Raw genomic sequence first — 111,399 nt, 5'->3', positions numbered from 1 at the left:
GAAGACCACCACGATCGAGGCGATGAAGCCACCGATGAATGCGCCGATGGCAGCCGTCGCGAGCGCCTGAGCGGCCCGACCGTTCAGCGCCATCTTGTGGCCCTCGAACGTGGAGGCGATGGCTGACGCCTGGCCTGGGGTGTTCATCAGGATGCCCATGGTCGAGTCGCCGAAGAGGCCACCGAAGTAGACGCCGGCGAACATGATGAACGCAGCCGTCGGCTCGAGCGAGAACGTGACGGGCAGCAGGAGGGCGACCGCCATCGAGGAGCCGAGGCCCGGCAGCACGCCGACGGCGGTCCCGAGGAGGCAGCCGACGAAGACCCACATGAGGTTCTGCCAGGTGAGGGCACCGGCGAACCCTTCCATGAGGAGTTGGAGCGTTTCCATGTCAGATACCTCCGAGGATGCCGGACGGGAGCGACATGCCGAGTGCCATGTCGAAGGCGATGTAGGCAAGCGAGCTCAGCGTGAAGCCCACGACGAGGCTCGCCACTGGCTTCGTCGAGCCGAAGCCGCGGGCCACACACCAGAAGAGGAGGGCTGCTGCGATGACCCAGCCGAGCAGGTCGAGCGTCAGCGAGAACACCAGGAACGAGCCGACGACCCAGGCAAACGATCTCAGGTCGACGCGCACCTTGCGGGGGGCGCCTGCTGCGCCCGCCGCAGCAAGCGCCTCGTCATCGGCCAGCGCGCGGGCGAGGAGCTCCTCCTCGGTCATCGTCGACGGAGAGGCCGCGGTCGCGCGCAGCTCACGAACAGCACCAACCGCGAGGAGAGCCGCGAAGAGGTACAGGCCGGCGGCGATGAGGCCGGGGAAGAACTGCGGCCCAGGGAAGTCGGCCCCCTCTGGCACCTTCATCGTGAAGATCCCGTAGACGAGGTAGGTGGCGAAGGCTGCGATGACCAGCGGCATCGTCAGTCCCTTGAGGAGGGTGGCCGTCTTACTTGGGCCTGCGGCGAAGGTCAGGTCTCCGCCGATGACCGCCGACGCGGCCGTCGGGTTCGCGTGGTGCGTCATTGTCCCATCTCCTCGTAGAGCGCCTTGATGCGCAGTTCCTCTTCAGCGAGGAACGTGTCGAGCTCGTCTCCCGTGATGAGGCGCTCGTTCCAGTGGTACCTCTCGATGGCTTCCTGCCACTCGGGTGTCTCCGTCGTCTGCACCACGAGTTCGGCGAGGGCGTCCGTCTGCTCCTCGGTCAGGCCGGAGGGAGCGTGGATCGAGCGCCAGTTCGTGAGCGAGATGTCGTAGCCCTGCTCGGCGGCTGTCGGAATGTCGACGCCTTCGATGGGCTCCTCCGCCACGACCGCGAGGGCCCGCAACCTGCCGGCCTCGATCTGGTCGATGTTGTCTGCGTAGCCGCCTGCCGCGGCCTTCGCCGTGCCGTTGAGGAGCGCCTGGATGGCCTCGCCACCGCCGTCGGATGAGATGTAGGTGGTGTCGACGGGCTCGATACCTGCGCTCAGCGCGAGGTCGGTCACCACGAGCTGGTCGAACGAGCCACCGCCCGTCCAGGGGATGGACTTCGGGTCGGCCTTCCATGCCGTGGCGAGGTCCTCGAGGGTCTCGTACGGGGAGTCGGCTGGGACGACGATGACGTCGTACTCCTCGACCATCACCGCGAGCGGCGTGACGTCTTCGAGCTTCGCCGCGGAGTCGTACTGGATGGTGGCGGCCAGCAGGCCAGTTCCTCCGACGAGGAGGTTGTTGGGTTCACCGTCGAGCACGGAGACATTGCCGAGCGCGATCGTTCCGCCGGCCCCTGGCATGTTGACCACCTGCACGTTGTTGACGAGCCCCTCGGCCTTCTGCGCCTGCTGCAGTTCGCGAGCGACCGTGTCCCAGCCGCCACCGGCAGCTGCCGGGGCGATGATCGTCATCGACGCGTTGATGTCCTGACCCGCAGCGGCGGACGTGATCGAGCCGAAGCTCGCGACGGCGATCGATGCGGCGGCCACGACCCCGCCGATGACTCGGCCGACGATGCGCCTGCTGCCGGACCGGCTCTGCCGGCCCGGTTGGTCCGGCGCCGCCGGCTCTTTCGTTTCTCGGATCATCATTGCTCCATTCGCGCGGACATCGTTGTCTCCGCAATATCGCCTTAGGATTGCACCGCGCTCGCACGTGAGGAGCTCCACGAGGAGTTGTGCTCATAAGTGCTCGCGAGCCCGGTGCGAAGAGGCACCGCATGGGTCTGCGCGGGCCGAGGGCTCGAGCCAGAAGCCGCGAGCCCGGAGCGCGGGAAGTGAGGATGACGATGCCGTTCAAGCTCAGCCAGCGAGCCGTACGCCTCGGGATGCTCGTGGTGCCGAGCCTCATCACGCTCGGTTCCGTCTCGATCACGGCTGCGATCGCGTTCTCTGTGCAGGAGAGGGAGCTTCGCGAGACCACAGCCGAGCGCGTGCATGAGGTCGCGTCGAGCCTCGCACAGCTGGACGAGGTGCGTGGAGCGCTCGAAGCCGTCACGAGCGCCGGGACCACCTCAGCGCTCGCGGACGCGGACGACCTCGCCGAAGCCACAGACGCCCTGCAGCCGCTTGCCGGCCTCGTGGAGAACGCGACGGGCGTCTACTACGTCGTCATCACCGACGACGAGGGCGTGCGCATCACGCATCCGGACCCCGCCGAGCGCGGGGTGCAGGTCTCGACCGCCAACGCCTCCGTCCTCGCAGGGGAGGCGTTCCACGGCACAGAAGAAGGTGCATCCGGCCCCTCGCTGCGCGCGAAGGTCCCCGTGGTCGGGCAAGACGGCACCGTTCTCGGAATGGTCGCCGTCGGTGTGCTCGAGTCGAGCATCTCCGCGGACAGCGCCGAGGCCCTCGGGGAGCTCCTCCCCTGGACGATCAGCGCACTTGTCCTCGGCACGCTCGCCAGCTCGGCCCTCGCGTTCGCGGTCGAGCGCCGGTTCCGCAGACTCGATGCGCTCGCCGCCGAGCACGCGCAGATGCGGCGCACGACCACCGCCCTGCGCGAGCAGTCTCACGAGTTCAGCACCCGCATGCACGTGGTCCACGGCCTCGTCTCGAGAGGCGACACCCAGGACGCGCTCGAGTACATCGACGAGGTGGTGCCGGTTCGGACGGCAGGGGTCGGCGCTCCCGACAGCACCGATTCGAGCCACCACCTCCCCCTCCTCGACGCCACGACGCAGGCGGTGCGGGCCGAACTGCACGAGCTGGGAGCACAGGCGAGCTTCGATCTCGAACTCGACGAGGACATCGACGACGGCGTCGTGACCGTCATCGCGAACCTCTGCCGGAACGCGGGCGAGGCGGGCGCATCCCAGGTCCTCTGCACGCTTCGCGAGAGCGACAGCCGCATCATCGGGCTTGTCGACGACGACGGTCCCGGCCTGGACGCCGAAGCGAGCGGCCGCATCTTCGCCCCGGGGTTCTCATCCAAGGCGGACCCAAGCGGACTCGGACGGGGCATCGGTCTCGAGCTCGTCCGCCGGACCGTCACGTCGCGCCGCGGCACCATCGAGGTCGGGGCGTCACGGCTCGGCGGGTCGCGCTTCGCCTTCGAGATCGAGCGGCTGCGGTGACCTGGATCATCGCCACCGGCCTTGCACCCGGGAGAGGAGCGGCATGAGCAGCAGAATCGAGGAGAGCCCACGAGCGGCCTCGGACCCGATCCGGGTGCTCGTGGTCGACGACGATCGCGGGGCCCGGGCGCTGCACAGCGGGTTCGTCACCGACATCCCCGGGTTCTCGCTCGCCGGTACCGCCAGCACCGGCGAATCCGCGCTCGCGCAGAGCATGAGCGGAGTCGACCTCATGCTCCTGGACATGCGGCTTCCCGACATCAGCGGAGTCGAAGTCCTGCACCGGCTCAGAACGCTCGGTGCGAAGGTGCCGGACGTGCTGGTGATCAGCTCGTCCCGCGACCAGACGACGGTGCGACAGGCCCTCGCGGCCCACGTCGTCGGCTACCTCATCAAGCCGTTCACGCAGGCCGCCCTGCAGGAGCGCCTCGACCTCTACAGCGCCGAGCGCCGAGGGAGTTCGGAGAGCGACCGCGAGCGCCCCCTCGGCCAGGGCGAGATCGACCGGCTGCTGGCCACAGGCAGCATCCGTCAGCCCGCCGTGGTGCGCAGTCACTCGAGCGCGGCGCGAATCGGGGCCGGGCAGTCGGCGAAGCTCCCCAAGGGGCTGGCGAAGGTCACGCTCGAGCGGGTCGTCGCTGCGCTCGACCCGGTGACCCCCGCCACGGTGCTCGACGTCGCCGAGGTCTGCGACATCTCCCGTGCGACCGCGAGGCGCTACCTCGACCACCTCGTGGAGACGGGGGTGATCGACCTGGCGCACCGCTACGGCAAGCGCGGGCGGCCGCAGGTGCTCTACCGGTTGTCCCCCTCCCTCGAGCGCTGATCTCCCGGTCATGGTCACCGCGGTGCGCGCTGGGTGATCCCTACGCGCAGCGCTTCTTCTGGATGTCCGAGACCAGGTCGCTCGTCGTTCCGACGACGCTGTAGTTGGCCCCGGGGTACTTCGAGGTCACGGCCCACGCAGTCTGAGGAACGCACGTCTGCGTGGCGAGCACCAGCGGATACCCGGTGCGCGCGGAGACGAGCAGGGCCACGGCGATGTCCGCGGAACTCCCGGGGTTCGCGAGCGCGAAGCCCTTCGGACGGATGCTCCCGGCGTCGAAGTCGCCCAGGAGCGCTCCGTTGATGGCGAACGCGTCCGAGGAGTTGACTCGGGTCGTCTTCGAGACCTTGGCCTTCACCTCGTTGAAGACGGTCGCAGAGAGCGACGCCACCGGACCGATGACACGGGCCGAGGTGACCTTGCCGGTTGCGAAGTAGGCCTTGAAGCTGGCGCTGGTCTGCGTCGGCCCGGTCAGCAGCACCGGCGCCTTGGCAAGGGTGGCCCTCCCGGAGGCGTTGGCGATCTCCGTCGCCTTGCCGCTGTTGGCGATGTACACGTTGGGATCGTTGGGGAAGAACCGCTTCGCCACCACCAGCGCGGTCTCCGACTTGTCGGCGGCTGTCACGACCTCGAGCCTCGGCGTGAGCTTTCCGAGCGCGGTCTTCTGCGCCTCCGAGATCGTGCCGATGACGAAGATCGCCGAGGGTTTCAGCCTCGTCACCTCGGCGGAGATGCTGGACGGGAGCCCGTCTGGCTTCGTGAGCAGCAGGTTGCCGTTGATCTTGGCGGCGACGGGGGCCGCGAGGAGTGCATCCACACCGCCCTCGCCGCTTGCGATGACCAGCTTGTTGCCGACCGTGTTGACCTTGCCGGAGGCCGTGACCGCGTTGGCGTAGGTGTCGGTCGAGCCGAGGCGGTCGACAGCACCCGGTGCCGCCGTCGGGCTCGGCGTTGCCGGCGTCGTGGGCGTGGCGGTCGGTGTCGGTGTGGCGGCCGGCGCTCCGAACTGCGGCAGCTTCGTGCTCGAGGTGATCTCGCCCCACTTCGTGAGCGTCCAGGGGATCTTGTTGATGAGGTCGACGCTGCCGTGCGTGTTGTGGACGATGCCGCCGGGAAGGTACGGGTTGGGCTTGCCCGCCGCGGTGTAGGTGACGGGATGCTGCAGGTTGAGTGCCATCGTCCAGAAGTTCTGGTCGGTGACGATGCCCCCGTACTCCTGCAGGTTCTTGACGACGACCTTCTCGAAGCTCGAGAGACCGAGCGCGGCGATCTTCGCGTTCGTGGCCGCGTCGTTGGGGATCCAGAACCGCTGCCCCATCTTCGGGGCGTGCGCCTCGCTCAGCTTGCCGTCGGTCTGGTAGGCGGGCCACATGGCCGTGCCCGAACGCGTGGAGGGGAAGGTCCAGCTCGTGATGTGGTTGATGGAGCCTGCCGCGATCTCCTCCGCGCCTGCCATGAGGAACTCGTTCATGACGCCGCCGACGGAGCTCGTGCCCCGCTCCGCCTTGAGCCACTCGTTCTGGTCGAACCAGTTCGTCGACTTCGGGGAGTTGAGGGTGGTGAGGTAGCCGCCGCCCATCATCCAGGACCCGTCGCTCTGCTTCTCCGCGACGTAGTACCCGCGCACGATGCCCGTCGCCAGATCGACGACGGTCATCGACTGGTCGCCGCCCGGAATCGGACCACCGGGGAGGGCGTGCGCCGGGATGACGACCTTGCCGTAGTTCTTCGCGGTCGTCGCGAACGGAGTGATCTGGAACCCGTAGGTGCCTCCGGTCGCCGACGCGGTCGCCCTTCCCTCCATGACGGGGTGGATCTCCGGGTAGAGCGCGTAGCTCTGCATCTTCACCTTCACCCAGTTGGCGTCGGCTTTCGAGCTGTCGACCGTGTAGATGGGGATCGTGAAGTTCTCACGGTTCGTGGAGGTCTTGAGGCGCCCCTTCCAGTAGTCGTTGAGGTACCGGTCGGGCAGCGTGTCGACCATCGCGGCCGTCTGGTCGGACAGCGACGAGACGGGCGCTCCCTGCGGTGTCGTCGTCGCATAGCTGCCTTTTGCGACGTAGTTCGCGGGCGACATGACGTCCTGGCCCACGGTCCCGAAGTTCGCCGCCTGAGCTGGTCCGGTTCCGAGGAACGTCAGCAGCGAGGCCGCGAGGAGCGCGGCGAGAGAGAGGGAGAGCGCTTTCTTCATGAGTCACATCCGTGTTCATTGATCGAGCGGTGGCCCCCTGGCCTGATCGTAGGGTGAAATACGGGGTGAAATCACTGGTGCATGTGAAATCACGAGAATTGGCACGGATTCGCGGAGCGACTACCGTCGCTGGCATGCACAGCCTTCCGGGACAGCTCACCCTCGGCGGATGTTCCCTCCGCTACTCCGACAGCGTCGATGCGGCTGACGATGGGACCGACGAGGCCGAGCGTGCCGACGCTTCGGAGCCTGGCTCTGGCACGGGCGCCGATGCCGATGCGGTTGTCCTGCTGCATGGGGCGGGCGCCGACCACACGATGTTCAGGCGCCAGGCGGATGCGCTGCGTCGGGCGGGCCTGCGCGTTGTACTCGTCGATCTTCGCGGGCACGGGGCGTCGCGTCCGAACTCGACGGACCTCTCCCCCGAGCTGTTGGCGAGCGACGTCGAGCGGCTCATCGCGCACCTCGGCCTCGGCAGAGTCTCGCTGCTCGGGCATTCGCTCGGCGGGAATCTCGCGCAGGAGCTGGTTCGGCGCTCCCCGGAGCGGTTCCGGAGCCTCGTGGTGCTGGATTCCACCTGGAACGCCGGCCCACTCGGCTTCCTGGAGCGTGCCGGTCTCCGCGCCGCGGCGCCCATCCTCCAACTGATCCCGGCGAGGAACCTGCCGAAGCTCATGGCGGATGCCTCAGCTGTGACGGCGACGGCACGTGCCGAGCTGACGCGGATGTTCGGCGCGATGTCGAAGCGTGAGTTCGTGGCGGTGTGGCGAGCGACGACACAGTTCGTGCGTCCGACTCCCGGCTACCGCACGCCGGTGCCGACGCTGCTGGTTCGCGGCGCGAGCGACAGCACGGGCAACATCGCGCGAGCCATGCCCGCCTGGGCGGCGGCGGACGGACTCACGGAGCTCGTGGTCGACGGCGCCGGCCATGTCGTGACGCTGGATGCGCCAGACGAGGTCTCGGTGGCGCTCGTGGAGTTCCTCGGCAGCTGAGCAGGACGGGAGCTGAGCGAGACGGGAGCTCAGCGAGACGCTGGGCGAGGCGGCGCTCGCCCGCTTCGCGGCGGCGACCGGTGCAACGCAGTCGGCCGCGGCGACCTCGCTGTCCTTGAGGACAAGCGGGTCACCGCGGCCGAGACGCGTGGCGCGCGCGATGCGGGTGGAGCGGAGGCTAGGCCGTGATGGCGCGTCCGCCCGGGCCGCGGTACTGCGCAGAGCCGTAGCCCACGATGAAGTACCCGATGATCGACAGCAGCCAGAGCAGGAAGAAGCTGAAGACGCCGCCCTTGCCGAACGCCTTGCCGATGCGCATCGCGACGAAGATCGAGAACACGACGTTCACGATCGGGATGAGGTAGAGCAGCACCGTCGCGCCGTGGTACCCGGCGATCTTGACGAGGATGTAGACGTTGTAGATCGGGATGATGGCGCCCCAGCCCGGGTAGCCGGCCTTACGGAAGACGGGCCAGAGCGCGATGATGAGGAGGATCCAGCCGACGAAGCCGCTGGCGGTGCCGCCGGGCGAGAGCGCTTCCCACTGCCAGGAGTCCATCTGGGTGGAGTTTTCGAGCGTGAACATAGTGACGTCCTTGAGGTCCGTGAAGCTGATGAGATCCCCTGGGCTTCGGGGAGCGGAGCAACGCTACCGCGAGCTGTCAACTTCCTGGGAGCCTTTCATCGCCGGACGGCACGAATTGCACGCTACGCGGCCCGAGCTGCAGGCTCGGCCAGTCGTCGACGTCCCGGAGGAGCTGCCGATCATGGCTCGAGAGCACAACCGCGGCCTGCGTGGCCGCGAGTGCATCGGTCAGCTCGTCGACCAGGGCCATCGACAGGTGGTTCGTGGGTTCGTCGAGAAGCAGCAGGTGCGGCTTCGCGGCGAGGACAAGCGCCAGGTCGAGTCTGCGCTGCTGCCCCATCGAGAGCTCGCCGACCCGCTTGTTCGCCTCCCGCGCGCGCAGCAGGCCGAGCTGCGAGAGCCCCACCGTCTCGCTCGGCGACACGGTGCCGGCGGCTTCGAGCTCGCCCAGCCGCAGCTCGTACACCTCCGCCGCGCGCTGCTCGAGCGGCAGCGACGATTCCTGCGGGAGGACGCCGACTCGAGTGCCCGGCTGCACGCGCACGGAACCCGCATCCGGGGCGAGAGAGCCCGCCAGCACGCGCAGGAGCGTCGACTTCCCCGCACCGTTCGGGCCGGTGACGACCAGCCTGCCCCGATGTGAGAGCGCGAGGGACACTGGCCCGTGAAGGCGCCCCGCGACGGCCACCCCGTCGACGCTCAGCAGCTCCGCTCCTGCCCGGGTGCGAAGCTCCGGGAACCGGAAGAGCCGCGGCGGTTCCGGCACCGTCACGGCGTGCGCTTCGAGGGCCTCCTGCCGACGGTGCACACTCTGGGCGAGGCCAGCGGCGCGGGTGGCTCGGCCGTGCTTGTTCGCGCCCTTGCCCGGACGCCATCCCGTGACGAGGCGATTCTGCGCCGCGCTCAGGCTCTCCTGCAGGCGGGCCTGCTCGTGCTGCTGACGCTCGTAGTCCTGCTCCCACCGCTCGCGCTCGGCGGCGCGCGCCTCGCGGTACCCGGCGAAGCCGTTGCCGGAGACGCGGGGCCGCTCATCCGGCGTCGGGTCGAGGTCGACGATGGTCTCGGCGACGTCGGCGAGCAGCGCCCGGTCGTGGCTCACGACGACAACCGCTCCCGTGCGTGAGCGGAGCTGCTCGGTGAGGAAGTCGAGCCCCGCGCGATCGAGGTGGTTGGTCGGCTCATCGAGCAGCAGGAAGTCGTCGTCTGCCCCGAGGAGACAGGCGAGGCGGACCCGGTAGCGCTGCCCCACGGAGAGCTCGCGGAGGAGGCGGTCGGGGTCGGTCTCGGCGTCGAGGGCCTCGAGAGCGATGAGCACGCGGCGCTCCGCATCCCACGCATCGAGCGCCTCCGCGGCCTCGAGAGCCGCGGCGTAGCGCTCTTCGGCCCCCGGACCGCTCTCCGCGAGCGCCGCTCCTGCGGCGTCGAGCTCGGCGAGGGTGGCGAGCGCCGTCGCGATGGAGTCTGCGATGGCCTGGCCGACGGTCCGAGCGTCGTCGGAGTGCATCTCCTGCTCGGCGAGACCGAGGGTGCCGATGCGCTGCACGGTGCCGCTGTCTGGCGGGAGGATGCCCGCGAGCACGTGCAGGAGCGACGATTTTCCGCGGCCGTTCTCGCCGACGATCGCGATGCGCGAGGTGGCGGTGACCACGAGGTCGACGGAGGTGAGAACGGGCGTCGCACCGCGCAGCAGCGAGACGTCGGTGAGCGTGAGCTGCGCGCGATGGCGCGCTGGAACTGACTTGGGGGTGGTGTGCACGATCATTCCTTCAGAGCGGCGCGCCGCGAGCCGCCGAGGGCTCCCCGAGGACTCTCAGAGGGCTCGGCAAGGTATCAGCGGCTGGGCGCGCGAAAACGGCGACCCGGAGTCGGGTCAGAGCAGGTGGCCACCGTGATGCTCGGGCGGTCTCGGTTCGAAAGACAAGCGTGTTTCAGAGACAGGCGTGTTTCAGAGACACGCGTCGACGAGACCGGCGTCAGCGAGCGCGGGAGGCCAGCTCAGCCGTTAGCAGAAGAGAAGAAGGAACACGCGTTCACGGTACCAGCGGGGCGCGACGTCGTCGAGCTCGGCTGCGCGTCACGGCCAGGTCTACGCCGAGCATGACGCCGCCGCCGAGCGCGTACACGAGCAGGTCCCTCACATCGAACCCGGAGCCGAGGACCAGCCGGGCCGGTGCGAACGCCTCGTTCGCGCGGGCTGGCAGCTCGGTCAGCTGCAGCAGCTCGACCGCGAACGACCAGGCGACCGCGAGCGCAAACGCGGTCCACGCTCTGGCGCGGGGCGCGAGCAGGACGACCCCGAGGTAGACGGCGACCGTGTACAGGCCGGCACCGACGATGTCCCCGAACTCCCCATCCGGAAGCGCGTAGTGCACTGCGAGGCCAAGCGCGACGGTCGCGGCGAGCAGGACCGCGGCCGCGACTCGGCGGCGCCGGGCGTCCACGCGCGGCATCCGCTCCTGCTGGGCTCCCGCCGCGCCGCTCACGCCGGGCCGCCGCTCGGCTCGGTCAGGCGCTCGACGGCCTCGATCGCGGTGACCGCGCGGAGGCCGGAGACGACGGCGCCGTTGAGGGTCTGCTCGAGGCCCGTGTGCTCGCCCGCGAAGGCGACCCGGCCTGCTGGCACGTCGAACGCATCCAGGTCGGCCGGAGTCCAGTCGAGGGAGGCCGCCGAGTAGGAGCCGCGCGTCCACGGGTCGTCGCTCCAGTCGGTGAGGAGCACGTCGCCGTCGATGACGAGCCCCGGCCGCAGCGCCTGCAGCTCGCGAACCCAGCGCCCCGGTCCCGCTTCCGTGTGCAGGGCGTCGAGGGTGGCCCTGCTCCCCGCGAAGCACGACAGGGCGGGGATGCGGTGCTCGCCGTCGGCAGACAGGGAGCGCCAGGACCACCAGCTCAGGTCGGCGCTCTGCAGGGCGATGTCGTCGTCGACGGCGGTGAGGGGCACGCCGAGCTTCGCGGCGGTGCCCATGATGCGGTGCGAGAGGGCGGCTTCCTGCCCCGGGGTGAGGGCGAAGCCGAGTCGCAGGCTGCGCAGGATGGGGAGCGGCACGGCGATCACGGCCGCGTCGGCGTGCTGCGCGCTTCCGTCGGCGAGCGTCACCTCGACCCCGCTCTCCGACTGGTCGATCGCCCGGGCCGGGTGCTCGAGCCGCACCGCGGCCCCGAGCCGGCGGGCCATCTCGATGGCGAGCGACTGGTTGCCACCCACGAAGCGCCCGCCGTCGTCGATGAACGGCTGGTCCGCATCCGGGTCGTGCAGGAACGCGGAGGCGGCGCTCACGAGGTTCGGGTCGTTCGCGAGCGAGGTGACCATGCGGCGGTAGACCGGGTGCTGCTGGTAGTCGGGGCCGAGCGCCTCGCGGTGGGCGTCTTCGACCGAGACGCGCGTGAGTCCGTCGGCGAGCATCCCGCGGAGGGTCTCGGCGATCTGCTCGGTGGTCGCCTCGAGCTCGGCGAACGACACGTGCCGGCCGTCGACGGTGCGCCTCGCGTAACGCACGTTGTGGCTCAGGATGGGCACCCCGAGCTCCGCGGAGAGCCGACGGATGGCGAACTCGGTCGGGAACACGTACTCGCCACCGCGCTCGGTGATCGCACCGTTGCCGAGCCGCTGCGACCACGTTCGGCCCCCGACTCGGTCCCTGGCCTCCAGGACGCTGACGTCGTGGCCGCGCTTCCGCAGCTCCCAGGCGGCGGTGAGGCCCGCGAGGCCAGCTCCGATGACGATGATGCGCATGAGTCCCCGCCGCCTTCCGTGGTGAGCGGCCAGACGGGCCGCGCATCTGATTCTCGCGCAGTCGCGGCCCGTCGCGGGCGGCTCAGCGCTGGAGCTGCGCGAGTCTCCCGTCGACCAGCTGCACCGTGTCATGCATCCGGGGCAAGTGGGTGAGGTCGTGCGTGACGAGCAGGGTCGCCGTGTCCAGCTCCTCGGTGAGGCGAAGGATGAGGTCGATGATCGCGGCCCCGCGCTCCTGGTCGAGCGCGCTTGTCGGCTCGTCGACGAGGAGCGCACTCGGGTCGTTCATCAGGGCCCTCGCGATGTTGACGCGCTGCCGCTGGCCGCCGGAGAGCTGGTGCGGCCGCTTCGCGCCGTGCTCCGCGAGACCGACCGCGGCGAGCAGCTCGTCGGCGCGCGCCGCTGCGGCGGGCCTGCGGCGGCGGCTCCCGGGTGCACCGAGCTCGTTCATGACGAGCAGCTGCTCGCGCGCCGTGAGCGACGGGAGGAGGTTCGCCTGCTGGAAGACGATGCCGATGCTGGACCGACGCAGGGCCGCCGACTCCGTGCGGCTCATGCCGCTCGCGTCGACACCGCCGATCATCACGCTGCCGGAATCCGGGCGGATGAGGGTGGCCGCGACGGCGAGCAGGCTCGACTTGCCCGAGCCGCTCGGCCCTGTGATGCCGGTCACGGTCCCCCGCTCGGCGGAGAGGCTGACGCCGTCGAGCGCGGTCAGGCGCCCTCCCCCGTCGGGGAACGTGAGGGTGATGCTGTCCAGTGCGATCATCGGTTGCTCCCGAGTGCGGTGAGGGGGTCTGCGGTGGTCACGGAGCGCAGCGCGAAGGCGGCCCCGGCGAGCCCGAGGGCGATCATGATGGCTCCCGGGAGGAGGGTGGTGAGCGGACTGAGCAGGAACGGCAGGGCCTGGCCCGCGAGGGCGCCGAGGATGGCGACGAGCCCCACCCCCACGCCGATTCCGGCGACGAGCACCAGGAGGGCCTGGCCGAGGGCATCCCGCGCGAGCGATCGTGTGCTCGCCCCGAGCGCCTTGAGCACGGCGATGTCGCCCTGCCGCTGCATGGTCCACACCGTGAAGAACGCGCCGATCACGAGCCCGGAGATGCCGAAGAGCATCGCGACCATGAGCAGCAGCGAGCCGACCTCGGAGCGGAACGCGGCGAGCGCGCCGAGGGCGCCGATCAGGGACTCGGAGACCGTGCCGGTCTCGGCATCTGCTGCGGCCCAGTCCGGGTCGCCCGAGATGGCGAGCACGGTGGCGTAGGCGCCAGGAGCGCCCGTCTGCTCCGCGAGCGCCTGCCAGTCGGCGAGGGTGATCTGCACGACCGGCGTGTGGCTGTACCAGGCCTCTGCTCCGATCGAGGCCACCTCGAAGGCGGCGCCGCCGATGGTGACCTCGTCGCCGACCGTGGCGTCGAGGTCCTCGGCCGCGGCTTCGGAGAGCGTGATCTCGCCTGCCGCCGCCGGCGAGGTGTCCGCGAACCCGGCCGGGACCCCGAAGACGGCGACGGCGGCCCCCGTCTCGGCGGTCTCGGCCCGCAGCTGGCTGATGCCGAGCGGGTCGACGCTGCTCACACCCGGGAACGAGGCGAGCGTGTCCGCCTGCTCACGAGACGGCGACGAGGTGGAGAAGCTCGGTGCGTCGTCACCGGCCGGGACGGTGAAGACGAGGCGGTCGGCGGGCAGCGCCAGGACTCCCGAGATGTTCTGGGTGGCGAGGCCGCCCGTGAGCCCACTGAGGAACCCGACGAGCACGGTGATGAGCGCGACGACGGCGCCGATCAACAGGAATCGGCCTCTCGCGAAGCGGAGGTCGCGGAGCGCGACGAACATGGTGGTCCTTTCCTGCCGCCAGTTCCGGCGGCTCAGGCAACCCTCCCGCCGAATACCCCCGACCGGCATCGCCCGTCGGCACACTCCTCGCGCACCGCACGGTGGAGTCGCCGCTCCACCTTTCGAAGGATGACCGCGACGCGAGCCGTGTCTAGGCTGAGCCGCATGCCGACCACTGCGCTCACTCCCGTCTTCGTGGGACTGCGCACGGGGCTCCACGCCCTTTTCTTCGGACTCCTGGCGCTGGTCGCCGTGCGCGCGGTGCTCACCCCCGAGCAGAGCACGGTGCTCGTGCTGGCCGCGACGCTGGTCTTCGGCGCGACCTACGCGCTCGGGGCGATCGCCGCATCCAGGCGAACGCGGCCGAGCGCCGCCCTGCCCAGGCAGCGCCTCCTCTGGGTGCTCGCCCTGACGCTCGAGTGGATGCTGCTGCTCTGGCTCTCCCGCGAGGCCGCGTACCTCGTCTTCCCGCTCTTCTTCGTGTACCTGCACCTGCTCGGCCGACGGGCTGGGATGCTCGCGGTCGCCGCGACGACCGCCATCGCCGTCATCGGCCTCGGGCTCCACGAAGGCTGGTCGGTCGCCGGTGTCATCGGACCCTGCATCGGCGCGGGTGTCGCTGTGCTCATCGGGATCGGCTACGAGGCGCTCGCGAAGGAGGCGAGGGAGCGGGAGCAGCTCATGCGGGAGCTGCTCGCGACGCAGGAGCACCTCGTCGCGACGGAGCGGGAGGCGGGCACCCTCACCGAGCGCTCCCGCCTCGCCCGCGAGATCCACGACACGGTCGCGCAGGGCCTCGCGAGCATCCAGATGCTGCTGCACGCCGCCGAGCGCGCCGACCCCGACGGCGCAGGGGTCGGGCACATCCGGCTGGCGAGGGAGACGGCCGCCGACAACCTGGCCGAGACCCGACGCTTCATCCGCGAGCTGTCGCCGCCGGACCTCGACGGCATGGACCTCGAGCAGGCGCTGAAGCGGCTCGCGGACGCGACGTCGGCCGCGCACGGCATCCGCGTCGAGGTGCGCAGCAGCGCCGACTCCCTGCCCATGCCCGTGCAGACCGCCCTGCTGCGCATCGCGCAGGGCGCCATCGCCAACGTCGTGCAGCACGCTGACGCGAGCCGCGCGACCATCACCCTCGACGAATCGGCGACCGGGCTCGTCTTTGCCGTCGCCGACGACGGTCGGGGCTTCGACGCCAGCACCCACGAGCAGACGGGCGGCGCGAACTCGGACTCGTTCGGGCTCGTCGCCACCCGTGAGCGAGTGCAGCAGCTCGGCGGCTCCCTCGACGTCACCTCCAGCGTCGGCCAGGGCACCACCCTGACCGTCACACTCCCAACGCTCCCCCGGGAAGGCACCGCATGATCCGCGTCGTGATCGCCGACGACCACCCCGTCGTCCGAGCGGGCCTCCGCGCCCTCCTCGGCCTCGAGCCCGACATCGAGGTTGCGGCCGAGGCGTCCACCGCCGAGGAGGCCGTGCAGGCGGCGGCCACCGAGCGGCCCGACCTCGTGCTCATGGACCTCCAGTTCGGTGCGCGCGAGAACGAGAGCGGCGCATCCGCGACCCGCCGCATCCGCAGCCTCCCCGACCCGCCGCACGTGCTCGTCGTGACGAACTACGACTCAGAGGGCGACATCCTCGGGGCCGTCGAAGCCGGCGCCAGCGGCTACCTGCTGAAGGATGCGCCGCCCCACGAGCTGCTCGCGGCAGTCCGGGCCGCGGCGAGCGGTGCGAGCGCGCTCGCGCCGCCCATCGCCTCCCGCCTCATGGACCGTCTCCGCACGCCCCAGCAGAGCCTCTCGCCGCGGGAGATCGAAGTGCTCGAGCTCGTCGCATCCGGACTCTCGAACACGGACGTCGCCGCGGCCCTCTTCGTCACGGAGACGACCGTGAAGTCGCACCTCGCGCACGTCTTCACGAAACTCGGCGCTACGTCCCGCACCGCGGCGGTCTCCGAGGCGAGAGCACGCGGCATCCTCCGGTAGCCTGCTCGTTCCCCCGTCGAAGCCGCGCCTCCCGGCAGCAGGCTGAGACCCGTTCCAGGGAAGGCGTTTGCATGGCAGTCCTCACACCGCGGCGACGGCGTTCGGCTCACCCCGCGCAGCGCCCGTCTCCCGCGGGGTCTCCGTCGAGGTCTCCCGCCGGCGATCGAGCCGCGCGATGATCACAGGCGCACTGCAGAAGCTCGGCTGGTGGGCGCTCGATTACGTCTACGCGGTCGAGCGGCAGGTCCGTGCCGCCTTCAGCCGCGCCGAGGCCAGCTCGTACCTCAGCGGCGACGGAGCCCCCGTCGTCATCATCCCCGGCGTCTACGAGCCCTGGCGGTTCATGCTGCCGCTCATCGAGGCCATCCACGAGAACGGCCACCCCGTGCACGTGCTCGAGCCGCTCGGCTTCAACCACCGGCCGGTCCCGGATGCCGCCGAGCACGTCGCCGCGTACCTGCGGGCCCACGACCTCACGGACGTGCTCCTCGTGACGCACAGCAAGGGCGGGCTCGTCGGCAAGTTCGCCATGTCGTTCGGCGACAGCGCCGAGCGGATCGCGGGGATGCTCGCCATCGCGACGCCGTTCGCGGGCTCCCGCTACGCCCGCGCGATGGCCGTCTCGAGCCTGCGCATCTTCTCCCCCAGCGACGCGACGATCCTCGCGCTGGCCCGCGAGAGCGACGCGAACTCCCGCATCGTCTCCGTGTTCGGCCGCTTCGACCCGCACATCCCCGACGGCAGCGTGCTCGAGCTCGCACGGAACATCGAGCTGCCGACGGGTGGCCACTTCCGCATCCTCACCCACCCCGGCATCCTGCGGGGCTTCGCGGTGCTGAAGGAGCTGACCGAGGCCTGAGCCGGCGACGCTGGGGCGCAACCGGCCTGGCGGTGCCCGGTCACGGCCCGGGACTCACGACACAGGACTCGCGACCCGGGACTCACCGCCTGGGATCACGCCCCAGAGCTCGCGCCCCGGGCTTCAGCTCAGCGGTGTTCGCCGCGCAGCAGCTGCACGGGGTCGATTCCCTGCCTGCGCAGGCGGCGGTTGGTGAAGGCGCACGCGATCGCGATGACGGCCGTCATGGCGAGCGTCGCGAGCAGCTGTTCCCGTGAGCCCTCGTTGAGCATCGTCAGGACGACGATCACGACGAGGATGACGCCGGCGAGGATGCTCAGCCACGGGAACCCGGGCATGCGGGCCGTGAGGGTCTCGCCGCGTGCATCCGCCCGCCGCCGCAGCACGAACTGCGACGCCGTGACCGTCGCCCACAGCACTATGAGCGTCGACCCGACGATGTTGAGGAGCGTCGGGAGCACCGCGTCGGGGGCGAGGAAGTTGAAGATCACCGTGAGGAAGCCGACGCCCACCGAGACGAGCACCGCGATGGTGGGGGTGCCGTTCTTCGCGAGGCGCTGCATGCCGCGGGGCGCGAAGCGGCGCTCGGAGAGCGAGTAGACCATGCGAGAGGCGCCGTAGAGGTTGGCGTTGAGCGCCGAGAGGAGGGCGATGACGATGATGGCCGACATGATGAGGTCGACGCCAGGGATGTTCGTGAGGGCGAGCACCGCGGCGAAGGGCCCCGCGACGACGGCAGGGTCCGTCCAGGAGAGTGCGGCGACGATGACGAACACGGAGCCGATGTAGAAGAGCAGGATGCGCCACAGCACGCTGCGCACGGCGCGGCGGATGCTCGTGGCCGGGTCGCGCGTCTCGGCGGCGGCGATCGCGGTGAGCTCGGTGCCGCCGAAGCTGAACATGACGATGAGCAGGGCCGCGGAGATGCCGAGGATGCCGGTGGGTGCGAAGCCGTCGCCGGCGACGAGGTTCGAGAGACCCGGGGACGGGACGTCGGGGATGAGGCCGAAGAGGAGGGCGGCGCCCAGCACGAGGAAGCCGATGATGGCGGCGACCTTGAGCACCGCGAACCAGAACTCGAAGGAGCCGTAGCGGCGCACGCCGAGGAGGTTGATGAGCGTGAACGCGACCATGAAGGCGAGTGCCCACACGCCCTGCGGGATGCCGGGGGTCCAGGCTGCAACGATCGCGGCCGCGCCGGTCGCCTCGGCGGCGATGACGATGACGAGCTGCATCCAGTAGAACCAGCCGAGCGTCGCGCCGGCCGTGGCGCCGAAGGCCTTCGCCGCGTACACGGAGAAGGCGCCGCTCTGCGGGTCGGCGGCGGCCATCTCGGCGAGCATGAACAGCACGAGGATGACGAGCAGGCCCGCGACCGCGTAGGAGACGAGCACGGCGGGTCCCGCGACGGCGATCGCCTGCCCCGAGCCGACGAAGAGGCCGGCGCCGATGGCACCGCCGAGGCCCATCATCGCGAGCTGGCGCGGCGAGAGGGAACGCTGCAGGTGGTGGGCGGCGCTCGCCTGCCCTGCGACCGCTTGCGGTTCTCGCGCAGCCTCGTGCTGGTTGCTGTTCTCGGATGCGCTGGCGGAAGTCACAAGCCGGAAGTCTCTCACGAATGGCGGCCCCGGCACGGCACCCCTGGCCTCCCCCGCGCTGGCGGGTATCGTCCGCGTATCGAAACCCGCATACGCCGCCGCAACACGCCCCTCGAGAGGCTGTAGCCATGAGCTACAGCCGAGCAGACCAGACCCTGGAACTCCCGACGACCGGGGCATTCGCCACCGCCCAGCGGGCGCCGCGGACTCGTCGACCGTCGCGGGCGCCGCGCTTCCTCGTGGCCGTGCTCTTCCTCGCCTACCTGGTGCTGCTGACGTGGCTCATCGTGTGGAAGCTCGAGGTGCCGTTCGTCGGGTGGGGCGAGACGAGGCACCTGAAGCTCATCCCGTTCATCGCAAGCGAGGGGTACGCCGCGAGCAAGCCGCTTGAAGTGCTCGCGAACGTCGCAGTCTTCGTGCCGTTCGGCCTCTGCACCGGGTACCTGTGGCGCGTCCTGCCCGGCCCGAAGACGTTCTTCGCGGCCGGCTTCACGAGCCTCGCGATGGAGACGACGCAGTTCGCGCTCGCCGTCGGCAGCTTCGACACGAGCGACATCGTCGCGAACACCGTGGGTGCGCTGCTCGGCGCGGCCGTCGTCGCCCCGAGCGTGCGTCGCGCGGCGTTCAGCTAGCGCGGGCGTCGGCTAGCGAAGGTGCTTGCTGCCTGGTTCAGCGCCTGCGCTGGGGCCGGTCTTGGGGTCAGCCATCGGGCCTGTCTCAGCGCTTGACTGGGAGCCGAGCTCAGGACGGGTCCCGGCGCGCGTGGCCGGCGGCAGCTGGACGGTCACGCACAGCCCGCCCCCGTCCCGGGCCGCGAGGCGCATCGTCCCGCCGTGGGCCTTGACGACGCTCTTCACGATCGCGAGGCCCAGCCCCACTCCGGCGTGGTCGCTGCGGGCGCGCTGCTCGCCGCGCTGGAACGGCTCCGTGAGGGTCGCCAGCAGCTCAGGGCCGACGTTGCTTCCCGTGTTCTCGACGACGAGGGTCGCGGCATCCGGTGCCGACGTCGTCGTCAGGCGCACCGTGCCGCCCTCGGGGAGGTTGTGGACGATCGCGTTGTGCAGCAAGTTCGTCGCGAGGAGGGAGATGAGGGCAGGCGAGCCGATCGTGTCCGCGGCCTCCCCCTCCGTCTCGATGGCGACGCCGCGCTTCTCGGCGAGCGGCAGCAGCGTCTCGGCCGCTTCCTCGGCGATGAGCGACAGGTCGACGCGCTCGGTCGCGAAGGTGCCGTGCTCGGTGCGGCTCAGCACGAGCAGCGCCTCGGTCAGCTCGATCGCGCGCGCGTTGACCGAGTGGAGGCGCCCGAGCACCTCGTTGTGGTCGTGCCCCGGGTCTCGGCGGGCGACGTCGAGGAGCGTCTGCGAGATCGCGAGGGGCGTACGCAGCTCGTGCGAGGCGTTCGCCGCGAAGCGCTGCTGCTGCGCGACGTGCGCCTCGAGCTGCGCGAGCATGGCGTCGAAGCTGTCCGCCAGCTCGGTGAACTCGTCGCTCCGGCCGTCGAGGCGGATGCGGTGCGACAGCGACCCGGCAGCCGCGGCCCGCGTGGCGTGGGTGATGCGGGTGAGCGGGGCGAGCATCCGCCCCGCCAGGAACCAGCCGCCGACCAGCGCGAAGACGAGCAGGAACAGCAGCGCCCAGGCCGCGGCTGGCACGAACGCGCGGACGAGGTCGGTGCGGCCGGGGAAGAAAGTCCACTCGCTGGCCATCGCCTCAGCCGGCACGTAGCGGAGGAGGAAGGCGTAGACGACGGCGAGCAGCAGGGCGCCGGCGATCATGAGGAAGGCCGCGTAGCTCAGCGCGAGCTTCAGGCGGACGCTGATGCCGCGCTGCCTCGTCACCGGAGTTCGTTCTCGTCGAGCACCGATGCTGCCTCGGCGTCGATGCGGTAGCCGACGCCCGGCACGGTGACGATGAGCCACGGCTCGCCGAGACGCTTGCGGAGTGCGGAGACCGTGATGCGCACGGCGTTCGTGAAGGGGTCGGCGTTCTCGTCCCACGCCTTCTCGAGCAGCTCCTCAGCACTGATCACTCCCCCGCCGGCGCTCATGAGCACTTCGAGCACCGCGAACTGCTTGCGGGTGAGGGCGACGTAGCGCCCGTCGCGGTACACCTCGCGGCGGAACGGGTCGAGCTTGAGGCCGGCGATCTCGTGGATGGGCGGGCGGCTGTGCGCGCGGCGGCGGTTGAGGGCGCGCAGCCGGAGCACGAGCTCCTGTAGCTCGAACGGCTTCGTGAGGTAGTCGTCGGCGCCGAGCTCGAAGCCCGACGCCTTGTCGTCGAGGCGGTCGGCGGCCGTGAGCATGAGGATGAGCACCCCGCTCTTGGATGCAACGATGCGTCTCGCGACCTCGTCGCCGGACGGGCCGGGGATGTCGCGGTCGAGCACGGCGACGTCGTAGTCGTTGACGCTCAGCAGCTCCAGCGCGGCGTGCCCGTCGCCGGCGATGTCGGCGGCGATCGCTTCGAGCCGCAGCCCGTCACGGATCGCCTCCGCCATGTAGGGCTCGTCCTCTACCAACAGCACACGCATGTGCCGATGATACGAGCCGCGGCATATCGCCCGCGTATGGGAAACCCGCAACGCCAGGGCAACGTGCGCTCGCCTGAACTTGTCCCATGACGCTCACCAGCTCGCCCCGCCACCAGCGCACCGTCGCCGACCCACCCGCGAAGAAGCGGAGCGTGCGCCTCCTCGTTTGCGGCGCATCCCTCGTCGCGCTCGCCGGCCTCGGCGTCGCGATCTTCTCGGCGCAGCTCGGGCAGACAGCCGCGTCGCACAGTGAGGCTCCGGCGCCGGATGCGGTGCTCGCCGCCCCCTCCACGGCCGGGTCGGGCGGGCCGGGCGGCGGGACGGCGGTCGAAACCAGGTCTGGGGATGCCGGCGCGGAGAACCCCGACGGGCGGCTCCAGTTCGGCACGACTGCGTTCGAGACCGAGTACGCCGGCGTCGCCAACCTCTCCCCCGTGCTCCTGGACGCGCTGCAGGAGGCGACGAGCGACGCCGAGCTGGACGGCGTGTACGTCATGGTCAACAGCGGGTGGCGGTCGGCGGAGCTGCAACGGCAGCTGCTGCAGGATGCGGTTGCCGAGTACGGCTCCGCGGAGGAGGCGTCTCGCTGGGTCGCCTCCCCGGAGACCTCCCTGCACGTCTCGGGCGATGCCGTCGACGTGGAAGGCGGGGGTGCCTCCGACTGGCTCGCCACCAACGGGTCGCGGTACGGCCTCTGCCAGACCTACCTCAACGAGCCGTGGCACTTCGAGTTCCAAGCCTCAGCCCCCGCCAACGGATGCGCCGAGCAGTACCCAGACCCGACGTACGACCCGCGGCTGCGAAGCTGACTCGCCATCACTGCCCGCGATTGTGCCGGAGCACCGCCCCCGAGAAGGGGCAATTGGCTGGCAGTGATGCCGTTGGCCGGGACGGAGGTGGCTGGGACGCGCTGGCCGGGATGCGGGAGCCTGGTCCGTCAGTCGTGGGACGGGCGCTTGCGCTGCGCTTTCGTCGCGGAGCGTTGGCCCTTCGATTCGAGCCGGCGGCGCTGCGAGCCCTTCGTCGGCTTGGTTGCCCGGCGCTTCGGTCCGGGAGGCGCGAGACCCTCACGCACGAGGTTCGCGAGCTTCTCGAGCGCCGCCTCGCGGTTGCGCAGCTGCGAGCGCCGCTCGGAGGAGGCAACCGTGACGACCCCGGAGACGAGACGCTTGCCGAGTCGCGAAAGGAGCATCCGCCGCTGCTCGTCGCTGAGCACGAGCGATGCTTCGACGTTCCAGAAGAGCTCGACGCGGCTGTCGGAGGTGTTGACGTGCTGCCCGCCCGGACCGGACGATCGCGAGAAGCGCCAGCCGAGCTCCGCGGCCGGAATCGTGAGCGAGCGTGACACCTCCAAGTCCATGCGCCAAGCCTCCCACGGGCGCCGCCCGCGCGCAGGCGCCGTCGTTGCCGCCGCCGTTTTCCGAAGCAGGCCGATGCGTAGGCTTCGTGCATGACGCTCACGCTCGTCGACCTCACGCATCCGCTCGTCTCTGGCATGCAGATCTACCCCGGCGACCCTGAGGTGCAGATTGCGCCCGCCACCTCGCTCACCGACGACGGGGTTGTGGTGCACGCCGTGCAGCTCGGGACGCACACTGGCACGCACCTGGATGCGCCCTCGCACTCGATCGCCGACGGAGCGACGGTGGACCGCCTCGATCTCGGCCGGCTCGTGGGGCCGCTGCATCTCGTCGATGTGACCGAGCTCGCGCAGCCCGGACGCAGGATCGAACTCGCTCAGGTGGCCGCCCAGCTCGAGCGGCTCGCGGCCGGCGCAATCGTGGTGTTCAGGACCGACTGGTCGAAGCGGTTCGGGCAGCCCGGCTACCTCGAGCATCCCTTCTTGGATGCGGCGATCGCCGATCGTCTCCTCTCTGCGGGTGTGACGGTCATCGGCGTCGATACCCTCAGCCCTGACCGCACGGACACGACCGCAGCATCCGCCGACCTCCCGTTCCACGACGTGTTCCTGGGCGCGGGCGGCGTCATCATCGAGAACCTGACAAACCTGTCGGCCGTCGACCCGGCCCGCGACCCCTGGATCTCCGCGCTGCCGTTGCCGTTCGCGGGCCTCGACGGCTCGCCGGTGCGCGCGGTCGCGATGCACCGCTCCTGACCGTCGGACGCGCCGCGATCGCCGAGCGGATTTCCGCCGTGAAGGTGGCGCGAAACGGAAGCCATGCCGAGCGCTCCTTCTCCCCCGACGTCCCGAGCATCCGGTCGCCGTCGCGCAGGACGACGCGTCCGTCGTCGCCGACTCGCAACAGGGTTGGATTACCTACATCGAAGGTCCTTCGCCCCTGGCGGACAACCGCAAACGCGGGCGAACCGCGACCTATGCTGAGCCTCCTGCTGAGGGGAAGGAACCGCTATGAGCATGGAAGGCGCTGCCTGGAGTTCGCTCTACAAGATCTCGGACGCCAAGGGTGGCAAGAACGGGATCTCCCGTGAGTCCGTGCGGCGGATCCTGACGTTCGCGGTGCCCTACCGGGCCAACCTGGTGCTGTTCATCGCCCTGTCGATCGTTGGCGCGTTCCTCGCGGTCGCGACGCCGGTGCTCGCCGGCCAGGTGGTCGACGTCATCGTCGCCCGGGGCGCAGTCAGCACGATCGTCTGGATCGCCGTCGTCATCGCGCTCGTGGCCATCGCCGACGCGGCCGTGTCGCTCGTGACGCGCTGGTACTCGGCGCGGATCGGCGAGGGCGTGATCCTGGACCTCCGCACCGCCGTCTTCAACCACGTGCAGAAGATGCCCATCGCGTTCTTCACCCGCACGCGGACGGGCGCCCTCGTCAGCCGCCTGAACAACGACGTGATCGGAGCCCAGCAGGCCTTCAGCGGCACGCTGTCTGGCGTGGTCACGAACCTCGTGGCGCTCATCCTGACGCTGATCGTCATGCTCAGCACGTCCTGGCTCGTCACCGTGCTCGCCGTGATTATGCTCCCCATCTTCCTGATCCCCGCGCGCCGCATGGGCAGCCGCCTCGCCGCGCTGCGCCGTGAGGCCGCCGACCACAACTCGGCCATGAGCACGCAGATGACCGAGCGCTTCTCGGCGCCCGGTGCCACTCTCGTCAAGCTGTTCGGCCGACCGGATGAGGAGGCCGAGGAGTTCCGCGTGCGCGCCGCCCGGGTCCGCGACATTGGCGTTCGCACAGCGATGCTGCAGTTCGTCTTCTTCACCGCGCTGATGCTGGTCTCCGCGCTCGCCCTTGCGCTTGTCTACGGGCTGGGCGGCGTCCTTGCGCTCGGCGGCCAGCTGGAAACCGGCGACGTGGTCACCCTCGCGCTGCTCCTCACGCGCCTCTACGCGCCGCTCACGAGCCTCGCGAACGCACGCGTCGAGATCATGAGCGCGGTGGTCAGCTTCGAGCGTGTCTTCGAGGTGCTGGACCTCGAGCCGCTCATCCAGGAGAAGCCCGACGCCACCATCGTCCCTGAGGGCCCGGTGTCGGTCGAGTTCGACGACGTCCGCTTCGCCTACCCGTCCGCGGACAAGGTGTCGCTCGCCTCCCTCGAGGAGGTCGCCACGCTCGATACTCGCGGCGGCGAGGAGGTGCTGCATGGGGTGTCCTTCCGCATCGAGCCGGGGCAGACCGTCGCCCTCGTCGGCACGTCCGGTGCCGGCAAGTCCACGATCGCGCAGCTGCTCTCGCGCCTCTACGACGTCGACAGTGGTGCCGTGCGGCTCGCGGGGGCGGATGTCCGTGACGTCACCTTCGCCTCGATGCGGCACACCCTGGGCATGGTGACGCAGGACGGGCATCTCTTCCACGAGACCATCCTCTCCAACCTGCGTCTCGCCAGGCCCGAGGCGACCGACGACGAGGTGTGGGATGCGGTGCGCCGGGCGAGGCTCGAGCCGCTCATCCGGTCGCTGCCCGACCAGCTGGACACCATGGTGGGCGAGCGCGGCTACCGACTGTCCGGCGGTGAGCGCCAGCGGATGACCATCGCGAGGCTCCTCCTCGCCCAGCCGCGCGTCGTGATCCTCGACGAGGCGACGGCCGCGCTCGACTCGACGTCGGAGGCCGCCGTGCAGGCGGCCCTCAGCGAGGCACTCGAGGGACGCACGGCGATGGTGATCGCCCACCGCCTGTCCACCATCCGCAGCGCCGACCAGATCCTCGTGATCGAGGACGGGTCCATCGTCGAGCGGGGCACGCATGAGGAGCTGCTCGCGGCGGCTGGGCGGTATGAGGAACTGCACCGGACGCAGTTCGCCGTGCAGAAGAATGTGGCGGCGGATGAGGATGCCAACGTCTGAGTTCGCACCGGGAAGGTGCCTCCACCGCACCTGCCCACAGCGCGGCCCCGTAGGGTGAGCTGATGCCTGAAATCACTTCCTCGAATCCTGCGCCCGTTCCTGTAGACCTGCCGCTCGAGCAGCGGTTGGCGGCTGCCGTCGAGCGATACGGCCCGTCCGAGTTCGTTGAGCGAGTACTCGAACTCATGAAGGGCTATGACGAGGGCGACGACCTCCTCCTCTACGTCGGCGGCGATCACGCGCAAGGAATCCTCGATGGCGCACCCGTGCTCTACTGGCCCGAGCTCTGGGGCACGCGAGCGTTGCTGTACGTCTGGGATGAGTCGGCCGCGCCCGCGGCGATCGGTACGCTCGCCAACCCGGCTTGGCGCGTCCGCGAAATGGGCGCACGGGTTGTCGCAGCGCACGAGCTCCCAGCAGCATCCGAACTGGCCGGGCTGCTCGGCGACAGCGTGGCTCGAGTGCGGTCGGCAGCCGCGAGGTCTTTGGCAGCCGTGGGCGCGCTCGAAGACGTGGATCTCCTGCGACCGCTGCTCAAGGATCCCGAGATCGAGGTGCGGCGAAGTGCACAACAGGGCCTCGACGCGCTGCGCGCGAGGTTCCCGAAGAACTAGGTGGGCGCTGCGCTTTGGGTCGATCCACCGACTCTGAGGTGAGGTGGCGTCGGATATGACGCTCGGAGAGCTCAAGTCGGACGGGGATGCTGACGAGGTTCCACGGATCGTGGCGGGAGTCGCTGATGCGCGAACGATCGCGACGATGCGGGCGAGGTTGCACGCGAAGTAGAGGTCGTCCGAGGCACACGAGGGTGAAAGATAGAGAACTCCTGATGGAAGTTCCTGATCATCAGGGTTCTCCAGTCGGACTGACAGCGTCCTGGTGCAGGGCGTGCGCATCCGTTGTTGCGAGACTTCAACAGACCTATGACACGGTAACGCAGGACAGGCACCTCTTCCGCGAGACCATCCTCTCCAACCTTCACCTCGCCAGGCCGGAAGTGCCCGACGACGAGGTATGGGTTGCGGTCACGCGTGCGCGGCTCGAGCCGCTCATCCGGTCGCTGCCAGACCAGCTGGACACCATGGTGCGCGAGCGTGGCAACCGGCTGTCTGGCGGCGGGCGCCAGCGAATGACCGTCTCGAGGCTCATGCTCGCATAGCCGTGCGTCGTGCCCCTCGACGAGAGGCGACGGACTAAAACGTCGCAGGACGCCGTGCAGGCGCCCAGTGAGGCACTCGAGGGAGGAACTGCGATGGTCATCACCACTGCCTCTTCACCATCCGCAGGGCGGACATGATTCTCGTCGTCGAGGACGGCTCGATCGCCGAGCGCGGCATGCACGAAGAGCTGCTCGCCGCGGCAGGGCGGCAGGAAGAATACCACCATACGCGGTTCGCGGTGCAGAAGCAGGTTGCGGCGGACGAGAACGCGCTAAGCGGCAAATAGACAATACGGGTGATCGTCGGTTGGAGAACGTCTCGAGCCAAGCTGCGCCGGCGAGCTTCGCTTCGGCCCTCGTGGGCCAGGAGCGGCGGTCGTAGAAATCGGTCTTCAGCGTTGACCAGAACGACTCGACTACCGCAATGCCCCAGCAACCCCGGCACTGCCCGCTGAGCGGCGCAGCCGAAACTGCGCGCAGACCTCATGCGCCTGGCCCGACATGCATTTCGCGCCTCGGTCGCCGAGAAACACGACTTCTCCGGGCACGTCACCACGCAGGGTGCGCGCCATGCGCAAGGCTCGCTCGACGAGGTCGGTGGTTTGCGCCTGGTCCGTCGCCCAGCGTCCGTCTCTAGCAAACGTCGCGGACGACGGCGAGGTAGAGTCAGCCCTCGCCCATGCGCAGGTAGGTGATGTCCGAGACCCAGACCGTGTTGAGCGCTCCCCCGGTCCCAGCGACGCGCGACGAGGTCCGGGATCGCGTGCGAGGGTGTCCCGGAAATCGTGGTCACGTGTCGGAACGTGCGTGGGCTGACGTGACGCCTTCGAGCCGCTGCCGGCGCATCGACCCCGCGACCGTCTTCACATCGACGTAACGCCGAAAGCGGAGAGCTCTGCGCGAATTCTAGGCGCCCCAAACACACCGTCCGAGGCATGATACGCGTCCGGACCAGGACATCCAGAGCTGCTTGTCGCAGCACTCGGGGCCCCACCGGGCGAGACCGCCAGGCGTAGTAGCCAGATCTTGGGACGTTCAGAAGTCGGCCCATGCGACCGATTCCGAAGCGCGCCTTCTCCGCATTCGTCAGCTCGAACCGTTCCTGCGTGGTGACTTCGACGCGAAGAGAGTTGCTGCTTTTCCCAGAAACTGGTTGTCCATGCGCAGTTTCCTCACCTCACTTCGCAGACGTGCGAGCTCCGCTCGCTCGTCCTCACGCAACGGGCCATCCGCGACCGGCTCGGACACTCCGGAGTGTTCCCGCTCATGCTGAACCCAGCGGCCTAATAGGTGCCTACCGCCCAGCCCGGCAGCGACATGCGCAACCGGGGTGGCCCCTCTCGGCCACCCGCCTCGCAGTCTCAATCCGGTACTCCAGCTTGTACGACGTCTTGGAACTCATCAAGACATTTATTCCAACGGGCCCCACAGCCCGCTTCAATCGACGTCCACGACAGGAGGGTAACCCCACTAGCTTGGCGCTCCTGCTTCGTCGAACGCGATGGAGATCACATTTTCTCGCCCTGCCCAGTCTTCGAGTACCTCGATCGCATCGCCGCTGAGCTCTTGGACGAACAGCAGTGCAAGGTTGTGTTTTGCTCGCGAGGCGGATACGTAGAAGAGATTGCGTGAATGCGGGAAACTCCCGGCCTGCCGGAGTTCCGGCTTGCTCTGCGGAGAGTGGGCGGCGATCATCTTGGCGAAGTCGTACTTGGTCCAGCCGCGCCCAATAAGGACGATCACGTCGTCAAACTCTGCACCCTTGACAGAGTGTTTGGTCGAGAAGACGGTGCTGTCCTCCAAGTAGGAACGGAGTGCGCGTATTTCGGCATACGGCACAGAGCGCAGCGCCAGACGCTCCACCAGGTTTCGCGGCTCTTCAAGTTGATCTCCTGGACCGAGAGCCAAAAGCGCCTCCTTTAGCTCGCGTTCCCTCCCTGCTACTCGTGTGGGCACGGAGAAGAGATTCTGGGAATTGAGAAGGTCCAGCACTTCCCCGATCGTGCCCGTCCTGCTGGTCGAGATGAGCGAATCAAAGTACTCGGACCAGCGACGCTTGTCCTTAGGTGCGGTGAGCATTGGCCTCTTGCTCCCCAAAAGGCGGAACAGCTCCCCATACTTGTGCTCGGTGAACGCCTGCATGGCAGGTTCCGCAGTGTCGACCAGGAACTCGATCACCGAGTCTTCCTTGTTGACGAAGGCGTCGTTGGACCCGAAGACACCTGTAAGGCTGGGGTAACCGAGCTCGTTTGCGATCGTCGCGTGCGTGAGCATTAGGACCTTAAGATCCTTCGAATTTTGGATCCATTTGCTACTTGGGGACGCGTGTTGGAGCCATTCCAGACACGCCTGGGTAGCTTCCTGGGAGATCTGCCCCTTCCAATTCCTACCCAGGCGGACACCAGGCCAAGTGTTGGAGTGATAGACCGTGACGGTGCCCTCACCGGCATCGGCTCGTGGCGCCTGCGGAAGCTCCGGTCGCAACTTATTCAGGAAACCGACGACCGATCGGTCGGATCGGAAGTTGGCGTTCTTGGGGATCGATGTGAGCGAAGAATGCTCGATCGATCCACAGGTTCTGTCGTAGATCTGTTGCCAGTGGTCACCGAAGAAGCCCACGACAGGGCTTGTGCGGTCGTCTCCGTGACCGGATAGAACGGCTTCGGCAAGTCCAGACGGAGTGTCCTGGTACTCGTCGATGAAGATAACGGGGAAACGGTCGGTGATGAGTGAACGGAACTTCTCATTGCGGAAGAGAAGAATCGCGAACTCGGGGATGTCATTGTGATGAAGCGTGATTCGTTCCTCATGGACGCCACGAATTCCTAGGTCGTACTCGATCGCCAGCCCGCCGATCTCTTGGGTCTCAGCGAGACGCTCATTCCAGCTTTCTGAGGCACGGAGAGCCGCCCTGAGAGCCTTCTGGTAGGGGCTGATCATCTCCCAGAGGAACCCGTGGAGAGTGTCGGCGAAGATGGCGGGGTCTTCATCGGTTCTTGCTTTTATTTCGTCTCGGGCAACCTTGGTGTAGGTCAGGCATGCGACTCTCTGATCATTGCGGGGAAGGTACACGGACTTGTTTTCCAGTATGCGTCGCAGGGCCCGGATCAGCGAATAGGTCTTGCCTGCTCCGGCGCCTGCCTCAAGCTTGAAGTTCCTTTGATTGTCCAGCGCGGCAAAGAGCGAGGCGATAGCTTCCTCGCTAGCTCGCTCGGCGTTATCAGCAACGATCTTGTCGGGGGCGGTCACCGAACAACCACTCCTGTTTCGATAGGAACGTCATTCACGGCGTCTTGTCCTACGGAGTAATCCAGTAGCCAATCGAGTCCGCGTCGGATGTAACGAGGCGTACTCCAACCTGCCTCCTCCACGGCGAACCTCAAAGCGAAATTGCTTTTCTTCAGGGCATCCGCCGCCTCGCGGACGAGAGCCTCGTCCTGTTTGGCATCGCCTGTGAGAGTTAGTCCTTCAGCGGATGGATTCGCGAGGAGGAAAGCATCCTCGAAGGTGCGACCGCAGGCTTCTCTGTTGCTCTCGGGAACCTGGAAAGCAAGATACCGATTGCCATGGATGATGGCTTCCGTCTCCGCGGCGAGCAGCAAGGCAGTTGGGGCCTGCGACTTCGAATCGGGGAACCACTTTTTAATGGTTGCGTTGCTTGTCGATACACCCTCGTGCACAGTCGTCGCGCCGTGGCGACTCTTCCCCTCGGCCGGCCCTATGGCATCAATGTCAGTAATGACGAGCGTTGGAATATGAAGAAAATCAAGGAGTGGGAAGAAGATGTGTGCGTATGCGCCTCCAACTTCCATGAGCGCAACGTACTGACTGCTTAGCTCGTGCTTAGTGTTTCTGATGGCCGCAGGAACAATCAATCGCTCACTTGTGCCTTCCACAAGAATGGCCTTGTCAGCGAAGAAGAGATCAGAGCGGGTCAGTGTCAGGTACTGGTGTAGGAACTTCTTATCGAGACCTTTTGCATCCGTGAGGTCGAGGACATCGGCGTGGTGACCGGGACCACCACTCGGATCGCTTCCAACACGGAAGTATCGGATGGTTGAGAAATCCGCGCGGTTGGCTACATGGGACGAGTGCGTCGAGACCGCGAACTGCGGCCACCAAGGCTGCTTCTTTTTGTCCAGCGCAGGGAAACGTTCAGAGACCGAGGCAAGTTGCTCGATGAACACCTCCTGCATCTGCGGATGAAGATGCGCTTCGGGCTCTTCGACGAAGATCAAATGCACCCCCGGCATGTTGCCTCGTGTCACGAACTCCCGGTAGTAACTAAGGAGAGTGAGTAGCATCAAGATGAGGTTGCGAGACCCCAGACCACTGTACGACTCAGGGAGTGACACGCCAGATACGCCGCTATAACGGATACTTGTGTGATTCCCCAGCAGTCGTTTGATGTCTAGGGTCGTTTCAGCTTCGAGACCAGGGTCAGCCAGACCGGGATACCCGAAGCTCCGAAGCGTCGGGATGATCTCCTTCACCATTTCACTTACTTTCACACCCAGATCCTGCTCGATATGAGATACAGCTTCCGCGAGCGCATCGGCGGTCTCTTTCTGGGCGGTTCCGTCGTCTGCATTGGATGCAGCATCAAACAGGTTCTGGAAGACCCTACCAATCAACTCTTTGGGTTGTTCCTTCTCGTCGTCTAGTCCGCGCTGGGCTTTAAGGAGGTGAACGGTGAGGAGGCGCCGCGTCGCTTCTAGCGTAACGTCGCGCGTGTTGGACACATCTCCTGGATCGATGGCAGTAATTGACCGTCCGAACATGCCTTGAACTCGGTCGCCGATGATCCCCAGTACGCGCTCGACATTCGGTTCCTCGCCCGTTTTCGGGTCAATAGCAATCCCCTCGAAGAAGTCCGACAGGCGTCCACCCTCGAGCGAGTAAGTCAAGCGGATCATTGCTGTTGTGCAGTCCGGGTCGAGATCGACGATTGCTGCAGCGAGAGGCCCGTACTCGGGCAACTCTTTCGAGTATGAGATCTCCACCGTGAGAGATATCTCGGGAATAAGACTCCTTGCGACCTCTTCATCTCCTATCGCGTAGACCTTCCAAGCCTCGAGGAACTCCGGGTAGCTCTCGGCGGAGAAGTCAGCCACGGTGAAGGTCAACGTCGATGGCTGCAGGAAGCGAGTAAATGCTTCTGCAAGCGTTGTCTTGCCACTGTTGTTCCGGCCAACCAGCACCGTCGTGCGTCTATCAAGGTCAATATCGACGTTTCGCAGCAGGCGGAAATTGCGCACCTTGATTCTGGAGGCCCGCATGGGAGCAGATGACTTCCTCGGCTCGTTGCTGGGATCTGTGGGCGCAGTCTGCTGGGTCATTCGCGTTCCTTTACTGAAGGACCACCGTCGCGGCGCTCCTGCTGAGTCAGATGCTCATCGCGCTATCAGCATGCCCGATCCGCTCTAGTGATGTCGAACAGAACACGCCAGGCATACCACTCTTGTGCACCGCCCGCGCCGAGAGGACAAAGCCATGACCGAGATCGCCCTTGATGAGCGGGATGAGCACACTGGGAGGGTGGTGCTCGCGTTGGTGACTGAGCCCCGCGACACGACGTCTCCCCTCGTACACGATCTCGGCAGGGTTCAAGTCAGTGCATCTGGCGCTCGGTGACGAGATACCGTGGTTCAGAACACCCGCGGCTATCTCCATGCCGGTACCAGGCACCTCATCTTTGCTGCAACACGCGCCAAGGCATTCCTCGACGGGCACGATAACACCGAACGTGAGGGCCCCGCACCGTTCAGCCACACTCCGGCACCGCGGCGTAGACGAAGGCTGCCGACAGTGTCTCAATCCAGCTCCAGCTCCAGGCCAGGTCCCGGCCCGTCGCAACAGCCGCGATTGGAGCATCTTGGATCAACATCCTCGATCGAATGCTTCCATAAACCACTCCGAAAAGAACAACGCAAACGATGAAGCCCCGGTGGGAAACCGGCCCTAACCTGGTCTTTCCGTTCGGCTCGCAGTGTCTTTTTTTCAGGACATCATGGGTAGCTGTCTCAAGGCGCCGTGCATATGCCCCGTCTCGGGGAGCCAGGGCGCGAGCGGTGTGTCGAGACATGCTGGACAGCCCCCACGATGAGACATGCCTGCCGGGAACCGAAACCGCGTCATCGTGCTCGCCATCACGAGCGGGGCCCTCACCGGTCCTCATCCTGATCCACGACTGCGACACCATCGTCACGAACCCGACCACCGGCGAGATCCTCGCCCAACACACCATCAACCCAAACCGCGACTACCAGCCCGAAAACGAAAAATCCCCCTCCCGAAGGAGGGGGATAATCGCCGAAGCGAGGGGACATCTGTCTACGATGTCCCGACACTTCACACCGTCGGGCTGACAAGATTTGAACTTGCGACCCCCTGACCCCCAGTCAGGTGCGCTACCAAGCTGCGCCACAGCCCGTGGCTTTCGTTCTCCGCGAGGACAACTCGACCATCCTACCGGAACCTGGGAGGTCCGCGCACCACCGTGTCGAACGTGTCGCGCACCGGTGGATTTTGAGCAACACTGGCCGACCAACACAGAGTTGTGGCGCGATGTGCTGAGCAACCGTGCCGACAGTAGCGAGCCACAACTCTGTTCCGGGGCAGCCACTTGGCGCGCACAGCCGCGCGAGCAGGAACCGGGAGCAGCGGCGGGCGGCCAAGTAAGCCCGAGGCGTGGGCACGCACGCGGCCGACCCCGCCCGACCACATCCGCTCCCCCGATTGTTCGCACATTCTCCCGCCTGGGAATAGCCTGGTACCCGCGCAGTGTTGCGAACCCAGTCCCCTATCTCAGAAGCAGAGGTCCGCAACATGCAGGTCATGCCCGAACTCACCCCCTTCCGGCGCGGAATCGCCCTCTTCGCGCTTGCGCTCGGAGGCTTCGGCATCGGCGTGACCGAGTTCGCCACGATGGGCCTGCTGCCCGACATCGCCCGCGAACTGCTCCCCGGCTTCGAAGAGAACCCAGATGCGGTGATCGCGCAGGCCGGCATCCTCATCTCCGCCTACGCCCTCGGCGTCGTCGTCGGGGCTCCGGTCTTCGCGGTGCTGGCGGCGCGCATGTCGCAGACGAAGCTCGCTTTCTGGCTGCTCGGCATCTTCATCGTCGCGTCAGCAGCATCCGCCCTCATGCCCGACTTCGGCACGACCGCGGTCATGCGCTTCATCGCAGCACTCCCCCACGGCGCCTACTTCGGCGTCGCCTCGCTGCTCGCCGCCCGCATCATGGGCCCAGGCAAGCAGGGCCAGGGCGTCGCACTCGCACTCTCCGGCCTCACGATCGCCAACATCTTCGGCGTGCCCCTCGCGACCTGGCTCGGCCAGGCCAGCGGCTGGCGCTACGCGTACGTGCTCGTCGCCGCGATCTTCTTCGTCACGTTCCTGCTCGTGTTCTTCTTCGTGCCCCGCTACCCCGGCAACCCCGAACGCAGCGCCATGAAGGAGCTCATCGCCTTCAAGAACCCGCGCCTCTGGATCATGGTCGCCGTCGGCGCCATCGGCTTCGGAGGCTTCTTTGCCGTCTACTCGTACATCGCCGAAGTCACCACCCGCGAGACGGGCCTCGGCCCCGGCATCGTGCCGTGGGTGCTCGCGACCCTCGGCGTCGGCATGACCCTCGGCAACCTCATCGGCGGGTGGGCGGCCGACCGCAACCTGACCCGAACCATGTTCGTCGGCTTCGGCTCGTTCATCGCGTCGCTCGTCTTCTACAGCCTTATCGCGTCGAACCCGGTCGGCCTGTTCGTGGCCGTGTTCTTCCTCGGCCTCACCTCGTCGTCGCTGCTGCCGGCCATCCAGTCGCGCCTCGTGCGCATCGCCGACGAAGCTGCACTGCTCGGCGCCGCCATCAACCACGCCGCCTTCAACGTCGGCAACAGCCTCGGCGCCTGGCTCGGCGGCATGGTCATCGCTGGCGGCCTCGGCTACCTCGCCCCCGGCTGGGTGGGCGTCGTCCTCGCCGTCCTCGGCATGGGCCTCACCGCACTCGGCGTCTCCGTCGAGCGCCGCGACAAGCGCCACTCCCTCGACACCACCGGCCTCCGCACGATCCCCGCAGCCGAACGCGCCGACATTGGAGCCTGAACCACCAAACGCTGCCCGGCGTTTCGCCCTCTGAGGGTTACGTCCGAGGGCGAAACGGCGGGCAGCGATCGCCGAGAGCCCAGGCGGAGGCGGAGTCGGCGGGCAGCGGTGGTCATCGAGAGAGAGTGAAGACCCGCGCCTCAGACTGGCGGCAGCTCTTTCCAGGAGCGAGTCGGCCCCTCAATGATGCGTTGCCACAACGGCCGCCCCGCAGCAAGGCGTGGTCACCGGCAGGCCCCGTATATCCCCGGACCTTCGCGCCCCGGAGAACGTCCCTAGGATTCAGAGACCCCCGACGATCGGACATGCAATGGCGCTGGACTTCGTTTCCATCGACTTCGAGACCGCGAACCACCAGCGAGGTTCGGTGTGCCAGATCGGCGTCACCGACGTGCGCGACGGTCGCATCGTCTCGACCGACTCGTGGTTCATCAATCCGCCGACCGGCCTTGTCTTCACGAACACGCACATCCACGGCATCAGCGCCTCGCACGTGCAGCAAGCGCCCACCTGGGGTGAGACTCTTCGGCGCCTGACCACGGTGGTGCAATCGGCCCCGATCGTTGCGTACAGCTCGTTCGACAAGGGCGCGTATAACGCAGCCAACTCGCTCCTGGGCCTCCGCGACCCGGGCTTCGAGTTCTTCGACGCTCTCGTCCTCGCGAAGGCGCGGCTGCAGCTCGACAGCTACAAGCTGCCCCACGTCGCCAAGCACCTCGGCCTCCCCTCGTTCTCGCACCACGACGCCGGGGCGGATGCGCTCGCTTGCGCCCAGATCGTCCTTCACCTCTCGACCCACACTGGAGTAAGCGACGTCACCAGCGCGTGGCCCGAGTCGAGACCCGCGAAAGCACGAGCCAGCCGGTCCGCGTACGCGCACAAGCAAAGCGTCATCCCAGAAACGAACGCACACGCCGACCCCACGCATCCGCTCTTCGGTGAGGTGGTTTGCTTCTCCGGCGACCTCGACAGCCACACTCGCGGAGATGCGCAGAAGCTGGTTGCAGAAAAGGGAGCGACGGTGAGTGGCAGCGTGACGAAGAAGACGACGCTTGTCGTGATGGGCGGCTACGATCCCGCCACGCTTCGCCCCGGCGCGAAGATCAGCACCAAGATCCAGAAGGCCATGGACCTCGCCGCGAAGGGGCAGCGCGTCGAGATCATCACCGAGCAGGTGTTCCTCGAACTGGTCGCGCGCTGAGCGTGACGAGACGCCTGGGAGCCGCGTAGGCTTCCGGAGTGCACCGCTACCCGAGACCGCTCGCGTTGACCATGATCATCGCCGCCAGCCTCGTCTTGATCGGTTCCGTCGTGGCGATCGCGGGAGACCCGAGCCAGTTCGGCCCGTGGCTCACCGCCGTCGCGATGCTGCTGCTCGTCGTCATGTTCGCCCCGTCACTGCGGCGCGACCGCAACGACTGAGCCCCCACGCCTACTGCACCGTCGACGCGAACATATTCAGGCCGAGCTTGTTCGACAGGTGGCGGGTGGCGCGGATGCCGCGCACGCTGTTGCCGGCCGCATCCAGTGGCGGGGAGAACGTCGCGAGCGAGCCCTTGCCCGGTGCGATCGTGACGATGCCGCCGGAGACGCCGCTCTTGCCGGGCATGCCCACCTCGAACAGCCAGTCGCCGCTCGCCTCGTACATGCCGTTCGTCGCCATGACCGACAGCACGTCGCGGCTCACGGACGGATCGACGACATCGACGCCGGAGATGGGGCAGTCGCCGCCGTCGGCCAGCGTCGCGCCCATCGTGGCGAGGTCCTCGGCGGTGACGAGCAGCGAGCACTGCCGCGTGTACAGCTCGGTCACCTGCGTCGGGTCGAGCGAGATGTGCCCGTAGCTCTCGAGCAGCCTCGCGATGCTGCGGTTGCGGGTGTTGGTCTTCATCTCCGACTCGTAGACGCGCTCGTCGATCTCGAGCGGGTGGCCGACGAAGTTCGACAGCCCCGCGTGGATGAAGTCCCACTTCTCATCCCACGTCTTTCCGGGCACGAGCGACGTCGTCGCGATCGCCCCCGCGTTGACGAGCGGATTCATGGTGCGTCCGCCGTTGAGCTCGATCGCCATGACCGAGTTGAACGGCAGCCCCGTGTTGTTGACGCCGATGCGCTCGCGCACCTCCTCGTGCCCCAGCTCCTGCACGACCAGCGCGTACACGAACGCCTTCGAGATCGACTGGATCGAGAACTTGAGCTGCGCGTCCCCGAACGAGAATCGGTGCCCGTTCGCCGAGGTGAGGCTCAGCCCGAACCAGGACGAGTCGGCCTCCGCGAGCGCGGGAATGTAGTCGGCGACGGCGCCGTCCTGCACGTGGCGGTACCGCTCATACGTCTCCGAGAGCATCTCCCGCACGTGCTCGGCATCCGGCAGCCTGCCGGTCGAGACGACACGGGTGTCGGGATGCACGAGGTCCGGCTCGCTGGGGAACGCGGTCGGGTGTTCCGGCAGGAGCGTCTGTTCGGGGAGAGTCGTCACGACCTTGAATCTAGTCCTGCACGGTGCCCGACGCGAAGAGGTTCATGCCGAGCTCGTTCGACAGGTGCCGCGCGGCTTTGATGCCGCGCACGCTGTTGCCGGCGTCGTCGAGCCGCGGCGAGTAGCTCGCGAAGCCGCCCTTGCCTGGGGCGATCGTCACGAGCCCGCCCGAGACGCCGCTCTTCGCGGGCATCCCGATCTCGTACAGCCACTCGCCGCTCGCCTCGTACAGGCCGTTCGCGGCCATCACGGCGAGCGCGTCCCTGGATGCGCCCTGCCCGATGACCTGCTCGCCCGTCTTCGGGTTCCTCCCGCCGTCGGCGAGCGTCGCCCCCATGACAGCCAGGTCCTCGGTGGTCACGAGCAGCGCGCACTGCCGCGTGTACAGCTCGGTGACCTCGTGCGGGTCGAGGGTGATGTGCCCGTAGCTCTGCAGGAGGCGCGCGATGCCCTGGTTGCGGATGTTGTTCTTGCGCTCCGAAGCGAACGCGTCCTCGTCGATCTCGAGGTCGCGCCCCGCGAAGGCGGAGAGGCCGCTCAGGATGAAGTCCCACTTCTCCTCCCACGTCTCCCCCGGCGCGAGCGCCGACGTGGCGAGCGCCCCCGCGTTGACGAGGGGGTTCATGGTGCGGCCGCCGTTCAGCTCGATCGCCATGACCGAGTCGAACGGCAGGCCCGTGTTGTTCACGCCCACCAGTTCGCGCGCCTTCGTGTGCCCGACCTCCTCGCGCACGAGCGCGAACACGAACGCCTTCGAGATCGACTGGATCGTGAACAGCAGCTCGGCGTCGCCGCGACTGTACGACTGCCCCTCGGTGGACACGATGCAGATCCCGAACAGGTCCGGGTCCGCATCCGCCAGCGCCGGAATGTAGTCGGGCACCTCGCCGTCGTCGACCGACGAGAACTGCTCGTACGTCTCGTCCACCGCGGTCTTCACGTCGTCGGAGTCAGGCAGCTGCCCGGTCGAGATCGCCGAGCGGCTCGAGTGCACCATCTCCGGCTCGTCGCCGAACATGTGCGTTGCGTCTATGGAGCCGTTCGAGGAGTCAGTCACAGCGGAAGGCTAGTCGAGGCGCACCGGAGCAAGCTCCGACCACACGTCACCCGGCCCCGGGTTCCCGGCAGCGGATGCGCCCCCGAGGTGCTTCGCGACGCCCCACACGGCGTTGAGGGCCGTCGTCACCGCACCCTCGGCCCAGCCTGCCGTGAACGAGATGTCGTCGCCCGCGAGGAAGATGCCCCGCTGGTGGTCGTCGAGCTCGTCCTGCACGAAGTGCCCGAAGAGGCGCTCCTGGTAGCGGTAGTGGCCGGGCAGGTTGTTCTTGAACGCGCCCATGTAGTTGGGGTCGGCCTCCCACGAGACGGTGATCGGCTCCCCCACGATGTGCGCGCCGATGTCGAGGCCGGGGTAGATCTTGTCGAGCGAATGCAGCATGAGCCGCGTGCGCTCCGACGCGTCGAGGGCCAGCCACTTCAGGGCGTCGTCGTTCCACGTGTAGGAGAGCAGGATCACGGCGGGCTTGTCGGGGCCCTCGTCGATGAGGTACGTCGCGCGGGGCAGGCGGTCGGTGAGCGTCATGCTCATGACGGGCTTCCCCGTCGCCGGGTCCAGGTCGCGCCAGAAGGGCCGGTCGACCATCACGAACGTCTTCGACGAGAGCATGTAGTGGCTCTTCTCGATGGCCGTCCACATCTCGGGCGTGAACAGCTCCTCGTCGGTGTCGATGCGCGCCGACAGCAGCCACGACTGGCAGGTCACGATGGCGGACGCGAACTCCTGCGTGCGCCCCCACTTCTCCGTGATGCTGACGCCACCGTTCTGCCCGCGCTTGATCGCGGCGACCGCACCGCGCGGCACCCCACCGTGCAGGCTCGCGAGGCTCGTGCCCTCAGGCCAGTGCTCCAGCTCGGTCGGCTCGTGGTGCCACAGGTCGACGGGCAGCTTCTGCGCCCCGCCCACGATGCGGCGGTGCGCGTCGTCGGCGTTCGTGAACACGACCCGCAGGATCTCGAGGATCGAGTTGCCGAAGTCGGTGTCCCAACCACCCGTGCCGAAGCCCACCTGCCCGAACGCCTCGATGTGCTCGAAGCTGAGATCCCTGAAGGCCGCGCTCTCTGCCACGAATCCATAGAACGAGCGGTTGTCGAACTTCTCGACCAGCTCGTTCCATGCGGCCTTCAGGGTCTCCGTATCGCGTGCGCGGATGGCGTCCTGGATGCGCACCAGGTCGGCCTCCTCCGTCAGCGCACGCTTCCACGCCTCCGCCACCTCCGTGAAGAACGGGGGCAGGTCGGCGGGAGTCTCGGCGTAGAACGACGTGCCGGCGAGCTCGATGACCGTCGACGGCGTCACCTCCGCCAGCGGATTCGGGAACGCCTGCGTCTCCAACCCGACGAGATCGACGTAGTGGTAGAACGCACGCCCCGACTCGGGGAAGCGCATGCCGCCAAGATCGGCGATGACGCTCGGCGCCGCATCGAACGACCGCGTCTTGAGGCGACCGCCGATGCTGTCCGCCTCGAAGATGACGGGCTTCAGCCCCATCTTCATGAGTTCGTACGCGGCGACGACACCCGCGAGACCGGCGCCGACGACGGCGACCTCGGTGCCGTGCATCCGCTCCGGCACCGAACCGAGGCCGGCCGGGTGCGTGAGGAACTCGTCGTAGCTGAACGGGAAGTCCGGGTTGAGCATGGTCACCGGCTGGGAGTCCTGCGGCGTGGATGCGCCTTCCGCTCGCTGCGGGCCGCTCGGCATCGGGGTCGCGATGGTCACTTGTGCTCCTTCATGATGACGGGGGTCGCGGCGGTCGCCGCGTTGACGTAGTCGTTCTCGCTCATGGCGCCGACGATGGAGTGCTTCCGACCGTACGCGAAGTACAGGCCGACACCCACGAGCATCCACAGCCCGAACACCATCCAGGTGGTGCCGCCGAGCGTGACCATGAGGCCGAGGCACATGACGATGCCCAGGATCGGCACGACGGGGAAGAACGGCACCTTGTAGCTGCGCGGCAGCTCGGGGCGGGCGCGGCGCAGGTAGATGACCGAGAGGTTGACGAGCGCGAACGCGAACAGCGTGCCGATGCTCGTCGCATCCGCCAGCTCGCCGAGCGGGATGAACGCGGCGACGACCGCGATGATCGACCCCACGATGACCGTGCCGGCGACCGGGGTGCCCGTCGAGGGGCGCACGCGGCCGAAGATCTTCGGCACCATGCCGTCGCGCGACATGCGGAACAGGATGCGCGTCTGCCCGTAGTAGACCGTCAGCACGACGCTCGCGATCGCGATGACCGCGCCGACCGAGAACATGAGCGCGAGCAGCGGCTGGCCCGTGATGTCGGTGAGGATGCGCACGAACGCCGCCTCGCCGTCGTTGAACTCGGTCCACGGGAGCGCGCCGATGGCGGCGACCGCGACAAGGATGTAGACGACCGTGACGATGACCATCGACAGGATGATCGCGCGCGGCAGATCCTTCTGCGGGTTCTTCGCCTCGTCGCCGGCCGTGGAGGCGGCGTCGAAGCCGATGTAGGAGAAGAAGAGGCGGCTCGAAGCAGCCGCGACGCCGGCCGCACCCATGGGGGCGAGCGGCTCGAAGTTCGCCGTCGTGAACGCCGTGAAGGCTATGAACACGAAGATGAGCAGCACGATGACCTTGATGGCGACCATGACGGTGTTCACCCAGGCGCTCTCCTTCGCGCCGCGCACGAGCAGCAGCATCGCGACGATCACGAGCGCCGCGGCTGGCAGGTTGAAGAAGCCGCCGTCGAGGCCGATCGGGTTCGCGAGCGCCGGCGGGAGCGCGAGGCCGAAGACGCCGAGCGTCTCGTTGACGTACTGCCCGGCGCCGACCGCGACGGCGGCCACCGAGACGCCGTACTCGAGCACCAGGCACCAGCCGCACACCCAGGCGACGCCCTCGCCCATCGTCGCGTAGGAGTAGGAGTAGCTCGACCCGGAGACGGGCACCGAGCTCGCCATCTCGGCGTAGGAGAGGGCCGAGAGCAGCGCCGCGAGGCCGGCGACGGCGAACGCGATCCAGACGGCGGGGCCGGCGAGCGGGACCGCGGTGCCCAGGATCACGAAGATGCCCGTGCCCAGCGTCGCGCCGACGCTGATCATCGTCAGCTGCCACATGCCGAGGGTGCGCTTCAGGCCGCCCTCGCCCGACTCGGTCAGGGACTCGTCGGTGAGCTGCTCCAGCGGCTTGCGGCGCAGCAGCTGCGTGCCGAGCGGCGTGCGTGACCGGCCGGCTGTGGTGGGTGGTGTCGCCATTGACGGTTGCCCTTCTTGGGTTCGGGACCAGCATGATCAGGGATCGATCGGCGCTGTCCAACTGCGCCCAGCACTGCTGGGCCTGGCAATCGTATGGTCGCACCACGCAGTGCATCCACGGGCGATATGCTCGGTTTGTCGCGAAGATGCGACAGAATGCACGGGAGCTCGCATGCCATCACCCTCGTCACCGCACGGCCAGATCTCACTCGCCCAGCTGCTCGCACGTCCCGAGCTGCACCTCGAGGTGCTCGTGCCCGGCGACCTCGATGTGAGCATCCGCTGGGTCGCGACGAGCGACCTCACCGACCCGACGCCGTACCTCCTCGGCGGCGAGTTCCTGCTGACGGCCGGCGTCGGGCTGCGCGACCTCGACCACGCCGAGCTGGAGGGCTACGTCGAACGGGCCGTCAGCGCGGGCGTCGTCGCGCTCGGCCTCGGCATCGACCCGGTGTTCCACGAGGTGCCACCCGCCCTCCTCGAGGCCTGCACTGCAAGCGACCTCACGCTCGTGCGCATCCCCAACGACACCCCGTTCGTGGCCGTGTCGCGCACCTTCGCCGAGATGACCGAGCTGCGGCGAGTGGATGCGCTGCGCACGCTCGCCGACGCGACTCGCAGACTGCTGCGCGCAGCCTCCGCGGACCAGCCCGAGACGGCCGTGGCGGCGGCGCTCGCCGAGCGGCTCGGCTCCTGGGCGGCGGTCGTCGGACCAGGCGGCGCGGTGCGCGCGAGGGCCGGCCAGGTGCCACCCGCACCCGTGCTGGGGGCCCTCGCCGAGTCGGCAGACCAGACGAGGGGCGGACCGGCCGCCTACCCGCTGCGCAGCCTCGGCGGAGCCGCCCTCGGCACGCTGCTCGTGGAGGCCGCTCCCCCGGCGGGCTCGACGGCGCACGCGTTCCTCACAACGGCTCACGGCATGCTCGAGCTCATCGCGAGGCAGCGCACCTCCGGCAGCGTCGCGCCCGGCCAGCTGCTCGTGCCGCTCCTCCTCGAAGCCGACGACGTGTTCGCCCGCCCGGACGGCGGCCCGGACACCGAGCTGTGGCGCGACCTCCTCCTGCAGGCGGCCGGCGGAGACGCGCGCGCCCGAACCCTCCGGGTCGTCGTCGCCTGCGCGCCCTCCTCCCTGAAGGACGCGAGCGAGCTGCACCGCTGGCGCAGCCTCTTCGACACGAAGCTCGTCACCATCTCGGCCGAGCACGCCACCGTCACCCTCATCACCCGCCTCGACGTCACGGATCGGCGCCTCGCCGCATTCCTCGACGAGGGGTGGAGCTTCGTCGTCGGCCGACCCGTCACGGCCGAGCAGCTCCGTGCATCCGCCGCGGAGGTTCGCGCACTCGAGCGGCGAGCGAGGGAGGACGGCGGGGTGGTGCGCGTCGGCGCCGACCTCGCGCCCGTGCACTCGTTCATCGGCGCGGCCTCGGGGCGCGCGCTCGCCGAGCGACGTCTCGAACCGCTCCTCGACCTCGACGCGGAGGCCAGGGACGCACGCCTCGCGCTGCTCCGCGCCTGGCTGCACGCGAACGGGCACTGGGATGCGACGGGCCGCGAGCTCGGGATGCACCGCAACAGCGTGCGCCGCGGCATCGACCAGCTGCGGGGGCTGCTCGGGCTCGACCTCGACGACGCCCGCGTGCGCGCCGAGCTCGTCATCGCCCTCGAGTACGTGGAGTAGCTACCCGGCGAACCACTCGGTCAGGACCCAGAGCAGCACCAGCGCCGCGACGATGATCGCGACCAACGGCGCCCCCGCCACGAGAACCTCACCGGGACTCGCTCCGCCTCGGTAGCGTCGCCGCACGAGCATCGGGGAGAGCGGCTCGCTGATCAGCGTGACGCGGCACCCGGCCGAGCGGAGCGCACCCACGACCCCGAGACCGTGCGGCGTGAACGCCGCGATCGTGTCGCCGCCGCCCCGCAAGATAACTCGCGCGGCAGATCCCGGCCCCATCCTCGTCGGAAGCAGCAGGCGCTCGACGACGACGACCTCGTCGATGACGGCGAGCGGGATGACCCGCTCCCTCCGCCGAACGGAGCTGATCACAAGACCGGTCTCTTCGACCCTCGCTTCGACGAACCGACCGAAGAACACGGCGCCCACGGCGAATGCCACGGCCCCGAGGAGAGCCAGCACCGCGCCGCCCACCGAGCCCTGCGCCCACGGCCCCGCGGCAGCCTCGACGAGCACGAACCACGAGAGGCCGACGAGCAACGCAGCGGCCGCTATGACCAGAAACCATCGCCCAGCCCGTACCGACATGCGGTCCCTCCATTCACCCCGCCGCGAGTGCCCCGAGCCGGGCCTCTCCGCCCCGTGCAGACGGTGATCAGCCTGTGCCGTGCGAGCAAGCCACCAGGGTAGCCCGCGCACCCCCGCAGGCGCCCCCACCGCGGTAGGCTTCGGGCACGCTCTCCCAGCGCGCAGCACCGCACCTCAGCGAGACCAGTGCTCGCCGAACGCACCGCTGCATCACTTGGCCTGAGCCGAGGTGACCTCGACGTGACCCGTTCCATCGACGCCCGAGCAGCACGCATCCCGCTTCGCGCGGCGCGAGGCGATGCCCTGCGCCCGGCCCTCCTGCTCATCGCCGTGCTCGCGCTCGCCCTCGGCGGCGTCCAGCTCGCCGTCGGCGTGGATGCGCCCATCCCGTTCTGGGTGCCGCTCGCCTTCACCGCCGTGTTCTTCGTCTGGACGGCCGCCGGCGTCATCGCGTGGTGGCAGCGCCCTCTGAGCATGGTCGGCGGCCTGCTGCTCGTCGGCGCGATCGCCATGTTCCTCGGCGGGGTCGGCAACCTAGGTCTCCCCGTACTGGTGGAGCTGAGCACCATCTTCGCGACCCTCATCCTCGCCGTCACGGTGCACCTCCTGCACGCCTTCCCGTCCGGACGTCTGCAGGGGCGCGTCTCCATCGCCACGGTGGCCGTCGGCTACGGAGTGACGCTCCTGCTGCAGATCCCGCTGTACGTGCTCCCACCCGGCACGCTCCCGCACCTCGTCGGAGTCTGGGTGCAGGCGTTTGTTGGCCTCGGCGTCATGGGGGTGACCGCGGCCCTCCTCATCCGCCGCCTCCGCTCCGCCGACCCGAAGAACCTGCGCGTCCTGCTCCCCCTCTACCTGTACGGCATCCTCGCAGTGCTGAGCATCCCCCTCTCCGCGAACGTGCTGCGCCTCCTTGGCGCTCCCGGCGAGGTGATCGGCTCCATCCAGCTGGTCGTCATCGCGGGCATCCCCATCGCCTTCCTCCTCGGCGTGCTCATCGGCGGCTACGCCCAGACCGTGGAGGCGGAGGTGCTCAGCGCCTGGCTCAGCCTGGCCGGCTCCGCACGAACCGTCGTCGGGGCGGCGCTCGCCCGCTCGCTCGGCGACGACTCGCTGCGGGTCGCCTACTGGGCAGAGAACCGGCAGGTGTTCGTCGACGAAGCGGGCCTCGACGTGGAGGTCCGCGCCCAGTCGACACCACGCCAGTGGCAGGAGGTGCACGTCGAGTCCCGACTGGTCGGCGCCATCAGCTACGACGAGCGGATGATCGCAGACCCCGAGACCGTGCGCCGGGCCGGTCGCGTGCTCGCCATCGCGCTCGACCGCGAGCGCCTCACCGCGGCGCTCCTCGCGAGCAACGAGGCGCTGCAGCAGTCGAGGCTCCGCATCGTGGAGACCGCCGACCGCGAGCGCAACCGCATCGCCCGCGACCTCCACGACGGCCTGCAGGTGCAGCTCGTGCTGCTCGCGCTCGAGGCCCAGCAGATCGCGAACTCCGGCGACGCGCACCCGTCGACCGTGGCCGAGGCGACCGCGCTGCGGCACCGCATCGACACGGCGGCCGCCGACCTTCGCCGCCTCGTGCACGCGGTGCTGCCGTCGGCGCTCGTCGAGCGCGGGCTGACGGCGGCCGCCGAAGACCTCGTCGATCGCCTCGAGATCCCCGCGCACCTCGTCAGCGACGCCGACGACAGCACCTTGGCTCCCGCGACGTCGCAGTCGGCGTATCTCATCATGGCCGAGGCCCTCACGAACGCCGTCAAGCACTCCGACGCGCGCACCGTGCACGTGCGCATCACGCAGCGGGGCGCGCTGCTCAGCGTGACGGTGAAAGACGACGGCCGCGGCGGGGCACGGGTCGAGGACGGCACCGGATTGAAGGGGCTCGTCGACCGGATCGATACCCTCGGCGGCTCCTTCGAGCTCGTCTCGCCTCTCGGGTCGGGAACGGAAGTACGAGTGGAGCTGCCATGCGGGTCGTGATCGGCGAAGACGAAGCGCTGCTGCGCGAGGGGCTCGGGCACGTCCTCAGCAACGACGGCTTCGAGGTGGTCGCCGCGGTCGGCACCGCCGTCGAGCTCGAGGTCGAGGTCGCACGGCTCGCGCCCGACCTCGTGATCACCGACATCCGGATGCCCCCGACCTTCACCGACGAGGGACTCGTCGCGGCCCTCCGCATCCGGCAGGCGCATCCGGAGGCCGCCGTGGTCGTGCTGTCGCAGCATGTGCAGCGACGCTACGCGAGCGAGCTCATCGGGCAACGCGACGGTGGCGTCGGCTACCTGCTCAAGCAGCGCATCGCCGACGTTCGGGCCTTCACCGCCGACCTGCGCCACGTGCAGGCGGGCGGCACGGTGCTCGACCCCGACGTCGTGGCCGTGCTCCTCGCGCGGGCGACGAAGATCAGCGGGCCCGTCGGGGAGCTCACGCCCCGGCAGCTCGACGTGCTCGGGCTCATGGCCGAAGGCCGCAGCAACAGCTACATCGCCGCGAGGCTCGGCTCCTCCGAGAAGGCCGTCGTGCACCACACCTCGAACATCTACGACGCCTTCGACCTTCCCGTCGCTGCCGACGACCACCGCCGAGTGCTCGCGGTCGTCCGCTACCTCGCGGCCGCCGGAGACGTGGATGCCGGAGCGGGCGGGCGCTGAAACGCGCGTCCGGCCCGGCACCGGGTTCCATCTCAGAGGCCCGGGTCGGGCCGAACGCTCCAGCCAGGACCTCCCTGACTCCTGCGAATCCTGTAACTCCTAGCTCGCGACCGGCGAGCTGTAGAGGGTGCCGATCAGCTGCTTCGCGATCTCGGTGGCGGGCCCCGCGCCGTTCGCGGCCGGGGCGAGGTTCGCCCAGACGACGAGCGTCACGTCGGCGACGGGGTCGTAGCCCATGAAGGAGTTGAAGCCGGGGAGCTCGCCCGTGTGCCCGTAGAACTGCCCGAAGTGGGCGATGTTGTAGCCGTACGACGGGTCAGCCGGGTTCTTCGTCGTGGGCTGGAAGCTGTCCATGCGCGCCTGCTGCATGTCCGAATCCAGGATGTCGCCGCTCTTCCCACCGAGCGCCTCAACCCAGTCGGCGAGGTCGCCCGCGGTCGAGATGCCGGAGCCAGCCGACCACGCCCACGACGGGTTGTCGAGGGTGCCGTCGTTGGGTGTGAACGTGCCCTCCTCGACCTGCTTCATGAGGTCCGGCGGCAGCTTCGACGAGCCGATCGTGTTGACGTTCGTCCACCAGAAGTAGCCGTCGGAGTGCGGCGACGGGATGCTGCTGTCGCCGACCTCGGGGAACGACGTCTCGTCGAGGCCAAGCGGCGTGAAGATCCGCTCGTCGTAGATCTCGGCGAGCGGCTTCCCGTCGAGGTCCTCGGCGATGAGCCCGAGGAGGATCGTGTTGGTGTTCGAGTAGTGGTAGTCGGTGCCAGGCTCGAAGTCGACCGGAAGAGGAAGCGCCATCTTGATGAGCTCCTCCGGCTCCCATACGCGGTCCGGGTCCTCATCCAGTGCCGTATTGAGCTCGAGCGTCTCCGTGTAGTTGGCGAGCCCGCTGCGCATGAGCAGCATCTGCTCGATCGTGATGTTGTCGCCGTTCGGCACGTCGGGCCGGTACTTCGACACGGGGTCCGCGAGCGCGATCTTGCCCTCCTGCACGAGCTGCAGGATGACGGTGCCGGTCCACGTCTTCGTGTTGGAGCCGATGCGGATGTGGTCGTCGACCGAGACGGGAGTGCTGCCGCCGGGGCTCGTCACCCCGTAGGTCGCCGTGAACTCCCCCTCTGGCGTGCGCAGCAGCATCACGGCGCCGGGCTGACCGAGCTCCTCCGCGGTCTCCTCGAAGATCGCGGTCACGGCCGCCTCGTCGAACGGCTTCAGCGTGGATGTCGGTGCCTCGGTCTCCGCGGCCTGCGCCGTGCAGGAGACGAGGGCGAGGGCGGCGACCATGGCGGTCGCCGTGTACGTGGTTCTCTTCGCGATCTTGGACATGTGCTGTCTCCTCCTGGATTGCGTGCGAACTCGGGGATGCTCGGTCAGTACGCCTGCTGGATGATCGCCGCGACCTTGCCGACGTCATCGTTCGCTTCGAAGACCCCGGGCATGCCCTCGTAGAAGCCCTGGTTCACGATGATCGTGAACGCCAGGTTGCGGCCGGACTCGGTGACCATGACGCCGCCGAGGGTCTTGGTGCCGAGCCGGAGCCTGCCGTTGAAGGCGTCGGCACTCGCGAGGGTTCCCGTCTTCGCGAACACCTTCCCCGCGGCGGGGCTGTCCTTCTGCACGTCGGCGAGCGACCCGTCGACGCCGAGGATCGGCATCGTGTCGCGCCACCGCTCGGCGTCGGGACGCTCCGCCATGAGGCTCTGGATCTGCACCGCGTTCTTCGGGGTGATGTAGTTGCCTTCGAGCCCGGAGCCGTCGACGAGGGAGGCGCCCGTCGTGTCGAGGCCGGCCTCGGCCCAGATGGCCTGCGCCACCCCCATGCCGTCCTTGTTGCAATCGGTCTTGCCCGCGTCGACCGCGAGGCGGCAGACGAGGGTCTGTGCGCCGCGGTTGTAGCTGACCTTCATGACGTAGGTGATCTCCTCGGCGAGCGGCAGCGACTCGAGCTCCGCGACCGCGGGGAGCGCCTCGACGGCGTCCCAGTTCGGGAGGGCCGTCTCCGGGTTCCCCGCGAAGGGGTCGGCGCCGACGGTGACCCCCGCGCGCTCCAGCGCCTCGATGAAGGCCGTGCGGGCGAACGTCGACGGGTCGTCGAACTCGAAGACCCGCAGAACGGGGTCAACATCCGCGGCGATCGTGCCGGTCACGACGATCGTGTTCGGATCGCTTGCCGACACCTCCGGCGCCTCGACCTTGTACTCCTCACCAGCGGGCACCGTCTCCACCTGGAGGTCGAGCGCCCACTTTCCGACGGCAGGTGTGAGTGCCGCGGTCGCGGGGGCGCCCGCCTCCCCCGGCGTGACGAGCACGTCGAGGAGGTTCTGGTTGATGACGATGGGGGTGATCGGCTGCTCGGCGAGCGTGCCCTGGAACAGGCGGTCGTCGATGATCACGTCACCGCTGACGGTCGTGATCCCGGACGCCTTCACCTGCGCGGCCAGCTCGTCGAGGCCCGCCAGGGGATCCTCGGGCGTGAGCGTCGCCCCCGGCAGGGGGTTCGCGTCGTTGTGGTCGAGGTTCGCGAAGCTGACGCTGCCGTCATCCTTGGTGCGTCCGCCCATCGTCAGATCCCCCTGCCCGACGAGCACAAGATCACCGTCGAGCGTGCCCGCCGTGACCTCGCCCGACTGCTTGACCGGCGTCACAACCGTGTGGTCCGGCCCCCACTTCACCCACGCGGCGCCAGCGCTGTATGTCTTCACGAAGGAGCCCGGCTCGGCGAGCTTCTCGCCGTCCAGGTCGACGAGCACCTCGCCCGTGTCCAGGTCCTCGACCGCAATCGACCATCGACCGCTCGCGAACTGCGGCTGATTCATGACCTCGAGTGCCGCATCCGGAAGCCCCGGGACGGACACGAGCGTCGTCCCGTCCCACACCGGGACATCCGCATCGTTCGCGTCGGCCGCGACGCACCCCGTGAGCAGCAGCATCGCGACGGCCCCCGCCGTCACGACGCGAGCGCCGCGGCCGAACCCTGATCCGCGTGCTCGCCCGGCAACGCCGTCGGCGATCACGCGCCCGCTCCGTTCGCGAGAACCTCAGCGAGGGCGCGGAAGGCGATGTCAGCCGGATGCCCAGCAGGGCTGTCCGACTCGTTCATGTAGACGACGATGCTCGCGCCCGTCGCCGGGTCGTGGAAGGTGGCGGCCGTGAAGCCGAGCCCCTCGCCGTTGTGGCCGAGCCACCCGTTCGTCTCCCCCATCCCCACCGCGTACAGGTCGTAGGGCGGCTTCGGGATCTCATGGCCCACCTGGCGCAGCTCCTGCGTCTCCGGCTTCAACAGTGAGCCCGAACCGAGCGTCTCCGCCCAGGCACGCCCATCCTCGAGCGTGGAGAAGAGCGAACCGGCGGCGCCGAGAATCGACGGGTTCTCGCTCTGCGCGACGGGCTTGCCGTCGTCGATGACGTAGCCCGTGGGATGCGGTTGGGCCCAGTCGTCGACGTCGGTCAGGTACGTCGTGCCCGTCTGCCCGAGCGGGGTGAGGATGCGCGCGTCGAGCGCATCTGCGTACGGCTCACCCGTCACCTTCTCGACGACCGCGCCGAGCAGGTTCGTGTTGGCGTTCGTGTACAGGTACTCGGCACCGGGCTCGAACCGCGCCGGCTGATCGACGACGGGGGCGTTCAGCTCCTCCAGGGTGTAGATCTTCGTCGGATCGGAGAGGAACTCATCCTGGAAGGCCTCCGTGACGTAATCGGCGTTCCCGCTCGACATGTTCGCGAGCTGCAGGAGCGTGATCCTGTCGCCGTTCGTGATGCCCTCGACGTACTGATCGATGGTGTCATCGAGGCTCAGCTTGCCCTCGTCGGCGAGCTGCAGGATGAGCGTGACCGTGTACGACTTCGTGATGCTGCGGATCGGCCACGACATGTCCGTCGTGACGGGCGTGCTGTCCTCGACGTTCGCGAGTCCAGCGGCCGTCGTCCACGAGCCCTGGCCCGGAATCCACACCCCGGCGGCCGCACCTGGCACCTCGAGCTCGGCCATCACCGCGTCGAGGGCAGCCTCCAGCCCGTCCTGGAGTTCCGCGGGCAGCTCGCCGTCCGGCGCGGCGGGGCGAGTGACCTCGGGAGCCGCCGGGTCAGTCGTGCTCCCCGCGCCGTCAACGCCGGCCGACGTGCATCCGCTCGCCAACAGGCTGATGGCAGCGGCCATCGCCGCCATGGCGAGGAGACGAGCAGATCGTGGTGCTCTGGAGGGGGTTTGGGGGCTGCGCATGATTCCTCATTCGTGGAGGTTCCCTGAGAGACGTCGGGGGGATCACATCTCAGGAATCACACTCGCCGATGCGGGTACGCGCGACAATGGACCTAGGTCCCTCTTGAGACCGCCAGACGTCACGCGGCCCGGCTGGTCTTGCTTCGGCTTCGGCTCCTGCGTCGAGTTCAGTAGCATCGCGCTCATGAGCGAATCGCGCGGGGGGCCACGTCGTATCGAGAAGGGGCCGGGCCCTGCGGCGAAAGGCCGCGGCGGAATCGCCCTCGTGCTTGGCATCGCGCTCGCCTTCGGAGGCACACTGACGGCGTGCACCCCAGCCGTGCCGCCGTCGGAGCCGGGTGACATGATCTTGCCGGGGCCCGGGCCCGCGAGCACGACAACCACCGACACGACCGTTCTCTATGCCGCGGGCCGCGAGCCGACGGCCATCATGGAGGCGAGAGTCGGGGGCACGCTCGCGCTCAGCGAGGGCGGATGCTGGGTCGTCGAGACGGGCGAAGGGCAGACCTTCGTCCAGTTCCCCTTCGGCTCGTCACTCACGCCCGGTGGGCAGAGCATCAACGTGCCGGGCTTCGCCACCGTGGGTGTCGGGGACAGCATCGACGGCAGCGGTGGGTACGGCAGCGCGCCGACAGATGCGCCCGAGGCCTGCGGAGCGCCGGGGCAGCCGATGGTGTTCTGGCAGTCGGCTTGATCGGCCTGATCAGACTCGAAGGGGGAGCACCTGGGCCTCAGCCGGAGGGGTTCTCTACCGGGAAGCCATCAGCATCCGTGCCAGCTTCGGGGTCGACCTCACTCGGCGGGGTGGGCGCGCTCTCGTGTCGAGCTGCGTCCGGGTCGCCGCGGTCCTCGCCCACAGCGCGGACGCTTCGCAGCGCATCCCGCTCGGCAGCCTCGGCCGCTTGCGCGGCGCTCTGGCCCTCGTCGGGCGTGTTTGCACCTACTGGCTCATGGGTCATGGACCGGACGCTACGCGAGGAAGATCCACCAGCCCAAGGGGTTGCGCCGAAGCGCTCCCGGTGCTGCATGCACCGATCAGCGGCGGCCGGTGCCCTGGCTGTCGCCCTCGGCGGCCGAGACCTGCGCATCTCGTCGGCGTCGCTCAGCCTCACGGTAGACGACCCACAGGAGCGCAGTCGGCAGGATGAGGAGGATGCGCAGAAGCACATCCCCGGTCTGGAAGGATGCACCGACGACAAGCACCGACAGCAGCACGAGCCCCGCGAGGATCCAGCGGCGAGTAGTGGCATCTTCCATGTTGTCCTCCGGTCTTCGACGTCGTGGCTCGCGCTCCGGTCGCGTTCCCCGCGGAAGCACGTTCGCAGCAGTCAACCAGTCGCCGCTCCGAGTTGGCTCCGCCAGCACTGTCGCACCTGGAGCACCCCGGGACTGGCTGCGCTCAGGCCGAGTCGGTCCGCACGGCCTCGACGTGCATCGCCGTCTGCTGCAGCGCCGAACGCAGCGTGAAGCCCTCGAGACTCGCCCAGCCGGCCGACCACGTGAGGCGAGAGGCGATCTCGAAGATCAAGGCGTCTGGCGAGGCCGCGAGGGCTCCGGCAACCTCATCGGTGCGGCGCTGGTGGTGCCGCGCGTGCTCACCGCAGCGTTCGGCAACCCCCACGAACCGGTAGCCGTGCCCCGGAACGGCCTCGTCGACGCCGAGCCCGGCGATGCGCCGCAGCGAGCGCTGATACTGGAGCACCGGGTTGCCGCCATCGGTGCCGCCGAGGCCGAGGCCCGGGTGCAACACGGGCGAGACGTGGTCACCGGTGAAGACCAGCCGGGCCTCCTCGTCGACGATCGACAGGTGCCCGGGCGTGTGGCCCGGGGTGTGGATGGCACGCAGCCCTCTGCCGGGCACATCGAGCAGCTGCGCGTCATCGACAAGCACGTCCGCGCGCAGCGCGACCGGCGTCGCCGACCGCCCGACGAGCCGAAGGACCTCCGCGCGGCGTTCGACCGGCACACCCCACTCGACGAGCCTGGCCATCTCGACCTCGACGCTCGGCACGTCCGCAGCCAGTGCGTCCAGAGCCGCCTGCTCGGCACGGTGCAACACGATCGGCGCACCCGTCGCATCCCGGAGCGGCTCGGCCAGACCGAGGTGATCGTGATGCAGGTGCGTCACGATGATCGAACGCACCTGGTCGAGCCGGTGGCCGGTCGCCGTGACGGCATCGGTGAGCAGGGAGAGGTTGCCTTCGGCGCCTGAGCCGGGGTCGATGACGTGCACGCCACCCGCATCGTCGGCGATCACCGACGCGAGTGTGCACGGCATGCGGCCGCCGGGCGTCGGCCCCGCGGGCATCGGGCTGCCCACCGTCCAGATCCCGTCCCGGACCGCCTCGAGCGGCGCCACGGCTCCATCGTGCCAGGCCGCCTCCTGCGCGGCGCTGCTCGCAGCGACATTCGAGGCGCTCATTCCGCGGTCACCTGTTCTGGCGGAGTTCCGAGCCAAGTGCATCCCATGCCAGAAGCCTAGGACGCGGATGCGCGCGCTGGCGCTGGGAGTGACACCGACACCGACGGAGGTCCTGACTCCGACGGCGCGCGTGCGGGTGCCGAACCCGCTCGAAGCTCCCAGCCGTCGACCTTCGTGACCAACTTCAGTGCCAGAACGGCCCAAACCGCCCTTGGAACAGCGAGGGAGCCCGATTCTGCACTGAAGTTGGTCAGCGCACGCCGGAAAGCGAGGCCGCGGACGCGCGAGAAGGACAGCTAGCGGCGCACCGCGAACATCGAGACGAGCTCGTAGACGACGTGCGCCGCGGCGACGCCCGTGAGCTCGGCATGATCGTAGGCCGGCGACACTTCGACGACATCTGCGCCGACGACGTTGAGGTCGGCGAGACCACGCAGGATCTCGAGCAGCTCGCGGCTCGTCATGCCGCCAGCCTCCGGCGTCCCGGTGCCAGGCGCGTGCGCGGGGTCGAGCACGTCGATGTCGATGGAGATGTAGAGCGGACGATCCCCGATACGCTGCCGAAGCTGCTGCACGACCGCATCCGCTCCGCGACGGTAGATGTCGGCCGAGCTGACGATGCCGAACCCGAAGCGCTCGTCGTCCTCGAGGTCCTGCTTGCCGTACAGCGGGCCGCGAGTGCCGACGTGGCTGAGCGCGTCCGTGTCGAGGAGCCCCTCCTCGAAGGCGCGGCGGAACGGGGTGCCGTGCGTGTATGCCGCACCGAAGTACGTGTCCCACGTGTCGAGGTGCGCGTCGAAGTGCAGCATCGCGACGGGGCCGTGGATGCGCGCCATGTTGCGCAGGAGCGGCAGCGCGATCGTGTGGTCGCCGCCGATCGTGACGATCTTCGCGCCCGTGTCGCTGAGGGCCTTCGCGGCCTGTTCCACCGTCCCGAGCGCCTCCTCGATGTCGAACGGGTTGACGGCGACGTCGCCGGCGTCGGCAACCTGCTGCGCCGCGAACGGCGACACGTCGAGCGTCGGGTGGTAGGGGCGCAGGAGGCGGCTCGACTGGCGCACGTGCGCCGGGCCGAAGCGAGCACCTGGGCGGTACGAGACGCCGCTGTCGAAGGGGACCCCGAGGATCGCCACGTCGAGCTTCTCGACCTCATCGACCCTCGGCAGCAGCGCGAACGTCGCAGGCCCTGCGAAGCGAGGGACCTGCGCCGAATCGGTCGGTCCGACGTTGCCGTCCTGCGTCACCCGAGCGGGGTTCATCCAGAAGAAATCGTTGCTCACTGTGGGGCCTCCTTGCCGCGTGCTTCTCCCCAGAAGCTAGCGAAGGAGAAGTCCGGAGGGGCGCACTTTTTGCACCAGAGAACCCGGACCACGGTGCAAATCGCACGCACCCCGCTCCCGCAGCATGCCCCACCCCTCCACCGTCGCTGTCTGGCCGTCGCTGAGTCGCCGTCGCTGCCTCGCCGCCCTGCCACCTCACCGCGGTCGCCACCTCGCCCCGTCTCCCCACGCCACCCCAAACCGAAGCGATCGCTGCCCGGCGGGCGGGGGGGGCGCGGGGGCAGGGCGGGAGCGGTGGGGTGGGGTGGGGGCGGCGGGGCAGGCGGAGCAGGGGCAGGCGGAGCGGAGGGGGTCAGGCAGGGACAGGGCGGGGCAGGGTCAGGAGAGGTGGCCTGCGACGAGGCGCCGCACGACTCCGGTGAGGACATCGAGGCCGGCGACGAGGTCGGCGGGCTCCGTGTACTCCCCCTCGTTGTGCGAGATGCCGTCGACGGAGGGCACGAACAGCATGACCGTCGGCACGAGCTCCTTCATGTTCGTCGAGTCGTGGCCGGCGACGGTCATGATCTCGTCGTTCGTGAGGCCGAGGTCCTCGGCGACGGAGCGGGCCAGGTCGACGCCGGCTGGCTGGTACGGGTTGACGTCCCACGAGTGCGACAGGGTGCGCTCGATCTCGACGTGGGCCTTCGCCTCGATCTCGGCGAAGCGCGCGTCCAGGAGGGCGTTCGCCTCGGCGAGCAGGGCTTCGTCGTCGCTGCGCAGGTCGAGCAGCAGCGTCACCTCGCTCGCGACGACGACGGGCGAGTTCGGGTAGACGTCGAGCTGCCCGACGGCGGTGTGCAGCTTACCGGGGAAGCGGTCGGTGAGCTCGCGCGCGAAGACGACGAGCAGGGATGCGCCGTACAGCGCGTCCTTGCGGTCTTCCATGACGGTTGCTCCCGAGTGGGCCTGCTCGCCCTTGACGACCACCCGGTACTTGCTGGCAGCCCAGGTCGCGGTGACGAGTCCGATGGTCGTGCCGGCGTTCTCGAGCAAGCGACCCTGCTCGATATGGATCTCGGCGCACAGCGCCGCGACGGGGCCGGTGCCCTCGCCGAGGAAGCCGGTGGGCCGCAGCGCCTCCTCGACGCTGATGCCGGCCTTGTCGCGGACGGCGAGGGCCTTCTCGAGCGGCAGCACGCCGGTGTAGACGGAGGATCCCATCATGGAGGGCACGAAGCGCGAGCCCTCCTCGTTGAACCAGTTGACGACGGCGACGTTGTACTTCACGCCGTCGATGCCGCCGGCGGCCGCCTCGTCGGCGATGCGGAACGCCGCGTGCGCCGCGGCGAGCACGCCGTAGGCGCCGTCGTACTTGCCGGCTGTCGGCTGCGAGTCCATGTGCGAGCCGATGAGCACGAACGGCGCGCCAGGCACGAGCTCGAGCAGCCCGAACTGGTTGCCGATCCGGTCGTACTCGACGGTGAAGCCGCGCCCTTCGAGCAGCGCCTGGAACCAGCGGCGCTGCTCGTTGTCGGCGTCGCTCGCGGCCTGGCGGTCGACGCCGCCATGCCCCGTCGCCCCGAATTCGCCCATCGTGTCGAAGTCGCGCAGGAAGCTCTCGTGGGCGGCGGCCGGGGTGGATGCTGTGGCGTCTGCCTGCGAGTGCGGCAGGCCGGGCTTGTCTGTCATGAAGTGCTCCCGGTGGGGTCGGCTGGTGCGCCGAGCTCGGCGATGATGTTGAGCGCTGGCTGCGATTCGTAGCCGGCGAGTGCCGCGTCCGACCACCAGGCCGTGTGCGGAGTGATGAGGGTGCCAGGGTCGGTGCGCATGGCGTCGCTCGGGTGCGGGGGCTCCCCGTCGAGGACGTCGGCCGCGTAGGTGCGGAGGGAGCCGTCAGCCAGGGCGGCCTGAACTGCGGCCTCGTCGACGAGGCCCGCCCGCGAGACGTTGACGACGACGGCGCCGTTCGGCAGGAGGGCGAGTGCTTCAGCGCCGATGATGCCCCTCGACTCAGGAGTGAGCGGCAGGTGGAGACTCAACGAGTCGGACGCGCGCAGGAGCTCCTCGAGGGAGCCGACGAGCTCGACGCCGTCCGGCGCCGCCTGTGCGTAGGGGTCGAAGGCGAGGATTCGGCCGAAGCTGGGGCGCGCGATCTCGGCGAGCCTGCCGCCTATGCGGCCGAGCCCCACAAGACCGAGCGTGAGCGTGCTGAGGCGTCGCGGCACGTGCAGGCGCTCGGTGGCCTCGTCAGTCCACTCTCCGCTGCGCACGAGCTGCAGGCTTCGAAGCAGGGAGCGCTCGGCGGCGAGCAGCAGCGTGAGCGCGTGCGCCGCGACCTCCTCCGTCGCGACCCCAGCGAGGGTCACGATCTTCACGCCTCTGGCATCCGCCGCATCCGCGTCGATCATGTCGGTGCCGACGGAGCTCGTCGCGAGGAGCCGGAGCGATGGGAGCTGCGCGAGCACGTCCGCCGTGATGCGGGCGTAGCCGACGACCGCGGCGACGGCGGCGAGGTGCTCGCGGGGCACGACCGCGTCGAGTCCCGGTGAGGTCGGCAGCTCGAGGTGGGCGGTTGCGTAGCCCGCTTCCCGCAGGAGCCTCGAGGCGGGCTCCTGCGAGAGGTCGGTCGTGTCGGTGAAGATCACCAGTGGACGCGTCATGTCAGCTCGCTCACTTGAGCACGCGCGCCAGGAAGCGCTTCGTGCGTTCGTGCCTGGGGTTCTGGATGACGTCCTCCGGGGCGCCCTCCTCGACGATGACGCCGCCGTCCATGAACACGACACGGTCGCAGACGTCGCGCGCGAAGCCGATCTCGTGCGTGACAACGACCATGGTCATGCCCTCCTTGGCGAGCTTTGTCATGACCTGCAGCACCTCGCCGACGAGCTCCGGGTCGAGTGCCGAGGTGGGCTCGTCGAAGAGCAGCACGCTGGGCTTCATGGCGAGCGCACGGGCGATCGCGACCCGCTGCTGCTGCCCGCCGGAGAGCTGCGACGGGTAGTTGTCGCCCTTGTCGGCGAGGCCGACCTGCTCGAGCAGCTCCTTGGCGGCTGCGATGGCCGCCGACTTCTTGTGTCCGAGGATCTGCACGGGCGACTCGATGATGTTCTCGATCGCCGTCATGTGCGGGAACAGGTTGAAGCGCTGGAAGACCATGCCAATGTCGCGACGGCGCTTCGCGATCTCGTTCGGCCGCAGCTCGTAGAGCTTGCCGTTCTTCTCCTTGTAGCCGACGGGCTCCCCTGCCACCCTGATGACGCCGCGGTCGGCGGTCTCGAGGTGGTTGAGGCAGCGCAGGAGCGTCGACTTCCCGGAGCCCGATGGCCCGAGGATGCTGACGACCTCGCCGGCGTGCACGTCGAGCGAGATGTCCTTGAGCACTTCGACGCTGCCGAACGACTTCGCGACGTTGCGCAGCTCGATCATGGGTGCGGCGGGTGCGGCGGATGCGGTGGATGTGGATGCAGATGTGGATGCGGGCATCAGCGGATTGCCTCTCTGCTTGTTCCTGCAGACCTGCGGTTGGGCAGAATCGAGTTGAGGACTCGCTTCCACACGGGTTCCGGGGTCGCGAAGCCGCGGGACTTGCCGAGCTTGCGCTCGAGGAAGCCCTGGCCGATGCTCGCGATCGAGGTGAGGATCAGGTACCAGATGCTCGCGACGAGCAGCATCTCCATGCGGCTGAAGTCGGCGGCGCCGATCTGCTGCGCTCTCGTGAGGAGGTCTCCAGCGCCGATCACCGACACGAGCGACGTCTCCTTGAGGAGCGTGACGAGCTCGTTGCCCATGGGCGGCACGATGGAGCGCAGCGCCTGCGGGAGGATGATGCGGAACATGATCTTGCCCTGCGTCATGCCGAGCGCCTCCGCCGCCTCCTTCTGGCCCGGGTCGATGGAGATGATGCCACCGCGGATGATCTCCGACATGTAGGCGGATTCGTTGGCCGCGAGGCCGAGGACTGCCGCGGTGAGCGGCAGGATGAGGGCGTTGGTGTCGAGCTGGATGAAGATCAGGTCGATCTGCGGGAAGAACAGCGCGAGGTTGAACCAGATGAGGATCTGCACCAGGATCGGCGTCCCTCGGAAGATCCACACGAATCCGCTCGAGATGGCACGAAGCACCCCGTTGCTGGAGATGCGCATGACGGCGAGGGTGATGCCGCCGATGATGCCGAGGATCATGCTCACCACGGTCAGCATGATGGTGATGAGGAGGCCCTGCATGATGGCCTCTGCGAAGACTCTCGAGCCGACCTTCTCCCAGCGGATGCTCGATCCCGTCGCGACGTCGTAGACAAGCTTCGCGAGGAAGAGGAGCACGATCGCGGCGAAGATCCATTGGCCGTAGTGCCGCAGCGGGACGATTTTGGGGGCGTCGGCCGCGGGCGCGGCGGGGGCGGTGGTGACCGCTCCCGTCGCGCCCGTGGAGGGGCCGGTCGAGGTGTTCACTGTTCTTCAGCTCCGTTGTTGTTCGTCAGTCTCCGCGGGGCCTATTCGGCGCCGTTGATGGTGACTTCCTCGACGGCTCCGCCTTCCTGACCGTGGGAGGTCAGGATCTCGGTGTAGGTGCCGTCGTCGATGAGGGACTGGACCGCCGCCTGGATGGCTGCGCTCAGCTGGTTGTCCTTCGCGACCGCCATGCCGAGGGGCTCTGGCTGGAAGGGCTCCTCGTTGGCGAGCTCGAAGCCGCTTGCCTGCTCGACGTTGTAGCTCGCGACCGGGTACTGGCTGACCGACGCTGCTGCGCGGCCGGACTGCACCTGGATGAGGGCGTCGTTGTCGGTGGCCTGCGCGGAGATCTCGATGGGGCTCGATGCGCAGATGTCGGTGTTGAAGGCTTCGAGGATGCCCTGCTGCGCGGAGTCGCGGAGCACGGAGACAGCCTTGCCGCAGAGGTCGGCCTCGGCGGTGATGCCCTCCGGGTTGCCTTCTGCGACGACGATGCCCTGGCCGGCGTTGAAGTAGTCGACGAAGTCGTAGTTCTCCTGGCGCTCCGGGGTGTCGGTCATGGCGGCGACGACGACGTCGTAGCGTGCCGTGTCGAGCGACGGGAGGAGCGTGTCGAATGCGACGTTCTCGATCTGCACCTCGAGGCCGAGCTTCTGCCCGACGGCCTTGATGAGGTCCATGTCGAGACCGATGACGGTGGCACCGTCGGCGTCGAGGTACTCGTAGGGCGGGTAGTACGCCTCGGTGCCGACCGTGAGGGTGCCGGCGTCGGCGATCTCCTGCGGGAGGAGCGCGACGGCCGCCTCGTCGACGGCGACCTCGGAGACGTCGGCCTCCGGGGCGTCACCGGACGAGCATCCGGCGAGCAGTGCGGTGAGGGCGACGAACGAGGCGCCAGCCAGGCCCGCCTTCATGAGCTTCTTGGATGCCATGTGAATTTCTCCTTCTCTTGATCACCAGCAGTGATCATCTGTAGGCAACATGCGTAATCTAGGAGGCAACTTGCCGCCGGAGGCGCCAAGTCACGCAGGGTTTACAAGGGCGTTACGTGCCGAGCGATCGCTCGGTCTGTGCCGGTGAACGGCAGTAGTGGGTCGGGCAAGGTCAGGTCGTGCCTCCCCACGCGGCAGGGGCGAGCACCCAGAGGAGCTCGACCCCCTCGGTCGAGTCGCGCGTGTGCCACGTGTGCGGCTCGCGACCGTCGAGCGTTATCGAGTCCCCGGATTCGAGGTCCCACGTCTCCGAGGCGAGCACCACCGTGATCGACCCGCGCAGCACGTGCAGGAAGTCGACCTCGCAGTTCACGGAGTACAGCTCCTCCCCGCCTGTTCCGGACATGCCGGCGTCGACGCGGGAGCGCACGACCTGGAAGCGCGGGTCGTTGCGGGGGCTGAGCAGGCGCTCGTACACGTTGGTGCCGCCGAGGTTGATCTGCGGTGCGTCGTCGAAGCGGACGAGCTGCGCATCCGGTGCGCTGAAGAGCTCGCCGACCTCGATGTTGAGCACGTCGCAGAGCAGCACGAGCGTGGAGACGCTCGGCGACGTCTGGTCGCGCTCGACGCGGCTGAGGAAGCTCTTGCTGAGCCCCGTCGCACTGGCGAGCTGCTCGATCGTCATCTGGCGAAGCTGGCGCACCGACCGGAGCCTGCCGCCGATGGCGGCGGGCTCGTTGCGCGGCACGACGGGCAGGGCTCTCATCGGTGGACCGCCGGCCGGTGCGTGTGGGTCGCCTCGAACAGCTCGAGGGTGGCGGGCAGCACGAGCACGCGGGGTCCGGGGGTGCGGATGCTCGCGGCGAGCTCGTCGGCGAGCGTGTCCAGCTCCACGGCCCTCGACTCGATGCCGAACGCACGCGCCACCGCCAGGTAGTCGGGGCCCGTGAGCTCGGTCGCCGTGGCTCGCCCGTATGCCTCGTTCATGTAGCCGCGCAGCACGCCGTAGCCGCCGTCGTCGACGACCAGCCAGGTCACGCTGAGCTGCGACTGTGCGAGTGTGGACAGCTCGGCAACACCGTAGAGCCCTCCGCCGTCGCCGGAGATCGCGACGACGGGGGCGCCGTTCGGCGTCTCGCGCGAGCGGGAGGCGAAGGAGGCGCCGATGGCCGCCGGCAGCCCGAAGCCGAGCCCGCCGCACTGCCCGTTCTCGTACACGCCGCCGCGCGCATCCCACGCCGACCAGGCCCAGTAGGCGCTGATCGTCATGTCCCAGAAGGTTGCGACCTCGTCGGGGATGGCCGAGCGCAGGGTGTCCATGAGTTCCCGCTCCGTGGCGAGGGGCTGCGCGTCGAGCCTGCCCCGCACGGTTGCGAGGAGCTCGTCGATGGCGGGGCGCGCATCCGCTCGCTCTCCGACCTCGCTCGCGCGGAGGCGGTCGAGGACTCCCTGGAGCGCCAGGCCGGCATCGGAGCGGAGCGTGATCGTGCCCTCGTGGTTCGCGCCGAGCACACGTGCGTCGGCGTCGACGTGGATGACGGTGCCCGTCGGGGCGAGTCGGAAGTAGTTCGACGAGAGTTCGCTCAGGCCCGTGCCGACGACGAGCAGCACGTCGGCGGCTTCGAGGAACTCGGTGGTCGCGATGTCCTCGATCCACCCCTCGGCCGAGAGCGGATGCGCCCACGGGAAGGCGCTGCGCCCGCCGTAGGTCGTGACGACGGGGGCCTGCAGCTGCTCGGCGAGCTGCTCGAGCAGCTCCCCGGCGCCGGAGCGGACGACGCCGCCGCCCGCGTAGATGCGCGGCGTCGAGGACTCGACGAGGAGCCTCGCGACGGCGTCGAGCTGCGCACCCGTGGCCTCTGGAGCGAGCGCGTACGCCTCCGCCGCGAGGCCGCCGAGCTGCCCGTCCACGAGTTCGACGCTCGCCTGCTGCACGTCGTGCGGCACCTCGACGTAGACGGGGCCAGCCGGGGCGCTCTGCGCCGTGCGCCACGCCTCGACGAGGGTCGGCACGATCTGGTCGACCGAGCGGATGCTCCACGTGCCCTTGGCGATGCCGCGGAAGTGCGACTCCTGGTCGCGCAGCTCGTGCAGGTAGCCGTGGGCCTGGCCGCCGATGCCGGGGGTCGGCACCTGCGCCGAGATGAGCAGCACGGGCGAGCTCGCCGTCGCCGCCTCCTGCAGACCGGGAAGCGCCGTCAGCGCTCCGGGGCCGGCCGAGAGCAGGAGCGGGGTGACGGTTCCGGTGACGCGTGCGTGCCCGTCCGCCATGAACGCCGCGTTGTTCTCGACTCGCGCGCCGAGGTAGTCGAGCGACGAGTCGCCGAGCGCGTCGAACATGGGCAGCGCGTGCTGGCCGGGCAGGCCGACCACTCGCTCAGCGCCGAGCGCCTCGAGCGTTCGGATGACGAGCTCTCCGCCGGTGACCTTCTCTGACATCGCTTACCAGTCCCTCTGGAGTTCCATCGTCGAGCAGTGCAGCCCGCCGCCGTTCTTGTTGATCTCGCGGTAGGTGACGGGGATGATCTCCACGCCGTACTTCGAGTTGAGGAGCTCAGCCGTGCGCGGCAGGTGCGAGGGGAAGAGCAGCTTGCGGCGGTCGAGGGTGAGGAGGTTGCAGGCCCAGTCCTCCTGGGGTGCGACGTCGACGGTCTCGATGCCGAGCTTCCAGAGCGCGTCGAGGAAGTCGTAGGGGGCGATGCGCGAGTTCACGAGCGCGAGGTCGTCGTCGAGCATGGCGCAGCAGAGGTCGAGGTGGATCTGGTAGCCGGGCATCTGCGAGTGGACGAGCTCGATGCCCTGCTCCTCGAGGATGTTCCTGAGCTGACGGTACCCCTCGACGTTGCAGCGCACGGAGGTGCCGAAGAACGCGAGGTCGGGGCGAACCTTGATGAAGCTGCCGCCCTCCACGAGGCCTGTGCCCGTGATCGTGCCGAGGATCGGCATGCCCTGGGCCGCAACGGTCTGCGTGATCGACTGCTCCTCGCCTCGCCGCATGCGTGGTGCGAGGCGGCCGATGATCGCGCCGCCGGGGATCGTGACGAGCGGGTCGCGAGTGAAGACCGACTTCGTGAAGCTGGGGGCGAGGTCGGGGGCCATGACGACCTCGACCTCGTTGTCCTCGAGCACCTTCACGAAGCTGTCGAACTCGCTGTGCAGCTTCTCGAGGTCGGGGAACTCGCGGCCAGACCAGTACCAGCGGCGGTCCGGGTCGACGTAGGCGCCAATCTCGGGCATCCAGGTCGATTCCCCCGCCTTCTCGACGGCTTCGAGGCCGGCGCTGGGGCGGCGCATCATGATGGTGCGGAGGCGTCCGACCTCGTCCTGTGCACCCCACTTGCGGCCCCAGTAGGCGGGCAGCTCGGAGTCGGCGAGGAAGCCGGGTTCAGCCTCAGGGCCGAGGAGGCGGTGGAAGGCGCCGTCTGACATCTCGAGGGTGGGGTCGACGTCGGTCATGTGAAAACCTTTCGTGGTCGCGTCGTTGCGACTCCGAGAAGTTTCGCTCACGACATCATGCGTTGTCTAGTGCGAAACTACGGTTGCTCGTTTCCGAGCACGTGACGCCCATGTTTCGAGCCCGTAACTTCTGCTGAGTCCAAGCACGATGCCGCGCCCGTCACACAGCAGCGGGATCAGAGCGAGCAACGGGATCAGAGCAGCGGGATCTCCTCTGCCGGGGCCTCGCCGAGTGCCTCTCGCAGCAGCGGCAGCGCCGCCGTCCAGGCCATCGTCTCGATCTCGGCCGACGTCGAATCCGCAGCGAGCCCTTCGAGCCCCTCGAAACCCGAATGGCGCACGGTCAGCGCAGACCCGCCGTCTGCCGGCTCGATCGTGAACTCGACGACGGTGCTGTTCTGCGGCTGAGGGTCCTCCTCCGGAACCGCGGCGAGGCGGTAGCCGAAGCGACGAGGCGACTCCACGAGCGTCACCTCGCCGCGGAACGTGCCGTGCTCCGGCCAGTGGACGGCGAGCACTCCCCCGGGCTCGGCCTCGATCGTCGCGCCTCCGAACGCGTACCAGCTCGCAAACGACTCCTGCTCCGTGAGCATGGCCCAGAGCCGCTCCGGTGCGGCCTCGAAAGTGATGGACTTCTCGACGATCTCGGGCGCGTCAGCCATGGTCGCTCCTCAGCTCGGTGGATGTTCGACTCCCCATCTTCGCAAATCTCGAGAGGAAGATCTTCCGGGCGGGGACGAACGGAGGGCCCGGCGCCAGAAGTCTCTGGTGCCGGGCCCTCCGTCTGCTGAGCAGGCTCAGTGACCCATCGGGATCTCCGCGTCGGCGCGCTTCGGCGTCGACTTCACGAAGAACGTGCCGACGATGGTGACGAGCGAGATGCACGCACCCACGAGGAAGGCAGAGTGGATGCCCTGCGCCTCAGCCGAGATGGGGGCGAGGCCCTCACCGGCCGCCGCGAGCGTCGAGTTGGCCATGACGACGACGAACATCGCCGTGCCTGCGGCTCCGGCCAGCTGCTGCGCCGTGGTCACGACGGCGGAGCCGTGCGAGTACCTCGACTTGGGCAGGTCGCCGAGCGCGCTTGTCATGAGCGGCGTGAACATGAGCGCGAGGCCGATCGAGAGGGTGACGTGGGCGGCGATGACCATCCACTGCTCGGAGTTCTCGCCGAGCATCGTCATGCCCCAGATCGCCGTGCTCACGACGAGCGAGCCGGGGATGATGAGCGGCTTGGTGCCGAACCGGTCGAAGAGACGGCCGACGAACGGCGCGAGCAGACCCATCGTGAGGCCACCGGGCAGCAGGGTGAGGCCGGCGCGGAGGGTGTCGTAGCCGAGCACCTCCTGCATGTAGATGGGCAGCAGGATGATCGTGCCGAACAGCGACATGAAGCTCACCGCGAGGAGGATGAGCGACACCGTGAACTGGCGGCTCGTGAAGACGCGCAGGTCGAGGAGCGCGGAGTCCGTCTTCTGGCGCGCGATCTGGCGCCAGATGAATGCGCCGAGCGCGAGAACGCCGACGAGGATCGGGACGAACGCGGGGACGACGGCCGTCGCCGAGCTCTCGCCGAGCCCGGAGAAGCCGTAGACGAGGCCGCCGAACGCGAAGGCGGAGAGGATGACGGAGAGCACGTCGATCTTCGCCTGGCGCGGCTCGGTGACGTTCTTGATGAACAGGGCTCCGAGGACAAGCGCGACGATGGCGATCGGAAGGACGAAGCCGAACATCCAGCGCCACTCGAAGACCTGCAGGATGAGGCCGGAGACCGTCGGTCCGATTGCGGGTGCGACCGAGATGACGATGGAGATGTTGCCCATCGTGCGGCCACGACGCTCCGGCGGGACCATGTTGAGCACGGTCGTCATGAGCAGCGGCATCATGATGGCGGTACCGGAGGCCTGCACGATGCGGCCGAGGAGCAGGACCTCGAAGCCGGGCGCGAGGAAGCAGAGCAGCGTTCCGAGCGAGAAGAGGATCATCGCCGCCATGAACACCTGGCGCACGTGGAACCGCTGCAGCAGGAACCCCGTGATGGGGATGACGACGGCCATGACCAGCATGAAGGCGGTCGTAAGCCACTGGCCGGTCGCCAGCGGGATGCCGAGGTCGGCGTTGAGGGCCGGCAGCGCCACGCCCATGATCGTCTCGTTGAGGATGACGACAAACGCGGAGACGAGCAGGAGTGGGATCACGAAGCGAGTGCGCGGGTCCGCGCCGAGCTCGCTCGTGGAGGCGGCTGCGCCCGCGGATGCGGACTCAGCTGGGGTCGGTTCGGCGTCGCGTGTCGCGGTGCGCGAGTCGGTCACAGTACTCCTTGAGAGGTTCAGATCTTGGCGCGCGGGCATGCCCGCACGGTCGGGGTTAACGCCGCGACCGCCCTCCGCATTCCCCGGCGCGTCGCTCACGTCATGCTGAGGAAGCCGGCCTCATCGAACACCTCGACGCCTCGCGCCGTGAGGATGAACTCGGTGAAGGCGGCGGCCGCCTCCGGATTGGGCGCAGCCTTGAGCGGGACGATGCCGTAGTTGTTGACCGCGTCGAGCGCCTCGGGGAACTCGATCGCAGTGACCTCGCTCGCTGCGGCCTTCGCGTCGCTCGCGTAGACGAGTCCGGCATCGGCCTCGCCGAGACGCACCTTCGTGAGCACCGCCTTGACGTCGCTCTCCTTGGTGTCGGGCTTCGGAACGATGTCGTTCTGCTCGAACAGCTTGGCGCTCGCGGCGCCGCAGGGAACCTTCGCCGCGCACACGGCGATCTTCAGCGTGGGGTCGGCGAAGTCCTCGAGGCCCGTGACGCCGGCCGGGTTACCCTTGGGCGTCACGATGACCAGCGCGTTGCGAGTGAACGTCGCGGGGGTCCATTCGACGAGTCCCGCATCCACGACCGTCTTCATCGTCGCGTCATCGGCGGAGGCGAAAACGTCGACGGGAGTGCTGCCGGCCACGATCTCGTCCGCGAGCGTCGAGCTGCCGCCGAAGTTCAGGGTCACGGTGACTCCGGGGTGCTCCGCTTCGAACTCCCCAGCGAGCTGCGTGAACGTCTCGGTGAGCGAGGATGCGGCATACACGGTGACGTTGCCGGTCGGGCCTGTCTCGCTGGGTGACGGAGACACGGACGCCTCGCCGGAGGGCCCAGTCGGGGCTGTCATCGGAGCACACCCCGCGAGCGCGCCCAGGACAAGGATCCCGAGGGCGGCAGCGACGGACCGGCGCGTTCCTGGTCTCCGCTTCCTAGGCACTGTGCACTCCTTCGATTCCCACGTTCGTCGCCTTCACGCTGGCCACGACGAGGCTCCCGACCTCGAGCCCGAGCTCGTCGACGGCCTCGCGTGACACGAGCGACACGATCCTGAAGGGGCCCGCCTGCACCTCGACCTGGGCCATGACGGTGTCGAGCGTCAGCTTGGTGACGATGCCTCGCATCCGGTTGCGGGCGGATGCTGGCGGCAGCTCGGCCGAGTCGGCTCTGGCGTCGCCGTCGGCGAGTTCCTTGGCGAGGGCCGCGAGCTGAGCGCCCGCGACGGTCTTCGCGCCGGCGTCTCCCTGCAGGTCGAGGCGGCCGCTTGCACCCCAGCGACGAACGGTGTCGTCGCTGACCCCGAGGAGCGATGCGGCCTCGCTGACCCGGTATCGCTGTTCTGCCATGCGGGCATCTTCTCACGCGCTCCCGCATGTGCGTGGCCAGCGCTCTGGTGCGAACCGCAGCTGCGCTTGTCGGGCCGCTGATGCTCGCTAGCGCAGGATCTCGACGAGCAGCACCCACGCGTTGAGCGTCGCCCCGGCGAAGGTGAGGAGGAAGCCCGCGGCGACCCAGTACAGGGCACCGTCCGATGCCCCGAAGGCGAGCACCCCTCCGACGATCATGGGCAGCAGCTGGAGGATGCTCCAGAGTGCGCGCAGCACGTGATCCCGCAGGTGCCCGTGAGGGTTCCTGAAGCCGATGACGCTCGTGCGCCAGTACAGCACGGCCACGACGAGGGTGAAGGCGAGCGTCACTGCGCCGAACGCCGGAAGACTGATGGCGGGGATGAGACCTGCCGCGCCGACGATGACGATGAGGAGCAGCGAGGCGATCGTCGCCCCGGCCCTGGATGGCATGCTCTCGATCGCGATGATGGTCGCGACGTTGACGGACATGGCGACGATGATGAGGCCCGCGAGCGCGGCGCCGGCGCCCACCGTCGCCACGAAGAAGCTCTCCCAGCTCGCTAGCTCCATGCTCCCGCCCCGGCCTCTGCGTCGGTCTCAGCTTCTGCGTCGAGCGCTGCTTCCTCGGCAGCCAGGATGCGGTCGGGGCGCGAGTAGATGACCATCGACTCCCCGCGAAGGAACCCGATGAGGGTCATGCCGCTGGCCTCAGCCAGGTCGGCGGCGAGCGATGAGGGGGCTGAGACGGCCGCGAGGATGGGGATGCCCGCCATCTTGGCCTTCTGGACGAGCTCGAAGCTCGATCGGCCGGAGACCTGCAGCACTGTCCCGGTGAGCGGGAGCCGGTCGTTCTGCACCGCCCAGCCGACGACCTTGTCGACGGCGTTGTGCCGTCCGACGTCCTCGCGCAACACGAGGAGATCGCCGGTCGCGGCGTCGAAGAGCGCCGCCGCGTGCAGGCCGCCGGTCTTCTCGAACACCTCCTGCTGTTCCCTGAGCTTGTCGGGGAACGTCACGAGTCGAGCCGCCTGGAGTGTGACGGGGTCGCGGGCCACGTCGTAGTTCGAGGTCAGCTCGACGGCGTCGATGCTCGCCTTGCCGCAGAGTCCGCAGGAGCTCGTGGTGTAGAAGTTGCGCGCGAGGTCGGGGTCAGGTGGCGGGGTCTCAGCGGAGAGGCGGACGTCGAGCACGTTGTAGGTGTTGAGACCATCCGCGCTCCCGTCGGCACCGGCGCAGTACATCGCCGAGCGGAACTGCTCGCCGCGTGAGATGACGCCCTCGGAGACGAGGAAGCCTGCCGCGAGCTCGAAGTCGTTGCCCGGGGTGCGCATCGTGATCGCCAGCTGCTGTCCGCCGACGCGGATCTCGAGAGGCTCTTCGGCCGCGAGGAAGTCGGCCTTCCTGCTCGGGGGCTTCCCGAGGCTCAGGCGTGTGACGCTCCGTCGCACCGTGATCCGACCCACGCCATCATGCTAGCTCGCCGCGCGCAGCCGCGCCCGCCCACCATTCCTGCCGAAAGCGCACTTATGGTCGTCGTTCCTCGCGGGTGGCGACCACAAGTCAGCCCTGGGCGGCGTGTGCGGCGAGCGTCGCGGGCGCGAGGTGGACCGGGCAGGGTTGCCTGCCGGTTGGCTGCGCGGGATGCGGCGGTAGGGTGACGCCATGCGCCTCGCACCGCTTGTCGAACCGTCCCCAGAACTCCGGGGCGACGAGCTCGCCCGAACCGCTCGACAGCGCCGCCTGCCCGAGCTCGGCGAGATCGGGCAGCGCCGCCTCGCCGCCAGCCGGGTCGCGGTCCTGGGAGCCGGGGGCCTCGGCGCTCCGGCGCTGCAGTACCTCGCGGCGGCGGGGGTCGGCACGATCGGGATCATCGACGCGGATGCGGTCGAGCCGAGCAACCTGCACCGGCAGGTCATCCACGGCATCGACGACGTCGGCGCTCGCAAGACCGCGAGCGCCGCGCGCAGCCTCCGGCGCCTCGCGCCAGAGGTGACGGTCGTGGAGCACGATGAGCGCCTCGATGGGACGAACGCCGAGCGCATCCTCGGCGGCTACGACCTCGTGCTCGACGGCGCCGACAACTTCCCGACGCGCTACGCCGTAGCCGACGCGTGCACGAGCCTCGGCCTGCCGCTCGTGTGGGGCTCCGTGCTGCGTTTCGACGCGCAGCTCACCGTGTTCTGGTCGACGCCGCCGGCGCCTGCGGAGGGCGTCACCCTGCGCGACGTGTTCCCCGAGCCGCCACCGGAGGGCTCGGTGCCGTCGTGTGCCGAGGCGGGTGTGCTCGGCGCGCTCTGCGGCGTCGTGGGCTCGATGATGGCGACCGAGGCGATCAAGCTCATCACCGGGATCGGCGACGTGCTCCTCGGCAGGCTCCTCGTCGTCGAGGCGCTCACGATGCGAGTCTCCGAGGTGCCGCTCCGGGCGGCCGATCACGCCGCCCGTGACCACGTGGCAGGCACCGCTGCCAAACGGACAGCAAGCTCGCGGCCGCCGACAGCATCGCCCGCTCCGGAGGAGGACCGAACAGCCCCGCAGACGAGGCCGGCCCCGCTCGACTTCGATCCGGTTCGGGACTCGCGCGGCCAGCTGATCGACGTGCGCGAGCCGGACGAGTACGCCGTAGATGCGCTGCCAGGCGCCCAGTCGCTGCCGCTCAGCGAGCTGCTCCAGTTGGAACGCGAGCCGGAGGTGCTGAGAACGCGACTTCTCGGGCTCGCGGGAGGGCACCCGGGCACGCGGGATGCCCCGTTCAACCTCTACTGCGTCTCCGCCGCGAGGGCCAGGCGGGCGGCGCTGCTCCTCGCGCCGCACGGTTTCGACGTGCGAGTGGTGCAGACACCTCAGCTGCAGGTGTTGCGAGCATCCAGCGGCACACTCGGCGTGGATGCGTCTGAGACGGGGGCGCGGGCATGATCGAGGTCGAGACGCAGCTTGCACGCGTGCTTGGCGAGTCCCGCCAGCTTCCGAGCGACACCGTTCCGCTGGCGGCAGCCCACGGCAGGTACCTGGCGGAGAGCCTCGTATCGCGATACGCGCTGCCACCCTGGACGAACTCAGCTATGGACGGCTACGCGGTCCGCTCGGACGACGTGGCCGCAGCGAGCCCCGAGTCGCCGGTGATCCTCGACGTCGTGGCCGACCTTCCAGCGGGCACCGCCTCCGACCCCTCCCTCGCGAGCGGACAGGCCGCCCGCATCATGACCGGCGCCCCCGTCCCGGCGGACGCCGATGCGATCGTGCCCGTCGAGGCGACCGACGGCGGTGAGCGGCGGGTGAGCATCACCGCCCCGGCGAAGCGCGGCGTGCACATCCGCTCGGCCGGCGAGGACCGCCAGCCCGGAGACCCGCTCGTCACCGCAGGGTCGCGCGGGAGCGCCGAGGTGCTCTCCGCACTGGCCTCGGCCGGGTACGGCACGGCCTCCGTCGCGCGACGCCCACGCGTCGCCGTGATCGCCACAGGAAGCGAGCTCGTCGCGCCAGGCGAGGCGCTCGATCGCGGGCAGATCCCCGACTCGAACTCGCTCCTCATCTCCTCCCTGGCCATCGAGCACGGAAGCGAGCTCGTCGACGTCGTCCGAGTGTCCGACGAGGTCACCGAACTGGAAGCCGCACTGCAGGCGCTCGCGGGCCGCTGCGACGTGATCGTGCTCACCGGCGGCGTGAGCATGGGCGCATACGACCCCGTCAAGGAGCTCCTCTCCCCTGGCGGCCAGGTGCAGTTCGAGAAGGTCGCGATGCAGCCAGGCAAGCCTCAGGGCTTCGGTCGCCTCGCCGAGCCGTGGGTCGGCGAGGGCGAGCTCGGCCCCCTCGTCTTCGGCCTCCCAGGCAACCCCGTCAGCGCCTGGGTGTCATTCCTCGTCTTCGTCCGTCCGTGCCTGCGCGCCCTGCAGGGAGCCTCGGTCGTCGAGGACCCGCGCCTCAGCGCGCGCGCCGCGACCGGCTGGCGCACGCCGCCCGGGCGCCGCCAGTACCTGCCGGCGCGCATCCGCACCACCGACTCGGGGGTCGTGGTCTCGCCGGCCGCCGCGCGGGGCTCGGGTTCGCACCTCGTGGGCAGCCTCGCCGACGCGAACGGCTACGCCATCGTGGATGCGCGTGTCGAGCGGGTTGAAGAGGGCGACGTCGTGCAGGTGGTCCGCCTGATGTCGGACGTGGGTGCCAGACTCTGACCATGACGAACTTCACGCACCTCGACGCAGCCGGCCACGCACGGATGGTCGACGTCACCGAGAAGCAGCCGACAGTGCGGGCCGCGACGGCATCCGGCATGGTCTACTGCGGCGCCGACGTGCTCGAGGCCCTCACCAACGATGCAGTGCCGAAGGGAGACGCGTTCGCCGTAGCGCGCATCGCCGGCATCCAGGGCGCGAAGAAGTGCGCTGAACTCCTGCCGCTCGCCCACATCATCGGCGTGCACGGCGCCACCGTCGATCTCGAGCTGCGAGGCGACGGCGTGCTCATCACGGCGACGGTGCGCACCGCCGACCGCACCGGCGTCGAGATGGAGGCCTTCACTGCCGTCTCAGTAGCAGCGCTCGCGCTGGTCGACATGGTCAAGGGCATCGACAAGTCGGTCACGATCGGAGACATCAAGCTCATCGCGAAGACGGGCGGGAAGTCGGGGCCGTGGAAGCGCGAGCAGTAGCGCCGCCGCCGCGCAGCCGCCGCCCGACCCCGGGTCTCGATGCGGTCATCCTCGCGGGTGGCCGCGGCTCCCGTCTCGGTGGCGTCAGCAAGGGCGATCTCGAGGTCGGGGGCAGGCGCCTCATCGACGTGGCGCTCGGCGCGGCTCACGACGCCGGCGCCAGCCGCACCATCGTGGTCGGTGCGGTCGCCGTGCAGGCGCCCGCCGAGCTGATCCGCGAGGACCCCGCGTTCGGCGGCCCCGCAGCTGGCCTCGCGGCCGCCCTCCCCAGCGTGTCGGCGCCGTGGCTGCTCCTGCTCGCCTGCGACCTGCCCCGAGCTCCTGCGCTCGTCGAGCTGCTCACGGAGGCGAGCGGCCGCGGCCCGGCGGCGTCCGACGGTGAATCTGACAGTGAATCTGACATTGACGGGGACGGCTCCCCGCCTGCCTCGGCAGTGGGGGCTGCCTCGGCATATGGCGTACCCGTGGGCGGCCCCGACGGATTCGTGGTCGTCGATAGCGATGGACGCCCGCAGTGGCTTGCCGGCATCTACCGCACGACGGCGCTCAAGCGCGCCCTCGAGCATGCGGCCGCAGCGTCCGGTGTGCACGGGCTGGCCCTCCGCCACGTTCTGGAGTCCCTCACGCTGACCCGAGTGCCTGACCGGCGCGGCGCCAGCGCCGACATCGATACCCCAGAGCAGCTCGCGGCCGCACGCGCCGACGCGGCGATCGGAGCTTTCGACGCTGCCGGCACGGCCGACTCGGCCGGCTCGGCCGACTCGGTCGACTCGGTCGACGGCGCAGCCGAGCATGCCCGCGCTGCACAGCAGACCATCACCGCTCACGGAAAGGCCCAGAGACCATGACCGAGACTCCCAAGCACCTGCCACCGGAAGCACTCGACGCCTGGCTCGCCGAGGCCAAGCGCGTGCTCGAGATCGACGACGAGATCGACATCGCCGCGCTCCTCGACGTCGCGAAGGATGTCGCGCACAACGTCGCCAGGCCAGCGGCACCGCTCACGACCTTCGCGCTCGGGCTCGCCCTCGGCCGCCAGAGCTCCGCGGCCGACTCCCCCGAAGCCCTCAGCCGACTCGCTGAGCTCGTGACGGCTCGAGCGCTCTCCTGGGAGCAGGAGTCGTGAGCGCCCCGAGCCGCGTCCGCGTCTTCGCCGGAGCGGCGGAGGCTGTCGGTGGCAGCGACTTCACGATCGAAGCGGCGACGGTGGCCGCGCTCGTCCGCACGCTCAACCCCTCGGGCGACGCCCACATCGCAGAGGTGCTGTCCCGGTGCTCGTTCCTGATCGACGGAGTGCGGACCTCCGACGCCGACGCACCGATCTCGCCGGGCGCATCCGTCGACGTGCTGCCGCCCTTCGCGGGAGGCTGAAGCGACGCCGGGTCGTCAGCCGCCGATGGCGTTCATCCCACGAGCTGGCTGCAGGAAGCTCGGGTCGTTGATGGCGTGCCCGGGCAGCTTGTTGTGGATGCACGAGCGCAGCAGGCCGTCGATCGCGAGATCCGTGGCTGCGGCGCTCGCCGCGGTGTCGGCCGCTGCATCACCGTCGCCTGCGTTGGCGGCCTCGGCTCGGAGGATCGGCATGAGGTCGTACTCGCTCGTCGAGAACAGGCAGTTGCGCAGCTGACCGTCGGCGGTGAGGCGCAGGCGATCGCAGTTGCCGCAGAAGGGCGCCGTGACGGAGGCGATGACGCCGACCGTGTGCGGGCCGCCGTCGAGCGTCCACCGTTCGGCGGGGGCGCCGCCGCGGCCGGGCACGGGCTCGAGCGTGAACCTCGCGCCGAGCGACTCGAGGATCTCCTCGCGCGTCACCATCTGCGCGCGGTCCCAGGTGTGTCCGGCGTCGAGCGGCATCTGCTCGATGAAGCGCAGCTGCGCGTCGTGCTCCATGGCGAACTCCACGAGTTCGACGATCTCGTCGTCGTTCACGCCCCGCATCGCGACGGCGTTGAGCTTGAGGGGGCGCAGGGAGGAATTCTGGGCGGCGCGGATGCCGATGAGCACCTCGTCGAGCTTGTCTCGCCTGGTGAGCGCAGTGAAGCGCTCGCGTCTGATCGTGTCGATGGAGATGTTGAGCCTGTCGAGGCCGGCGTCGATGAGGTCGGGGAGCATCTGCGGGAGGCGGATGCCGTTGGTGGTCATCGCGACCTGGACGGGGCCATCCGGACCCCGGAGCTCGGAGATGCGCCGCACGACTTCCACGACGTCCGGACGCAGGAGCGGCTCGCCTCCGGTCAGCCGGAACGTGGTGATGCCGGAGGCTGCCGCGATCCGGGCGATGCGCACGATCTGCTCGGTGGAGAGGATGCTCGCCTTGGCAAGCCATTCGACGCCATCGGCCGGCATGCAGTACGTGCACCGCAGCGAGCACTTGTCGGTGAGGGAGATGCGGAGGTCGCGGTGCACCCGGCCGTGCTTGTCGACGATCGGGTCGCCGGGCGCAGGCTCGAGCTGCGGCTCCACGAGCCTCGGGCGGCGTGCGATCGTGACAGGGACGCCGGTCATGGCAGACCCACCCAGGAGGTCGCGCCGTCGGCTTCGTGCTGCTGCTTCCAGATCGGCACCTCGGCCTTGACCGCCTCGACGAGGGCCCGGCTCACCTCGTAGGCGTCGCCGCGGTGCGCGCTGGCGACGCAGGCGATGAGGGCGATGTCGCCCACTCGGAGGTGTCCGATACGGTGGCTCACGGCGACCCGCACGCCGTCACGGGCGTGGTGCGCGACGAGGCTCTCGAGGACGTGCTCGGCGTCGGGATGCGCGGTGTAGTCGAGTGAGACGACTCGTCCGCTCGCCTCGGGGTCGTGGTCTCGGATCTGGCCGACGAAGGTCACGACGGCGCCCGCGTGGGGATCCTCGACGGCGGCGAGGTGCTCGGCGAGGAGCAGCTCGTCGCTCGTGACTCGGGCGAGGGGGCTGGCACTCACGGAGTGTGATCTCCGCCTCGGAGCTGGTCCAGGATGTGCGGGATGAGCGGGGCCAGCAGCGCGACGCCGTCCCGTGCGGCGCCCGGTGAGCCGGCGAGATTGACGACGAGGCTCGGCGCTCCGCGCCCCGGTCGGTCGATGATGCCCGCGAGCCCGCGCGACAGCACGGCCGTCGGGACCCGGTCGCGGGCTGTCGCTCGCAGCGCTTCGGCGATGCCGGGAAGCTCGCGGGTGATGAGGGGCCAGGTGGCCTCTGGGGTCTCGTCGCGGGGCGAGAGGCCCGTGCCGCCGAGGGTGAGGATGATGTGCGCGTCCGAGTCCGCCGCGTGGGCGATGGCGTCACGGACGACCGTGGCTCCGTCGGGGACGACGCTGAGCGTCACCGCCGTGTAGCCGTGCCGGGCGAGCGCCTCGAGCGCCGCTGGACCCGAGAGGTCCTCGCGCTCGCCCCGCGAAGACCGATCCGAGACCGTGATGACGGCGATCGTGGCCTGCTGTGCTGGGGACGCTTCCTGCATGGATCGAGCGTACCCGCTCGTCTTGCCCGTCAGCCCAGCTCGACTCAGGCGGCGAGCGCTCCCGTGGCAGCTGCGATGCAGAGCAGCACCACGGCGAGCAGCGGGAAGCTCCCCTGGACGGTGCCGGCGCGCAGCTTCGTGCGGTCGCTCGTGACGAGGACAAGCGCGGCGAGCAGCATGGAGCCCGCTCCGGCGAAGATCAGCGTCGCGCCGATCACGCTCTGCCCTGCGATCGCGAGGATGACGCCGAGGCCGGCGATGATCGCGAGGAAGAGGTTGTAGAAGCCCTGGTTGTAGGCCATGGACCTGGTCGTCTCGGCGACCTCGAGGGAGGGGATGCCGAACGTCTTCCTCGTCGACTCCGCCGTCCAGCGGACCGACTCGAGGATGAAGATGTAGACGTGGACAAGCGCCGCAAGGGCGGCGAAGACGAGGGCGGCGATAAGCATGTCAGCTCCAGGATCGGTGTATTCTGCAACGAACGTTACAGTATCGGAGGCCACATGGCACGCACGATGAGCTTCGACCGCCAGGACGTCATCGCCGGCGCACGCGCCCTCTTCTGGCGCCAGGGCTACGACTCCGCGTCGACGAGCGACATCGAGGCCGCTACCGGCCTGAGCAGATCGAGCATCTACAACACCTTCGGCAGCAAGCGCGGCCTCTTCGACGCCTCCGTGCAGAGCTACCTGGACGACGTCGTACACCCGCTGCTCGCGCCACTGCTCGCGGATCCGACACCCGCATCCGCGCTCGACGACTACCTGGCTCGCCTCTCAGATGCCGTAGCGACCCAGGAGCATCGCAACGACGTCCGCGGCTGCCTCCTGCTCGCGACGGCCTCCAGCTCACTCTCCGAAGACCGGGAGATTCGCGCCTCGATCACCGACTACCGAGCGACGCTCGAGCGTGCGATCTCGCGGGGCACCCGCGCGCTCGACCTCACTGAGGGCACGGCCACACTCGTGACCGCGGCCGTCGTCGGCGCCCTGACGATCGCGCGCGTCGATGGCGATGCCGCACGCGACGCACTCGAGGCGGCTCGCCAGCTCCTTCGAGCCTGAGGTTCATCAACCGAAAGGTTGACAAGTGCTCCCGCGCGTCGCAGACTGGGTTCATCAACCACACGGTTGACGAACCCAGTCGAGGAGCTATGACCACCGACGCGCTCTCCCCCGTCTTCGCGGCGCTCGCCGACCCGACGAGACGCGACATCGTCGCGAGGCTCGCCAGCGGCGACGCGACCGTCGGAGAGCTCGCAGCCCCCTACGACGTTTCCGTGCAGGCGATCTCGAAGCACCTCCGCGTCCTAGAGGACTCGGGCCTCGTCACCCGCACGAGCAGCGCGGTCCGCGCACCCCGGCACCTCGAAGCGGAGGTCCTCAGCCTCATGACCGCGTGGATCGAGCGCTACCAGGCAGCCGCAGAGGCGCGGTTTCGCCGACTCGACGCGCTGCTCGAGACCCTGCCGGACGACGCCACGCAGCGCCCAGCACCAGACCCAGAAACAGCGAAAGGAACCACATTATGAGCACCACATCAGCCAACGACACCGCCGTCACGGTTGGCGAAGACGTGCCGAACGTCTCCGTCGTCCGCGAGTTCGAGGCCACCCCGGAACGCGTGTTCCGCGCGTTCGTCGACCCTGACCTCTTCACGAAGTGGGTCGGCCCGCACGAGGTCTCGACGAATATCGACCACTGGAACGCGACCACAGGAGGCGCGTACCGGTGGGTGAACCTCAAGGACGGCGAGGAGATCGCGACCTTCTACGGCTCGTTCCACGAGGTCCGGGAGAACGAGCGCATCGTGCAGACGCAGACCTTCGAGATGATTCCGGACGGCGTGCTCCTCGAGACCATCGTGTTCGAGGCGCTCGAGGGCGGCCGCACTCGGGTGACGAGCACGAGTCTGCTCGAGTCGTTCGAGATGCGCGACGGGCTCGTCGCGAGCGGCATGGAGCACGGCGTACGAGAGGGGTACGAGAAGCTCGACGCCCTCCTCGCAGCCTGAGCCGCCCCGTTTGGCCGACGCCCCGTCTCGCGGACGCGGGCACCCACCAGCCTGTCCAACTTCGGTGCAATATTCGGCCCAATCGACCTCGCGATGGCGCGAGCCCCCGGAATTGCACTGAAGTTGGACAGACACTCGAGCAGGCACTCTCGTGCCGCGCGGGTCAGGCCGCCATCGCGACTCGAGGCAGCCGGTCGAAGAGCTTGTCGAAGACCGCCAGCCGGTCGAACTGGAGCGCGTAGTCGCGCGCCTGGACGGCAAGCAGCCGCCGCTCGGCGGCGCTCGTCTCGAGGACCGCCGTGTTGAGCGCGTCCGCGATCGACGATGGGCTGTTGACGGGCACGATGAGCGCGTGGTCCCCCACGGCCTCCCCGACGCCGCCGGTGACGGTCGTGATGACCGGCCCGCCGCCTGCGAGCATCTTCTCGGCGAGCGCGATGCCGAAGGTCTCGATGAACTCGGGGCGCGGCTTCGTGGGCAGCACGAACGCCGCGCATCCAGCCATCAGGAAGGGCTTCTCGGCGTCGCCCACGTCCTCGAGGAAGTGGATGCGGTCGGCCAGCGGAGACGCGGCACCGATCGCCTTCAGCTCCTCGGCCTGCGGCCCTCGTCCCGCGATGACGAGCTGGATCTCGGGGTCGTCGGCGACGCGGGACTGCTCGAAGCCCGCGATGAGATCCTCGACGCCCTTCGCCTCTGTCAGCCTCGACAGGAACATGACGTAGCCGTCGCGCTTGAGTCCGCGAGCCTCCACGGCGGCGGTGATGTCGTCGTCAGCGAGGTCGACGTACGCGCTCGAGTCGATGGCCGGGTAGGAGATGTCGATGCGCTCCTGGCACTGGGGGGCGTAGCGGGTGCCGTGCTGCGCGTCCACCTTGGCGGCCTCCCCGACGATGAGATCGCGCGTGTACTCGGAGACGGCGACGCACACGTCCTGGGACAGGTAGGCGGAGAGGATGTGAGCTGCCGCGCCGAGGCGGCCGTCCTCGACGGCGTGCTTGACGACGTTGGTGACGTCGGAGCCGACGGCCTCGGCGATGGTCGTGACGTTGACGGGCAGGCCCGTCGAACGGGCGACGGTGAGCGCCTCCGCCACGGCGAGCGTGTGGGGGCTGAGGTAGAGCGACATGCAGACGGTCGGCACCCCGTCCGTGAAGAGCTCGACGAGGCGGCCGACGATCCCAGCGAGGTAGCGGCCGTCCGGTACCTTGTAGTCGCCGACGGGCGCGGGGCGGTCGACGAAGATGCCGTCGCTGTAGGGCATGACCGTCTCGAGGGGCTTGAGCGGCAGCCCTGCCGCTTGCAGGCGCTCGATTGGCCAGGTGACGATGCGCACCTCGTCGAAGCCGCGCAGGCGTGCGGCCTCCGCCAGGTTGCGGGCCTCGACGGAGTGCCCGCAGATGACTGGATCGGCGCGGACGACGATCACGAGGCGGTTCTGGATCTTGTTCATGAGGGTCCTCCCGGGTTTGGTGTCGTCGGCTGGCCGTCGACGAGGGGTGGGGTGGCGGGGATGGATGCTGCGGGTGAGGTGGGTGCGGCTGGTGGGGCGGATGCTGGGGCTGGGAACGACGACGGCAGGTCCTGTTCGCGGGTGCCCCAGTCGCTCGGCTCGGGCCCGAGCTCCAGGTGCAGCTCCTGCGCCGCCATGAGCTCGCTCGGCGACAGCCAGCTCCTGCTGAGCGGCCTGCCGTCGAGGTGGGCGCTCTGCACGTACTGCACTGGGCCGCTGTGCGCGGGTTCGCGGAACCCTGTCGTCGTGATGCGGAAGCGCTCCCCGTAGACCGCGAGCGACGACTCGGCGAAGGCGGGCGCGTTGATGAGGAAGCTCGCCTGTCCCGCCACGGGGAACAGCCCGAGCGAGGCCCAGACGTACCAGGAGCTGAGGCCGCCCGAGTCGTCGTTGCCTGGCAGGCCGCCTCGGCCCGTCGCGTACTGCTGGGTGATGATGGCGTGCACGATCTCCGCGGTCCGGTCCGGGCGTCCGGCGTAGTGGTACGCCCACGGCGCCTCCATGTCCGGTTCGTTGTTGAGGCCTTCGAAGCGTCCGAGGGCGTAGCCGGCCGCGAGCTCCGCGATGCCGGGTGATCGGCCGGGCTGCACGACGGGCTGGGCGCCGTAGCCGAAGAACTCGTCGAGTTGCGCGACGAAACCCTCCGGCCCGCCGCTCAGCTGCATCCGCCCTGCCATGTCGTGGAGGATCCGGAACGAGTAGTTGTGCTTGGAGCCCTCGTAGAAGTTGGAGTCGACGAGCAGGCCCGTGGCCGGGTCGAACGCGCCCCGCCACTGCCCTGCGCGCTTCTCGAGCTGCTGGACGAGCTGGAGGTCGCCGACTCGGGCCGCGACGCGGGCCGTGCACCAGTAGCCGAACGCGAGGTCGAGGGTGTGCGTGATGGGATGCGCGACGCCGCGCAGCAGGAACTCCTCGCCGTACGTGCGCCGCAGGTCATCGGCCATGTGCACGAGCGCCCAGTCCCAGTCGATGCCAGGCAGCCCGAGCTGGCAGAGGTCGGCGAGGAAGGTGTGCGCGAGCGCGCTGCCCTGCCGGGAGAAGCGATCGCTGCCCTTGGCCATGCGGTAGCCGATCGGGAAGTTGCCTTCCTCCTCGCAGATGGTGAGGAGCGCGTTGGCGAGCTCGACGGCCTTGTCCGGGCGCAGCGCGGTGAGCAGGGGAAGCTGGGTGCGGTAGATGTCCCACATCGTGGACAGGTCGAAGACGAAGGGTCCGTCGCTTGGCCAGAAGGGGCTCTCGTTGAGCGCGAAGGAGGGCTTGACGAACGAGTGGTACATGGCCGTCGAGAAGACCGTCTCGCGCTCGGTAGAGCCCGTCTCGACCTGGACCTCATCGAGCAGCTCCTGCCAGGCGCGCCCGGTGTCGGCGAGTCGGTCCGAGAACCTGCCCTCCCCGTCGCCGCAGTCGTCCCTGAGGTTCTGCTCGGCCTGCTCGACCCCGCGCAGGGAGAAGCCGATGCGCACCTCGATGACCTGGCCCTCCTCGCTCGGGCCCGCCCACATGAGGCCGAAGGGCCGCAGGGTCGTGGGGCGGATGTGGTCGAAGTCGAGCCGCGTGCCGCCGGGCATGAGGCGCCGATCGTGCCACAGCATCTGGCGCCACTGGGGGGTGTCGCATTCGATGTGCACGGCGAGCGGGGCGCCCTCTGCCACGATCTCTCCCGTCGCGACGCCGGGCCTGACGGTCTCCAGGTGGGCCCGCAGCGGGACCGTGGCTCCGTAGGGGATGGCGAGGCCGCCGAGCGAGAAGTCGACGACGACCCTGGCGCTCGAGTGCTTCGGGAACGTGTATCGGTGCACGGCGCTCTTGGGACCCACGGTGATCTCGGCGCGGATGCCATTGCCGAGCGTCGCCGCGTAGTAGCCGGGTGAGGCGTCCTCGTCGTCAAGCGACCAGGTGCGCCCGAGCACGTCGAGCGGCTCGATCATGGGCGTGACGCGGAAGTAGTTGTAGTACTTCCGGATCGCCCCGGTGCCCGATTGCTGGAAGTGCGTGAATCCCGAGGCGAGCGTGCCGTCGTAGATCGTCTCGGGGATGCCCTCGAGGCTGAGGTCGTAGCGGCCGTAGCCGGTCGGGTAGGCGCCAGAGTAGGCGCAGGCCGAGACCATCCCGAGTGGGTAGGTGGCACCCGGATGGGTGTTGCCGATCTGCGGCTTCGGCCACCACCAGGTCGCGGCGAGGCCCGTCTGCGTCGGCAGCGCGGTGGGCTCTGTGCCGATGAACGGGTCTACGCGGGTGGTCATGCTGTGAGCCTGGACGGGCCCTGCTACGGGAGTGTGGACGTCACGTTACGTTCACGCGTCGGGAGACTGTGCGCGCCCTGGGTCTCGCACGCGAGCTCGCGGGGCGAGCGTGGGCACGGCGACGGTGCCCGCGTCCGTCACACCAGCGGGCGGTCGCGGCGGATGCGCCAGCGCACGTCGGCCAGCAGCAGCCGGTACACGAGGCCGGAGGCGGCGAGCGGGAGCACTCGCTCGATTCGCACGAAGACGGCGCGCTGCCGCCGGAACCAGGCCTCGTCCGCCGGCGTCCACCTGACGCGGAGCGCGCGCCGGAACTCGGGCGGCAGGAAGCCGACCGTGAGCCGCTGATGCCAGGCCCGCATCCGCTCTGGGAGCACCGCCGCGGCGAATTCGAGCCTGGCGATGTCGAGCAGGTAGCTGCGCACCTCGTCGTCGATGCGCAGCTTCGTGAGCTCGCCGCGCCAGTACTCCTCGAAAGCGGCGGTGCTGTCCGGCCACGCGCTCGGCGGCATCTGCAGGGTGGTCCCGAAGACGCGCCCTTCGAGCAGGAAGCGCTCTGCGGATGCGCCGGCCTGTGGTCCTTCGACGAGCTCGAGTACGTCGCGGGAGCCCACGAACAGGCATGCCGCGACCCAGCGCTGCAGATCGACGCGGAGGGCCGAGTACTCCTCGGTGGCTCGCGGGTCACGGTCGGAGCGCACCTTCGCGTGCTGCCGCGTGACCGCCCTGCGGTACGCGCGGCGCTCCTCCACGGTGCCGAGGACGGCCACGGCGAGGTAGCTCAGGGTCGTCCTGGTGCGCTTGATGGGGTGCACGTCGAGGCGCCCACTGGTGACGCGGCTGTGCGCGACCCCCTGCCCGACGGCGGGGTTGGAGAGCTGCATGATGACGTTCGCGGCCCCCATGGCCAGGGCGAGCAGGCGAGAGCTGCGTGGGAGCTCGACGCACACGAGTTCGTCGACGGAGGCGGCGGTCCACGTCTCCATCAGTCGATCCCCCGCTCGGGGGCTGAGGAAGTGGTCACGCGTCGTGGGAGGTCAGGCTCTTCGCGATGGCCTTCAGCTCGGTGCTGCTGCAGCCGGCGAGGGGCGATGCGCGCTTGAGCGCTGCGATCGCGAGCTTCCGCACCCGCTTGCCCTCGGTGGTCAGCGTCAGCACCCGCGAGCGTCGGTCGTGCTCGCTCTCCCGGCGCTCGACGAGGCCGCGGTCGACGAGGCGGTCGGAGACGAAGGTGAGGTTCGAGGCGTTGCAGTGCAGCTTGGTCGCGAGCTCTTTCATCGCGGGGGGCTGCGCGTCCGGATCGATCGCCCAGAGCGCCTGCGCGGTCGGGAAGGTGAGCCCGAGCGCTTCGAGTTCCCGCTCAGCAGCCACATTGGTGCTCTGCGCGGTTTCGTAGACGGCACGCATCGCCCGTTCCAGCGAATCCATATTCAGTACCTTACGCCACGGAAATATTTCAGCAATCGAAGCGTTGTACTCTGAGTCTCGAAACGTTCGAGGCTTGAAGGAGTGTGACGATGAAGACCTTCGCCATCACCGGTGCCACGCAGGGTGTCGGCTACTTCGCCGCGGAAGAGCTCGCACGCCGCGGCCACCACGTAGTGCTGCTCGGGCGCAGCATCGAGAAACTCAATACGGCCCTGATCTCCATCACCGAGCAGGTGCCGGATGCGAGCACGAGCCGCATCGTCCTCGACCTCACGTCGAGCGAGTCCATCGCGGGCGCGGCCGCTTCGCTGAGCTCCCGCGAGCGCCTCGACGGGGTGCTGCTGAACGCCGCGCACATGGCTCCAGGAACGCAGCGCGAGCACGATGCCGCCGGTCGCGAGCTCACGATGTCGACCAACCACCTTGGCCATTTCGAGTTCACGGCTCAGCTCATGGATGCGCTGGTCGCCCCGAAGCCCGCAGCCCACGGCGATGCGACGGAGATCAGCCGGGTGGTGGCCGTCGGCAGCCTCGCGACCCGCATCTACCCGTTCGATCTCGAGGATTGGCAGAGCACGCACCTGTACGAGCCGCGCCGCGCGTACGCCGCGTCGAAGCACGCGCTCGAGATGTTCACGTTCGAGCTCGATCGTCGCCTGCGAGCAGCCGGCGCACCCGCGGAGGCGCTGGTCATCGACCCGGGCATTCCCGTCAACGGGGCAACCCCGGTGCGCACGGGCGTGAACGAGCCGACCGCCTGGCAGCGCTTCGCGTCGCGCCTCGCCGGGCCATTCGCTCACGGCAAGCATCGGGCTGCGGCCATCGCCGTGCACGCACTGACGAGCGACACGGTCGCCGGCGGCGACTACCTCGGACCGGCGCGCACCGTGCGCGGTGCCCCTGTGAAGCTGGACAAGCCGACCACGCAGCGCGACCGTGAGCGGGCCGAGCGCCTGTGGCAGCTGAGCGAGGAGTCGACCTCCGCGACGTTTCGCCTGAGCGAGACGGTCGCCTAGGTCTCAGCGAGGCGGTCGCCGAGGAAGCTACGAGAGCTCACACGCTACCGGCGTCGCCGGTCCGGGCGAGATGCTCGTCCAGCGTGAGCTCCGGCTCGGTCCGGCGCGCCCGCTGGTAGGCGGAGAACTGCACCTGCTGGCGGAGAGTCGTGCCGAAGCGGATGCTCGTGGCTCGCGAGCGCTCGGCGTCCCTGAGCTGCAGGGCGTGCATGAGCACCTCGTTGGCCCGATCTCCAGGCACGAAGACGACCCCGTCCTCGTCACCGAAGACGACGTCGCGCGTGCGCACGGTGTGCTCCCCGAATTCCGCGGACGAGAACGTGCTGCGCCGACGCTCGTCGAGGCGCGCGGGCCCCGCCGACAGCGAGCCCAGACTGAACACCGGAAGACCCGCGCGACGGACCTCGCGCGTGTCCCGGTGCAGTCCCCAGATGACGATGCCCGCGAGCCCCGCCGCCTTCGCCTCGAGCACGATGAGGCCGCCGACGCAGCTCTCGTCGGTGCGGCCCTGGTTGTCGACGACCAGCACGTCGCCGGGGTGCGCCCGATCCATGGCCTCGAGGAGGACGTCGACGCTGCCGAAGTGGCGAACGAGAAGGCAGCGCCCCGCGAGTCGCGGCGCATCCTCCGACACGCACCTCACCGCGGCGGGCCCGCAGCGCACCGCCACCCCGGCCCGCACGCACCCGTCGGCGACGTGCGCGGTCGACAGCCCCGTCGCACCGGTCCACAATTGCGCGATCTCCTGCACAGACGACTCCCCTGAACCTCACTCGAGCACTCGTCTCCGAGTGCCTGAACGCCCCCACGTTCGGCGAGATCACGATACGACATCCGGAGTTGTGAAACACTCTCCACATGGACGCGCATGAGATTCGCAATGCCTACCTCGACTACCAGGAGCGACTCGGGCACGTCAGGATCGACAGAGCCCCGCTGATCCCCCGCGGGGACGGGTCGACGCTCTTCACCGGGAGCGGTATGCAGGCCCTTCTGCCCTACCTTCTCGGCGAAGACCACCCAGCCGGAACGCGCCTCACCGACAGCCAGCCCTGCGTGCGCGCGCAGGACATCGAGGACGTCGGCGACAACCGCCACACGACGTTCTTCGAGATGCTCGGCAACTGGAGCCTCGGCGACTACTTCAAGGCGGAGCAGATCCCCGCATTCCTGTCGTTCCTCGTCGACGAGGTCGGCATCGACCCGAACCGTCTCTACGTGACCGCGTTCATCGGCGACGAGGCCGCGGGCATCCCGCGGGACGACGAGGCCGCCCGCATCTGGCAGGCCGCCTTCGCGGAGCGCGGGATCGAAGCCGGCATCGTCGAGATGGGGAGCCAGGCGGACGGCGACGCCCGCGGCGTCAACCCTGGCGAGCGCATCTTCTTCTACGACGGCAGCGAGAACTGGTGGTCACGTGGCGGATCGCTCGAGGCGACCCCCATCGGAGACCCTTGCGGCCCCGACAGCGAGGTCTTCTACGACTTCGGACCTGAGAATCACGACCCCTCGTACGGTCGCGCGCACCCGGCGAGCGACAGCGGCCAGTTCATGGAGATCGGCAACCAGGTCTTCATGCAGTACCGGCGCGTCGAAGACGGCTCCTTCGTCGAGCTCGAACGACGCAACGTCGACTTCGGCGGTGGACTCGAGCGCATCGCCGCGGCAGCGATCCACTCCCCCGACGTTTTCCGGATCTCGCTCCTGCGCCCGATCGTCGAGCAGATCGAGCAGCTGAGCGGCAAGAGCTACGAAGAGCACACGCTCTCGATGCGCATCATCGCCGACCACCTGCGCGGGGCGACGTTCCTGGCGGTTGACGGAGTCGTGCCGTCGAACAAGGAGCAGGGGTACGTCATGCGCCGCCTCGTGCGTCGCGCGATCCGAGAGGCCCTCATCCTCGGTATCTCCGAGAACTTCTTCGCGGAGCTCGTGCCGACGATCGCCGACCTCTACGTGGATGACTACCCGGAGGTGCGCGAGCGCCGAGACGAAGTCGTCGCGGTGCTCGTCAAGGAAGAGCGCTCGTTCCGGCGCACGCTCAAGGGCGGCCTCAAGGCGCTCGCTGCGTACAAGGGGTCGACCCTCACCGGCGCCGACGTGTTCCTGCTCTCCGACACGCACGGCTTCCCGCGTGAGCTGAGCGTCGAGGAAGCCAGGCGACAGGGCATCGACGTCGATGTGGCCTGGGAGGCGGAGTTCCTGGAAGCTCTCGAGGAGCAGCGAGCCCGCTCCCGCGGAGCCACGAAGCTCGGCGCGGCTGGACTCCCGCACCAGGAGTCTCAGGCTCCCAAGGGCCAGGGATGATGTTCCGCTGGCGCCGCAAAGCACGGACAGCTTCCACGAGTCAGCAGACGAAGCCCAAGAAGAAGACCGGACTGCCGCCGGTCATCTTCCCTGAGCTCTCGGAGGCCATCGACGATGGCCTGCTGCTGGCGATGCGCATCGTGCGTCTCGACGTGAAGAACTCGATCATCAAGCGGACCGTCGGCGAGAAGGTGCCGTTCGCTGCCGCCGACTATCGCGAGGCGGCGAACGCCTCGCTCGACCGGGTCCTCAAGGAGCTGCGGTACTCGGCTGAGCGCGTGGCCGGGGTTCGGGACCGCGCGCGACCAGGCAGGTCGCTGAGCGCCCACGACTACCGGCACGCGGACATCGAGACGCTGAGCTTCCGCGAGCGGGCCTCGCAGGCGGTGAGCGAGCGCATCGAAGCGGATCGCGAGGACGACGCGTTCATCGACGGGCTGATCGAGCAGGCACGAGCCGATGCGTGGACCGAGATCTCGTCGCACATCGAGCACGAGCTGCTCGACCCGTGGTCGAAGGGCAGTCCGCGGATGCAGCTGCCGAACTCGCCAGAGGACGACCCGGAACGCGGAGATCGCTTCGACGACCTCGAGAAGGAGCTGCGGAAGCTGGCGCGCGAGGCGAAGATCCAGGAGCGACGCGAGTCCAAGCAGCGCGACCGCTCCTGACCTTCGCCCTCCGGCGCCGCGGGTGGGCGCTCTTGGCCGTCGGCATCCGCGCCGCTACTTGGCGAGGATCGTGTAGAGCGCCTTGCGGGCGTCGTCAAGGACCTTGGTGGCTTCCTGCTGCTGCTCCTCGCTCGCACCGAGCCGGAACTGCTGCATGACGCCCATGAACTGCATGGCCGATTCGCGAAGGCTGCTCGCGGACTCTGACATCCCGGCGACGCCTCGCCAGCCCTGCTCGAGTTCCTCGGCGTGCTCGGCCACGTAGGTGCGGCCCGATTCGCTGAGCTCGAAGACCGGCTTCTTCTCAGTGCCGCCCTGCTCGATGAGGTCTTCGTCGACGAGCTGCTGCAGCGTCGGGTAGACGGAGCCGGGGCTTGGGCGCCAGACGCCGTCGGTCTTCTCTGCGATGCCCTTGATGAGGCCGTAGCCGTTGGAGGGGCCTTCCGCGAGGAGAGAGAGGATGGCGGCGCGGACGTCGCCCTTGCCTGCACGGCGGTGGCCGCGTGGGCCGAACTTCGGGCCGAAGCCTGGACCGTGGCCGGCCCCAGGCCCGAATCCGGGACCGAATCCTCGTCCCGGGCCGAATCCGTGCGAGAAGCGACGGACGCGCTCGTCCTGTGCGGCCTCATGGCCGAACCCTCGGCCCTGTTCGTGGGAGCGGCCTCGGTCTGCGTCGAACGGGTGGTGGTTGTGGGTGAAGTGCTTGCGCATGGTGAACCTTTCTGCCGGAGCTGCACCTTGCAACTCCGATAGCTCGACGATATATCGGAGAAGAGTCGCTGTCAAGCGATATATCGGAGAATGTTCTAGCGGTTCGGGAAGCGCTCAGCCACGCGCGTCGCGGCGCCTCCGAAGCTCGGGCATGACGCACTCACTGAGCAACGGCGCGAGGTCGGCCAGGTCGGCTCCCGGCGACGGGTACGCGTCCACCCAGCGCAGCTCCGCGATCTCGGCGCGAGCCCGTGGCGTCCCGGTCAGCTCAGCCAGGTACACCGTGCCGATCAGGCCGGTCGCCGCCTCGTTCGCGGCCGCGGTCCTCCACTCCCCGAGGAGCGTCACGTCGGCGTCGTCGAGCACGATCCCCACCTCTTCCTCGATCTCGCGAAGAGCCGCCGCCTTCGGCGACTCCCCCGGTTCGAGCTTCCCACCGGGGAGCATGAACTTCGTCGTCCCGCGTTTGCGGACCGTGAGCACCTGCCCCTCGGAATCCTCGAAGCAGATGGCGGCGACAGTCAGCACAGAAGCGGGCACGCACCAAGGATAGGTGCGTGCCCGCTGGCGCCGAAAGGAGGCGTCGCCGTTCTTGCCGTTACTGCCCGAGCTCGCCCACCGTGACCCGGACCGTCTGCTCCTGGCCGCCGCGCATCAGCACGGCTTCGACCTGCGTTCCCGGCTCGAGGGCACGGATCTGGGCCGTCAGGTCCGTCGAGCTGGAGACGCGATGTCCACCGAACGAGGTGATCACGTCACCCGCCTGGATGCCGGCCTGCGCCGCTGGGCCTCCTGCGGTGAGCTGCGTCACGTAGGCCCCCGCCACACTCGAGTCCGCCGCCGTCGGGTCGCTGACGCTCGCTCCGAGGAACCCGTGCGAGACGGCGCCGCTCGAGATGAGCTGCTCCGCCACCCGCTTCACGAGGTTCGATGGCAGCGAGAAGCCGACGCCGATGTTGCCGGACGCGCCACTGCTGCTGCCGGCGCCAGCGATCGCCACGTTGATGCCGATGAGGGCACCGTCCTGGTTGACCAGCGCGCCACCGGAATTGCCCGGGTTGATGGCGGCATCGGTCTGGATGACCGGGAGAGCGACGGAGGACGAGCCCTGGGTGCTCGTCTGCCCCTCGGACGAGTTCGGGTCGCCGCGCCAGAAGTTGTACGGGCTTTCTTCCTGGGTGCCGTCAGACTGGACCTCCTCCGGGACCGCGGAGGAGCTGACGAGGATGCCACGGTCGAGGGCGCTCACGACGCCCTCGGTCACCGAGTCGGAGAGACCGAGCGGAGCCCCGATGGCGACGGCGACATCGCCCACATTGAGCGAGTCGGAGTCAGCGAACGTGATGGGGGTCAGCGACGTGTCCTCGACCTTGATGATCGCGAGATCGAGCACGGGGTCGCCGGCGACGAGGGTCGCCGGCAGCAGGCGGCCGTCGCTCGTCTGGACGGAGAGCTCCGCGTTGCCGGTGGCGCCGTCGATCGTCGCGACGTGGTTGTTCGTGACGATGTACCCGGAACCGTCGACGACGACACCAGAGCCGCTCGCCCCCGTCTGACCGGAGGATGCGGAGATCGTGACGACGCTCGGGGAGGCCACCGCGGCGATGCTCGTCACGAGCGTCGCGTCCTGGGGGTTGTTGACCGTGATCGACTGCGAGCTGGACGACCCTGCCGCCACCTGAGATGAGCCGAAGCCGCCGACGACGGCTCCGCCAACGCCTCCACCGACGACGCCGCCGACAAGGAGGCCCGCGGTGAGGAGCGCGACCGTGCCGAAGCGGCGCTTGCGGGGCTTCGGGGCCTGAGCCGTCGCCTGCGAACCCGCCGGACCGAAGCTGTTCGACGGGTACTCGGCGCCCGCGTAGTCAGGGGTCGAGTACTGGGGCGCGGAATAGTCCTGGTACTGGGGCGCCTGGTAGCCGGCCGGCGCGTACTGACCGGGCTGGTACGGGCCGGAGGAGTACTGCGGCGCGAAGGCGTGCGACTGCGAGGACGAGGACGGCTGCTGAGCGGAGGACTCGAGGTGCGGCTTGGCGCCGTCCTGCGGGTTCGTTTCCGGGAAGGAGGGGGTGGACATGTGTGGTTCCTTTCGACACCACTGAGCATCCAACCCGGGGCTATGGCCTTCCTATGGCGAAGCTGTGGCTCAGCTTCGACCCGCGAGCGCGTGCACCCTGATCCGAACACGCACCACGGATCCGGGCGGAAGCTCGGCGAGCGCAGCCGCCTTGATGCGCTCGGCGAGACCTTCCAGGATCTGCGCTTGAGGGATAGACGCCTCGACGCGCACCCGGACGGCGACGGTCGTGGCGTCGCCCGACGTGCCGACCTCAACGTGCAGCGATCCCAGATGGATGCTCGTGATGGGCAGGAGCTCAACCACCCCTGGGGCACCGATGGTCGCCGCCTCGACGGCTTCGGCGATTCGCTCGCGGTCGATCATTCGGCGCTCCTCACGTCGGCGATGACGATGTCGATGCCGGTGACCTGCAGGGTCGTGTGGACGGCGAGCGCCTCGGCGATCGCCTCCCGAACGCGGTCGGCCAGCGGATGCAGCGGCCTCAAGCCAAGAACCGTGACAGAGACCGTGAGGTGCACGGGCGCACCCGGCTCAGTCACGTCGCCGTCGAGGACGCAGCGGCCGATCAGGACGCCGTCCATGGCATCCCCCGTGCGCCGGACGATCTCGCGCACGACGCCCTCGCTCTGCGAGAACTCGAACTCGGGCTCGACCGAGGTGAGCGGAATCTCGCGGCCTGCACGAGCATCCATCGCGATGCCACGCAGCATCGACTGCAGCCACGCTCCGCTCGGCCCTGGTGTCGCTGCCGACTCGGCTTCGATGAGGTCGTGGGAGGCGCGCGTGACGCGTTCGAGGGCTTCGAGCGCTCGCTCGCACTCCGGGTCGCTCTCGATGTCGGCGTTGTAGGGCACGCGACCGGCTTCCAGGTACTCGGAGAGCTGCGTGAGGGTATACCCCGCAGCGCCGATGGTCGGTTCGTCGTCTTCGCTCATGCCCATTCCTCCATTCCACGCAGCAGCGCGAGCCTGGCCCGCGACAGGGCCCCTCGCACCGTCGAGGTGTTCGTTTCGAGCTGTTCGGCGATCTCGGCGTAGGTGAAGCCCGCCGTCTCCTTGAGGACCCAGCACTGACGCTGGAGCTCAGGAAGCGTGCCGAGTATTCGGGATGCGGCATCGAGCTTGGCGTTCAACTCGAGCTGCGCCGACGGCCCGAGATCCTTCGCGGCAGGCGCCTCGACGTCGTCGATGTCCTGCTCGAACTTTCTCTTCCTGAGCAGGTCGGTCGCCTTGCGAGCCGCGATCTGCACGAGCCACGCGCGCACAGCGCTGGGCTCGCGGAGGAGGTCGAGTCGCTTCCAGGCGACGATGCAGGCGTCCTGCACCGCATCTTCGGCGTCCGCGCGGGATGAGAGCAGACGGATCGCGGTGGCGATCATGAGCCCCCAGTGGCGACGGATGAGCACCTCGAACGCGCGCTGGTCACCGTCTCTGGCGCGGGCGACGAGCAGCGCGTCCGGCGCCTCGGCGAGGTCAGGCATGTGGACCCTCCTTCGCGAAAACCAGTGGACCCGGCGGCTCCACTCGCGAGCAACCCTATGACACCCCTCCTCGCTGCTTCCTGCTAATGCCTGGTGCCCCGTGAGACCGCCAGCGAAAGCGGCGAATCAGGGCGTCGACCATCGTGTTTCCAACAGGTAAACTCCACTCGCGCGCGCGTACACACGCGCGCTTGCAAGAATCCTGGGGGAACTCCTTGAGCTTTTTCGAAAGCCTGATGCGAACGAAGAGCATCGAGGCATCACTTGCGGACTCGCACTCCGAGGGACGGTCGCTCAAGCGCTCCCTCGGCGTGTGGGACCTCGCCATCATGGGCGTCGCCGTTGCCGTCGGCGCCGGCATCTTCTCCGTCGGAGCGAAGGCGGCCGCCAACAACGCCGGCCCCTCGATCACGATCGGCTTCCTCCTGGCGGCGGTCACGTGCGGTCTCGCGATCATGGCGTACGCCGAGTTCGCGTCCTCGGTGCCCGTCGCCGGCTCCGCGTACACGTTCACGTACGCGACACTCGGAGAGCTGCTCGCGTGGATCATCGGCTGGGACCTCATCCTCGAGATGCTCTCCGCCTCCGCCGTCATCGCCAGCTACTGGGGCGTGTACCTGCAGGAGGTCGTCAACATCTGGGGCTGGGACATCCCACCGAAGCTCAGCATCTTCGGGCTCTTCGAGCTGAACTGGGCCGCGTTCTTCATCGTCGCCGTCCTCACGACGCTGCTCGCGCTCGGCACCAAGCTCTCCTCCCGCGTCAGCGCGGTCCTGACGATCCTGAAGGTCGCGACCGTCCTCTTCGTCATCGTCGTCGGCGCCTTCTTCGTCAACGTGAAGAACTACACGCCGTTCATCCCGCCGTCGCAGCCCGCGCAGGACTCGGGAGCGGATGCGTGGCACCAGTCGCTCTTCTCCTTCATGTCCGGCGCCGAGCCGAGCATGTACGGCGTCTTCGGCCTGCTCGCCGGCGCATCCATCGTGTTCTTCGCGTTCATCGGGTTCGACGTCGTCGCGACGAGCGCGGAAGAGGTCAAGAACCCCAAGAAGAACCTGCCCCGCGGTATCTTCCTCGGCCTCGCCATCGTGACCGTGCTCTACCTCTCGGTGAGCCTCGTCATCACGGGCATGGTCTCCTACACCGACCTCGCGGCCTCCGAGACTCCCTCGCTCGCGACGGCATTCGTGCTCGTGGGGGCCGACTGGGCCGCGCAGATCATCTCGATCAGCATTCTCCTCGGCTTCACGACGGTCATCCTCGTGCTCCTCATGGGCCTCGCCAGAGTGCTGTTCTCGATGAGCCGCGACGGGCTGCTCCCACGCTCGTGGAGCATCACGAGCGAGAAGCGCAAGACGCCGATCCGCCTGCAGATCGGCGTCGGCATCGCGGTCGCGCTCCTTGCGGGGCTCACGAACGTCGACTGGCTCGAGGAGATGATCAACATCGGCACGCTCTCCGCGTTTGTGCTCGTGAGCCTCTCCATCCTCGTGCTGCGCAAGAAGTACCCGAACCGTGAGCTGGCGTACCGCATGCCGTGGTCGCCGTTCCTGCCGATCCTCTCGGCAGTGCTGTGCTTCTGGCTCATGCTCAACCTGTCGACGCTCACCTGGCTGCGGTTCGCCATCTGGCTCGTCATCGGCCTCGCGGTCTACTTCCTCTACAGCCGCCGCAACTCGCGCCTCGGCAAGGAGCAGCACTCGCTCGCCGACACGCTGGGCTCCGGAGAGCTGAAGTAGCCGGCCCCTGCTCGCTGAGACGGCCCCGTCCACCTTCCGGTGGACGGGGCCGTCTCGCTGCGTGACGCGGCGTGGAGCTAGATCTGCGACAGCTCCTTGCGGTGCGGCACGATCGGGGGCTGCACGCCACCCAGCTGCTCGATGATGCGCACCACCTGCGTGGAGTAGCCGAACTCGTTGTCGTACCAGACGTACAGCACGAGGTTCTTGCCCTCGGCGATGGTCGCGAGCCCATCGACGATGCCAGCCCGGGTCGTGCCCACGAAGTCCGTGGAGACGACCTCGCTCGACTCGATGTAGTCGATCTGCTGACGGAGCACGGAGCTGAGCGAGATCTGACGGAGGAAGTCGTTCACCTCGCCGCGAGTCGTCGGACGCTCGAGCGTCAGGTTGAGCACCGCCATGGAGACGTCCGGCGTGGGAACGCGGATGGCGTTGCCGGTGAGCTTGCCCTCGAAGTGCGGGAGCGCCTTCGCGACCGCCTTCGCCGCCCCGGTCTCCGTGATGACCATGTTGAGTCCCGCGGCGCGTCCGCGGCGGTCTCCCTTGTGGAAGTTGTCGATGAGGTTCTGGTCGTTGGTGAACGAGTGCACCGTCTCGACGTGTCCGTGCACGACACCGTATCGCTCGTCGATGACCTTGAGGACGGGCGTGATCGCGTTGGTCGTGCAGGACGCCGCCGAGAGGATGCGGTCGTCGTCCGTGATGCCGGCGTTGTTGATGCCGTAGACGATGTTCTTGAGCTTGCCCTTGCCCGGCGCCGTCAGGAGCACCCGGCGCACGCCGGGGCTCTGGAGGTGCTGCGCGAGACCCTCGGCGTCGCGCCAGCGGCCCGTGTTGTCGACGACGATGGCATCCCGGATCCCGTACGAGGCGTAATCCACGGTGGCTGGGTCGTTCGAGTAGATGACCTTGATGACGGTGCCGTTGGCCTGGATCGTCGAGGCGGCCTGGTCGACGGAGATCGACCCCGCGAAGGCGCCGTGCACGGAGTCCCGTCGCAGCAGGCTCGCCCGCTTCTCGAGGTCGTTGTCGCTGCCCTTTCGCACGACGATGGCCCGGAGGCGCAGACCACGCCCGGTGCCGGCGTGCGAGATGATGATGCGGGCGAGCAGGCGACCGATGCGACCGAATCCGTAGAGGACGACGTCAGCGCCGGAGTCTGGCGAGCCGGTGCCGATGACCTCGAGGAGCTGATTCGCGAGGAAGGTGTCGAGGTCCTCCGACTGTGCCGCGAATCGGGTCGCGAGCTCGCCGAGATCGATCGAGGCGGTGCCGAGGTCGAACTCCTGCAGCCGCTCGAGGATGGGCAGCGTCGCGTCCAGTGACAGCTCGACATCGTTGATGCGGCGCGCGAAGCGGTGGGCCTTGATGATGTCGATCGCGGAAAGATTGATGAGGCGGTGACCATAGATGGAGGTCACGACGTTGCGGGTGCGGTAGAGGTTCCCGATGAGCGGGATCATCCGCTCGGCGATGCCGACTTTCTCCAGCCACTCGTGCTGCGTCTTCTCGGACTTTTCCATCATCGAATGGGACCCCTCAACGTCGAAAGTTCACGCCTGACAGCCAGGCTCACGAAAAATCCTACGGTTCTGCGCTGCCTGACGTGCGGGAATCCGGGTCGAGGGGCACCTCCGTATTCACAATGAGGAAAAAAGCGCCGATTTTGCCACGAGGGGCCCGTCCCGCAGCTGCGGAACGGGCCCCTCGGCGCTGGCGGACGCGCTAGCTGCGCTTCGCCCGCTTCTCGCGGACACGCATGTTCGTGATGATCGGCGAGCCCTCGAAGCCGTACACCTCGCGGAGTCGACGCTGGATGAAGCGACGGTAGCCAGGGTCGAGGAAGCCGGTCGTGAAGAGCACGAATGTCGGCGGACGCGTCTGCGCCTGGGTGCCGAACAGGATGCGCGGCTGCTTGCCACCACGGAGCGGGTGCGGGAACTCCGCCGTGAGCTCCGCGAGGAACGCGTTGAACTTGCCCGTCGGGATGCGCGTGTCCCATGAGTCGAGGGCCAGTTCGAGGGCCGGCACGAGCTTCTCGAGGTGGCGGCCGGTCTTGGCGGAGATGTTCACGCGCGGTGCCCAGGCGACGTGGGCGAGATCGCGTTCGACCTCACGCTCAAGCTGCCAGCGGCGTTCATCGTCGAGCATGTCCCACTTGTTGAAGGCGAGCACGAGTGCGCGCCCGGATTCGAGCACCAGGTCGATGATGCGCAGGTCCTGCACGTTGACGGCCTCGGTCACGTCGAGGACGACGACGGCGACCTCGGCCTTCTCGAGGGCTGCCGTCGTGCGCAGCGACGCGTAGAAGTCCGCGCCCTGCTGCAGGTGCACCCGACGCCGGATGCCCGCCGTGTCGACGAAGCGCCAGATCTTGCCGCCCAGCTCGACCTGCTCGTCGACGGGGTCGCGAGTGGTGCCGGCAAGGGAGTTGACGACGACACGCTCTTCGCCCGCGGCCTTGTTGAGGAGGCTCGACTTGCCGACGTTCGGGCGGCCCAGGATGGCGACGCGGCGGGGTCCGCCGATCTCCTCCTTCGCGACCTTGGAGACCTCGGGGAGGATCTCGATGACCTTGTCGAGGAGGTCAGCGACTCCGCGTCCGTGGACTGCCGAGACCGGCCATGGCTCGCCGAGCCCGAGGCTCCACAGCTGCGCCGCGTTCGGCTCCTGGACGGCGTCGTCGACCTTGTTCGCGACGAGGATGACGGGCCGGTCCGTCTTGCGGAGCAGCTTCACGACGTGCTCGTCCGTGGCGGTGGGGCCGACGTTCGCGTCGACGACGAAGAGCACGGCGTCAGCGAGTTCGACGGCGATCTCCGCCTGCTGGGCGACCGACAGGTCGATGCCCTTCGCGTCGGGCTCCCACCCGCCGGTGTCGACGATCGTGTACCAGCGGTTGTTCCACTCGGCCTTGTACGAGACGCGGTCGCGGGTCACGCCTGGCGTGTCCTCCACGACGGCCTCGCGGCGGCCGATGATGCGGTTGACGAGCGCGCTCTTGCCGACGTTGGGTCGGCCGACGACCGCGAGCACGGGAAGCGCTGGCAGGTACGTGATGGCGTCGCCGTCCTCGGAGGCGCCGAGGAGCACCTCGAGGTCGTCTTCCTCGAGCTCGTAGTCGTCGAGGCTCTGGCGCAGCGCGTTGGTGCGCTGCTCGACGACGGATTCGTCGAGCCCCTCGAGGCGCGAGACGAGCTCTTCGCCTCCTGCTGCGTCGAACTCATCGGAGGCCTGGGTGGCCTCGTCGTTGTTCCCTTGGTCGTCAGTCATCGTGACTCCTTCGTGTTGTCGTGTCTGACAGCGCGCTCGGGGCGGCTGCCAGCGACGGTGCTGTCGTCTGGTGCGAATCGGGCGCCGAGGCGACGATTCGCAGGAATTCCTCGACCGACTGCTCGAAGTCGAGCCTCGTCGTGTCGAGCACCGTGACGCCGTCGGCGGCCTCGGTGAAGTTGGTGACCTTGGCGTCGCGGGCATCGCGCGCTGAGACGGACGCTGCCACCGCAGAGACCGCCTCGCCCGCCTTCTCGCCGGCCCTGCGCGCGATGCGGACGGCCTCGTCCGCGGTCATGAGGATGCGCACGGGCGCATCCGTGGCCACGACCGTCGTGATGTCCCGACCTTCGGCGATGATGCCGGCAGCTGCCGTCTCGGCCATGGTGCTCCGGAAGAGCGCCGTGAGGGCCTCACGGGCCTCTGGCACCCGGGATACTCGCCAGACCTCGCCGGAGATGGCGGTGTCGCGGATGTGCTCCGAGACATCGGTCGCGCCCACGCGGACCCAGCGCTCGTCCGGGCTGTGCGAGATGCGGTACTCGGCGATGAAGGTCGGAAGGAGGGCGACGATCGCTGCGGTGTCGTCGAGGTCGCAGCCGCGCTCGATGACGAACCAGGTGAGCGCGCGGTAGGCGGCGCCTGTGTCCAGGTAGCTGAAGCGGAGGCGCCTCGCGCTCTCGCGGCACACGCTGGACTTGCCCGATCCTGCCGGGCCGTCGACGGCGACGACGAGGGGGCTGCCCCCGACGGGGGCGGCGAGCGGTGAGGTGGAGGCGCTCATGCGGCGATCCTCCACCCTCGCTGCTCGAGCTCTTCGACGAGCTTCGCCGTTGCCGATGGCACGACGGAGATGACGACGAGGCCCACGTTCGATGCCTGCGCGTGTTCCATCCGGAAGTCCTCGACGTTGACCTGCGCATCGCCCACATCGCCCATGAGGCGTGCGAGCTGGCCGGGCTTGTCGTCGATCATGACCGTGACGGAGTCGAACTCACGTCGAGAGGAGCCGTGCTTGCCTGGCAGGCGCGCGACGCCGGCGTTGCCGGTCGCGAGCTGTTCCGCGATGATGCGCCCGGAGCCGCGCTCCTGGCTGCGCTCGAGCGCGCCCGCGACCTTGTCGAGGTCGGCCTGCAGCTTGCGCAGCACCGCAGCAGTCGGAGCCGCGTTCGCGGTGAGGATCTGGGTCCACAGGACGGGGTCGCTCGAGGCGATCCTCGTGAGGTCTCTCAGCCCCTGGCCTGCGAGTGCGGTCGCGCCGTCCTCGTCGTCGACGAGGCGGGAGGCGAGCAGCGTGGAGACCAGCTGGGGGACGTGGGAGACGAGCGCGACGGCACGGTCGTGGTCGTGGGCCGTCATGGCGACGGGAGTCGCGCCGAGATCGAGCGCGAGGCCTTCGACCTCCTGCAGCGCGAAGACGCTCGTCTGCTCGTGGTGCGCGATGACCCACGGGCGCCCGACGAAGAGGTCGGCGCGGCCCGAGAGGGGTCCGCCCGTCTCGCGGCCGGCCATGGGATGCGAGCCGAGGTACCGGCTGATGTCGGCTCCCCGAGCGACGAGCTCGGCGAGCGGTGCCGACTTCACGCTCGCGACGTCGGTCACGATGGCGTCGGGCCAGCGCTCGAGCTCAGCCGCGACGACCTGCCCTGTCACGTCAGGCGGCACGCAGACCACGACGATTCGGGGTGGCTCTCCCCCGGCAGCATCAGCTGCGGGAGTTCCCGCGCCGTAGTCGACCGCGAGCTGCAGCACCGACGGCGAGATGTCGTCGAGCTGGACGTCGACGCCGAGCCTCCGGAGCGCGTGACCGACACTCGTGCCGAGCAGCCCGGCACCGACCACCCGCACCGGGGAGTTGGTTCGAGTTGGCGTCATCGACGACCTTTCGACTGGGCAGACGGCGCCTGCCGCGCGGTTCTCCCCTGCTTCGGCCCGCGCTCGGGGGCTGCTGACTGCGCGGGGGCACCGCTCTCGCGCTGCTCACCGGCTCGCCGGGCGAGCTTCAGGATGCGGCCGAGTTCCAGTGTAGTGAACTCGCGCATCTCGCCTTCGCGCAGCGTGCCGAGGTTCAACGGCCCGAAGCTCCGACGCACGAGCGCGCTGACGGGATGCCCGACCTCTTCGAGCATGCGACGCACGATGCGGTTGCGGCCAGAGTGCAGCACGATCTCGACGAGCGACGCCGTGTGGCTCGGCTGATCGGCGAGCAGCCTCGCACTGTCGGCCTTGATGAAGCCGTCTTCGAGTTCGAACCCCTGGCGAAGGCGCTGCAGGGCCTTCGCGGACACGCGCCCCTCGACGCGGGCGATGTACGTCTTCTCCACGCCGAAGGACGGGTGCGCGAGCACGTGCGCGAGTTCTCCGTCGTTCGTGAGGATCAGCAGGCCGCTCGTGTCGATGTCGAGCCTGCCGACGTTGTAGACCCGCTCCTCGAATTCGCTTGTGAACTCGCGAAGGTCCGGGCGGCCCTGCTCGTCGCGCATCGTCGAGACGACGCCTGTGGGCTTGTTGAGGAGGACGTAGCGCTTGCTCGGGTCGAGCTGGATGGGGGTCCCGTCCACCGCGACCTCGTCACGGTCTGGGAAGACGCGGCTCCCGAGTTCGGTCACGACGACCCCGTTGACCTCGATGCGTCCCTGCGTGATGTACTGCTCGCAGACACGACGGGAGGCGACGCCTGCCGCCGCGAGCGCCTTCTGCAGACGAACGCCGTCGTTGCGCTCCTCCACCGGGGCGACCTCGCGGCCGGGGAGCGGGATGTCGGCGAAATCGTCCATCGAGTAGCCGCCTTCCGGTCGCGCCTGTGCAGCCTGGCGGAGCGCCGCGGCTTCGTCGGCGGTGCGGTCGGTGTCGCCGTGGCGCGGTGCGCGCCCTCGCTGATCACTCATGGAATCCGTCCTGTCCTTCGTCGAGCAGAGGTGAAATCTTTGGCAGCTCGTCGAGCGAGTTGAGTCCCAGGTGCACCAGAAGCGCCTGGGTCGTGACGTAGCGAATGGCCCCGGTCACGTCATCGTGGCCGTCTTCTGCGATGAGGCCACGTGCTACCAGAGTACGCACCACCGAGTCGACGTTCACAGCGCGGACCTGCGCCACCTGCGAACGGGTGATGGGCTGACGGTAGGCGATGACCGCGAGCGTCTCGAGCGCAGCCTGCGAGAGCCTCGACGGCTGGCGGGTGAGCACGAAGTCGGCGACGATGTCATCGAGCGTCTCGCGCACGTAGAGCCGCCATCCCCCGCCCACCTCGCGCAGCTCGAAGCCGCGCTCCGGCCCGCCGAGGTCGCCGTTGTAGTCGGCGACGAGCCGGCCGATGGATGCTCGGACGTCGGAGACGGGGCGGCTGACGGCGCCGGCGATGGTCACGAGCGACAGTGGCTCGTCGGCGACGAAGAGGATCGCCTCGACGGCGCGGTCGAGCTCGACGCTTGGCTGCTCGCCCCGATCGGAGGGCTGCTCGGTCGCGGTGAGGTCAGTCATCGTCGTCTCCGAGGCTCGAGAGCTGCGCCGCATCCCAGTCCTGCGCGTCCCACTGCACGATGAGCTCACCGAGCGGGGACTCCTGCTCGAAGCTCAACGCGGCCCTGCGGTACAGCTCGAGGAGGGCCAGGAAGCGCGCGATGACCACACCGCGAGCGCTGGCGTCGGCGACGAGCTCCCGGAAGGTGCGCGGTTCGCCGTCCTGGAGGACCGCGACGAGGATGCGGGCCTGCTCTCGGATGCTCACCTTGGGAGCGTGGAGGTGGGTGAGGCCGACGGTCGGGATCTCTCGTGGCGCGAGCGCGAGCGTCGCGAGCGCAGCGAAGTCGGCGGCGGACAGCGTCCAGACGAGCTCCGGGATGCGCTCTCGGAACTTCGCCTCCAGGGGCACGGCACGCGTCGTGCGCTGCCCCTCGACGCCGAGCGCTGCCGCGAACCATGCGGAGACCTCCTTGAACGCCTTGTACTGCAGGAGGCGTGCGAACAGGAGGTCTCGTGCCTCGAGGATCGCCACGTCCTCCGCATCCACGTACTCGCCCTGCGGAAGCAGGCTGACGATTTTCATGTCGAGCAGCGTTGCCGCGACGACGATGAACTCACTCGCCCGATCGAGCTCCTCCGGCGTCGACAGGTCGTTCAGGTACCCGATGAACTCGCTCGTGACGCGGCTGAGCGACACCTCGGTGATGTCCATCTCGTGCTTCGAGATGAGCGTCAGCAGGAGATCGAACGGGCCCTCGAAGTTGCTGAGGGAGACACGGAAGTCCGCGTCCGGGGCCGCCTCGATGTCGGCGGCGGCCGAGCTCCCCTGCCTGGCCGGAGTGGCCCGTGCGGTCAGCGTGCTAGGCGACGGCGCCACGTTCGACCAACTCGCGCGCGAGCTGGTGGTAGGCCTTCGCCGCGGTGTGCTCTGGAGCGAAACTGACGATGGGCACGCCGGCGACGGAGGCGTCGGGGAACTTCACCGTGCGGCCGATGACCGTGTCGAAGACGCGGTCGCCGAACGCCTCGTAGACGCGGTCGAGCACCTCGCGCGAGTGCAGGGTGCGGCCGTCGTACATGGTCGGCAGGATGCCGTCGAGCTCGAGCGAGGGGTTGAGGCGGTCGCGCACCTTGTCGACGGTCTCGACGAGCAGTGCAACCCCGCGGAGCGCGAAGTACTCGCACTCGAGCGGGATGATCACGCCGTGGCTGGCGGTTAGGGCGTTGACCGTGAGGAGGCCGAGCGAGGGCTGGCAGTCGACGATGATGACGTCGTACTCGCTCGAGACCTTGCGCAGCACACTCGCGAGGATCTGCTCGCGCGCGACCTCGGTGACGAGGTGGACTTCCGCAGCAGAGAGGTCGATGTTCGCGGGCATCACGTCGAGGCCGGGGAAGGCCGTCGGCTGGATGACCTCGTGCGGGTCCTTGACCGTGCCGATGAGCAGGTCGTAGACCGTCGGGGCGTCGTAGGTGCGAATGCCGAGGCCCGCGCTCAGCGCACCCTGCGGGTCGAAGTCGACGGCGAGCACACGGCGGCCGTAGAGCGCGAGCGAGGCGCCGAGGTTGATGCTCGTCGTGGTCTTCCCGACGCCACCCTTCTGGTTGCACATCGAGATGATGCGCGCAGGGCCGTGGTCGTCGAGTTCCTCTGGCACGTCGAAGTGGTTATAGAGTCGCGTCGACACCGCGCTTGCGCTGCGGGGAGTGGATTCGATGGTCTCTTCGCTCATGACCTCTGCATCCTATCCCCGGCCTGGCCTCCGCCGAGGGTGGCGCGCGGATGGCTCGTCGCGTAGACGTCCCGGAGCGTGTCGGCCGTCACGAGCGTGTAGATCTGAGTCGTCGAGACGGAGGCGTGGCCGAGGAGCTCCTGCACGACGCGCACATCCGCTCCGCCCTCGAGCAAGTGCGTCGCGAACGAGTGGCGGAGTGTGTGCGGGGAGACGCGTCCGGCGAGGTCCGCCCGCGCTGCGATCGCGTCGAGCAGGTTGAAGGCGCTCTGCCGGGAGAGCCGCGCACCGCGCGTGCCGAGGAACAGCGCCGGGGTTGCGCTCCCCCGCGAGGAGAGCTCGCGTCTCGCTCGAACGAGGTAGCGGTCGAGGGCTCGCTGCGCGAAGCTGCCGACCGGCACGATGCGCTGCTTGTTGCCTTTGCCCCGCACCCGGAGGATGCCGGGCTCGAGCAGGTCATCGACGTTGAGGTCGACGAGTTCGGAGATGCGCGCGCCGCTCGCGTAGAGGAGCTCGACGAGCGCGGTGTCGCGCATCGCCTCGAGCGTCTCGCCGTCTGCTGCCTGCAGCAGCCGCTCCACCTCGGCCACGGTGAGCGCCTTCGGGAGCCGTGACGGCAGCTTGGGCGCGCGCACCCGCGCGGTGGCGTCCACCTCGAGCACGCCCTCGTCGAGCAGGAACCGGTGGAAGCCGCGCACCGAGGACAGCGTCCTCGAGACGGAGGAGGCGGCCAGCTGCTCGCCGTCGCGCAGGTGCGCGAGGAAGGCGGTGACGTCCTCGGGCTTCGCGGCCGCGACCGGGCCGCGGTCACCCTGCTCGAGCCAGTCGAGGTACTTGACGAGGTCTCGCCGGTAGGCCCCGAGGCTGTTGGCGGAGAGGCCGCGCTCGATCGTCAGATGCCTGAGGTAGGTATCGAGGCGGGCCGCGTCCGACGCAGCCTCGACCGGATCCGCGGCCATGGGCTGGCCGACTACTCTGGGCGCCCCGGCGAGCGGGTCGGCCAGGCCGCGTCCGCGGGTCGGAGCGTCGAGAAGGAGCGTTCCTTCGCGAGGTGGAGCGCCATGACGCCCGAGACGACGAACGGGTTCTGCACGGAGCCGTCGAGGACGGCCTCGAGCGCGTCGGGAAGAGCAACCCAGCGCTGCTCGAGCTCGGCCTCCTCGCCGGTGCGATCGAACGCCTCCGGAGTGGCCGAGAGACCGCGGGCGAGGTAGACGCGCACGTTCTCGCTGCTGCCCCCCGGCGAGGTGTACTGGTCGAGCAGCACGTCCCAGCGGTCCGCGAGCAGGTCGACCTCCTCGCCGAGCTCGCGCTTCGCGGCGTCGAGCGGGTCCTCGCCGGGCGCGTCGAGGAGCCCTGCCGGCAACTCCCAGTCGCGCCGCCCGACCGGGTGACGGTACTGGCGGATAAAGAGGATGCGGTCGGCGTCATCGAGCACGAGCACTGCGACCGCTCCCGTGTGCGACATGAACTCCCGCGTCAGCACCTCTCCGCCGAAACGGAACCGCTCGCGGACGATGTCCCAGACGGCGCCGCGGAAGACGACGCTCGACTCGAGCACCGTGTCTTCCGCGACCGCGTCGGCGAAGGGCCCCGATTCAGCGGACGAGGTCACTGCTGGACCTGGTCCACGTCCTGCACGCTCTCCTCGACGTCGACGAGGCGACCGGAGCGCTGACGCTCGAGGCCGGCGGCGACGAGGCCGGAGAACAGCGGGTGCGCGTTGTTGGGGCGCGACTTGAGCTCGGGGTGCGCCTGCGTGGCCACGTAGAACGGGTGCACCTCGCGCGGCAGCTCGACGTACTCGACGAGGGTGCCGTCCGGTGAGAGTCCCGAGAAGTGGAGGCCCGCATCCGAGATCTGATCGCGGTACGCGTTGTTCACCTCGTAGCGGTGACGGTGGCGCTCCTCGACGAGGGTCGAGCCGTAGAGCTCGGCGATGATGGAGCCCTCATCGAGGGCTGCCGGGTAGGACCCGAGGCGCATCGTGCCGCCGAGGTCGCCGGTCTCGATGATGTCGACCTGCTCGGCCATGGTCGCGATGACGGGGTTCGGCGTCTCCGGGTCGAACTCGGACGAGCTCGCGTCGCTGATGCCGACGACGTTGCGTGCGTACTCGATGACCATGCACTGCATGCCGAGGCACAGCCCGAGCGTGGGGATGCGGTTGTCGCGAGCGAAGCGCAGGGCGCCGAGCTTGCCCTCGATGCCGCGGATGCCGAAGCCGCCTGGCACGCAGATCGCGTCGACGTCGCTCAGCTGTGCTGCGGAGCCCTCTGCCGTCTCGCACTCGTCGGATGGGATCCAGCGCAGCTTGACGCGCGTCTGGTTCGCGAAGCCGCCGGCCCGCAGCGCCTCGGTCACGGACAGGTAGGCGTCGGGGAGGTCGATGTACTTGCCGACCAGGCCGACCGTGATCTGATGCTTGGGCTGGTGGACGACCTCGAGCAGGCGCTCCCAGGCGCTCCACTCGATGGGCTCGGCGGGGAGTTTGAGCTGCTCGATGATGTACTCGTCGAGTCCCTGATCGCGCAGGACGCGCGGGATGTCGTAGATCGACGGCAGGTCGATGGTATTCACGACCGCGCGCTCCGGCACATCGCACATGAGGGCGATCTTGCGCTTGTTGCTCTCGGTCACCGGGCGGTCGCTGCGCAGCACGAGCGCGTCCGGCTGGATACCCGCGGAGCGGAGAGCCGCGACCGAGTGCTGGGTCGGCTTGGTCTTCTGCTCGCCTGAGGCCCCCATGAACGGGACGAGCGAGACGTGCACGAAGAACACGTTGTCGCGTCCGAGCTCATGGCGCAGCTGGCGGGCCGACTCGATGAATGGCTGCGACTCGATGTCGCCGATCGTGCCGCCGACCTCGGTGATGATGACGTCGGGGCGAGGCTCCTCGCTGGCCTGGAGGCGCATGCGTCGCTTGATCTCGTCGGTGATGTGCGGGATCACCTGGACCGTGTCGCCCAGGTACTCGCCGCGGCGCTCCTTGGCGATGACGCTCGAGTAGATCTGCCCGGTCGTGACGTTGGCCGACTGCGCGAGGTCGACGTCGAGGAAGCGCTCGTAGTGGCCGATGTCGAGGTCGGTCTCAGCCCCGTCGTTGGTGACGAACACCTCGCCGTGCTGGAACGGGTTCATGGTGCCCGGGTCGACGTTGAGGTACGGGTCGAGCTTCTGCATGACGACGCGCAGGCCTCGGGCCCTGAGGAGGTTGCCCAAGCTGGCAGCGGTCAAGCCCTTGCCGAGAGAGGAGACCACGCCCCCGGTCACATAGATTTGCTTGACAACGGCCTGGTCGTTTCCCGCAACTGGGATATCTGCGCTAGTCACGGAATTCCATGTTAGCCGACGGACCGCGATCCGTCTGCGCCTGACGCTGTGCGATTCGCCGCGGCGAGCTCGAGCAGCTCCTCTGCGTGGGCGTTCCCGGTCTCGCTGGAGGAGAGTCCCGACAGGAGCCTGGCGATCTCCTGCGTCCGGTCTGCGCCGCTGATCCGGCGGATGCTGGAGGTCGTGAACTGTCCGTCGCTCGACTTCTCGATGCTGATGTGGTTGTCCGAGAACGCCGCGACCTGCGCCAGGTGCGTGACGACGATGACCTGAGCGTTCGCGGAGAGCCGCTGCAGGCGGCGCCCGATCTCGATGGCCGCGGACCCGCCGACGCCGGCGTCGACCTCGTCGAACACGAGGGTCGGCACTGAGCTCACGTCCGCCAGCACGACTTCGAGCGCGAGCATGACGCGAGAGAGCTCGCCGCCGGACGCGCCCTTGCCGAGCGGGGCCGGCTCGGTTCCTGGATGCGGACGGAGCATGAACGCGACCCGGTCGCCGCCGTGGGCCGCGATTTCGTCGAGCGGGGTGATCGCCACGGTCAGCTGGGCTGCCGGCATGGCCAGCGCGTGGAGCTCCTCCGTGACGCGCGCCTCGAGCACCGCAGCCGTCGCGGTCCGCAGTTCCGTGAGGCGCGCAGCCGCGGCGGCGAGCGCCTCCTCCGCCTCGGCGATCTGGGTCTCGAGCTGCTGGATGCGCGTCGAGTCGTTCTCGAGTTCCAGCAGCTTCATGCCCGCTTGGGAGCCGAGCTCGATCACGTCGTCCAGCGTCGGTCCGTAGGTTCGTGTGAGGCTCGTGAGCAGCGTGAGCCGCTCGTTGAGCTCCGCCAGTTCACCGCTTCCCTCGGCTTCGAGTCCGTCGAGGTAGCTGGCGAGGCGCAGGCCGAGCTCGTCGATCGCGAACGAGATGTCAGCCGCCGCCTGTCCGAGCTCGCCCAATGCGGGGTCGCTTGCTGTCGCGCTGTCGATGAGGGCTCGCACCTGCGAGACCAGCTCGGTGGAGCTCGCGCCGCCCTGTCCGCCGAAGCCTGCGGAGCTGTCACCGGCGAGGAGCTCGTGCGCCTGGCCGACGTCGCGCCGGAGCGCCTCGAGGTTGGAGAGCCGCTCGATGCGGGCGAGAAGTGTCACGTCCTCCCCCGCTTGCGGCTCGGCCGGCTCGATGTCGGCGAGGGCTCGGCGCAGTCGGGCGGCTTCGAGCTCGCGCTCGGCCTCAGCATCGCTCAGCGTCTGCAGCTCGGCGCGCAGCTCCCCCCGGCGAACATGCGCCTCGCGAACCACGGTGCGCGCGCTGCGCAGCTCGGCGCCACCGAACGCATCCAGCGCGGCACGCTGCGCACCCTCGCTGCGAAGCCGCCACTGGTCGCTCTGCCCGTGCACCACGACAAGGCGCTCTCCGAGGTCGGCGAGGATCGAGGCTGGCACCCCGCGCCCGCCGAGCCAGGCTCGGCTCCGCCCCTCGGCACTCACCTGGCGGGCCACGAGGAGCTCGTCGTTCTCGTCGAGCTCTGCGCCCGCGTCTGCCGCGAGGCGCGCTGCAGCGCTGTCGGCGTTGAGCTGCCAGCGCCCTTCCACGACTGCCTTGCTCGCGCCCGATCGCACCGCGTCCGCGGAGGCGCGCCCGCCGCGGAGCAGGCCCAGCGCTGTGACGATCATGGTCTTGCCTGCGCCGGTCTCCCCCGTGATCGCGGTGAAGCCGGGGCCGAGGGGAAGCTCGGCGCGTTCGATGACGCCGAGGCCGGAGATGTCGATGTCAAGAATCATGCGCGTGCGGGTCCTCGCCATCCTGAAGTCGGGAGTTGGAATTTTTCGACAAGTCGTTTGCTGAACGGCGCACTGTGGAGTCGCGCCAGCCGGATCGGGGCGCCTCCGCGCGTTGCCGTCACGCGGGAGCCCGCCGTGAGGTCGTAGGTGCGTCGCCCGTCGCACCACAGCACACCCGGCGTGCCGGTGCGGGGAATGATCTCCACGGCGAGCGTCGAGCTCGGTCCAACGACGATGGGCCTCGCGAAGAGGGCGTGCGCGCTGATCGGCACGAGCAGCAGCGCCTCGACTGTCGGCCACACGATGGGACCGCCCGCGGAGAACGAGTAGGCGGTGGAGCCAGTCGGAGTCGAGAAGATCGCGCCGTCTGCGCCGAAGCTGAGCAGCGGCTGCCCGTCGACCTCGAGAACCAGCTCGAGCATCCGCTCACGGCTGGCCTTCTCGATGGATGCCTCGTTGAGGGCCCAGGTCTCGTAGACGGTCTGGCCGCCGAGCGTGACCCGGACGTCGAGCGTCATCCGCTCCTCGACCTCGTAGTCGCGATCGAGGGCTCGTCCGACGGCGTCCGCGAGCGAGTCTCGCTCACTCTCGGCGAGGAAGCCGACGTGACCGAGGTTGACCCCCAGAATCGGGACCCCGGCATCGCGCACCAGTTCAGCGGCACGCAGGATGGTGCCGTCGCCCCCGAGCACGATCGCGATCTCGACTTCGTCGGCCGCGAGCTGATCGCCGAGCGCCATGGTCGTCCGGGGCACCCGGTTCCTGTCGAGGCGCAGCAGCTCGCGGTGCGTCGAAGGCTCGAGCACGGGAACGACACCGGCATCGTCGAGCAGCTGCAGCACCGTCATGGCCGCCTCGATGGCGTCTTCGCGTGCGACGTGGCTGACGACGAGGATCCGCCGCTTCGAGTTCCCGCTCATCGATCTGCCTCCAAGTCCTCCGCTTCGACGATGGCTCGCCGCAGAGTGTCGAGTCTGTCAGCATCCGCTGGACTCGAGCCTCTCGACGTGCGGAAGACAGCGACGAATTCTGAGTTCCCGTGCGTTCCCACGATGGGAGACGGCCGCAGGGAGACGAGTTCGAGCCCGCAACTGGCGGCTTCTAAGAGCACCCGCTCGAGCGCGGGCGCGACCAGCTTGCGGTCGTGGACGATGCCGCCCTTGACGCCCGTACGCCCGACCTCGAACTGCGGCTTGATGAGCAGCACGGCGTCGACGGTCCCGGGCGCCATCGCCAGGATGGGGGCGATCACCTTGGTCAGGGAGATGAATGAGAGATCGCCGACGACGAGGTCGATATCGGCGGAGCGCACGGGCGATTCCGCCGCCGCGAGCAGTTCGTTGAGCTGCTCGGCGTCGACGAACCGGGCGTTGACGCCTTCCAGGTTCGACACGCGAGGATCATCGCGCACCGAGGGCGCCAGCTGGTCGTGCCCGACGTCGAGTGCCACGACGTGACGTGCGCCGCGAGAGAGCAGCACCTGCGTGAAGCCGCCGGTGGATGCGCCCACGTCGAGCGCCACTCGACCAGTGGGGTCGAGCGTCGGTACCGCGTCGAGACCTGCGACGAGCTTGTGCGCAGCGCGTGAGACGAAGTCATCTCCCCCAGCGATCGTCAGCTCGTCGTGGTCGGCGACGCGAAGGCCCGTCTTGCTCGCCTGCACACCGTTCACGGAGACCAGGCCGGCCTCGATGAGACGCGCTGCGGCCGTGCGGCTGCGCGCGAGCCCACGCTGGGTGAGCTCGGTGTCGAGGCGCTTGAGCGGGCCGCCCTCGGGGCTCGTGATCGGACCGTTCACGCGCTGTCCCCGTCGAAGAGCTGCACGGGAGTGCTCTCCAGGAGCTCCCCCAGCTGCTGGTGCAGCTGCGAGAACTCTGCCGCACGCTCCGAGACGGGCAGGGACGCGATGCGATCGAGCTCGGGGGCGAGCTCCGCGTCGCCGCTCCCGCCTGCGTCGACGCTCACGACGCGAGTTCCGAGTACAGCACCTCCGGCACCCGGAGCGCGTAGATGAGCTTCTCTGAAGCCGCGATCGCCGCGCACCCAGCACGGAGGAGGTTGATGGGCGAGGATCCGGCGCGGTCGACGATGACGTCGATGCCACGCACCGTGACCTGCGCGTCTCCGACGCGCGCAACGGCCACTTCGGCCTGTGGACGCTCGCTGACGACCTTCGGGTACGGCTGCGAGAGCTCGCGAAGGTCGCTCAAGATGAAGTCGGGACGCTGACCGGGGGGCGCTGCAATGAGCTGCTTGGGACGGTCGACGCCCGTGAGCACGAACGCCGAGGCCATGCCGGCGTTCGAGGCCCCCTTGATGTCGGTGTCGAGTCGGTCGCCGATGAACAGCGCCTGCTTCGCGTCGAAGCGGCGCACCGCCTCATCGAAGATCGCCTTCTCCGGCTTCCCGGCGACGAGCGGCAGCTTCTGCACCGCCGTATGCACGGCCGACACCAGCGTTCCGTTGCCCGGGGCGATGCCACGAGCGACAGGGATCGTCCAATCCTGATTCGTCGCGACCCACGGGATGTCCCGTGCGAGCGCGAACGAGGCCTCCGCGAGGTGCTCCCAGCCGACGTGCGGCGCGAAGCCCTGGATGACCGCGTCAGGTTCGTCGTCCGCGGATCGCGTCACGCGGAATCCACCCTTCGCGAGTTCGTCGATGAGACCGTCCCCACCGACGACGAGCACAAGCGCGCCGGGAGCCACCTGGTCAGCGAGGAGACGCACCGCCGCCTGCGGACTCGTCACGACGTCCTCTGCCGTGAGTGTGAGCCCCAGCTCGCGCAGATGCTGCGCAACCTGCTCGTCGGTCCGCGAGGCATTGTTCGTGATGTACCCAGAACGGAGACCGGCCGGCGCAAGCGCGTTCAGGCTCTCCACCGCGTACGGCACCGGGTTCGGTCCGCGGTAGACGACGCCATCCAAGTCCGCCAGCACCACGTCCACGCCGTCGAGCGGGGCAGGCCCGGTTCCGGTGCTCTTCTTGAACAAAGCCATCAGGATCTCTCGTCTCTCTCAGCTCGTCGGCTTCGGCAGCCTGACTCTGGGGATCTTGCCGTCGACCCAGGCAGGATCGGCGCGATTGGCGCGCTGCAAGCGCTGCGGGCGGTCGCGGAGCGGAGCGGCGGAGTGATTCCGCCGCCCCGCGTCCGGTCACAGGTCGAAGAGGGGCTCGGGCTCGTCGCCCTTGCGCTTCTTCTCCTCGTCTTCGTTGTCGTCGTTCTCGTCGTTCTCGTCGTCACTGTTCTCATCGTCGCTAACATCAGCCGCCGATGCATCATCGGCAGGCGCGGTGTCAGCGTCTGACTCCGATGCGACCTCAGCTTCAGCAGGCGCCGGGACGACGTCGAGCTCGACGTCGACGGCGACAGGCGCGCTCTCGTGCTCGTCGATCTCGTGCTCGCCGGTCTCGAGATCCTGGTCATCCTCGGCAGCGGCGACGATCTCGTCGGCCTCTTCCTCGATTTCCTTCACCTCGTCGGCAGTCTCCGCCTCGGCGACGATCTCGTCAGCCTCTTCCTGAACCCCATCCAGCGCCTCGGCTTCAGCGACGATCTCGTCCGCCTCTTCCTCGACCTCGGCGACCAGTTCGTCGTCGAGCACGGCAGCGGCTTCGTCGATGACGTCGGCCTCAGCCTCAGCCTCAGGTGCGGGCTCAGCTGCGACCGTGTCACCGGCCGCCGCGAGCAGCTCATCCACCTCGGCTTCGAGGTCGTCCTCGTCACGCGAGTACTCCGCGGCCTCGGAGGCTTCGCCATCAGCGACGATTCCCGAGCCTTCGACAGCGCTCGTCGGGCCTTCGCCCACGATCTCGTCCTCGGCTGCGATCCCGTCCTCGTCGACCTGGTCCTCCTCAAGTGGGGGGAACTCGCCTTCGGTGACAACTTCGATCGTCTCGTGCTCGTCGTGCTTGACGGCGTCGAGAGCGTCCTGTGCCCTGGTGGCGAGGGCCGTCCACCGCTCCGCTTCTGCGGTGCGCTCGAGTTCCTCGAGCACCGTCGCGTAGGCGGCGAACAAGGCCGGGCTGTAGGAGTAAGCACGCTTGGGGTCGAGCTGGGGGATCTCGAGTTCGGCAAGCGCGAGCTCGGCGGCGCCCTGATCGAGACGCGCACCTGACATGGCGATAGCGACCTGTACCAGCTCGGCCGGGCCGAGACCCGTGCGATCGGCGGCGCGACCGAGCTCGAGGGCCCGGTCCGGGCGGCCGAGGCCGCGCTCGCTGTCGATCATGAGCGCCAGCTGGTCTTCCTTGCCGCTGATGCGACGGTAGGTGCGCAGCTCGCGAAGCGCCAACGCGTAGTCGCCGATCGTGTACGCCGTGATGGCGAGGGTCTCGCGCACCATGGCGATACGTCCGCCGCGGCGCGCCGCCGAGACGGCATGCTGATGGGCGAGCTCGGGATCACTGTCGATGAGGACCGATGCCATCACGAGGTGCCTGGCGACGAATTCCTGGTTGGTCGCCTCGAGCGTCTTCAGCTCGTTGCGGGCACCCTTCGGGAGATCGGACTCGCTGACCTCGTCGGGAACGATCGGGTCGATGTGTTCTGCCCGAACGGGGCGGAGCTCACGCGCGAGCAGCTCCTCCTCGGTCAGCTCCGGACGCTCAGGCGCCGGACGTCCGCGCCCACCCGAGAAGCCACGATCGTCGCGTCCGCCACGGCTGTCGCCACGGGGACCGGATGAGCGTCGCTCGCCGTCACGGGGAGGGTACGACTTGCGCTCACCGTCACGGGGAGGGTACGACTTCCGCTCACCGTCACGGGGAGGGTACGACTTCCGCTCACCGTCACGTGGTGGGTACGACTTGCGCTCGCCACGGTTGTCGTCGCGGGGCGCGTAGGACTTCCGCTCACCACGGTTGTCATCGCGGGGCGCGTACGACTTGCGCTCGCCACGGTTGTCGTCACGAGGAGCGTACGACTTCCGCTCACCGTCACGGGGCGGGAACGACTTCCGCTCACCGTCGCGGGGCGCGTAGGACTTCCGCTCACCACGGCTGTCGTCACGAGGAGCGTACGACTTCCGCTCACCATCACGGGGAGGGTACGACTTGCGCTCGCCACGGTTGTCGTCACGAGGAGCGTAGGACTTCCGCTCACCACGGCTGTCGTCACGAGGAGCGTAGGACTTCCGCTCACCATCACGGGGCGGGAACGACTTGCGCTCGCCGTCACGGGGTGGGTACGACTTCCGCTCGCCACGGCTGTCGTCACGAGGAGCGTAGGACTTCCGCTCACCACGGCTGTCATCGCGCGGAGCGTACGACTTCCGCTCACCATCACGGGGCGGGAACGACTTGCGCTCGCCGCGGTCGTCGCGGGAGTTGAAGGGACGACGCTCACCATCACGAGGCGGGTAGGACTTCCGCTCACCGCGATTGTCATCGCGGGGTGCGAAGGACTTCCGCTCGCCGTCGCGGGGAGGGTACGACTTGCGCTCGCCGCGGTCATCGCGGGAGTTGAAGGGACGACGCTCACCATCACGAGGCGGGTACGACTTGCGCTCGCCACGGTTGTCGTCGCGAGGGGCGTAGGACTTCCGCTCACCATCGCGGGGAGGGTAGGACTTGCGCTCACCACGGTTGTCGTCACGAGGGGCGTAGGACTTCCGCTCACCATCGCGGGGAGGGTAGGACTTGCGCTCACCACGGTTGTCGCCGCGGTCATCGCGGGAGTTGAAGGAACGACGCTCACCATCGCGGGGCGGGTACGACTTGCGCTCGCCACGGCTGTCATCACGAGGCGCGTACGACTTCCGCTCACCATCGCGGGGCGGGTACGACTTGCGCTCGCCACGCTGGCCGTCGTCACGGTTGTTGTAGCTGCGTCGCTCTCCCTGGTTGCGGTCGCCGCTGCCTGTGTAGGGCTTGCGGTCGCCGAACTGCTTGCGGTCGCCGCCGCGGGAGTTCGCATCCCGTCGCCCATCCTGGCCGCTGCGTTCCTGGCGGTTGCCGGATCCGCGTTCGTTGCTCGGGTTTCGCCGCTCGTTGTCGTTTGCGTCCATGAATAGCTCCTCGGGATGCGCTGTCGAATTGTTGTCGTGCTTGTATGAATGCGCCTCACCTTGGACGCTTGCGTCACCACCCAGCCTACGTCACAGCACTCCGGAGCTCAGGGACGTGCCCTGTGCTGCCGCCGGGGTACTTCGGCGCTGCGTTGTGTTGTCGCGGTTGGTGGCGAATGAAAAAAAGCCGGGGTTGATCATCGAGGAGCATCTCTGCTCACTCAACAACCAACCCCGGCTTATGAAGAAGTCCGGCG

At 68.8% G+C, this 111,399-nt stretch carries 107 protein-coding genes and 1 tRNA gene (1 of these 108 only partly in view); 33 read left to right on the top strand and 75 right to left on the bottom strand.

Annotation, left to right across the window (positions count from 1 at the left end; genetic code table 11):
- The 3 genes in view from ITJ67_RS09855 to ITJ67_RS09845 are tightly spaced (at most 1 nt apart) and all read right to left on the bottom strand, a layout consistent with a single transcriptional unit that may run on beyond the window.
- Positions 1-390: the start of a tripartite tricarboxylate transporter permease gene (locus ITJ67_RS09855; RefSeq protein WP_194677492.1), read on the bottom strand. Its footprint begins 1,140 nt before the window's first position; only the first 390 of its 1,530 coding nucleotides appear in the window; the start codon lies at positions 388-390; its stop codon lies beyond the left edge, outside the window.
- Between the two features lies 1 nt (position 391).
- Positions 392-1,021 (bottom strand): tripartite tricarboxylate transporter TctB family protein, encoded by a 630-nt coding sequence (locus ITJ67_RS09850; RefSeq protein ID WP_194677491.1) that lies wholly within the window; start codon positions 1,019-1,021, stop codon positions 392-394.
- On the bottom strand, positions 1,018-2,061 hold the full coding sequence (locus ITJ67_RS09845) for a tripartite tricarboxylate transporter substrate binding protein (RefSeq protein WP_228502556.1): 1,044 nt from the start codon (positions 2,059-2,061) through the stop codon (positions 1,018-1,020). The genes ITJ67_RS09850 and ITJ67_RS09845 overlap by 4 nt, the downstream gene beginning before the upstream one ends.
- Positions 2,062-2,258: 197 nt before the next feature.
- On the opposite strand from ITJ67_RS09845, the gene ITJ67_RS09840 reads away from it, so the two are divergent.
- The gene (locus ITJ67_RS09840; protein WP_194677490.1) at positions 2,259-3,545 is read left to right on the top strand and encodes an ATP-binding protein; all 1,287 of its coding nucleotides are present in this window, start codon (positions 2,259-2,261) and stop codon (positions 3,543-3,545) included.
- Between the two features lie 43 nt (positions 3,546-3,588).
- Entirely contained in the window at positions 3,589-4,371 is a 783-nt protein-coding gene (locus ITJ67_RS09835; RefSeq protein WP_194677489.1) for a response regulator, read from the top strand.
- A gap of 40 nt (positions 4,372-4,411) precedes the next feature.
- Here ITJ67_RS09835 and ITJ67_RS09830 read toward each other — a convergent pair whose 3' ends face one another.
- A complete protein-coding gene (locus ITJ67_RS09830; protein ID WP_194677488.1) occupies positions 4,412-6,562 on the bottom strand; it encodes a cell wall-binding repeat-containing protein in 2,151 nt (716 codons plus the stop codon).
- A gap of 134 nt (positions 6,563-6,696) precedes the next feature.
- Here ITJ67_RS09830 and ITJ67_RS09825 point away from each other — a divergent pair, with 134 nt between their 5' ends.
- Positions 6,697-7,557: an alpha/beta fold hydrolase gene (locus ITJ67_RS09825; protein ID WP_194677487.1), complete on the top strand. Its 861-nt coding sequence runs from the start codon at positions 6,697-6,699 to the stop codon at positions 7,555-7,557.
- A 178-nt stretch (positions 7,558-7,735) separates the two neighbouring features.
- Here the strand turns inward: ITJ67_RS09825 and ITJ67_RS09820 are convergent, their stop codons facing one another.
- The 6 genes from ITJ67_RS09820 to ITJ67_RS09795 all read right to left on the bottom strand — a co-directional run bounded on the left by ITJ67_RS09820 (position 7,736) and on the right by ITJ67_RS09795 (position 13,709).
- Positions 7,736-8,143: a DUF5684 domain-containing protein gene (locus ITJ67_RS09820; RefSeq protein WP_160073253.1), complete on the bottom strand. Its 408-nt coding sequence runs from the start codon at positions 8,141-8,143 to the stop codon at positions 7,736-7,738.
- 76 nt (positions 8,144-8,219) lie between these two features.
- Complete coding sequence (locus tag ITJ67_RS09815) at positions 8,220-9,905, bottom strand: ABC-F family ATP-binding cassette domain-containing protein (protein ID WP_194677486.1); 1,686 nt, start codon at positions 9,903-9,905, stop codon at positions 8,220-8,222.
- Positions 9,906-10,173: 268 nt separating this feature from the next.
- Positions 10,174-10,626, bottom strand: a complete 453-nt coding sequence (locus tag ITJ67_RS09810) for a DUF2809 domain-containing protein (RefSeq protein ID WP_323741439.1) — start codon at positions 10,624-10,626, stop codon at positions 10,174-10,176.
- Positions 10,623-11,876 carry a flavin monoamine oxidase family protein gene (locus ITJ67_RS09805; protein ID WP_194677485.1) on the bottom strand — a complete coding sequence of 418 codons (1,254 nt, stop codon included), beginning with the start codon at positions 11,874-11,876 and terminating at the stop codon, positions 10,623-10,625. The genes ITJ67_RS09810 and ITJ67_RS09805 overlap by 4 nt, the downstream gene beginning before the upstream one ends.
- Before the next feature lie 82 nt (positions 11,877-11,958).
- Positions 11,959-12,645: an ABC transporter ATP-binding protein gene (locus ITJ67_RS09800; protein WP_194677484.1), complete on the bottom strand. Its 687-nt coding sequence runs from the start codon at positions 12,643-12,645 to the stop codon at positions 11,959-11,961.
- Positions 12,642-13,709, bottom strand: coding sequence for an ABC transporter permease (locus ITJ67_RS09795; RefSeq protein WP_194677483.1), 1,068 nt, complete (start codon positions 13,707-13,709; stop codon positions 12,642-12,644). Before ITJ67_RS09795 ends, ITJ67_RS09800 begins: the two co-directional genes overlap by 4 nt.
- Before the next feature lie 165 nt (positions 13,710-13,874).
- Here ITJ67_RS09795 and ITJ67_RS09790 point away from each other — a divergent pair, with 165 nt between their 5' ends.
- From ITJ67_RS09790 to ITJ67_RS09780, 3 genes are all read left to right on the top strand, one after another.
- Positions 13,875-15,077, top strand: a complete 1,203-nt coding sequence (locus tag ITJ67_RS09790) for a sensor histidine kinase (RefSeq protein WP_194677482.1) — start codon at positions 13,875-13,877, stop codon at positions 15,075-15,077.
- A complete protein-coding gene (locus tag ITJ67_RS09785) occupies positions 15,074-15,700 on the top strand; it encodes a response regulator transcription factor (RefSeq protein WP_104240942.1) in 627 nt (208 codons plus the stop codon). The genes ITJ67_RS09790 and ITJ67_RS09785 overlap by 4 nt, the downstream gene beginning before the upstream one ends.
- A 175-nt stretch (positions 15,701-15,875) precedes the next feature.
- The gene (locus ITJ67_RS09780) at positions 15,876-16,559 is read left to right on the top strand and encodes an esterase/lipase family protein (protein ID WP_194677481.1); all 684 of its coding nucleotides are present in this window, start codon (positions 15,876-15,878) and stop codon (positions 16,557-16,559) included.
- Between the two features lie 128 nt (positions 16,560-16,687).
- On the opposite strand, the gene ITJ67_RS09775 is transcribed toward ITJ67_RS09780, so the two are convergent.
- Positions 16,688-18,157, bottom strand: coding sequence for an amino acid permease (locus tag ITJ67_RS09775; RefSeq protein ID WP_323741438.1), 1,470 nt, complete (start codon positions 18,155-18,157; stop codon positions 16,688-16,690).
- A gap of 128 nt (positions 18,158-18,285) precedes the next feature.
- Between ITJ67_RS09775 and ITJ67_RS09770 the strand changes: the two genes are divergently transcribed.
- Positions 18,286-18,789 (top strand): VanZ family protein, encoded by a 504-nt coding sequence (locus tag ITJ67_RS09770; RefSeq protein WP_181062910.1) that lies wholly within the window; start codon positions 18,286-18,288, stop codon positions 18,787-18,789.
- Between the two features lie 12 nt (positions 18,790-18,801).
- On the opposite strand, the gene ITJ67_RS09765 is transcribed toward ITJ67_RS09770, so the two are convergent.
- Together ITJ67_RS09765 and ITJ67_RS09760 are read right to left on the bottom strand one after the other, a co-directional pair.
- A complete protein-coding gene (locus tag ITJ67_RS09765; protein ID WP_194677479.1) occupies positions 18,802-19,995 on the bottom strand; it encodes a sensor histidine kinase in 1,194 nt (397 codons plus the stop codon).
- Positions 19,992-20,687: a response regulator transcription factor gene (locus tag ITJ67_RS09760; protein ID WP_104240938.1), complete on the bottom strand. Its 696-nt coding sequence runs from the start codon at positions 20,685-20,687 to the stop codon at positions 19,992-19,994. The genes ITJ67_RS09765 and ITJ67_RS09760 overlap by 4 nt, the downstream gene beginning before the upstream one ends.
- 86 nt (positions 20,688-20,773) lie before the next feature.
- Here ITJ67_RS09760 and ITJ67_RS09755 point away from each other — a divergent pair, with 86 nt between their 5' ends.
- Positions 20,774-21,496 (top strand): M15 family metallopeptidase, encoded by a 723-nt coding sequence (locus tag ITJ67_RS09755; protein ID WP_194677478.1) that lies wholly within the window; start codon positions 20,774-20,776, stop codon positions 21,494-21,496.
- A 128-nt stretch (positions 21,497-21,624) separates the two neighbouring features.
- Here ITJ67_RS09755 and arfB read toward each other — a convergent pair whose 3' ends face one another.
- The gene (gene arfB, locus ITJ67_RS09750) at positions 21,625-22,047 is read right to left on the bottom strand and encodes an alternative ribosome rescue aminoacyl-tRNA hydrolase ArfB (protein ID WP_104306439.1); all 423 of its coding nucleotides are present in this window, start codon (positions 22,045-22,047) and stop codon (positions 21,625-21,627) included.
- Between the two features lie 90 nt (positions 22,048-22,137).
- Here arfB and ITJ67_RS09745 point away from each other — a divergent pair, with 90 nt between their 5' ends.
- The 5 genes from ITJ67_RS09745 (at position 22,138) to ITJ67_RS20425 (ending at position 26,400) form a co-directional block, all read left to right on the top strand.
- Positions 22,138-22,803: a cyclase family protein gene (locus ITJ67_RS09745; protein ID WP_194677477.1), complete on the top strand. Its 666-nt coding sequence runs from the start codon at positions 22,138-22,140 to the stop codon at positions 22,801-22,803.
- 255 nt (positions 22,804-23,058) lie between these two features.
- On the top strand, positions 23,059-24,954 hold the full coding sequence (locus tag ITJ67_RS09740) for an ABC transporter ATP-binding protein (RefSeq protein ID WP_194677476.1): 1,896 nt from the start codon (positions 23,059-23,061) through the stop codon (positions 24,952-24,954).
- Positions 24,955-25,016: 62 nt separating this feature from the next.
- Positions 25,017-25,568, top strand: coding sequence for a HEAT repeat domain-containing protein (locus ITJ67_RS09735; RefSeq protein ID WP_194677475.1), 552 nt, complete (start codon positions 25,017-25,019; stop codon positions 25,566-25,568).
- Positions 25,569-25,951: 383 nt separating this feature from the next.
- Positions 25,952-26,113 carry a hypothetical protein gene (locus tag ITJ67_RS20430; RefSeq protein ID WP_416362316.1) on the top strand — a complete coding sequence of 54 codons (162 nt, stop codon included), beginning with the start codon at positions 25,952-25,954 and terminating at the stop codon, positions 26,111-26,113.
- A 134-nt stretch (positions 26,114-26,247) separates the two neighbouring features.
- Positions 26,248-26,400, top strand: a complete 153-nt coding sequence (locus ITJ67_RS20425) for a hypothetical protein (protein ID WP_416362315.1) — start codon at positions 26,248-26,250, stop codon at positions 26,398-26,400.
- A 1,183-nt stretch (positions 26,401-27,583) separates the two neighbouring features.
- Here the strand turns inward: ITJ67_RS20425 and ITJ67_RS09725 are convergent.
- From ITJ67_RS09725 to ITJ67_RS09715, 3 genes are all read right to left on the bottom strand, one after another.
- A complete protein-coding gene (locus ITJ67_RS09725) occupies positions 27,584-29,362 on the bottom strand; it encodes a UvrD-helicase domain-containing protein (protein WP_194677474.1) in 1,779 nt (592 codons plus the stop codon).
- Entirely contained in the window at positions 29,359-31,452 is a 2,094-nt protein-coding gene (locus tag ITJ67_RS09720) for an ATP-dependent nuclease (protein WP_194677473.1), read from the bottom strand. Before ITJ67_RS09720 ends, ITJ67_RS09725 begins: the two co-directional genes overlap by 4 nt.
- A gap of 1,020 nt (positions 31,453-32,472) precedes the next feature.
- Positions 32,473-32,546: transfer RNA gene (locus ITJ67_RS09715), tRNA-Pro, on the bottom strand.
- Between the two features lie 404 nt (positions 32,547-32,950).
- Here ITJ67_RS09715 and ITJ67_RS09710 point away from each other — a divergent pair.
- The 3 genes from ITJ67_RS09710 (at position 32,951) to ITJ67_RS09700 (ending at position 35,635) form a co-directional block, all read left to right on the top strand.
- Entirely contained in the window at positions 32,951-34,213 is a 1,263-nt protein-coding gene (locus ITJ67_RS09710; protein ID WP_194677472.1) for an MFS transporter, read from the top strand.
- Positions 34,214-34,523: 310 nt separating this feature from the next.
- Positions 34,524-35,414 (top strand): exonuclease domain-containing protein, encoded by an 891-nt coding sequence (locus ITJ67_RS09705; RefSeq protein ID WP_194677471.1) that lies wholly within the window; start codon positions 34,524-34,526, stop codon positions 35,412-35,414.
- Between the two features lie 38 nt (positions 35,415-35,452).
- Positions 35,453-35,635, top strand: coding sequence for a hypothetical protein (locus tag ITJ67_RS09700; protein ID WP_194677470.1), 183 nt, complete (start codon positions 35,453-35,455; stop codon positions 35,633-35,635).
- 10 nt (positions 35,636-35,645) lie between these two features.
- Here the strand turns inward: ITJ67_RS09700 and glsA (ITJ67_RS09695) are convergent, their stop codons facing one another.
- The 4 genes from glsA (ITJ67_RS09695) to ITJ67_RS09680 are packed head-to-tail and all read right to left on the bottom strand — an operon-like array spanning position 35,646 to position 40,976.
- Positions 35,646-36,692, bottom strand: a complete 1,047-nt coding sequence (glsA, locus tag ITJ67_RS09695) for a glutaminase A (protein ID WP_308471384.1) — start codon at positions 36,690-36,692, stop codon at positions 35,646-35,648.
- Positions 36,693-36,702: 10 nt separating this feature from the next.
- A complete protein-coding gene (gene glsA / locus ITJ67_RS09690; RefSeq protein ID WP_323741437.1) occupies positions 36,703-37,749 on the bottom strand; it encodes a glutaminase A in 1,047 nt (348 codons plus the stop codon).
- A gap of 9 nt (positions 37,750-37,758) precedes the next feature.
- Positions 37,759-39,471: a flavin monoamine oxidase family protein gene (locus tag ITJ67_RS09685; protein ID WP_374953209.1), complete on the bottom strand. Its 1,713-nt coding sequence runs from the start codon at positions 39,469-39,471 to the stop codon at positions 37,759-37,761.
- Positions 39,468-40,976, bottom strand: a complete 1,509-nt coding sequence (locus ITJ67_RS09680) for an amino acid permease (RefSeq protein WP_104306428.1) — start codon at positions 40,974-40,976, stop codon at positions 39,468-39,470. Before ITJ67_RS09680 ends, ITJ67_RS09685 begins: the two co-directional genes overlap by 4 nt.
- 172 nt (positions 40,977-41,148) lie before the next feature.
- On the opposite strand from ITJ67_RS09680, the gene ITJ67_RS09675 reads away from it, so the two are divergent.
- Positions 41,149-42,657 (top strand): PucR family transcriptional regulator, encoded by a 1,509-nt coding sequence (locus ITJ67_RS09675; protein WP_194677469.1) that lies wholly within the window; start codon positions 41,149-41,151, stop codon positions 42,655-42,657.
- Here ITJ67_RS09675 and ITJ67_RS09670 read toward each other — a convergent pair whose 3' ends face one another.
- Complete coding sequence (locus ITJ67_RS09670; RefSeq protein ID WP_194677468.1) at positions 42,658-43,242, bottom strand: hypothetical protein; 585 nt, start codon at positions 43,240-43,242, stop codon at positions 42,658-42,660.
- 240 nt (positions 43,243-43,482) lie between these two features.
- Here ITJ67_RS09670 and ITJ67_RS20260 point away from each other — a divergent pair, with 240 nt between their 5' ends.
- Together ITJ67_RS20260 and ITJ67_RS09660 are read left to right on the top strand one after the other, a co-directional pair.
- Positions 43,483-45,225 carry a histidine kinase gene (locus tag ITJ67_RS20260; protein ID WP_194677467.1) on the top strand — a complete coding sequence of 581 codons (1,743 nt, stop codon included), beginning with the start codon at positions 43,483-43,485 and terminating at the stop codon, positions 45,223-45,225.
- Entirely contained in the window at positions 45,213-45,893 is a 681-nt protein-coding gene (locus tag ITJ67_RS09660; protein ID WP_160075262.1) for a response regulator, read from the top strand. Before ITJ67_RS20260 ends, ITJ67_RS09660 begins: the two co-directional genes overlap by 13 nt.
- Positions 45,894-45,992: 99 nt before the next feature.
- Here ITJ67_RS09660 and ITJ67_RS09655 read toward each other — a convergent pair whose 3' ends face one another.
- Genes ITJ67_RS09655 through ITJ67_RS09645 form a run of 3 tightly spaced genes read right to left on the bottom strand, consistent with a single transcriptional unit; the run spans position 45,993 to position 50,112 of the window.
- Entirely contained in the window at positions 45,993-47,219 is a 1,227-nt protein-coding gene (locus ITJ67_RS09655; protein ID WP_194677466.1) for a serine hydrolase domain-containing protein, read from the bottom strand.
- 44 nt (positions 47,220-47,263) lie between these two features.
- Positions 47,264-48,907 carry a D-alanyl-D-alanine carboxypeptidase/D-alanyl-D-alanine-endopeptidase gene (dacB, locus tag ITJ67_RS09650; RefSeq protein ID WP_323741436.1) on the bottom strand — a complete coding sequence of 548 codons (1,644 nt, stop codon included), beginning with the start codon at positions 48,905-48,907 and terminating at the stop codon, positions 47,264-47,266.
- Positions 48,904-50,112 carry a serine hydrolase domain-containing protein gene (locus tag ITJ67_RS09645; RefSeq protein WP_194677465.1) on the bottom strand — a complete coding sequence of 403 codons (1,209 nt, stop codon included), beginning with the start codon at positions 50,110-50,112 and terminating at the stop codon, positions 48,904-48,906. The genes dacB and ITJ67_RS09645 overlap by 4 nt, the downstream gene beginning before the upstream one ends.
- A gap of 184 nt (positions 50,113-50,296) precedes the next feature.
- Between ITJ67_RS09645 and ITJ67_RS09640 the strand changes: the two genes are divergently transcribed.
- Entirely contained in the window at positions 50,297-50,806 is a 510-nt protein-coding gene (locus ITJ67_RS09640; RefSeq protein ID WP_194677464.1) for a hypothetical protein, read from the top strand.
- Positions 50,807-50,843: 37 nt separating this feature from the next.
- On the opposite strand, the gene ITJ67_RS09635 is transcribed toward ITJ67_RS09640, so the two are convergent.
- The 18 genes from ITJ67_RS09635 to fdhD all read right to left on the bottom strand — a co-directional run bounded on the left by ITJ67_RS09635 (position 50,844) and on the right by fdhD (position 67,748).
- The gene (locus ITJ67_RS09635) at positions 50,844-51,071 is read right to left on the bottom strand and encodes a hypothetical protein (RefSeq protein WP_104331716.1); all 228 of its coding nucleotides are present in this window, start codon (positions 51,069-51,071) and stop codon (positions 50,844-50,846) included.
- Between the two features lie 76 nt (positions 51,072-51,147).
- Entirely contained in the window at positions 51,148-51,369 is a 222-nt protein-coding gene (locus ITJ67_RS09630; protein ID WP_194677463.1) for a hypothetical protein, read from the bottom strand.
- Positions 51,370-51,511: 142 nt separating this feature from the next.
- Positions 51,512-52,534: an MBL fold metallo-hydrolase gene (locus ITJ67_RS09625; protein WP_194677462.1), complete on the bottom strand. Its 1,023-nt coding sequence runs from the start codon at positions 52,532-52,534 to the stop codon at positions 51,512-51,514.
- A gap of 296 nt (positions 52,535-52,830) precedes the next feature.
- Positions 52,831-53,793, bottom strand: a complete 963-nt coding sequence (gene speB, locus ITJ67_RS09620) for an agmatinase (RefSeq protein ID WP_104301129.1) — start codon at positions 53,791-53,793, stop codon at positions 52,831-52,833.
- A 399-nt stretch (positions 53,794-54,192) separates the two neighbouring features.
- Complete coding sequence (locus ITJ67_RS09615) at positions 54,193-55,485, bottom strand: M20 family metallo-hydrolase (protein WP_194677461.1); 1,293 nt, start codon at positions 55,483-55,485, stop codon at positions 54,193-54,195.
- On the bottom strand, positions 55,482-56,456 hold the full coding sequence (locus tag ITJ67_RS09610) for an NAD(P)-dependent oxidoreductase (RefSeq protein ID WP_194677460.1): 975 nt from the start codon (positions 56,454-56,456) through the stop codon (positions 55,482-55,484). The genes ITJ67_RS09615 and ITJ67_RS09610 overlap by 4 nt, the downstream gene beginning before the upstream one ends.
- Before the next feature lie 10 nt (positions 56,457-56,466).
- Complete coding sequence (locus tag ITJ67_RS09605) at positions 56,467-57,279, bottom strand: amino acid ABC transporter ATP-binding protein (protein WP_323741435.1); 813 nt, start codon at positions 57,277-57,279, stop codon at positions 56,467-56,469.
- Positions 57,279-58,244 carry an amino acid ABC transporter permease gene (locus tag ITJ67_RS09600; RefSeq protein WP_194677459.1) on the bottom strand — a complete coding sequence of 322 codons (966 nt, stop codon included), beginning with the start codon at positions 58,242-58,244 and terminating at the stop codon, positions 57,279-57,281. The genes ITJ67_RS09605 and ITJ67_RS09600 overlap by 1 nt, the downstream gene beginning before the upstream one ends.
- A gap of 41 nt (positions 58,245-58,285) precedes the next feature.
- Complete coding sequence (locus ITJ67_RS09595) at positions 58,286-59,176, bottom strand: ABC transporter substrate-binding protein (protein ID WP_104242197.1); 891 nt, start codon at positions 59,174-59,176, stop codon at positions 58,286-58,288.
- A gap of 172 nt (positions 59,177-59,348) precedes the next feature.
- The gene (locus ITJ67_RS09590; protein ID WP_160074032.1) at positions 59,349-59,942 is read right to left on the bottom strand and encodes a helix-turn-helix domain-containing protein; all 594 of its coding nucleotides are present in this window, start codon (positions 59,940-59,942) and stop codon (positions 59,349-59,351) included.
- Positions 59,939-61,615, bottom strand: coding sequence for a thiamine pyrophosphate-binding protein (locus tag ITJ67_RS09585; RefSeq protein ID WP_194677458.1), 1,677 nt, complete (start codon positions 61,613-61,615; stop codon positions 59,939-59,941). Before ITJ67_RS09585 ends, ITJ67_RS09590 begins: the two co-directional genes overlap by 4 nt.
- Before the next feature lie 3 nt (positions 61,616-61,618).
- Positions 61,619-62,632, bottom strand: a complete 1,014-nt coding sequence (locus tag ITJ67_RS09580; RefSeq protein ID WP_104331405.1) for a dimethylarginine dimethylaminohydrolase family protein — start codon at positions 62,630-62,632, stop codon at positions 61,619-61,621.
- A gap of 194 nt (positions 62,633-62,826) precedes the next feature.
- Positions 62,827-63,294, bottom strand: coding sequence for an SRPBCC domain-containing protein (locus ITJ67_RS09575; protein WP_160074028.1), 468 nt, complete (start codon positions 63,292-63,294; stop codon positions 62,827-62,829).
- A 135-nt stretch (positions 63,295-63,429) separates the two neighbouring features.
- On the bottom strand, positions 63,430-64,983 hold the full coding sequence (locus tag ITJ67_RS09570; protein WP_104242206.1) for an MDR family MFS transporter: 1,554 nt from the start codon (positions 64,981-64,983) through the stop codon (positions 63,430-63,432).
- Positions 64,984-65,039: 56 nt separating this feature from the next.
- Positions 65,040-65,786: a molybdate ABC transporter substrate-binding protein gene (modA, locus tag ITJ67_RS09565; RefSeq protein ID WP_194677457.1), complete on the bottom strand. Its 747-nt coding sequence runs from the start codon at positions 65,784-65,786 to the stop codon at positions 65,040-65,042.
- Between the two features lie 82 nt (positions 65,787-65,868).
- Positions 65,869-66,282 carry a TOBE domain-containing protein gene (locus ITJ67_RS09560; protein ID WP_160074024.1) on the bottom strand — a complete coding sequence of 138 codons (414 nt, stop codon included), beginning with the start codon at positions 66,280-66,282 and terminating at the stop codon, positions 65,869-65,871.
- 87 nt (positions 66,283-66,369) lie between these two features.
- A complete protein-coding gene (locus tag ITJ67_RS09555; RefSeq protein WP_160074022.1) occupies positions 66,370-66,855 on the bottom strand; it encodes a hypothetical protein in 486 nt (161 codons plus the stop codon).
- Positions 66,846-67,748: a formate dehydrogenase accessory sulfurtransferase FdhD gene (fdhD, locus tag ITJ67_RS09550; RefSeq protein WP_160074020.1), complete on the bottom strand. Its 903-nt coding sequence runs from the start codon at positions 67,746-67,748 to the stop codon at positions 66,846-66,848. The genes ITJ67_RS09555 and fdhD overlap by 10 nt, the downstream gene beginning before the upstream one ends.
- Positions 67,749-67,947: 199 nt before the next feature.
- On the opposite strand from fdhD, the gene ITJ67_RS09545 reads away from it, so the two are divergent.
- The 6 genes from ITJ67_RS09545 to ITJ67_RS09520 are packed head-to-tail and all read left to right on the top strand — an operon-like array spanning position 67,948 to position 72,304.
- Complete coding sequence (locus tag ITJ67_RS09545; RefSeq protein ID WP_194677456.1) at positions 67,948-69,201, top strand: HesA/MoeB/ThiF family protein; 1,254 nt, start codon at positions 67,948-67,950, stop codon at positions 69,199-69,201.
- Positions 69,198-70,457 (top strand): gephyrin-like molybdotransferase Glp, encoded by a 1,260-nt coding sequence (gene glp / locus ITJ67_RS09540; protein WP_194677455.1) that lies wholly within the window; start codon positions 69,198-69,200, stop codon positions 70,455-70,457. The genes ITJ67_RS09545 and glp overlap by 4 nt, the downstream gene beginning before the upstream one ends.
- Before the next feature lie 2 nt (positions 70,458-70,459).
- Positions 70,460-70,933, top strand: a complete 474-nt coding sequence (gene moaC, locus ITJ67_RS09535; RefSeq protein ID WP_104331413.1) for a cyclic pyranopterin monophosphate synthase MoaC — start codon at positions 70,460-70,462, stop codon at positions 70,931-70,933.
- Complete coding sequence (gene mobA, locus ITJ67_RS09530) at positions 70,915-71,781, top strand: molybdenum cofactor guanylyltransferase (RefSeq protein ID WP_194677454.1); 867 nt, start codon at positions 70,915-70,917, stop codon at positions 71,779-71,781. Before moaC ends, mobA begins: the two co-directional genes overlap by 19 nt.
- Complete coding sequence (locus ITJ67_RS09525; protein WP_160074012.1) at positions 71,778-72,059, top strand: DUF6457 domain-containing protein; 282 nt, start codon at positions 71,778-71,780, stop codon at positions 72,057-72,059. The genes mobA and ITJ67_RS09525 overlap by 4 nt, the downstream gene beginning before the upstream one ends.
- A complete protein-coding gene (locus tag ITJ67_RS09520) occupies positions 72,056-72,304 on the top strand; it encodes a MoaD/ThiS family protein (RefSeq protein WP_160074010.1) in 249 nt (82 codons plus the stop codon). The genes ITJ67_RS09525 and ITJ67_RS09520 overlap by 4 nt, the downstream gene beginning before the upstream one ends.
- Before the next feature lie 15 nt (positions 72,305-72,319).
- Here ITJ67_RS09520 and moaA read toward each other — a convergent pair whose 3' ends face one another.
- The 4 genes from moaA to ITJ67_RS09500 are packed head-to-tail and all read right to left on the bottom strand — an operon-like array spanning position 72,320 to position 74,824.
- Entirely contained in the window at positions 72,320-73,438 is a 1,119-nt protein-coding gene (moaA, locus tag ITJ67_RS09515) for a GTP 3',8-cyclase MoaA (protein ID WP_194677453.1), read from the bottom strand.
- A complete protein-coding gene (locus ITJ67_RS09510) occupies positions 73,435-73,857 on the bottom strand; it encodes a molybdenum cofactor biosynthesis protein MoaE (RefSeq protein WP_160074006.1) in 423 nt (140 codons plus the stop codon). The genes moaA and ITJ67_RS09510 overlap by 4 nt, the downstream gene beginning before the upstream one ends.
- On the bottom strand, positions 73,854-74,375 hold the full coding sequence (locus tag ITJ67_RS09505) for a MogA/MoaB family molybdenum cofactor biosynthesis protein (protein WP_160074004.1): 522 nt from the start codon (positions 74,373-74,375) through the stop codon (positions 73,854-73,856). Before ITJ67_RS09505 ends, ITJ67_RS09510 begins: the two co-directional genes overlap by 4 nt.
- Before the next feature lie 44 nt (positions 74,376-74,419).
- On the bottom strand, positions 74,420-74,824 hold the full coding sequence (locus ITJ67_RS09500; protein ID WP_160074002.1) for a DUF1304 domain-containing protein: 405 nt from the start codon (positions 74,822-74,824) through the stop codon (positions 74,420-74,422).
- 54 nt (positions 74,825-74,878) lie between these two features.
- Here ITJ67_RS09500 and ITJ67_RS09495 point away from each other — a divergent pair, with 54 nt between their 5' ends.
- The 3 genes from ITJ67_RS09495 (at position 74,879) to ITJ67_RS09485 (ending at position 76,388) form a co-directional block, all read left to right on the top strand.
- Positions 74,879-75,439, top strand: a complete 561-nt coding sequence (locus ITJ67_RS09495; protein ID WP_194677452.1) for a TetR/AcrR family transcriptional regulator — start codon at positions 74,879-74,881, stop codon at positions 75,437-75,439.
- 89 nt (positions 75,440-75,528) lie between these two features.
- Complete coding sequence (locus ITJ67_RS09490) at positions 75,529-75,906, top strand: ArsR/SmtB family transcription factor (RefSeq protein ID WP_160073998.1); 378 nt, start codon at positions 75,529-75,531, stop codon at positions 75,904-75,906.
- Complete coding sequence (locus ITJ67_RS09485; protein WP_160073996.1) at positions 75,903-76,388, top strand: SRPBCC family protein; 486 nt, start codon at positions 75,903-75,905, stop codon at positions 76,386-76,388. Before ITJ67_RS09490 ends, ITJ67_RS09485 begins: the two co-directional genes overlap by 4 nt.
- Before the next feature lie 163 nt (positions 76,389-76,551).
- Here ITJ67_RS09485 and ITJ67_RS09480 read toward each other — a convergent pair whose 3' ends face one another.
- The 4 genes from ITJ67_RS09480 to ITJ67_RS09465 all read right to left on the bottom strand — a co-directional run bounded on the left by ITJ67_RS09480 (position 76,552) and on the right by ITJ67_RS09465 (position 81,572).
- Positions 76,552-77,841 carry a glycosyltransferase gene (locus tag ITJ67_RS09480; RefSeq protein WP_194677451.1) on the bottom strand — a complete coding sequence of 430 codons (1,290 nt, stop codon included), beginning with the start codon at positions 77,839-77,841 and terminating at the stop codon, positions 76,552-76,554.
- Positions 77,838-80,144 carry a glycoside hydrolase domain-containing protein gene (locus ITJ67_RS09475; protein WP_194677450.1) on the bottom strand — a complete coding sequence of 769 codons (2,307 nt, stop codon included), beginning with the start codon at positions 80,142-80,144 and terminating at the stop codon, positions 77,838-77,840. Before ITJ67_RS09475 ends, ITJ67_RS09480 begins: the two co-directional genes overlap by 4 nt.
- Positions 80,145-80,281: 137 nt before the next feature.
- Complete coding sequence (locus ITJ67_RS09470) at positions 80,282-81,130, bottom strand: oxygenase MpaB family protein (protein WP_194677449.1); 849 nt, start codon at positions 81,128-81,130, stop codon at positions 80,282-80,284.
- Positions 81,131-81,164: 34 nt separating this feature from the next.
- The gene (locus tag ITJ67_RS09465) at positions 81,165-81,572 is read right to left on the bottom strand and encodes a MarR family winged helix-turn-helix transcriptional regulator (RefSeq protein ID WP_104242245.1); all 408 of its coding nucleotides are present in this window, start codon (positions 81,570-81,572) and stop codon (positions 81,165-81,167) included.
- 89 nt (positions 81,573-81,661) lie between these two features.
- Between ITJ67_RS09465 and ITJ67_RS09460 the strand changes: the two genes are divergently transcribed.
- Positions 81,662-82,588, top strand: a complete 927-nt coding sequence (locus ITJ67_RS09460; RefSeq protein ID WP_194677448.1) for an SDR family NAD(P)-dependent oxidoreductase — start codon at positions 81,662-81,664, stop codon at positions 82,586-82,588.
- 37 nt (positions 82,589-82,625) lie between these two features.
- On the opposite strand, the gene ITJ67_RS09455 is transcribed toward ITJ67_RS09460, so the two are convergent.
- On the bottom strand, positions 82,626-83,339 hold the full coding sequence (locus ITJ67_RS09455) for an RraA family protein (protein WP_323741434.1): 714 nt from the start codon (positions 83,337-83,339) through the stop codon (positions 82,626-82,628).
- A gap of 107 nt (positions 83,340-83,446) precedes the next feature.
- On the opposite strand from ITJ67_RS09455, the gene ITJ67_RS09450 reads away from it, so the two are divergent.
- Together ITJ67_RS09450 and ITJ67_RS09445 are read left to right on the top strand one after the other, a co-directional pair.
- Positions 83,447-84,895 carry an alanine--tRNA ligase-related protein gene (locus ITJ67_RS09450; RefSeq protein ID WP_160073986.1) on the top strand — a complete coding sequence of 483 codons (1,449 nt, stop codon included), beginning with the start codon at positions 83,447-83,449 and terminating at the stop codon, positions 84,893-84,895.
- On the top strand, positions 84,892-85,563 hold the full coding sequence (locus ITJ67_RS09445; protein ID WP_160073984.1) for a hypothetical protein: 672 nt from the start codon (positions 84,892-84,894) through the stop codon (positions 85,561-85,563). The genes ITJ67_RS09450 and ITJ67_RS09445 overlap by 4 nt, the downstream gene beginning before the upstream one ends.
- A 54-nt stretch (positions 85,564-85,617) precedes the next feature.
- Here the strand turns inward: ITJ67_RS09445 and ITJ67_RS09440 are convergent, their stop codons facing one another.
- The 6 genes from ITJ67_RS09440 to ITJ67_RS09415 all read right to left on the bottom strand — a co-directional run bounded on the left by ITJ67_RS09440 (position 85,618) and on the right by ITJ67_RS09415 (position 89,834).
- Positions 85,618-86,274, bottom strand: a complete 657-nt coding sequence (locus ITJ67_RS09440; protein ID WP_160073982.1) for a PadR family transcriptional regulator — start codon at positions 86,272-86,274, stop codon at positions 85,618-85,620.
- A gap of 114 nt (positions 86,275-86,388) precedes the next feature.
- Positions 86,389-86,814, bottom strand: coding sequence for an NUDIX hydrolase (locus ITJ67_RS09435; protein ID WP_201297722.1), 426 nt, complete (start codon positions 86,812-86,814; stop codon positions 86,389-86,391).
- Between the two features lie 58 nt (positions 86,815-86,872).
- Complete coding sequence (locus tag ITJ67_RS09430) at positions 86,873-88,351, bottom strand: S1C family serine protease (protein WP_194677447.1); 1,479 nt, start codon at positions 88,349-88,351, stop codon at positions 86,873-86,875.
- Between the two features lie 69 nt (positions 88,352-88,420).
- Positions 88,421-88,717, bottom strand: a complete 297-nt coding sequence (locus tag ITJ67_RS09425) for a hypothetical protein (RefSeq protein ID WP_160073978.1) — start codon at positions 88,715-88,717, stop codon at positions 88,421-88,423.
- Positions 88,714-89,289 (bottom strand): hypothetical protein, encoded by a 576-nt coding sequence (locus ITJ67_RS09420; RefSeq protein ID WP_194677446.1) that lies wholly within the window; start codon positions 89,287-89,289, stop codon positions 88,714-88,716. The genes ITJ67_RS09425 and ITJ67_RS09420 overlap by 4 nt, the downstream gene beginning before the upstream one ends.
- Complete coding sequence (locus tag ITJ67_RS09415) at positions 89,286-89,834, bottom strand: RNA polymerase sigma factor (RefSeq protein ID WP_160073974.1); 549 nt, start codon at positions 89,832-89,834, stop codon at positions 89,286-89,288. The genes ITJ67_RS09420 and ITJ67_RS09415 overlap by 4 nt, the downstream gene beginning before the upstream one ends.
- Before the next feature lie 236 nt (positions 89,835-90,070).
- On the opposite strand from ITJ67_RS09415, the gene ITJ67_RS09410 reads away from it, so the two are divergent.
- A complete protein-coding gene (locus tag ITJ67_RS09410) occupies positions 90,071-91,573 on the top strand; it encodes an APC family permease (RefSeq protein ID WP_160073972.1) in 1,503 nt (500 codons plus the stop codon).
- A gap of 77 nt (positions 91,574-91,650) precedes the next feature.
- Here ITJ67_RS09410 and ITJ67_RS09405 read toward each other — a convergent pair whose 3' ends face one another.
- From ITJ67_RS09405 to ITJ67_RS09325, 17 genes are all read right to left on the bottom strand, one after another.
- Complete coding sequence (locus tag ITJ67_RS09405; protein WP_160073970.1) at positions 91,651-93,102, bottom strand: glyceraldehyde-3-phosphate dehydrogenase; 1,452 nt, start codon at positions 93,100-93,102, stop codon at positions 91,651-91,653.
- 199 nt (positions 93,103-93,301) lie between these two features.
- Positions 93,302-94,849, bottom strand: a complete 1,548-nt coding sequence (gene der, locus ITJ67_RS09400) for a ribosome biogenesis GTPase Der (RefSeq protein WP_104242269.1) — start codon at positions 94,847-94,849, stop codon at positions 93,302-93,304.
- A complete protein-coding gene (gene cmk / locus ITJ67_RS09395; RefSeq protein ID WP_194677445.1) occupies positions 94,842-95,633 on the bottom strand; it encodes a (d)CMP kinase in 792 nt (263 codons plus the stop codon). The genes der and cmk overlap by 8 nt, the downstream gene beginning before the upstream one ends.
- A complete protein-coding gene (locus ITJ67_RS09390) occupies positions 95,630-96,724 on the bottom strand; it encodes a prephenate dehydrogenase (protein WP_160073966.1) in 1,095 nt (364 codons plus the stop codon). The genes cmk and ITJ67_RS09390 overlap by 4 nt, the downstream gene beginning before the upstream one ends.
- The gene (locus tag ITJ67_RS09385; protein WP_160074370.1) at positions 96,721-97,626 is read right to left on the bottom strand and encodes a pseudouridine synthase; all 906 of its coding nucleotides are present in this window, start codon (positions 97,624-97,626) and stop codon (positions 96,721-96,723) included. The genes ITJ67_RS09390 and ITJ67_RS09385 overlap by 4 nt, the downstream gene beginning before the upstream one ends.
- Positions 97,627-97,729: 103 nt before the next feature.
- Positions 97,730-98,326, bottom strand: a complete 597-nt coding sequence (gene scpB, locus ITJ67_RS09380) for an SMC-Scp complex subunit ScpB (RefSeq protein ID WP_194677444.1) — start codon at positions 98,324-98,326, stop codon at positions 97,730-97,732.
- Positions 98,319-99,185 (bottom strand): segregation and condensation protein A, encoded by an 867-nt coding sequence (locus ITJ67_RS09375; protein WP_416362314.1) that lies wholly within the window; start codon positions 99,183-99,185, stop codon positions 98,319-98,321. Before ITJ67_RS09375 ends, scpB begins: the two co-directional genes overlap by 8 nt.
- Positions 99,169-100,041 (bottom strand): ParA family protein, encoded by an 873-nt coding sequence (locus tag ITJ67_RS09370; protein ID WP_104242275.1) that lies wholly within the window; start codon positions 100,039-100,041, stop codon positions 99,169-99,171. Before ITJ67_RS09370 ends, ITJ67_RS09375 begins: the two co-directional genes overlap by 17 nt.
- Complete coding sequence (gene xerD, locus ITJ67_RS09365; RefSeq protein ID WP_194677443.1) at positions 100,038-101,000, bottom strand: site-specific tyrosine recombinase XerD; 963 nt, start codon at positions 100,998-101,000, stop codon at positions 100,038-100,040. The genes ITJ67_RS09370 and xerD overlap by 4 nt, the downstream gene beginning before the upstream one ends.
- Before the next feature lie 11 nt (positions 101,001-101,011).
- Complete coding sequence (locus tag ITJ67_RS09360; RefSeq protein ID WP_104242279.1) at positions 101,012-101,656, bottom strand: NUDIX domain-containing protein; 645 nt, start codon at positions 101,654-101,656, stop codon at positions 101,012-101,014.
- A complete protein-coding gene (locus tag ITJ67_RS09355) occupies positions 101,653-103,359 on the bottom strand; it encodes a CTP synthase (RefSeq protein WP_160074366.1) in 1,707 nt (568 codons plus the stop codon). Before ITJ67_RS09355 ends, ITJ67_RS09360 begins: the two co-directional genes overlap by 4 nt.
- Before the next feature lie 26 nt (positions 103,360-103,385).
- Positions 103,386-105,134: a DNA repair protein RecN gene (gene recN, locus ITJ67_RS09350; RefSeq protein WP_160073960.1), complete on the bottom strand. Its 1,749-nt coding sequence runs from the start codon at positions 105,132-105,134 to the stop codon at positions 103,386-103,388.
- On the bottom strand, positions 105,131-106,054 hold the full coding sequence (locus tag ITJ67_RS09345; RefSeq protein WP_104242281.1) for an NAD kinase: 924 nt from the start codon (positions 106,052-106,054) through the stop codon (positions 105,131-105,133). The genes recN and ITJ67_RS09345 overlap by 4 nt, the downstream gene beginning before the upstream one ends.
- On the bottom strand, positions 106,051-106,932 hold the full coding sequence (locus ITJ67_RS09340) for a TlyA family RNA methyltransferase (protein ID WP_236558535.1): 882 nt from the start codon (positions 106,930-106,932) through the stop codon (positions 106,051-106,053). The genes ITJ67_RS09345 and ITJ67_RS09340 overlap by 4 nt, the downstream gene beginning before the upstream one ends.
- Positions 106,929-107,099: a hypothetical protein gene (locus tag ITJ67_RS20255; protein ID WP_160073958.1), complete on the bottom strand. Its 171-nt coding sequence runs from the start codon at positions 107,097-107,099 to the stop codon at positions 106,929-106,931. The genes ITJ67_RS09340 and ITJ67_RS20255 overlap by 4 nt, the downstream gene beginning before the upstream one ends.
- Entirely contained in the window at positions 107,096-108,133 is a 1,038-nt protein-coding gene (locus ITJ67_RS09330) for an HAD-IIA family hydrolase (RefSeq protein ID WP_194677442.1), read from the bottom strand. The genes ITJ67_RS20255 and ITJ67_RS09330 overlap by 4 nt, the downstream gene beginning before the upstream one ends.
- Before the next feature lie 156 nt (positions 108,134-108,289).
- Positions 108,290-111,142 carry a hypothetical protein gene (locus ITJ67_RS09325; protein ID WP_194677441.1) on the bottom strand — a complete coding sequence of 951 codons (2,853 nt, stop codon included), beginning with the start codon at positions 111,140-111,142 and terminating at the stop codon, positions 108,290-108,292.
- Positions 111,143-111,399: the final 257 nt, after the last annotated feature.

This window comes from Pseudoclavibacter sp. VKM Ac-2867 (assembly GCF_015351275.1).
Lineage (GTDB): Bacteria > Actinomycetota > Actinomycetes > Actinomycetales > Microbacteriaceae > Pseudoclavibacter.
The sequence above is the reverse complement of the archived record's forward strand: the minus strand, read 5'-3'. Positions and strand labels throughout refer to the sequence as shown.

Excerpts from the sequence above, each read along its gene's own strand:
- ITJ67_RS09850 (WP_194677491.1), bottom strand. The coding sequence starts at position 1,021 with ATGACGCACCACGCGAACCCGACGGCCGCGTCGGCGGTCATCGGCGGA.
- ITJ67_RS09845 (WP_228502556.1), bottom strand. The coding sequence starts at position 2,061 with ATGATGATCCGAGAAACGAAAGAGCCGGCGGCGCCGGACCAACCGGGC.
- ITJ67_RS09840 (WP_194677490.1), top strand. The coding sequence starts at position 2,259 with ATGCCGTTCAAGCTCAGCCAGCGAGCCGTACGCCTCGGGATGCTCGTG.
- ITJ67_RS09835 (WP_194677489.1), top strand. The coding sequence starts at position 3,589 with ATGAGCAGCAGAATCGAGGAGAGCCCACGAGCGGCCTCGGACCCGATC.
- ITJ67_RS09830 (WP_194677488.1), bottom strand. The coding sequence starts at position 6,562 with ATGAAGAAAGCGCTCTCCCTCTCTCTCGCCGCGCTCCTCGCGGCCTCG.
- ITJ67_RS09825 (WP_194677487.1), top strand. The coding sequence starts at position 6,697 with ATGCACAGCCTTCCGGGACAGCTCACCCTCGGCGGATGTTCCCTCCGC.
- ITJ67_RS09820 (WP_160073253.1), bottom strand. The coding sequence starts at position 8,143 with ATGTTCACGCTCGAAAACTCCACCCAGATGGACTCCTGGCAGTGGGAA.
- ITJ67_RS09815 (WP_194677486.1), bottom strand. The coding sequence starts at position 9,905 with ATGATCGTGCACACCACCCCCAAGTCAGTTCCAGCGCGCCATCGCGCG.
- ITJ67_RS09805 (WP_194677485.1), bottom strand. The coding sequence starts at position 11,876 with ATGCGCATCATCGTCATCGGAGCTGGCCTCGCGGGCCTCACCGCCGCC.
- ITJ67_RS09800 (WP_194677484.1), bottom strand. The coding sequence starts at position 12,645 with ATGATCGCACTGGACAGCATCACCCTCACGTTCCCCGACGGGGGAGGG.
- ITJ67_RS09795 (WP_194677483.1), bottom strand. The coding sequence starts at position 13,709 with ATGTTCGTCGCGCTCCGCGACCTCCGCTTCGCGAGAGGCCGATTCCTG.
- ITJ67_RS09790 (WP_194677482.1), top strand. The coding sequence starts at position 13,875 with ATGCCGACCACTGCGCTCACTCCCGTCTTCGTGGGACTGCGCACGGGG.
- ITJ67_RS09785 (WP_104240942.1), top strand. The coding sequence starts at position 15,074 with ATGATCCGCGTCGTGATCGCCGACGACCACCCCGTCGTCCGAGCGGGC.
- ITJ67_RS09780 (WP_194677481.1), top strand. The coding sequence starts at position 15,876 with ATGATCACAGGCGCACTGCAGAAGCTCGGCTGGTGGGCGCTCGATTAC.
- ITJ67_RS09770 (WP_181062910.1), top strand. The coding sequence starts at position 18,286 with ATGAGCTACAGCCGAGCAGACCAGACCCTGGAACTCCCGACGACCGGG.
- ITJ67_RS09760 (WP_104240938.1), bottom strand. The coding sequence starts at position 20,687 with ATGCGTGTGCTGTTGGTAGAGGACGAGCCCTACATGGCGGAGGCGATC.
- ITJ67_RS09755 (WP_194677478.1), top strand. The coding sequence starts at position 20,774 with ATGACGCTCACCAGCTCGCCCCGCCACCAGCGCACCGTCGCCGACCCA.
- arfB (WP_104306439.1), bottom strand. The coding sequence starts at position 22,047 with ATGGACTTGGAGGTGTCACGCTCGCTCACGATTCCGGCCGCGGAGCTC.
- ITJ67_RS09745 (WP_194677477.1), top strand. The coding sequence starts at position 22,138 with ATGACGCTCACGCTCGTCGACCTCACGCATCCGCTCGTCTCTGGCATG.
- ITJ67_RS09740 (WP_194677476.1), top strand. The coding sequence starts at position 23,059 with ATGAGCATGGAAGGCGCTGCCTGGAGTTCGCTCTACAAGATCTCGGAC.
- ITJ67_RS09735 (WP_194677475.1), top strand. The coding sequence starts at position 25,017 with ATGCCTGAAATCACTTCCTCGAATCCTGCGCCCGTTCCTGTAGACCTG.
- ITJ67_RS20425 (WP_416362315.1), top strand. The coding sequence starts at position 26,248 with ATGATTCTCGTCGTCGAGGACGGCTCGATCGCCGAGCGCGGCATGCAC.
- ITJ67_RS09720 (WP_194677473.1), bottom strand. The coding sequence starts at position 31,452 with ATGACCCAGCAGACTGCGCCCACAGATCCCAGCAACGAGCCGAGGAAG.
- ITJ67_RS09710 (WP_194677472.1), top strand. The coding sequence starts at position 32,951 with ATGCCCGAACTCACCCCCTTCCGGCGCGGAATCGCCCTCTTCGCGCTT.
- ITJ67_RS09705 (WP_194677471.1), top strand. The coding sequence starts at position 34,524 with ATGGCGCTGGACTTCGTTTCCATCGACTTCGAGACCGCGAACCACCAG.
- ITJ67_RS09680 (WP_104306428.1), bottom strand. The coding sequence starts at position 40,976 with ATGGCGACACCACCCACCACAGCCGGCCGGTCACGCACGCCGCTCGGC.
- ITJ67_RS09675 (WP_194677469.1), top strand. The coding sequence starts at position 41,149 with ATGCCATCACCCTCGTCACCGCACGGCCAGATCTCACTCGCCCAGCTG.
- ITJ67_RS09670 (WP_194677468.1), bottom strand. The coding sequence starts at position 43,242 with ATGTCGGTACGGGCTGGGCGATGGTTTCTGGTCATAGCGGCCGCTGCG.
- ITJ67_RS09660 (WP_160075262.1), top strand. The coding sequence starts at position 45,213 with ATGCGGGTCGTGATCGGCGAAGACGAAGCGCTGCTGCGCGAGGGGCTC.
- ITJ67_RS09655 (WP_194677466.1), bottom strand. The coding sequence starts at position 47,219 with ATGTCCAAGATCGCGAAGAGAACCACGTACACGGCGACCGCCATGGTC.
- ITJ67_RS09645 (WP_194677465.1), bottom strand. The coding sequence starts at position 50,112 with ATGCGCAGCCCCCAAACCCCCTCCAGAGCACCACGATCTGCTCGTCTC.
- ITJ67_RS09640 (WP_194677464.1), top strand. The coding sequence starts at position 50,297 with ATGAGCGAATCGCGCGGGGGGCCACGTCGTATCGAGAAGGGGCCGGGC.
- ITJ67_RS09635 (WP_104331716.1), bottom strand. The coding sequence starts at position 51,071 with ATGACCCATGAGCCAGTAGGTGCAAACACGCCCGACGAGGGCCAGAGC.
- ITJ67_RS09630 (WP_194677463.1), bottom strand. The coding sequence starts at position 51,369 with ATGGAAGATGCCACTACTCGCCGCTGGATCCTCGCGGGGCTCGTGCTG.
- ITJ67_RS09625 (WP_194677462.1), bottom strand. The coding sequence starts at position 52,534 with ATGAGCGCCTCGAATGTCGCTGCGAGCAGCGCCGCGCAGGAGGCGGCC.
- speB (WP_104301129.1), bottom strand. The coding sequence starts at position 53,793 with ATGAACCCCGCTCGGGTGACGCAGGACGGCAACGTCGGACCGACCGAT.
- ITJ67_RS09615 (WP_194677461.1), bottom strand. The coding sequence starts at position 55,485 with ATGACAGACAAGCCCGGCCTGCCGCACTCGCAGGCAGACGCCACAGCA.
- ITJ67_RS09610 (WP_194677460.1), bottom strand. The coding sequence starts at position 56,456 with ATGACGCGTCCACTGGTGATCTTCACCGACACGACCGACCTCTCGCAG.
- ITJ67_RS09605 (WP_323741435.1), bottom strand. The coding sequence starts at position 57,279 with ATGCCCGCATCCACATCTGCATCCACATCCACCGCATCCGCCGCACCC.
- ITJ67_RS09595 (WP_104242197.1), bottom strand. The coding sequence starts at position 59,176 with ATGGCATCCAAGAAGCTCATGAAGGCGGGCCTGGCTGGCGCCTCGTTC.
- ITJ67_RS09590 (WP_160074032.1), bottom strand. The coding sequence starts at position 59,942 with ATGAGAGCCCTGCCCGTCGTGCCGCGCAACGAGCCCGCCGCCATCGGC.
- ITJ67_RS09585 (WP_194677458.1), bottom strand. The coding sequence starts at position 61,615 with ATGTCAGAGAAGGTCACCGGCGGAGAGCTCGTCATCCGAACGCTCGAG.
- ITJ67_RS09580 (WP_104331405.1), bottom strand. The coding sequence starts at position 62,632 with ATGACCGACGTCGACCCCACCCTCGAGATGTCAGACGGCGCCTTCCAC.
- ITJ67_RS09575 (WP_160074028.1), bottom strand. The coding sequence starts at position 63,294 with ATGGCTGACGCGCCCGAGATCGTCGAGAAGTCCATCACTTTCGAGGCC.
- ITJ67_RS09570 (WP_104242206.1), bottom strand. The coding sequence starts at position 64,983 with ATGCCCGCGCGCCAAGATCTGAACCTCTCAAGGAGTACTGTGACCGAC.
- modA (WP_194677457.1), bottom strand. The coding sequence starts at position 65,786 with ATGACAGCCCCGACTGGGCCCTCCGGCGAGGCGTCCGTGTCTCCGTCA.
- ITJ67_RS09560 (WP_160074024.1), bottom strand. The coding sequence starts at position 66,282 with ATGGCAGAACAGCGATACCGGGTCAGCGAGGCCGCATCGCTCCTCGGG.
- ITJ67_RS09555 (WP_160074022.1), bottom strand. The coding sequence starts at position 66,855 with ATGGAGCTAGCGAGCTGGGAGAGCTTCTTCGTGGCGACGGTGGGCGCC.
- ITJ67_RS09545 (WP_194677456.1), top strand. The coding sequence starts at position 67,948 with ATGCGCCTCGCACCGCTTGTCGAACCGTCCCCAGAACTCCGGGGCGAC.
- glp (WP_194677455.1), top strand. The coding sequence starts at position 69,198 with ATGATCGAGGTCGAGACGCAGCTTGCACGCGTGCTTGGCGAGTCCCGC.
- moaC (WP_104331413.1), top strand. The coding sequence starts at position 70,460 with ATGACGAACTTCACGCACCTCGACGCAGCCGGCCACGCACGGATGGTC.
- ITJ67_RS09525 (WP_160074012.1), top strand. The coding sequence starts at position 71,778 with ATGACCGAGACTCCCAAGCACCTGCCACCGGAAGCACTCGACGCCTGG.
- moaA (WP_194677453.1), bottom strand. The coding sequence starts at position 73,438 with ATGACCGGCGTCCCTGTCACGATCGCACGCCGCCCGAGGCTCGTGGAG.
- ITJ67_RS09505 (WP_160074004.1), bottom strand. The coding sequence starts at position 74,375 with ATGCAGGAAGCGTCCCCAGCACAGCAGGCCACGATCGCCGTCATCACG.
- ITJ67_RS09500 (WP_160074002.1), bottom strand. The coding sequence starts at position 74,824 with ATGCTTATCGCCGCCCTCGTCTTCGCCGCCCTTGCGGCGCTTGTCCAC.
- ITJ67_RS09495 (WP_194677452.1), top strand. The coding sequence starts at position 74,879 with ATGGCACGCACGATGAGCTTCGACCGCCAGGACGTCATCGCCGGCGCA.
- ITJ67_RS09490 (WP_160073998.1), top strand. The coding sequence starts at position 75,529 with ATGACCACCGACGCGCTCTCCCCCGTCTTCGCGGCGCTCGCCGACCCG.
- ITJ67_RS09485 (WP_160073996.1), top strand. The coding sequence starts at position 75,903 with ATGAGCACCACATCAGCCAACGACACCGCCGTCACGGTTGGCGAAGAC.
- ITJ67_RS09480 (WP_194677451.1), bottom strand. The coding sequence starts at position 77,841 with ATGAACAAGATCCAGAACCGCCTCGTGATCGTCGTCCGCGCCGATCCA.
- ITJ67_RS09475 (WP_194677450.1), bottom strand. The coding sequence starts at position 80,144 with ATGACCACCCGCGTAGACCCGTTCATCGGCACAGAGCCCACCGCGCTG.
- ITJ67_RS09470 (WP_194677449.1), bottom strand. The coding sequence starts at position 81,130 with ATGGAGACGTGGACCGCCGCCTCCGTCGACGAACTCGTGTGCGTCGAG.
- ITJ67_RS09465 (WP_104242245.1), bottom strand. The coding sequence starts at position 81,572 with ATGGATTCGCTGGAACGGGCGATGCGTGCCGTCTACGAAACCGCGCAG.
- ITJ67_RS09460 (WP_194677448.1), top strand. The coding sequence starts at position 81,662 with ATGAAGACCTTCGCCATCACCGGTGCCACGCAGGGTGTCGGCTACTTC.
- ITJ67_RS09450 (WP_160073986.1), top strand. The coding sequence starts at position 83,447 with ATGGACGCGCATGAGATTCGCAATGCCTACCTCGACTACCAGGAGCGA.
- ITJ67_RS09445 (WP_160073984.1), top strand. The coding sequence starts at position 84,892 with ATGATGTTCCGCTGGCGCCGCAAAGCACGGACAGCTTCCACGAGTCAG.
- ITJ67_RS09440 (WP_160073982.1), bottom strand. The coding sequence starts at position 86,274 with ATGCGCAAGCACTTCACCCACAACCACCACCCGTTCGACGCAGACCGA.
- ITJ67_RS09430 (WP_194677447.1), bottom strand. The coding sequence starts at position 88,351 with ATGTCCACCCCCTCCTTCCCGGAAACGAACCCGCAGGACGGCGCCAAG.
- ITJ67_RS09425 (WP_160073978.1), bottom strand. The coding sequence starts at position 88,717 with ATGATCGACCGCGAGCGAATCGCCGAAGCCGTCGAGGCGGCGACCATC.
- ITJ67_RS09420 (WP_194677446.1), bottom strand. The coding sequence starts at position 89,289 with ATGAGCGAAGACGACGAACCGACCATCGGCGCTGCGGGGTATACCCTC.
- ITJ67_RS09415 (WP_160073974.1), bottom strand. The coding sequence starts at position 89,834 with ATGCCTGACCTCGCCGAGGCGCCGGACGCGCTGCTCGTCGCCCGCGCC.
- ITJ67_RS09410 (WP_160073972.1), top strand. The coding sequence starts at position 90,071 with ATGCGAACGAAGAGCATCGAGGCATCACTTGCGGACTCGCACTCCGAG.
- ITJ67_RS09405 (WP_160073970.1), bottom strand. The coding sequence starts at position 93,102 with ATGATGGAAAAGTCCGAGAAGACGCAGCACGAGTGGCTGGAGAAAGTC.
- der (WP_104242269.1), bottom strand. The coding sequence starts at position 94,849 with ATGACTGACGACCAAGGGAACAACGACGAGGCCACCCAGGCCTCCGAT.
- cmk (WP_194677445.1), bottom strand. The coding sequence starts at position 95,633 with ATGAGCGCCTCCACCTCACCGCTCGCCGCCCCCGTCGGGGGCAGCCCC.
- ITJ67_RS09390 (WP_160073966.1), bottom strand. The coding sequence starts at position 96,724 with ATGACGCCAACTCGAACCAACTCCCCGGTGCGGGTGGTCGGTGCCGGG.
- ITJ67_RS09385 (WP_160074370.1), bottom strand. The coding sequence starts at position 97,626 with ATGGACGATTTCGCCGACATCCCGCTCCCCGGCCGCGAGGTCGCCCCG.
- scpB (WP_194677444.1), bottom strand. The coding sequence starts at position 98,326 with ATGACTGACCTCACCGCGACCGAGCAGCCCTCCGATCGGGGCGAGCAG.
- ITJ67_RS09370 (WP_104242275.1), bottom strand. The coding sequence starts at position 100,041 with ATGAGCGAAGAGACCATCGAATCCACTCCCCGCAGCGCAAGCGCGGTG.
- xerD (WP_194677443.1), bottom strand. The coding sequence starts at position 101,000 with ATGGCCGCGGATCCGGTCGAGGCTGCGTCGGACGCGGCCCGCCTCGAT.
- recN (WP_160073960.1), bottom strand. The coding sequence starts at position 105,134 with ATGATTCTTGACATCGACATCTCCGGCCTCGGCGTCATCGAACGCGCC.
- ITJ67_RS09345 (WP_104242281.1), bottom strand. The coding sequence starts at position 106,054 with ATGAGCGGGAACTCGAAGCGGCGGATCCTCGTCGTCAGCCACGTCGCA.
- ITJ67_RS09330 (WP_194677442.1), bottom strand. The coding sequence starts at position 108,133 with ATGGCTTTGTTCAAGAAGAGCACCGGAACCGGGCCTGCCCCGCTCGAC.
- ITJ67_RS09325 (WP_194677441.1), bottom strand. The coding sequence starts at position 111,142 with ATGGACGCAAACGACAACGAGCGGCGAAACCCGAGCAACGAACGCGGA.